Genomic DNA, 115,343 nt, shown 5'->3' on the forward strand with positions numbered 1-115,343 from the left:
TTCACTGAAAAAGCATCTGCTAATAGTCATTTTAACTGCAATTTAACGGGGTGAAGGATTTTCGTATGTGTGCGTTTTTGACACTGCGCCGCCATCCTGGGAATGACATCACCACATCGAACGATTTTTTGAATCAGGGAGACACTGGCTATGCAAAATGCATCGCTCGCCCGCCGCGCTGGGCTGGCTCTGCTCGCGATTGTTGCGGTTATTGCCCTGCTGGTATGGGGGCTGGGGCTGAATACGCTGCGCGACCGCCGGGAAGATTTGATTTATCTCGGGCAGCAGCATCTGTTTTTGGTGTTTTGGTCAATGTTCTTTGCGCTGCTGGTGGGGATTCCCAGCGGGATCCTGCTCAGTCGTCCATTCGCCCGCCGCTGGGCAGAGTACGTGATGCAAATTTTCAACGTGGGTAACACGCTGCCACCGCTGGCGGTATTGGCGCTGGCGATGGTGATTGTCGGTATCGGCGATCGTCCCGCGCTGATTGCTCTGTTCCTCGCCTCGCTGCTGCCGATTGTGCGTAATACTTTTGCCGGTTTAAGCGCGGTACCGCCGTCGCTAATCGAAGCCGCCAACGGTATAGGTATGACGAAGTTTCAGCGTTTGCGTCAGGTGGAAATTCCCAATGCGCTGCCGGTGATTCTGGCAGGCGTGCGCATCGCCACGGCGATTAACGTCGGCACAGCGCCATTGGCGTTCCTGATCGGCGCCAGCAGCTTTGGTGAACTGATCTTCCCCGGCATCTACCTCAACGACTTCCCTACGCTGATCCTCGGCGCCGTGGCAACCGCGCTGGTTGCGCTGGTGCTCGACATGCTGCTTGCAGCATTGGGACGTTATCTCAGCCCGCACTCTGCGGCTTAACACAAGGAGTTTTGTGATGGCCACTGCCAATAAGCTGGCGCGCTGGGTAAAACGTACTGCGCTGGCACTCACCGCGACGCTGGCAATCAGCCAAAGCGCCGCTGCCGCAACACCAATCACCATGGCAACTAAGAGCTTTACCGAGCAGCACATCCTCTCCGCGATGACGGTGATCTGGTTGCAGAAGAAAGGTTTTCAGGTGATCCCCAAAACCAATATCGCCACCACCATCGGTCGTAACGCGATGATCAATAAACAGATTGATATGACGTGGGAATACACCGGCACCTCGCTGATCATCTTTAATCACATCAATAAACCGATGTCGACGGAAGACGCCTATAAAACGGTAAAACAATTGGATGCGAAGTTGGGACTGGTTTGGCTTAATCCGGCACCGATGAACAATACCTACGCGTTTGCTATGCAACGCGATCGTGCGGAGAAAGAAGGCATCAACACCATGTCGCAACTGGTGGCGAAGCTGGAAGAGGTTCGCAAGAACGATCCGGATCATAACTGGAAACTCGGTTTGGACCTGGAGTTCTCAGGCCGCTCCGATGGCCTGAAGCCGTTGCAGAAAGCCTACAACATGCCGCTCGATCGTCCGCAGATTCGCCAGATGGATCCCGGCTTAGTCTACAACGCGATTCGCGATGGCTTTGTTGACGCGGGTTTGATCTACACCACCGATGGCCGGGTGAAAGGTTTTGAACTCAAAGTGTTAGAAGATGATAAGCACTTCTTCCCGAGTTACAACGTCACGCCGGTGGTGCGTCAGGATGTGCTGGAGAGCCATCCAGGCTTGGATACGGCGCTTAATCAACTTTCCGCGTTGATTAATGACGAAGCGATCACCGAGATGAACAAACGTGTCGATATTGATCATCAGTCGCCGCAACAGGTGGCGCGTGATTTCCTTCAATCTAAAAACATGCTGTAAGGAGGCGCTGTGGATACCTTGCATTACATCATGAACAACTGGCACACCTTGATGTCGCTCACCTGGCAACATACCTGGCTGGTGCTGGTCGCGGTGGGTTTCGCCATTATCGTTGGCGTGCCACTGGGCATTTTGATTGTGCGCTTTAAGTGGCTGGCCACGCCGGTGCTCGGCATCGCCACCATTGTGTTAACCATTCCGACCATTGCGTTGTTTGGTTTAATGATTCCGCTGTTTTCAATGATCGGTCAGGGCATTGGCGCCCTTCCCGCGATTACTGCGGTGTTTCTCTACTCGCTGCTGCCGATTGTGCGAAACACCCACACCGCGCTGGAAAATCTGTCTCCCGGACTGCGCGAAGCCGGTCGCGGGATTGGCATGACTTTCTGGCAGCGTCTGCGCTGGGTGGAAATTCCGATGGCGCTGCCGGTGATTTTTGGCGGTATTCGTACGGCGGTGGTGATGAACGTCGGCGTGATGGCGATTGCCGCCGTGATTGGTGCGGGCGGTTTGGGCCTGCAACTGCTCGACGGTATCAGCGGCAGCGATGTGCGCATGCTGATTGCCGGTGCCTTGATGATTTGTTTGCTCGCGATTGTGCTTGATTGGCTGCTGCACCGTTTGCAGTCGGCGCTGACTCCTAAGGGGATTCGATAATGATAAAACTGGAAAACCTGACGAAAACCTTTACGCAAAAGAATGGCACGTCACTCAATGCCGTGGATAACGTCAGCCTGGAAGTGCCTGCCGGGGAAATGTGCGTGCTGCTCGGCCCATCGGGTTGTGGCAAAACCACCACGCTGAAGATGATTAACCGCCTGATTCCCTCTTCAAGCGGCAGGATTTTGATCAATGGTGAAGACACCAGCGGGCAAGATACCGTTACCCTGCGCCGCAATATTGGTTACGTGATCCAGCAGATTGGTCTGTTCCCGAACATGACCATCGAGGAGAACATTACTGTGGTGCCGCGCATGCTGGGCTGGGATAGGAAGCGTTGCCGCGAACGCGCTACGGAATTGATGAGCATGGTGGCGCTCGATCCGACCAGGTTCCTGCATCGCTATCCGCGTGAAATGTCCGGCGGTCAGCAGCAGCGTATTGGCGTGATTCGCGCATTGGCCGCTGATCCACCGGTATTGCTGATGGATGAACCTTTCGGCGCGGTCGACCCGATCAACCGTGAAGTGATTCAGAACGAGTTCCTGGAGATGCAGCGTCAGTTGAAGAAGACCGTGATGCTGGTTAGCCATGATATTGATGAAGCGCTGAAGCTCGGCGACCGCATTGCCGTGTTTGGCCAGGGCAAAATTGTGCAGTGCGCAAGCCCGGATGAGCTGTTAGCCAAACCGGCGAACGACTTTGTGGGTTCTTTTGTCGGGCAGGACCGTACGCTGAAACGTTTGTTGCTGGTGCAGGCTGGCGATGTCACCGATCAGCAGCCGACCATCACCGTGCAGCGTAATACGCCGTTGCAGGACGCTTTCGCTACCATGGACGATAACGATATGCGCTCGGTGACGGTGGTTGATGAAGATGGCAAGCCACTGGGATTTGTGAAGCGTCGTGAAGCGCGCGGATCCACAGGCCGCTGCGAAGAGATGCTGCATACCTTTAAAGTGACCGGCAAAGCGGAAGAGAATCTGCGCGTGGTGCTGTCGAAGTTGTATGAGCACAACACGGTGTGGATGCCGATTGTCGATGAAGAAGGTCGTTATAGCGGTGAGATATCGCAGGATTACATTGCCGATTATCTCAGTTCTGGACGTACGCGCCGTCGTTTGAATCCATAAAACCGCACGATACTTGAAACGCAGGAAGAGGCGGCAGAGGAGTAAAGTGTCCCGCGCCATGGATGGCGCGGGCCAAGCCCCAGGGATGGTTTATGGCGTCTTTACGATCTGCCGCCTCTTCTTGCGTATGCACCCTGCACGTTAATGCGACTCCTCAGCCGTTTTTACTGCTACCGCTTCGTTACGCTCTGAAGGCAGCACGACATTCAAAATAATCGCCAGCATCCCGCCGGTGGTGACTGCGTGACCAAACAGGTTGCTAATCAGCGTGGGGAACTGTTTCAGCACATCAGGTACTGCTTCAACACCTAAGCCGATACCAAACGACACGGCAACAATCAGCATCTCGCGACGGCCAAGTGGCGTTTGCGTCATCACGCGGATACCGGCCGCCACCACGCTACCAAAAATCACGATGGTCGCGCCGCCCAGCACCGGCGGTGGAATCTGCTGCAGCATGGAGCCAATCGCCGGGAACATACCGAGCAGCGCCAACATCACGCCGATCACCATGCCAACGTAACGGCTGGCGACGCCAGTCATCTGGATAACGCCGTTATTTTGCGCAAAGGTGGTGTTGGGAAAGGCTGAGAATACGGCGGCGAGCAAACAGCTGATGCCATCGGCAAAAATACCGCCCTGCATGCGGCGCTCAAACGCTTCGCCTTCAATCGGCTGCTGCGACAACATGCAGTTCGCCGTAAGATCGCCCACCGCTTCAATCACGGCAATCACCGATACCAGGGCGATGGGAATGAAGATGGTCCAGTCAAAGGCAAAACCAAAGCGGAACAGTTCTGGCAGAACCAGCCACGGCGTATCGCCCATTGGCTTGAGGGTGAGATGACCGGTTAACGCTGCGGCGATACAGCCCGCAGCAATGCCGGCAACCACGGCCACCAGCCGCGTCCAGCGATTTTGCGAACGGTTAAGTACGATAATCACCAGCAGCGTCAAGGCGCCGAGCGCCAGATTACCGGGTGCGCCGAAATCGCTGGCGTTATGGCCGCCAGCCCAATCGGTGATGCTGACTTTAATCAGGCTGATGCCGATCAAGGTAATAACGGTGCCGGTAACCACCGGCGTCAACACTTTGCGCAATGGCGCGATGCAGCGGCTGATTAACATCGGAATCATCGCCGCCACCAGGTTGCAGCCAAAGATCATCGCCATGATCTCTTCTGGCGATCCGCCGCGCGCTTTGACCATCAATCCGCCCGACAGAATCACACCAAGAAAGGCAAAACTGGTGCCCTGCAGGCAGATCATGCCGGCACCAATGCCCATAAAGCGACGCGCCTGCAGGAACGTACCCAAGCCGGAAACTAACAGCGACATGCTGATCAGATAAGGGATCCATGCCTGCAATCCCAAAACGGAACCAATAATCAGCGGCGGCGTAATAATGCCGACGACGCTGGCCAGCACATGTTGCAGTGCGGCACAAAATGCAGGCAATGGACCGATGCGGTCATTCAGCCCATACAACAAACCTTTCTCATCTGATTGCGACATACAGGTGCTCCGGCAAGATATTCATCAGAGCAGCTGATGCATGAATCACGCCAGAGAAGAGTGTTCAATAAAATACAGGGAGTAAAAGATTGAATAATAGAGGAATTAATTCGTTAAAAAGGATGGCTGAATCTGAATCATTAGATTCAGCCATTGATCATTTGCGGCACTTTGTTTCATCAGGCCGCAGGCTTTGCACTGTTGTCGTGCGTTAAGTTCTCATCGAGCAACGAAATATCCAGATAACCGCTCAGTTCCCGCTGCTCTGCACGCGGCAGGTAAGGCAACTCGCCTAATAAAGGTGCACCTAGCTTCTCGCTCAAAACATCAATAATTTCAGCGTAATGCGCCAGGCCGGGATTAATACGATTTGCCACCCAACCCGCCAGTTGCAATCCATCCTGCGCAATAGCTTCGGCGGTCAGTAAAGCGTGGCTGATGCAACCTTCCTTAATGCCCACAACCAGCACAACCGGCAAATGCTCCTGACGCACCCAATCGGATAAAGGCTGCAAGTCGTTCATTAAACTACGCCAGCCGCCGGTGCCTTCCACCACCACGCGTGCCGCGCGCGCCTGCAAATCTTTCAGACTGCGAGTGAGTAACGGATAATCAATGCGCTGCGTCGGGCTGGTGCTGATTTCATCCTCTTCCATCGCGATAGGATTAACGGCGGAATAAGTGAGAGTGAGGCCCGAAGCCTGCTGCAACAGCAGTGCATCTTTATTACGTAAGCCTTCGGGTGTGCGCTGCGCGCTTTTGGCAACAGGTTTAAAACCTGCGGCGCAGAGATTAGCCTTGGCAAAGCACTGTAATAACGCGCGAGATACCACGGTTTTACCCACCGCGGTGTCGGTACCGGTGACAAAAAGCGTTTTCACCATTCTCCTCCTTCATTGAAGCGATGTGTAACGTGCGAAGGAGGCAGTTTAAGGAAATGTTTTCTCGGGCAGATTGCGTTAGGACAAACTTAAGGCGAGCTGTAATTATCCCTGCAACAGTTTTACCAATAAGTGGCCGCTATAGAGCGCGTCTTTTATCAGGGCTGCACCGCCAAAAGTACCGGGATCGCTGAAAGCCGTTGGTGTGAGCTGGATTTCACTGCTGTAAGCGGGCAACGCCTGCTGACGAATGGTACTGCTCACCGCAGGGAACAGCACATCGGCGGCTTGATTAAGCGGAGAACCGATAAGAATTTGTTGAGGATTAAAGATGTTTACCATCATCGCCAGCATCCGGCCAATATGATGTCCGACGCCTGCAATCACATCACGCGCCAGACGATCGCCCTGCTGCGCGGCGGCGCATAAGCTCTCAATCGTCAGCGGTGCCTGATGCAATAAACTGTCCGGCTGCGACGGCAAACGCTGGGCGGTGAGAGTAAGCAAGCTTTCGATGCTGGCGACGGTTTCGAGACAACCATTATTGCCGCAATAACACTGCTGGCCGTAAGGATCGATTTGCGTATGCCCAATCTCCACCAGCGTGCGACCATTTTTATGCAGCAGTTGTCCGCCGCTGATCACGCCCGCGCCGACGGTTTCGTCGATCACAATCTGAATCACATGTTGTGCGCCGCTGGAAGCACCAAACAGTGCTTCGGCTAACGTCCAGGCAGAAATATCATGCTGCACGAACACCGGCAAACCGGTGCGTTGCGCCAGCGTTTCTCCCAGCGGCATATCCTGCACGTCGTAACCCGGCATACGATGTACCACGCCAGAAGCCGCGTTGATCAATCCCGGCAAAGTAATGGCGATGGCGGTCAAACGCTCCAGCTTGCTTTGATGACGAATAAAGAAGTCATTCACCAGATCCAGCAAGGTTTGCAGTAGCGGTTTTTCTGCGCTGGCGTGCAGCGGCAAGCGATCTTCCTGCAGCGCGCGACTGCTGAGATCGCGCAGCGTCAGCGTAATGTATCCGGGCTGAATGCGTACGGCGAGATAGTGCCAGGCAAGCGTATCAAGGATCAAACCAATCGCGGGACGACCGCGACTGCCCGGTTCCTGAAATTCGGTTTCCTGTACCAGATGGGCATCGAGCATTTCACGCACGATTTTGGTAATGCTGGCGGGTGCTAACTGGGCACGTTTAGAAAGCTCAATACGCGAAATCGGGCCGTAAAGGTCAATCAGTCGGTAAACCACACCTGCGTTGGTCTGTTTTATCTGATCAATATGACCAGGTTGACTGTACAGATTCACGCCCTGCTCCCATTATTTTCGCGCTTCTAAATAAACAGCAGCTATGGTGATGCAGATTGACCAGCAGCGTCAAATATTTGATTAGAAATGTGATTTATCGCACATAAAGTTTATGCCCTGCTTCACCCGCTGGTTCAATTCTCCGCGTTTTGGAGCATCAGCGACATCATATTGGTCATTTGTGCCGTCGGTTCTCGCGTCGCCGACCAGACCAGCCAAACTTCAGAAATCGCGTCGCTTTCCTGCAAAGGGATCCACACCACATCGGCCAAACGCGCACGGCGGAACGATGCCGGCAGAATCGACACGCCGAGTCCGGTCGCCACCAAACCCAGTATGGTCATCGCCTCGCCCACTTCCTGAGTAATAAAAGGTTTGATTTGATAACGATGCAGCAGTGCCAGGATCTCACCGTACAACGCGGTGCCGCCTTGCGGATCGAAAAATACAAATGGCTCGTTGGCTAACGCCTGAATGGAAATCGACTCCGCATCGGCCAGCGGATGCGCCCAATGCACTACCGCGCACAGCGGCTCACGCAGTAACACGCGATGCTGCAGATCGCTGGGCAGAGGCGTATTGCGCATCACACCGAGGTCCAGCCGGTCGTCATGAAGTGGCGCAAGCTGCTGGCGCGTGTTGTTCTCCTGCATCTGTATATGCACTTGCGGCCAACGCTGACGGAACTGATACAACGCATCTGAAACCAGACCAGTAAACGGCGCTGACGAGGTAAAGCCAATGCGCAACTCGCCTTCCTGACCGGTATGCACGCGTGCGGCGCGGCGCGATGCCTGTTCAACCTGCAACAAAATGCCACGCGCATCCTGCAAAAACAGCGCGCCAGCGGGCGTGATCTGCACGCTGCGGTTGGTGCGGGTAAACAGCTGCGCGCCAATTTCCTGTTCCAGCTGCTGGATCTGCTGACTCAACGGCGGTTGCGAAATATTCAGGCGCTGCGCGGCACGACCAAAATGCAGCTCTTCGGCGACGGCAATGAAATAGCGTAAATGGCGCAACTCGACATTCATATTTTAAACGTCTCATTTGAGATTATTAATATATTGTACAACCTATTAACGCTTTTCTACAGTAACGCCATAATGGTTCAAACGAGGATGTTCCGTGAGTCGCTCTTCCCAGGCGGTGATACTCGATGAAGACGAGTTGTCCGTAAAGCCTGCTCCAGCTGCAACCCCTTCAGAGTGGATTGAACGCGGATCGCCGCAGTTTATGCGCGTGACGCTAGCGCTGTTCTCCGCCGGTCTTGCCACTTTCGCCTTGCTCTATTGCGTACAGCCCATTCTGCCGGTGCTATCGCAGCAGTTTGGCATTTCTCCGGCGCAAAGCAGTATTTCTCTCTCGCTCTCCACCGGCTTAATGGCGTTGGGATTGCTGTTTACCGGGCCGCTGTCGGATGCAATTGGCCGTAAATCGGTGATGGTTACCGCGCTGTTGCTCGCCGCCATCTGCACCTTGATTTCCGCTACCATGAGCAGCTGGCAAGGCATTTTGCTGATGCGCGCGCTGATTGGCTTATCGCTGAGCGGCGTTGCGGCCGTTGGCATGACCTATCTGAGTGAAGAGATTCATCCACGCGTTATCGCCTTTTCCATGGGGCTGTATATCAGCGGTAACTCGATTGGCGGCATGAGCGGACGTCTGCTTACGGGCGTACTGACCGATTTCTTCTCGTGGCGCGTTGCGGTGGGTGTTATTGGTTGCTTCGCGTTGGCGGGCGCGCTGATGTTCTGGAAAATTCTCCCTGCATCTCGTCATTTCCGCCCGGCGTCGCTGCGCCCGCGCAGTTTATTAATCAACTTCCGTCTGCACTGGCGCGATAAAGGTCTGCCGCTGCTGTTCGCAGAAGGCTTCCTGCTGATGGGCGCGTTCGTCACGCTGTTCAACTACATCGGGTATCGCCTGTTAAGTTCGCCTTGGTCACTGAGCCAGGCGGTGGTCGGATTGCTGTCGGTGGTGTATCTGACTGGTTCATGGAGTTCACCAAAAGCGGGCGCGATGACCAGCCGCTTTGGGCGCGGTCCGGTGATGATCGGTGCAACAGCAATTATGCTGGCGGGATTGCTGCTGACGGCGTTTAACTCGCTGTGGCTGATTTTGCCTGGCATGATGCTGTTCACCGCCGGATTCTTTGCGGCACACTCGGTTGCCAGCGGCTGGATTGGTCCACGTGCGCGCCGTGCTAAAGGCCAGGCATCGTCACTTTATCTCTTCAGTTATTACGTCGGTTCCAGCGTGGCCGGTACCTTGGGCGGCGTGTTCTGGCACAGCTACGGCTGGATGGGCGTAACGCTATTCATTAGCCTGCTATTATTAATGGCTTTGCTGGTCGGCTGGCGTTTGCAGTGCCGGAAACTGTAATACCTTTCATCTGTTAAACGGGGCTAATGCGCCCCGTTCTCATCTCAAGTGTATGCCATACGGCGATCTCACAGTCCCAGATAAAACAAAACGGCTATTCGTCGCTATAATTCATTCCATTCCAACAATAGTTAGACTTTTTTTATTTCACAGCAATGAGGTCGTTAGATGGGACTCTATTATTACGTCGATAAGCACGCCGGCTATAACGACAACCATGTAGTACATGCAACGGGATGCCCGTTTTTACCCACCGATGAGGCACGCCGTTTTCTTGGTACTTTCTACACGCCAAATGCCGCCATCCAGCAAGCACGTAAATTTTATGCCAGCGCGCTGGGCTGCGAGCACTGTTGTCCGGTTGGGGTAAAAAAAAACATGACGACTCAAAATAGTGTGGCACTAAAACACATGGTGAGACTCTGATAATCATGATTTGAGAGTGGTAAGGTGCCCCCGCTGTTTTGTTAAGCACCGCTGAGGCGTTTCATAATAACTATAAATTTAAGTGTAATAATAACTGGACCTTAAGACGTTCATTGCGGCGTCAGGTCCAGTCGCCTCTTCCCTGATTTCATCACTCCTGATTACTCTCGCCTTCATACCAGAAAGCGTAATAACCTCAGGCTATTAACAACGCCTTCCACGATAAAAAATAATCAGTAATAAAAGCCCGACAAACGGTTTCCCTTCGCTCATTAATGCTCCACAATAGCGGCAATTTGTGACTCCGGTCACTTTCTGGGGTGCCTTTTCGCCCTTTCACTCGCCGTCTGACAGATTTGAACTCCATGCAATCTACTACTGTTTCCCGTAAAACGGCCTGGCTACGCGTTGTTCTGCTGGCTGTTGCTGCTTTTGTCTTTAACACCACAGAATTCGTGCCTGTCGGTCTGCTGTCAGATATCGCCGCCAGCTATGACATGAAGACTGCCGATGTTGGCATCATGTTGACCATCTATGCGTGGGTCGTCGCACTATTGTCGCTGCCGTTGATGCTACTGACGCGCAATATTGAGCGTCGCCTGCTGTTGGCCGTGTTGTTCATCGTGTTTGTCGCCAGCCATGTACTCTCGTCTGTGGCATGGGATTTCACCTCGCTGGTGATCTCGCGCATTGGTATTGCCTTAGCGCACGCGGTGTTCTGGTCAATTACTGCTTCGCTGGCCATTCGCGTGGCGCCTGCGGGTAAGAAAACTCAGGCGTTGAGTATGCTGGCAACCGGTACCGCGCTGGCAATGGTGCTGGGCGTGCCGATTGGGCGCATCGTCGGTCAATATCTTGGCTGGCGCACCACCTTCGGCATGATCGGTTTGTCTGCATTAGTGTTGCTGATTTTGCTGATGCGCATCCTGCCGCGTCTGCCGAGTGAACATACCGGTTCACTGAGCAGCGTGCCGATGCTATTCCGTCGTCCGGCGCTGGTAGCAATGTACGTTCTGGTTACCGTGGTGGTGACGGCGCATTACACCGCTTATAGCTACATCGAACCGTTTATGCAGGTGGTCGCTAATGCGGATGACAATTTCACCACCCTGCTTTTACTGCTGTTTGGATCGGCGGGCATTATCGGCAGCGTGCTGTTCAGTACGCTGGGCAATAAATTCCCGTCGGCGATGCTGATCGCCGCGATTGCGATGATCACGCTAAGCATGGGCTTGCTGGTGTTTGCCGCCGTACGTCCCGCTGCAATCACCGTACTGTGCATCGTTTGGGGCATGGCAATGATGATGATTGGTCTGGCGATGCAGGTGCGCGTGCTGGCGCTGGCGCCGGATGCTACCGACGTCGCAATGTCGCTGTTCTCTGGTATCTACAACATCGGTATCGGCGCAGGTGCGCTGCTGGGTAACCAGGTCAGTTTGCATATGCAAATGTCGGACGTCGGTAACGTCGGCGGCATTATTGGCCTTGTTGCACTGTTCTGGTGTATCGCTATCTTCCGCCGCTATCCTCAACTGCGTTCTAACGGATAAGAAAAAAGGCTTCAGAAGGATTATCTTCTGAAGCCTTTTATTCACTTCTTACGGAATGCTTAATCGCACTCCGCTCAATTCTCTTAGTTATAAATTACTGCTGTGCCATTTAGCTTGTTGTTGCCAGAGGTCGAAGTGATGCGGAATGACTTTGCTCCGGCAGCATTGGCCTTTTCCGCTAGCTGATTCTCCAGCGACGTCAGGTTGGTGCTGCCTGAAGCGCTAACCACACCAATTTGTTGTTGATTCATTGGCGCTTTGTTTACCAGGTCTGCAGCCATGCTACCGAACGCGATTGAGGATAATGCTACAGCGGCCAGGGTCAGTTTGATGCTTTTCATAATTTTGCTCTCTTAAACAGATGAATTGGGGTCGGTCGCGATTAAGTTAACAACCGTTAATTAAATGCTACTGCCGAAAGGGTGCGCGCGTCAATCATTTTATTAACGGTCATTATTTTAATCGGAAGTGGCGTGATTATGGGCTTCCCAGCCCTATTCGACTTATCCATTTGGGTGCTTTCGACAGCTAAAAGCACAAACGGACAATGACGAACAGGCTCATTCCGGGCTGCGCTTGCATATTTATTTAATGATCGGTAATTTAATTGGGTGTTTCTAAGCTTTGAGGTGCCCAATGACAGAATTGATCGATGTAGTGAACAGGAAAACGCGCGGTCGCCCGAAAGTGTTTGATCGGAATGATGCCCTGGACAAGGCATTGATGTTGTTCTGGGCGCATGGTTATGAAGGCACGTCCTTGTCCGATTTGGTTAATGCAACCGGCGCGAAAGCCCCAACCCTTTATGCTGAATTTGAGAATAAAGAGGGTTTATTCCGTGCGGCGATGCAGCGATACATTGAAACCTTCAGCGCACAACGCAACGCAGTGCTTAACGATGATGCATCAGACGTGAAAACGGCAATTGAAGCCTATTTTCGGGCAACCGCCGCGTGCTTCACAGAATGTGATAAGCCAGCAGGCTGTTTCTTCATTTGTACTTCGAGCGCGCTCTCTTCCGGCTCGGAAGAAGTGGCGCAGATGCTAGCTCAGCAGCATCATGCACAGGAATCAGCATTAAAAGCATTCCTTGATACCCGGCAGCAGCGCGGCGAATTACCGCAATGTGCCAATAGTGCAACCTTAGCTAGCTATCTGGCGTGCTTACTTCAGGGAATGTCGGTACGTGCTCGAGAAGGAGCTAATCGTGAGGATCTTGACCAGATTGTGGATACGCAGATGGCAATCTGGCCCGCTCTGGCGGGATATTGTGAGTTGAGCACCAAATAAAATTCAGGCCGACTTCCCTGTCGGCCTGAAATTATTGCCTCTATTCGAATACAGAGACGAGCGAGCGTTAAGGCAGGAAAAACATCGGTTTTAATGCCGCACTCACCGGGCTGTTATCCGGATTTGATGGCATTAAATCCTTCATAGATGCCCACCAACGCTGACACACTTCCGTTTTTGCCACTGCTTCCCAGCGCGCTTCAGACTCAATTTCCACGCTGGCAAACAGCAGATTGCGTTCAGCATCCAGCCAGATAGCATAATTGTGCGCGCCATGCGCTTTTAACGTCTCGGCCAGCTCCGGCCAAATTGGCGTATGGCGACGCAGATACTCATCGTGGCAGTGTGCATGCACCTGCATCACAAAGGCTTTACGCAACATCGCTGCGCTCCGCCTGCAGCGCGGCTTGCCACGGCTTAACGTTGAAGCGTTCACCCAGCGCGATCAGTTGCTCAGTGGTGATGCTTTGACGAATGCCACCCATCGACAGCGCTTTCACCACCACTTCGGAAGATTTCTCCGCAGTGTCGATCAGGCCAAAGGTCTCATCGAGGTTTGGACCGGCGCCAAAGATGCCATGGAACGGCCACATCACAATGCTGTGGTTTGCCATCGCGTCTGCTGTTGCTTGGCCGATTCCGTCAGTGCCTGGCACCATCCACGGCAGAATACCGACGCCATCCGGGAACACCACCAGACATTCGGTACTGCCTTCCCACAGCAGGCGTGTAAAGCGTGCGGAATCCAGATCGACCACATAGCTCAGCGCCATAAAGTTGGTGGCGTGACAGTGCATGATCACGCGATCAACGCCGTTTGAGACCTGCTTGCGCACGCTGTGGGACTGGAAGTGAGCTGCCAGTTCAGAGGTTGGCAGGCCACCATTACTTAAACCCCAGTGGATTTTGTATGACAAGCCTTTGTCATCGACCTGCAACAGCGCCAGACAATCGGTCGGGTCGATCTGTACGTTACGGAAAAACTTACCTGATCCGGTGACCAGGAACCAATCATTGGCCAGCGCTGGAGCAGGTTTGGTCAGCTCAATACAGCGCGGCTCAGTATAGAAATCACCGGCGAAATCTTTAACTTCTTCCGGCAGTAAACGTAAGCTGACGTTGCCGCCGTTACGCTCATCCCAACCCTTCAACCACATGTCGCTGGTCGCTTTAACCATTCCCTGAACAAAAGCGGAAGAGAGAATATTTTGCATGGTGTGTCCCTTAACGTTGACGCAGTGTTTGTTGTTCATAATGACGGACTTCGCTCAGCCAGCTGGCATCAGCAGGGACATCGTGGCGCAGACACCAGGCTTCCCACACCGCTTGCCACGGCAACGATTTTTGTTCTTCCAGCATCGCCAGGCGACCGGTGTAATCCCCTTCGTTCTCTAGCTTGCGTAACTGATCGGTAGGTTCCAGCAGTGCGCGTAGCAGTGCTTTTTTGGCATTGCGTGTACCAATTACCCACGCCGCGATGCGGTTGATAGACGCATCAAAGAAGTCGAGACCTATATGCACCTTGTCGAATAGCTTGTGGCGCGCGATCTCGGTGGCGATAGCCTGGGTTTCATCGTCGAGAATCACCACGTGATCACTGTCCCAGCGCACCGGTCGGCTTACGTGCAGCAGCAGACGCGGCACATAAAGCATCGCCGTGGAGATCTTGTCGGAAATTACTTCGGTTGGATGGAAGTGGCCGGCATCGAGAGTTAGTGCGGTCTGGCGGCTGCTGGCATAACCCAGGCAGAATTCATTGGAGCCCACGGTGTAGCTTTCTGCACCGATACCAAACAGTTTGCTCTCTACCGCATCGATGTGATGCGCAGGGTTGAGCTTTTCACTGATTACTTCATCAAGCGCACTTGCCAGGCGTTGACGTGGTGCGAGGCGATCGACGGTGAGATCTTTCATGCCGTCCGGCACCCAGATATTCATGACGGATGCGGTACCCAGTTGCTCACCAAAGTGTGCCGAGATGCGACGGCTAGCCTTGCAGTGGTCGATCCAGAACTGACGAATTCCTTTGTCGGCATGTGACAAGGTAAAGCCATCGGCGCTCAGTGGATGGGAGAAGCAGCTTGGATTAAAGTCGAGACCCAACTTGTGCGTCTTAGCCCATTCCACCCAGTTGCTGAAATGTTTAGGTTCAATCGCATCACGATCAACCGGCTTATCGCTCTCCAGATAGATCGCATGCAGGTTAAGACGCTTGGCACCTGGAATGAGTGACATCGCTTTTTCAACATCAGAACGCAGCTCATCAGCATTACGGGCGCGGCCCGGATAGTTACCGGTAGCCTGAATACCGCCGGTCAGTTCACCGTTCGGATTTTCGAAGCCGCGCACGTCATCGCCTTGCCAGCAGTGCATCGAGACCGGAATGCCATCCAGCTGTGCCATTACCTGTTCCACATCCACACCGATGGCGGCGTAGCGTTGTTTGGCCAGTTCGAAGGCCTGTTCAATCAGCTTAGTCATATGCAAGTTCCTTAGCAGGTTGGCTGAGCGCGGCAAAGCGTGCCTGATGGGCAGCGAAGGCGCTGTTGTTCAACGGTTCAAATTTTTCTAACGGGAAGTTTTGGCTAATGCAGCGGCGTAAATCGCTGACGTCACGCAGTTCGCCTAAGGCAATGAGCTGGCAGCCGACGTTACCGAGCGTTGAGGCTTCAATTGGCCCGGCTAATACCGGCAGTTGGCAGGCATCGGCACACAATTGGTTTAACAGTGGGTTCTGACTGCCACCGCCCACCACATGCAGCTGACGCAGCGGTGCAGCGCGCAATGTGCCGAGTTCGCCAATCACCTGGCGATAGAGCAAGGCCAGACTGTCAAAGATGGTGCGGGCCAGCGCGGCAGGCGTCTGAGGAACGGGCATGTTCTGTTCGGCGCAGGCGTTCTGAATCTCCTGAACCATGCTGTCTGGATTGATAAAACGGCTGTGATTGGGGTTAACCAGCGCACGACAAGCAGGTTCTTTTTCAGCGTCTTTGATCAGCGAGCAGAGATCGGTAATGTGCAACTCGGTGCAGACACGTTGCAGCAGCCACAAACCCATAATGTTTTTCAGAACACGGTAGCCTTCAGCACCACCTTCATTGGTTATGTTGGCATTGAGCGCCGCCGTGCTGACACAAGGCTGCAAGCTCTCAATCCCCATCAGCGACCAGGTTCCCGAGCTGAGATAAGCGGCATCATCCTGCATTAACGGCGTGGCCAAAACCGCACTCGCTGTATCGTGTGTCGCCACCGCGATCACCGGAATGTTGTTGCCGCTGGCGCTGGTCCAATAACCAACGGTATTGCCTGGCGAGGTTGGTTTACCGAACCATTTAGCCGGTACGCCAGCCCAGCCGAGTAAATCGCTGTCCCATTCACCGCTGTGAATATTGAGCAGTTGTGTGGTGGTGGCGTTGGTGTATTCCCAGTTCATCTGGCCCGTAAGGCGATAGTGCAGATAGTCTGGAATCATCAGCGCATGCTGCACTGTTTCCTGCCAATCTGGCTGCTGTTGATGCAGCGCGTGCAGTTGATAGAGCGTGTTGAAAGGCAAGAACTGAATACCGGTGCGCTGATAGATCGCACCTTTGCCGAGATCATTAATGGCCTGAGCCATATGCCCTTCCGTGCGCTTGTCGCGATAGCTTACCGCCTCGCCGACGCGCTCACCGTTGGCATCGAGTAACACCAAATCAACGCCCCAGGTATCGATGCCGATGCTGTCCGGCACAATACCTTCATCATCTAGCTGGGTCAGCCCTAAACGAATCTCCTGCTCCAGTCGATCCAAATCCCAACAATCATAATCTGCACGGCGCACACGCTGATTGGTGAAGCGACGGACTTCGCGCAGGCTGATCTGCTGATTCGCTGAACTCCATTGTGCGAGCATCACGCGCCCGCTCGATGCGCCTAAATCAATGGCAACAATGTTACGCATACTCATGGCGTGTTCTTCCTGTGATGAGATGACTACAGATTAGAAATCTCTGCTTTTTGCCACCTTCCCCTTACTGCCAGTGCGTAATAGTCGCTGGCACGCTAACAAAGAAGTTCGTGAGAAAGCTCACAGAACCACACAAGAAGAGAGATGTGAGCCTTGCCGCATTTCCGTCAATCACTGGTGAGATCTTGAAAAATTAGCCATTTTCCTGCGCTACTAAGTTGAAAATTCAAGGTAAGGTGCGGGGCGCCTGAGTAGACTCGGCAACAGTTGAGCAAATAAAGAGGCGAATCATGACCGTTCTACATAGCGCAGATTTCTTCCCTGAGGGGAATTACGCCATCGCCATTGAGCCGCGCGTTCCGCAGCAGGCATTTCCGGAGCATCATCATGATTTCCATGAGATTGTGTTGGTGGAGCAAGGTTCTGGCATTCATGTGTTTAACGGTCAGCCACAGGCTTTATCCGCAGGATGCGTGTGCTTCGTGCGCGATCACGATCGCCATCTTTATGAGCAAACGGAGAATTTATGTCTGACCAACGTGCTGTATCGCAGTCCGGCGGCATTCCGTTTTCTCTCGGGTTTGCAGGAACTCCTGCCGCGCGAAGAAGAGGACCACTACGCGTCGCACTGGCGCATTAATCACAAGGTAATGGCGCAGGCGCTGCAAATCGTTACGCAGATGAAGCAGCAAGATGCATGGTCGCTGGAGCGTCACGCACGTCAGGAACAACTTTTTCTGCAACTGTTGGTGTTGTTGCGCGAAGCGGCTCACAACGATCAATCACAGGATCAGGAAGCCCGCTTGCATCGGTTGCTCGACTGGCTCAATGAGCACTACAGTGAAGAGATTGTGTGGGATGCCTTAGCCGATCGTTTTTCATTGTCGCTGCGTACCCTGCACCGCCAGATGAAGCAGCAAACCGGCAATACACCGCAGCGTTACCTGAATCGGCTTCGCCTGTTACAGGCGCGGCATTTACTGCGTCATAGCGATATGCGCATAACAGACATTGCCTACCAGTGCGGATTTGGTGACAGCAACCACTTTTCCACGCTGTTCCGGCGAGAATTTGGCTGCGCGCCCAGAGCGGAGCGCCAGCAGATGCTATAACGGGAGCGTTTCCTCATGTCGCTGATTTTAACGCGCGAAGACTATTTTCCGGCCACCAATCTGCCGATTGCTGTGGCCGAGCGCATGCCGCAGCCCTCCTTCCCTCCGCACCGTCATGAATTCAGTGAAATCGTTATCGTCTGGCGCGGCAACGGCCTGCATGTGTTGAACGATCGTCCATGGTTGATAACCTGCGGCGACGTTTTTTACATTCACGATAACGACTGCCACAGCTACGACAGCGTCAACGACCTGGCGCTGGATAACATTCTTTACTGCCGCGATCGATTTCGTCTTGGCCTTGACTGGAGCCAGTTGCTGCCGCCGCAAGAAGAAGATTCGCCGGGCTGCTGGCGTTTGACCACGCGCGGGATGGCGTTAGCACGTGGCGTGATTAGCCAACTTGAGCGCGAGAGCCGCAAAAGTGATTCGCTATCGATTCAACTCTCCGAAGCGCTGTTTTTGCAACTCGCGCTGATTTTGCGTCGTCACGGTTATGCTGCCGATCGGCCCTGGGCATTGCCTGAAGGTGAGCAACTGGATCTGCTGATGTCGGCGCTGCAAGGTGCCATCAGCCGTCCATTCGATTTGGCAGTGTTTTGCCAGCAGAATCAATTAAGCGAGCGTGCGTTAAAGCAGCTGTTTCGCCAGCAAACCGGTATGACCGTGGGACACTATTTGCGGCAGCTCCAGCTGTGCCAGGCTAAGTATCTGCTGCGTACACAGGATTGCTTAATCAGTGAAGTGGCCGCGCGTTGCGGTTTCGATGACAGTAACTACTTTTCCGTGGTGTTTACGCGGGAAACCGGTTTAACGCCGAGTGCGTGGCGGCAGCGCTTCCTGCCGCATCGCGAACTCTCATCTGAGAAAGTTAAAGCCTGACGCGAGGTGTGCGTCAGGCCTTTTATTAGTTTGCTAATCCTAATCCGACAATGTTGGCGGCAATGATAATCACCACACAACCCAGTGACAGTACGCGCACCGGACGTTGCCCCGCTGACTTCCACTCTTTCAGCACCAGGCCAACCAAACCACCGCACAGAACGTAGAGACTCATATGCAGCATCCAGCTGACAAAGTCGTACTGTGCTGGGATTTTGGCGTGGCCCCAGGCGTAGAAGAAGAACTGCAGATACCACATGGTGCCGCCTAGCACGGCAAACGCGATATTGGCCAGCAGCATCGGTTTGGCGACGGAGAAATCACGGCGAACAGAGAGATCGGTTTTTACTGCCAGACGGATAAAGCAATAAGCCAAATTGACTAATGCGCCGCCGCCCATGATCACCACATAGCTTGGCAACGCCACATACAACGGATTGATACCCAGATTGGCTGCGGCTTCATGCATCGGCTTGGCGGCATCCATCGCAAATGACATGCCCGCGGAGAAGATGCCGCACATCACCGCCAGAATCAGCCCTTTCTTCAGATTGAACTCTTCGGCGTTGATGCCCAGCGCCCGCTCTTTTAACAGACCGGCACGTGAAACAATCGCCACACCAATCAACGCAACAAACACGCCGAGCAGCGTCATACGTCCACCGGTTGAGTTAAATAGCTCAACAAAGCGTCCCTGCAGCAGCGGCGTCATCAGGGTTCCCACCACTAAGGTGATACCAATGGCAATCCCGATGCCCATCGACATACCGAGGTAGCGCATGGTCAACCCGTAGTTGATGTTTCCGATGCCCCACATGGCACCAAACAGAAACACCGGCATCAGTTGAGAGAAACTAAAGCTGCCGTAATATGCCCAGAAGTTCGGCAGTAATACCGCACTCACTGCCCAGGGAAGAATCAGCCACGACATTATGCCGCCTACCGACCACATCGTTTCCCAGGACCACTTTTTCACCTGCTTAAATGGAGCATAAAAACAGGCGGCACTGGCGGCACCCACCAGATGCCAGAAAATACCTGCAATGATGGCACTGTTCATTGTTATTCCTTCGTAAGGTTGAGGCCAACAGGAAACCGGCGGTCTCCCGATTACCGGCAGTCTACGGTGGGCAGCTTTTCGTCAGCCTTTGGATGGCTGCCGGAAAGCGGAGGTTGCTGGCAAAATTCGGTGGGTCGTCAACATAAGGATCACAAAATCGCATTTGCAGGTAGATCACGAGGTGTTTTTTATAAGTCGCTTATTATTCAGCATATTTTTCTATTGTGCTGTGTCGATCAGCACAGTTTTTGATTCACTGCCACTGCAACAGTTAACATGGCAGTCACACAAAGCCGCGCACCAGACTTTCCCCGCAGGCGTTTAATCCGTATAACGTTGGGAAAATCATCAGGACGAAGGATTGAGATGAATACCAAGAGATTGCGGCTACTGCTGTCACAATCAGTGAGCCGCGTGATGCTGGATGACATCCGCGCCATCGTGCCAGCGCAGGCGCTTAACGTCTTTATTAACGGATTAGATGAGACGCACTACGCCACGCTGGATTGCGTACAGAGCGAAGAGAATTGCGCCCTGCTGGCGTCGGTGATTGTGGTGTGGCGCCAGTTGGGTCACATTCATGCGATTCATTATCAAAAAGGTGAGCATCTTCGTCAGGTCGATGACGCCACGCAATTCCAGCTGTTCAGTATGATGAAAACCCATCGCGCGATCGTGCAGATCGCTTAACTCTCGGGATGACTATGAAAATCGGACTGCTTTTCCCTATTGCCATCATCATTGCTGGCGTCAGTTTTTTGGCGTGGTTTATTGCCAGCGGCGCGGCGATGCCGGGTTCCTGACATTTATTTAACATACGTTGAATCGCCTCTAACCCGCTGAAAGCGCGGCATTTCGCCAGGAATGCTGCGTCTGTCGTGCTGTTCTTCCCTTCTTTGCCATCCCTCAAGTCGCATTGGCAATAACAAAAAGGTGCCACACCGCGATCTGTTTCACTCTGCACTTCACAAATCTTTAACGAAACCGATCGCGGAGAACCTGCACATGACAACACACCATCAACATTACATTAATGGCGCGTTTGTTGCCGATCAGAACGACAAGTGGATAGAAGTGATTAACCCGGCAACCGAGGCGTTACTGTCGCGCGTGCCAGAAGGCAGCAAACACGATGCCGCGCAGGCCATCGACGCTGCTGAAGTGGCGCAGCCGGGTTGGGAAGCACTTCCTGCCGTGGAACGCGGCAACTGGCTGCGTAAAATTGCCGTTGCTATTCGTCAGCGTGAGCCGGAACTGACCGCCACTATCGTCGCCGAAGGCGGAAAAACCCAGGGGCTGGCGCAAACTGAAGTGCTGTTTACCGCCGATTATCTTGAGTACATGGCCGAGTGGGCACGCCGTTATGATGGCGAGATTGTTAACAGCGATCGTCCTAACGAAAACATCTTCGTGTTCAAGAAAGCCATTGGCGTCACCACCGGCATTCTGCCGTGGAACTTCCCCTTCTTCCTGATTGCGCGTAAAGCCGCGCCCGCGCTAGTAACCGGCAATACCATTGTTATCAAGCCCAGTGAGCTGACACCTAACAATGCGGCGATTTTCGCGCAAATCATCCATGAAATTGGTCTGCCAAAAGGCGTGATCAACTTTGTTTACGGCTATGGCCCGGAGATTGGTCAGGAGCTGGCAGGCAACCCGAAAGTCGGTCTGGTCAGTTTGACCGGAAGCGTCAACGCCGGTATCGCCACTATGGAAGCTGCGGCGAAAAACGTCACCAAAGTATCACTTGAGTTGGGCGGCAAAGCGCCGGCTATCGTGATGGATGATGCTGACCTCGATCTGGCGGTCAAAGCAATCGTCAGCTCCCGTGTGATCAATACCGGACAGGTTTGTAACTGTGCTGAGCGCGTGTACGTGCAGGAAGGCATTTACGACCGCTTTATCAGCGCCCTGACCACCGCCATGCAGCAGGTGAAGTTCGGTAATCCGGCTGAGCAGAATGATATTGATATGGGTCCGCTGATCACGGCGGCCGCGTTGGAGCGCGTTGAGCAGAAAGTGGCGAACGCGGTCGCGGATGGCGGCAAAGTAGTGCTGGGCGGCAAGCGTGCAGGCAGCAAAGGCTTCTATTTTGAGCCAACTATCATCACGGGCGTGCGCCAGGATATGGAGATCATGCAGCAAGAGATTTTTGGTCCGGTGCTGCCAGTGATGACCTTTAAAACTCTTGATGAAGCCGTAGCGCTGGCGAATGACTGTGAATACGGTCTGACTTCATCGATTTTCACCCAGAACCTCAACACTGCAATGGTTGCCCTGCGTAAGTTGAAGTTTGGCGAAACCTACATCAACCGCGAGAATTTCGAGGCGATGCAAGGTTTCCATGCGGGCTGGCGTAAATCGGGCATTGGCGGTGCCGATGGCCGTCACGGTTTGGAAGAGTTTTTGCAGACACACGTGGCGTATTTGCAGTTCTCGTAATGATCCATGTTCAGGTGCGCATCCCTGCGCACCTGAAATCGTTAAGAAACCCGCTTCTGGCTGCGCAGCAGCGCCAGGCCGCTTAACACCGACATCGCCATCAGATAATAGCCGGGCGCCAGGCTGGTACCCGTCGCGCTAATCAGCAGTGTACAAATCAGCGGTGCAAAGCCACCAAACACCGTCACCGCCACGTTATAGCTGATCGCCATGCCACTGGCGCGCGTACCAATCGGGAACAGATCCGCCATCACTGATGGCACCGTTGAGAAATAGATCGACTTCAGCAGCGCCATCCAGCACACCAGCAAAATCAAGGTAGTTGGCGTGGTGTGATCAACCACCAGCTTAAATGCCGGATAGATGGTAACGATCAGCAGAATCAACGATCCCCACATCAGCGGCACGCGCCCTACGCGCTCTGCCCATAACCCCATGATTGGCGTGACCACCGTCAGAATCACGCCCGCCAACAAGGTGGCGGTAAACGCTACGCTGCCTGACAAGTGCAGGTTTTTAGTGGCGTAAGTCGGCACATAGTTGAGCATGTAGTTCACCGCAGTCGAGATCACCATCAGGCCGATTGCTAACAGCATCAACTCCTTCTGGCGGCCAAACAGACCTTTTAGCGGCGCGGCTTCCGGTTTATGCTCAGCAAAGCTCGCTGGTTCATGCACGTGACGTCGGATATAGATCCCCAGCGGACCAATCAGCAGGCCGAAGGCGAACGGAATGCGCCATCCCCAATCCTGAATCTGGCTTTCGCTGAGAATCTGCGTCAATCCAAGGCCAAATGCCGACGCCATCAACGTACTTGCGCCCTGCGTGGCGAACTGCCAGCTGGCGATAAAGGCTTTACGCTCCGGGAAATGCTCAACCAGGAACGCCGTCGAGCTGCCAAATTCACCGCCGGCAGAGAAACCCTGCACCAGACGCGCCAGCAAAATCAACAGCGGCGCCATCAGGCCAATGCTGCTGTAGCTCGGCATAAAGGTAATGACCGCACCGCCGAGCATCATCAGGTTAATCGATAACAGCAGCGCTTTTTTACGTCCGTGACGATCGGCATAGTTGCCCAGCACAATCGCGCCGAGCGGACGAATCAGGAATGACACGCCAAAACTACCAAAGGTCAGCAACATCGAGACCGACGGATCGCTGGTAGGAAAGAAGGCATGCGCAATGTAGCTGGCAAAAAAGCCGTACACAGCGATATCAAACCACTCCAGCGCATTGCCGATACAGGTGGCGAACAGCGTTTTGTGCAGATTGGGTTTAGCCGCGCTCAACGGCATCGCCGTATTCAATGTACTCATTGGCCACCTCCAACGTGCGCACGATGCCGCGCCACCAGTTCTGTTCCCTGCTCACCGAGGTCCCACAGCAGACGCGTCATAATCTGCAAACCTTCGCGGGCAATCGATTTCAACATATGCTCGTTAACGCCATGCTGGCCGCAGGCGGGATACGAATGCGGCACCCACAAGGTGGGCAAACCGAGAATGTCTGAGAACACTTCATTGGGCAGCGAACCGCCGAGGTTAGGCAGCAGCGCTGGTTTTTTACCGCTGGTTTCCGCCATGCTGGTCAGCACCCAATTGACCAGCGGATCGGTGGGATCAAGGCGTGTCGCGGGCGATCCGCGCATAAACTCCACGTCCACATAGTCAAAACCGTGCTGCTGCAGATGGGCGCGCACATGCTGGGCGAGGTTTTCCCAATCGGTACCCACCACAAAACGCAGCTGACAAACCGCCGTAGCACTGCCCGGAATGGCATTCATTGGACGTGCCGGATTGCCGGTGAGGAATGACAACACTTCCAGCGTGTTCCAGCCATACAGGCGTTCGGTCGGCGTCAGTCCAGGCTCGCCCCAGTTCACGTCAATGTCGGGATCGCCCGGCATGCCGCCGACTTCGATATCGCCGAGAATATCGCGCACCTGTGGCGTCAGAGAGTTGGGTTTCAGCGCCTCAACCTGCAACACGCCCTGCGCGTTGACTAGCGAGGCGATGGCGTTGGCCAACTGCGTACCCGGATTGCTCAACAATCCGCCCCAGTTGCCGGAGTGATAGGCGTTGTCTCGCGCGTTAACGCTCAAACGGAAGTTAACCGCGCCGCGCGAGCCCAGGAACAGCGTGGGACGAATCGCGTTGAGGCGCGGACCGTCTGAGGCAATAAACAGATCGGCTTGCAGCAGCTCGCCATGCTTCTTGCACAACTGCGCCAGTCCCGGCGAGCTGATCTCTTCGCCCATCTCAAACAGCATTTTGCAGTTAAAGCCCAGGCTTCCGCCGCGCAACTGATACACCTGCTCCAGCGCCGCCAGATTGACAGAGTGCTGGCCTTTGTTATCGGCGCTGCCGCGCGCATACCAGCGATCGCCCTCTTCAACCATCTGCCACGGCGATAAGCCGTCGCGCCAGTTTTCATCGTCGCCAAACACCACATCGCCGTGACCATAGCTGAGCAAGGTTGGCAGCTGCGGATTTTCAATGCGTACCGCCACGAGGAACGGTCGATTAGCGGCTTCCGGGTTGTCGATGAAGTGCAAAGTAAAGCCCAGTGCAATCAGCTGCGGGCCGATCTCATCCTGCAAATAACGCTGTAGCTCGCTGTCACGATCCTCGCGCTGGCTTTCGGTGCGTTGCGCCACACGACGCGCCAAAATACGTTGAAATTCCCCGCTGTCAAAATAAGCGGTGGCCTGTTGAACCGCCTGTTGTGCTGTCATGTTTGCCCTGTCTTTTATTGATTTGTCGTTAATTCATATTTGCGGAAACGCTGCTTTGCCACAATTATCAATTTATCGAGTAAGATTTGCTTTTATGGCAAAGCTAGCCTGCCCGATTTCGAGGCATGCACCACCATGAGGCACCCGCATGTTAAGCAGTGAAATCCGCTATTTTCTCGCCGTCGCCAATACCGGCTCGCTCAGCGCCGCCAGCGAACAGCTGTTTGTGGCGGTGTCGGCGATCAGCAGGCAAATTCAGCGACTGGAGAATCAGGTTGGCGTGCCGCTGTTTGCACGTCATGCGCGCGGCATGGTGTTGAATGAAGCGGGCGAGATTTTCGCGCATCACGTACGTAAGAACCTGCTGGATATGGAGTACGCGCTGGCGGAGATTAAGGGGCTAAAAGCGGTGCGCCGCACGCTGATCCGCGTGGCCTGCACCGATGGGCTGGCGTTTACGCTGCTACCCCGTTTGATCGCGGATTTCCGCAATGACAATCCGGGCGTGCTGTTTGATGTGAAAGTCGCCAGCACCCAAGGCGTGGCGGAAGCGCTGCGCAACGGCGAGTGTGACGTAGCGCTGCAGTTTAGTCTGCACGCTGAACGCGGCGTCGAAGTGATGGGTTCGTGGCCGGCACCGGTGTTAATCGTTATGCATCAAACGCATCCGCTGGCGACTGCGCCGCAGGTCACGCTCGCAGATCTTAGCCACTATCCGCTGGCCTTGCCGCAGCAAAACACCACCGTACGACAACTGTTTGAGCTTGCCAGCCATATGAACGGCAGCCTGGTTGAGCCAGTGATGACCTGCGATACCTTTTCGATGCTTTTTCAATTTTTGCTGCGTACGCCGCAGGCGGTGACGATTTGCAGCGCCTTCACCGTGCTGCAGGAGGCTGAAACGCACGGTTTGATTTTGCGCTCGGTAGGCATCGATCAGCTGAGCCAGCGCACTTTGCAGCTGCAGACGCAATCAGGGCGACCTCGCAGTGCCGCCCTGAATGTGTTTCTCTCTTTTTTACTGCAACAGCTGGACGCGTTAGAGGAACCGCTGCGCCAGCGCTGGAAGCCGTAACTCAGTTCTTGATATCCACCGGATAGAAGATGTGTTTACCGAACGGATCAACCTGATAACCGCTCACCGACTTGCGTACCGGCTCAAAGATGGTTGAGTGAGCAATCATCACCGCGGGCATTTGGTCATGCATGATCTGCTGCGCTTGCTGATACAGCGCCACGCGTTTGTCGTGATTCTGCTCGGCACGCGCTTCGGTGATGATCTTCTCGAACGGCTGATAACACCATTTCGATGAGTTGGAGCCGCCATTCGCTGAGGTGCAGCTGTAGAGCGGACCGAAGAAGTTATCCGGATCGCCGGTCGCGGTGGTCCAGCCCATCAGCGCCGCCTGATGTTCGCCGCCTTTCACGCGCTTGAGATATTCGCCCCACTCATAGCTGACGATATTGGCTTTGATACCCACTTTGGCCCAGTCCGCCTGAATCATCTCCGCCATTCGTCGCGCATTCGGGTTATACGGTCGCTGAACTGGCATCGCCCACAAGGCGATTTCGGTGCCTGGCTTAATTCCCGCTTCCTGCAGCAGCGCTTTGGCTTTCTGCGGATCGTAGTCGTAATCCTTCAGATCTTTATCCGCACTCCACACGTCCGGTGGCAGGATATTTTTCGCCACCGTGCCGGTGCCCTTAAAAATGGCATCGATGATTGCCTGCTTGTTGATCGCCATCGCCAGCGCCTGACGCACCTTCACGTTATCCAGCGGCGCTTTGGTGGTGTTGAACGACAGGAAACCGGTATTCAGGCCCGATTTCTGTTGCAGCGTTAAATCGGGATTGGTGCGCATCTTCTCCAGATCGGCCGGATTGGGGAACGGCATAATCTGGCATTCGTTTTTCTCCAGCTTGGCGTAACGCACCGAGGCGTCCGGCGTGATGGAGAAGACAATGCGATCGAGTTTCGCCTTGCCCTGCCAATATTCCGGGAAGGCTTTATAGAGAATGCGCGAATCTTTTTGATACTGCACCAGCTCAAACGGTCCGGTGCCAATCGGCTCCATATCGACCTTCTCCGGCGTGCCGGCTTTAAGCATCTGATCGGCGTATTCAGCCGAATGGATCGAGGCAAAATACCACGCCAAATCGGCGAGGAATGGCGCTTCAGCGTGAGCTAAGGTGATGCGCACGGTATTGTCATCGACCTTCTCAATGCTGGTGATCAGCTTGGCCAGCTCAAGGCTTTCGAAGTTGGCGTAGTTACCGCCGGAGACATTGTGGTACGGGTTTTTGGGGTCCATCTGGCGCATAAACGAGAAGATCACGTCGTCGGCGTTGAAATCGCGCGATGGCTTAAACAGTTTGTTGCTCTGGAATTTCACCCCTTTGCGCAGATGGAAGGTGTAGACCTTGCCATCCGGGCTAATATCCCAGCTCTCCGCGAGGCTGGGCACCAGTTCGGTGGTGCCTGGCGTAAAGTCTACCAGGCGGTTGAAAATCGGTACTGCGCTGGCATCGACGCTGGTTCCCGAGGTGTACAACTGCGGGTTGAAGTTCTCTGGTGATCCTTCAGAACAGTAAACCAGCGTTTTTGCCGAAACCCCGCCCGCGACCGCCAAGCCGATTGCCGTGAGAGTGAGATTTGCCATCATTTTTTTCATCATGATCCTCGCTTTTTATTGACTTCCATGAGTCTGCTTCGTTATTTAATGTTCATCTGATTAATAAATAACATGATTTAACCAGCACGCGTACTACAGACGCCGCAATGCTAATAAGGAATTGTGATGACAGACCAACTTGCCAGCCAATTGACCCAGCGTTTCTACCGTTATCTGTCGGTTTCCAGCCAGAGCGATGCCAAATCAACCACGCTGCCGAGTACGCCGTCCCAACATGCGATGGCGGAGTTACTGGCAAAAGAGCTGGGCGAACTGGGATTGCAGGATATCGTGATTGACCAGCACGCCACGGTCACGGCGGTGAAACCCGGCAATCGTCCTGATGCGCCGCGCATCGGTTTTATCACTCATATCGATACCGTGGATGTTGGCCTGTCACCGGACATCCATCCGCAAACGCTCACGTTCACCGGCGAAGATTTGTGCCTTAACAGCACGCAGGACATCTGGCTGCGCGTGGCAGAACATCCGGAAATCAAACCTTATCTTGGTCAGAATATTATCTTCAGCGACGGTACCAGCGTGTTGGGCGCTGATAACAAAGCCGCAGTCACGGTGGTGATGACGCTGCTGGAGAACCTGCGCGGCGATCACGGTGATATCGTGGTGGCGTTTGTGCCCGATGAAGAGATTGGCCTGCGCGGCGCCAAAGCGCTCGATCTGGAGCAGCGCTTCAACGTCGATTTCGCCTGGACTATCGACTGCTGCGAATTGGGTGAAGTGGTGTATGAAAACTTCAATGCCGCCGCCGCTGAGCTGGTGTTCACCGGCGTGCCAGCGCATCCGATGTCGGGCAAAGGCGTATTGGTCAATCCGTTGCTGATGGCGCATGACTTCATCTCCCGCTTTGATCGTTTAAAAACCCCTGAACATACTGAAGGCCGCGAAGGCTATATCTGGTTTAACGATATGAATGCCAACGCCAGCCGCGCGGTGTTAAAAGCCTCGATTCGTGATTTTGATTTGCAGGGCTTTGATGCGAAGAAACAGCAACTGGTGGAAGTGGCCGACGAAATTGCCGCGCGTTATCCCACCGGCCATGTGGCGCTGACGATTAACGACACTTACAGCAATATCAGTAATGCGATTGGTGAGGATCGTCGCGCGATTGATTTGATTTTTGCCGCGCTGCAGCAGGTGGGCGTGGAGCCGAAAGTGATCCCGATGCGCGGCGGCACCGACGGCGCAGCGCTGTCGGCGAAAGGATTACTGACGCCGAACTTCTTCACCGGCGCGCACAATTTCCATTCGCGCTTTGAGTTTTTGCCGGTTCCCTCGTTTGTGAAGTCGTATCAAGTTGCTGAAGCGCTGTGTTATTTAGCCGCGAAATAATGCAGAAAGCTCGCGACGACCTCAATCCACCCGTAGGGTCGCCATTCATGGCGACCTGATTGCATTTTTCTTCAGGATTGCCATTCGTGCGGGCGCTGACACATCTGCTGCGTCACGGGCCGTCCTCGCGCCGCTAGCGCGGTGCCTTCGGCTTCCACGTCGTGCCAACGGACCGTTCGCGGATCGGCCGTCCTGGCCGGCCCCGAACTGCCTCACGCATCCATGCGTGAGGCTCCTGGCCCAACGTAAAAGCCTCAGCGCTGCGGATAGCCCTTTTGCCGCAGCAGACGTGCCAGCGCCTTTGGAAAATGTGCCCCTTTCAACAAAACGCACTGAAGCTTCATCCCCGGCCTGCGCAAACACCGTTGGTTAAACCGGCAAGCATTACGCGACCTGTTTTACGTTATTTGCTAGCTGAAACATCAATCCCAGGGAAGAACTTCGCTGCCAGCTTGGTAACGGTGCCATCGGTTTGCACTTTGGTGATTGCCGCATCCAGCTCTTGTTTCAGTTTGGCATCGCCTTTACGCAGGCCAAAACCAATACCGGTACCGAGAATGGTGTCATCTTCCACCGGCTTGCCGACAAAGGCGAAACCTTTACCCTGCGGCTTTTCGAGGAAGCCTGATTGACCCGCAGCAGACATCACCAGCGTACCGTCAAGACGACCCGCAACCATGTCGTTGTAAACCTGGTTCTGATCCTGATAAGAAGTCACCGTAACGCCCTGCGCTTCCCAGTGTTTCTTGGCATAGGTTTCCTGAATCGAACCCTGCAGCACACCGATGTTTTTGCCTTTCAGTGATTCGGCGGTTGGCAGCAGCTTCTCGCCCTCTTTCACGATCAGCATGGTTGGAATGCGGTAGATCGGCTTAGTGAAGTCGATGCTTTTCGCACGCGCTTCGGTGATGTTCATCGCGGAGTTGATGGCATCAAATTTTTTCGCCTGCAGAGCTGGAATCAGCGCATCGAAGCTGCTTTCCACCCACTTACAGTCGAAGTGACCTACCTGACAAATCGCTTTACCCAGTTCGATATCGAAACCTTCCAGTTCGCCCTGCGCGTTGCGGCTCTCAAATGGCGGATACTGCGATTCCAAACCATAGCGTAAGGTTTCCTGCGCCAGCGCGTGCGCCGAGGTCAGCATGCCCAGAGCGACAAACAGTGCGTTCAATTTTTTCATTATATTTACCCCTAAGTTACCCTTTGACCTGGCAGAGCGCTTCTGCACCGGCCTGAAGTGTTGCGTCGTCTTTTGCGAATGACAGGCGAATTAATTTATTGTCAGTGCCGTCCATATAAAACGCCGACAACGGAATGGTGGCCACACCGTGATCGACGATGAGACGTTTTACCATTTCGCTATCACTTTCGTCACTGAAATGTCCGTAGCTGGCCAACATAAAGAACGAACCCGCGCTCGGTAGCAGCTTAAATGGCGAATCCTGCATCAAGGTCAGCAGGCGATCGCGTTTCTCCTGATAGAACGGCGACAGCTGCAGATAGTTCTGCGGATTTTGCAGATAGTGAGCAAATCCGACCTGCATCGGCGTATCGGCGGCGTACATCATGAACTGATGGACTTTAACGATCTCTTCCATCAGCGCTGCCGGTGCCAGCGCATAACCCACACGCCAGCCGGTCACGTGGAAGGTTTTACCAAAGGATGAAACCACCACGCTGCGCTGCGCCAGTTCCGGATGCGTTGCCATGCCGCAGTGCTTACGGCCATCAAACAGAATATGTTCGTAGACTTCGTCAGACAGCACCACGATATCGGTGTTGCGCGTCAACGCGGCTAACTGATCCAGATCCGCAGCTGACAGCACCTGCGCGCTGGGATTGTGCGGCGTATTGATGATGATCATGCGGGTGCGCGGCGTAATAGTGGCGCGCAGTTCGTCCCAGTTGATAGCAAAATCAGGCACCTGCAACTTCAGGCCAATTGGCGTAGCGCCTTGCAGACGCACCACCGGCGCGTAGCTGTCAAAAGCCGGTTCGAAGAAGATCACTTCATCGCCCGCATGCACCAGCGCGGAAATCGCCATGTAAATACCCTGGCTGGCGCTGCCGGTGATCAGCACTTCGCTGCCGGCATCATATTGCTGGCCATACAGCGTGTGCACTTTCTCCGCCAGCGCTTCACGCAGTGACGGCAGTCCGGTCATCGAGGCGTATTGGTTATGACCGTCGTGCATCGCCTTACTCACCAGCTCAACCAGGTGCGGATCGCACGGGAAGTTGGGTGCGCCCTGCGACAGGTTGATGGCTTTATGTTGCGCCGACAGCTGGCCGATGACGCTAAAAATCGTCGTGCCGACATCGGGCTGTTTGGAAGAGATGTTAACACTGCTATTCAGAGTCATCGGTGCCTCGTGAGGTTGCATAACCACGTATCGAAAGTAGATTTCTATTCAACGGCGTGCGGCTTGAGTCGACAAGCGAATTGTTGTCATAATAGCCATGATTAAAAATCATAGCTTGAGGTTGTTATGTCCCGCTCTGCTCTGCCGCTCAATGCCATTTACGCGTTTCTGGTGACCGCACGCCATCTCAACCTGACGCGAGCCGCCAGCGAACTGTGCATCACCCAAGGCGCAGTGAGCCGTAAAATCGCCACGTTAGAAAGCTGGCTGGGATTCGCGCTGTTTACCCGTCACGCTCGCGGCCTGCATCTCACCGAACAGGGCGCAGCGCTGCTGCCGGAACTGCAGCAAGGTTTTGCCATGCTGGTGAATGCCACAGAAAAAGCTAGCCGCAGCAACGCCGCCATTCGCCTGAAAGCACCCACCTGCGCCATGCGCTGGCTGGTGCCGCGTCTGGTGGCGCTGGAACAACAGCGTCCGGATATTCACGTGGCGTTAACCACCACGCTCGATCATGGATCGCAACTGGATAATTTTGACGCGGCGATTGTGTTTGGCCCAACACCCGCCGGATCGATTTGCCTGTTTGAGGAGCGTTTAACGCCGGTGATGGCCAGCAGCGTCACGCCGCCCAGCCAGATTGATGAACTGGCGAAGTTTACTTTTCTTCATCCAACGCAGGATTCACGCGACTGGCAGCTTTGGCTGGCCGGGCTGGATGCCGCGTTGCCAATGGCGCGCAATCAGCATTTCGCCACCATGGATCTGGCGATCAGCGCCGCGATTCAGGGATTTGGCGTCACGGTGGCGGATGTCACCTTAGTGCAGAACGATGTGTTGAATGGCCGATTGATTGCGCCCTTTGCCGCCAGTGTGGCGACTGGCGCAAGCTACAGCCTGTTACAGCGGGCGGAAAAAGATGCGCCACCGTTCCTGCCGGAACTGGTGGCGTGGTTATCTGAGGTTTAGAAAGAGACCCATTCGTCAGAGGCTGGTTTCGGCTGCGCGAGACCGGCGCCTGACAACACCGGACGACGTAGCGCGGTTGGCGAAACCACGGCCTTGTTCACCGGCGCGCTGTCCGACAGACGGAATTTCGCCACCGAAGCTTGCAGCTCCTGCGTTTGACGCTCCAGCGCGCTAGCGGCGGCAGAAACCTCCTCAACCAGCGAGGCGTTCTGCTGGGTAACGCTGTCCATTTCGGTGACGGCGGTGCCGACCTGCGAAATGCCTTTGCTCTGCTCTTCCGACGCAGCGGCGATGTGCTTCATAATCTCATTCACATCCTGCACCGACTTAAGAATGTCGTGCATGGTGCTGCCCGCGCTGCTCACCAGCTCCGAACCTTTTTCCACGCGCTGCACGGAATCTTCAATCAGTGTGGCGATCTCTTTCGCCGCACCGGCGCTGCGCTGTGCCAGATTGCGCACTTCGCTGGCCACCACGGCAAAACCTCGGCCCTGTTCACCGGCGCGTGCGGCTTCCACCGCAGCGTTCAGCGCCAGAATGTTGGTCTGGAAGGCGATGCTGTTAATCACGCTGGTGATTTCCGCGATCTTCTTCGAGCTGCCGGAGATGCCTTGCATGGTGGTAACCACTTCGCCCACCAACTTGCCGCCCTGTTGCGCGGTGCCGGTGGCGGTTTCTGCCAGCGAACTGGCTTGACGCGCGTTGTCGGCGTTGAACTTCACGGTGGCGGTTAACTGCTCCATGCTGGCCGCCGTTTGCTCCAGCGCCGCCGCCTGCTCTTCGGTGCGCGAAGAGAGATCGTTGTTGCCGGAGGAGATCTCCGCCGCGCCGCGATAAATGTTTTCGGTTCCACTGCGAATCGCGCTTACCGCTTCGCGCAGGCTGTCCTGCATGGCACGCAGCAGCGGCACCAGTTTACCGACGCAGTTACGGCCAAAATCTTCTACCGGCTGGCTCAGATCGCCCTGCGCAATAATGGAGAAATGGTTGCGGATGCGTTCCAGCGGTTTCACCAGCATCGCCACCAAATAGCGATCGGTAAACAGCAGAATGAACAAGCCAATCACTACCGCCACCATAATGATCACTTTGGTGATGCTGGTGAGCTTATCGACGGTGACGCGCGTCTCATCCAGCTTGCTGCCTGCGGCTTTATTGAAGGCTTCAGCGCTGGCACCAAATGCACGACTGAGCGGCGGCGTGACATTATTGGCTTGCGCGCGATAGGCTTCAATCGTGCCTTGCTGCGCCAGCGAAACCTGTGGGGCGATACCTTCATCCAGCAGTTTTTGCCAGTTGGCGATGACGCTATTGGCGGTCTCCGCGTCCATTGGACCCGGCGCCATGGTTTTAAACTGCGCCAGCAGATCTTTCATATTGTCGAGCGCTTGCTGTACCGGCGCGAACGCATCAGCACTGACTGCACTGCCTGAAGCACGGCCCTCCATCACACGCGACAAACGCGTAACCACACGAAAATATTGATCGTTTCCTTTGCTCAAAACCGTCATTTGATTGACCAGTTGGCGGTCAATCTCGTTGCCCTCGCCGAGGGCGTTCAGTGAGTGGACGCTAAACAGCCCAACGGCACACCACAGCAGGCAAAACAGCCCAAGAATGGTGAGCAATACGGCGCGGATGGTGAAATTTTTTAAGATACCCATACATAATCCCGTGGTGTGAAACGCGAAGGAGGCCCGATAAAATCGGGCATATTGCGTTTATCGGCATCGGATGGGGAAAATGTAACGGTTTTGAAAGCTAATTAATTGCTTACTGACGCAGGTGAGGAAAAGGCGCTTTGATGATTAATCAGTAAGATAGGCGTGAATTTGTCTTAAGAATTCATTTACCTGCTTAAACCATTAGCAGGCTCATTAAAGCTTAACGTGGCTGCGCATCATCAAACGGAACAAACGCAGCCGTCCACGCATAAAGCGCGCCTTCACCACCGCCTGGGCTTTGCCCTGATCGCCCAATGCCAGCGTCAGATCTTCGCCCGGTCGCCAGGCGGGCCAATCAACCTCGCCCGGTAAGTGCGCGCTGAACTCGCTGGCTTCCCGCGCGAAGCTGACCCAATAGGCGCTGACTGCGCTGGCGAACGCTTTATCCTGCTCGCTGTAGCTGCGTTCCGCCGGCGGCGTTAGCGTATCCAGCGTGTTAAAGACATAAGGAATTTCATTGCCGTGCCAGGTGCCGTGCGGGTAGAGATCGCGCGAGTTTTCGGAGACGTAATCGAACCAGTAACGCCATGCGGGCATGCCGATATTGTGCTGCGCCTGAGCGACCATCAACGGTAACACCGTGAACGCCATATCGCGCGCCACCGCACGTCCCAGCAGCGCATCATCATGAATATCGTACAACCACTTCATCAGGCGATAGCTGACGCGGTTCTTGCTACGCATCTGGCGCAACACCGCCGTGGCATCCACGCCAAAATAGTCCAGCACGCTGGCTTCATCGCTGTTGCTGCCAATCATTAACGGGATGCGATGCTGCTTACCGCTCATAAAGGTGGTTAACATCGGCTTCGGCAGCACCGCATCGCCGCTAATTGGTACCGGGCCGAGCGCCAGCGGGCGTTCTAACGGCCAGAATTGTTCAGCCGGCAGCTCGCGCAGTTGCTCGGCGCTGGCATCTTCGGGTAACGAAAAATGCGCCGCGACCTGCAAACCAATCTGTTGTGCCTGCTTTTGCGGGATGTCGGGCAAGCTGTAGGCGCTTTGTACGATGCCTTTGTGAAACAGGGCTTCAGAGAGCGGCGAGCAGCACAGCGATAACACGCTGCGCGCGCCGGAGGATTCACCAAACAGCGTCACGTTATGACGATCGCCGCCAAAGGCAGGAATGTTGCGCTGAATCCACTGCAAGGCGGCAATTTGATCGAGTAAGGCAAAGTTGTTGATCACGCGCCCGGCGGGATATTGCGCATCCAGCGCGGGATGAGAGAAGAAGCCGAAGTGGCCAAGGCGATAGTTGAGCGTTACGACGACGACGCCTTGCGCCGCCAGCGCTTTGCCGCGATAGGGATCGAGATTGCCCGCGCCGATGGCAAAACCGCCGCCGTGCAACCACACCATCACCGGCAACGGCCGCGATGGCTCAACATCCGGTGTCCAGATATTGAGGTAGAGACAATCTTCACTGAAGTGACCAGGATCGCCACCGCCAGCGGCCACGCAATAGTCACGGTTTTGCCAGCTTGCCGCGCCCCATTCGGTCGCTTCACGCACATCTTGCCACGGCTGAACCGGCTGCGGCGGTCGCCAGCGTAAAGCGCCAGTGGGTGCGGCTGCGTACGGTATTCCTTTGAAGACAAAAAGATCTTCGTCCATCAGGCCTCTGAGTTCACCTTCTGCGGTCATGATCCTCAGACGTCGTTCATTTTTCATCTCGGGTTCCCTGATAATGCATCGTTCCATTATTTGCAGGCCTTGGACGAATGTCCATGTTCTGAAAGCATTTGCAGATTATGCCGAACCGTGGCGCGATTCTTTGAACAACTCCATCAAATATTTTGGCTAACCCCATTGAGACCATTTGTTTTAAGGTTGCAAGTTAACCTGGCGCGACGGAGAAACACCATGTTTGGTGGCATTAACCAGATGTTTAACCGGATGTGCGATCACCCGGACTTCGGCAAACTGCTGTTACGCCTGACTTTTGGCGGATTGCTGCTGTTTCATGGGGCGTTCAAGGTAGTGCATGGCGTGGGCTGGATTGCGCATATGCTCGCCGTCAAAGGGATGCCAGGTTTCATCGCTTACGGTGCTTACATCGGGGAAATTGCGGCACCGGTAATGGTGATCATCGGATTACTGACGCGCCCTGCGGCGTTCATTATTGCGGTGAACATGATTGTTGCGACACTGCTGGTAAAAATGGGCGCTGTCTGGCATCGCACAGATGTCGGTGCCTGGGCGCTGGAGACAGAAGCTCTCTACCTGCTGGGTGCGCTCGCCATTATGTTTTTGGGTGCCGGGAAGTTCACGCTGGTGCGTGACTCGCGCTTGCAATAACGAGAAGAAAAGCAGCCGGTCTGCTGAATTTCAGACCGGCTGTAAATTTTCTCCTTACGCTACGCCACAGCGTTCAAGACTGCGCTGCTGCATCTGTTGATATAACGCCATCTCATCCTGAACCGCTGTCCCTAACGCAGTTTCAAAATCCGCCCGGCTGGCGTTACCTGCGCTGCGCGTTTGCGCCACATCGCCCAGATTCGACTGAAAAATCCCCGCTGCGCTCACCGGCAGGAAATCCTCGTAAACGATAGGTTCGGCGCTCAATCGCCCTTCTGCCAGCAACTGCGTCACGCTTTCGCCCGCGCGTGGCGGCAGATGCTCGCCTTTGTCAGTCAGGCGATAGCGGAACCACGCCAATTGCTGTTCGCGCAAGGTCTCTTCGTCATCGGGGAAGTCACCAAACACTGCGCTGAGATGTTGCTGGTGATGTTGGTTATCGCTGCCGGTACCGGCTTCGGCTAGCAGACGATCGTAAAGTTCTCGCCCTTTCGGCGTGAGCGCTGCGCCGCGCTGTTCAATCTCACCAAAGCGCGCGGTATGCGTGCCCGGCGTGCCATCGTTAAAGTGCACCGCTTCTTCCAGGGCTTTGAAGCTGGTCTGGCGCAGCAGAATCGGCACCTTGCGCTGCGGCGGGCCCTCAATCAAGGTTTTGGGATCGATACCGCGCGAAGGCATCAGCGATTGCACGCGGTCAATGTCCAGCGTGCGCGGTGTCAAATGGTTGATGTGGCAACCGCGGAAACACACCACATCGGCAATCAGACGATGCTGCTGGCTCAACGCGCGATAAGTGGCGCTGTCTACAGTGGTATGCGCATGCCAGCGGAAAGTTTCCAGCGCTTCCTGCACGAAAATCGCCGCATCCGCTGCGTTTAAGCCGCCCTGCTGCTGATGTTTGGTAATCAAAGCACGGCAACCCGGCGTAAAGATATCCCGCGCGGCGAGAATCGCAGCGGCCTTCTCGCGCAGCGCCGCATCATCAATCAGTTCGAGACGCAGCAGCGAGGTGAACACGCGGAACGGATTATGACGCAACGCGCGGTCGCTGACCGGACGAAACGCCGTGGAGTGCACAGGCACACCGGCTTGCGACAGGTCGTAATATCCCACCGCTTCCATGCCCATCACGGCAAACATCTGGCGCAACGTGCTGAGTTCTTCAGCTTTGCCGACGCGAATCGCACCGTGACGCTCGACGCTGAGTCGGCTCAGTTCATCGGCGGCTGACAGACGGTTTTTTAACTCAGGATTGGCTTCCAGCGTACGTTCATTAACGGCGGTGACCAACTGCGTCAGCGTGCCGTATTGCGGCACTTCCTGCTGATACATGGCCGACATTGCCTGAGAGAACAGCGTGCGGATGGCATCGCTGCTGAGAAAGTTTGGCATCATCATCACCTTGGGCTTACGGGTTGTTGCTACTGTAGATCAACCTTTTAGCGGCGGGTAACAATTTCGTGGAACTGTGATCGCCTTGTCACTCAGTGAGGTTTGACTGGTCACCAAAGCGACATTTCAGCACCAGCATGATGGTGGTTAATACCGCAGGAATCGCCAGCAGCAGGAAGATCTGACTGAACGTCCAGCCGAGCGTTAACAACTCGGCACCCACAAACGCGCTGATGATGGCGCCGATGCGGCCAACGCCATGCATCCAGCTGGAGCCGGTGGCTCGAGCGTGTGTTGGATAATAACTGGCGGAGAGCGCATTCATGCCGGTGTTGGCACCGTTAAAACAGAAGCCGCTGCAGAAAGCGATGGCGCTCATTAAGCCAACCTGCGCAGGAGAAAAACCCAGCGCCACAATGGCAATGCCGCCGCAGAAATAGATCACCGCCAGCGCCAGATTGGCGTTGATGCGATCCATCAACCAACCAGCAAACAACGAACCAATGGTTCCACCAGCCTGATACATCGCCGTGACAATCGCCGCTTCCGTCACCGACATGCCAAGCGTGCTGATCAGCGAAGGCATCCAGCTGCCTATCAGATAAACGAGGAACAGGCCCATAAAGTAGCCGCCCCACAACATCAAACTGCCAAACAGATAGCGGCGCGACACCACTGTCGCTACGGAACCTTTACGCGCGGTCGGCAGCTCAGTGCTTTGGTAATGGCTTCCCGGCTGTACGGTGCCGGGCAGCATACGTTCGAGGATGGCGTGAATATGTGCGGCAGGCGCACGACGGCTAATCAGAAATCGTACCGATTCCGGTAAGCCGCGCACTAAAAAGGGCAGCACCAGCAGCGGCAGCACGCCACCCATCAGCATAACGGAGTGCCAGTCATAACGTGGCAACAGCCACGAAGCGGCAAAACCACCGGTTGCGGCACCAAAGGTAAAGCCGCAGAACACCACGGTAATAATGAAGGAGCGACGACGTTCGGGCGCGTATTCCGCCACCAAAGTGCCAACGTTAGGCATGGCGGCGCCAAGCCCTAAACCGGTGAGAAAGCGGAACAGCATCATCTGTTCGATGTTCTGCGCCATCGCCGTGGCCAGCGTCCACAGGCCGAAAAACAGTACGCTGATCAAGATCATCACGCGGCGACCATAGCGATCGGCCAGCGGTCCAGCGACCATCGCACCTAATGCCAGACCAATCAACGCCGCGCTGATCACCAGGCCGAGTTGATGATTAGTTACGCCCCAACTGGCTTTCAGCGTGGGCGCAATAAATCCCATTAGCGCAATGTCCATGCCGTCCAGCGCCACTACCACGAAGCACAGCGCGATTAAGCGCTTCTGCCAGCTGCTAAGCGCACTCTTATTGATAAGCTGGCGAACGTCTACTGCTTCAACGCTGGTCACGTTACGACTCCTGCACTTTTACCGTTTAGGGCATCAGTTTTAGTAAAAAAAACGGCGCTTATCATAGCTCATCGTTAACAATATCGGGCACTGTTTTTGGATGTAATTGAGAATTATTCAACTTTTACCGAATTATGTTGTTGATTTTACGTGACCTGAATATTCGGCAAAAAGTGTCATTTGCAGCATTACGCTTAAATTCAGCAGGTTAGGCATAAAGGTTGTGTCGCGGCATTTTTGTTAATATAAATTTGCAGGCAAGTTAACATAATTAACGTTTCCTCATTGCTGCTTCTCGTCATAACTCATTATGTTGGGCGTATGGACAAAAATATCCTTTTCAATCAGCGCATTCGCTTGCGTCATTTACATACCTTTGTGGCGGTAGCGCAGCAAGGCACGCTCGGTCGTGCCGCTGAAACGCTCAATCTGAGCCAGCCTGCTTTGTCGAAAACACTGAATGAGCTGGAAGAGCTGGCCGGCGCGCGGCTGTTTGAACGCGGACGGCTCGGCGCGCAGCTCACCACGCTGGGCGAACAGTTTTTGATTCATGCAGTGAAAGTGCTGGATGCGCTCAATCATGCGGGTCAAAGCTTCAACGCACAGCAGCCTGGCCGGCCGGTGGTGATTCGACTCGGTGCGCTGACTACCGCGGCGATGGGCATGCTGCCGCAAATTCTCGATCGCTTCCATGAACAGCAACCCAATACTACGGTGCAGGTCGCAACGTTGCACAATAACGTGCTGTTGGCCGGTTTACGTGCTGGTGAGTTTGATGTTGGCATTGGTCGGATGGCGGATAGCGACATGATGGCCGGGCTGACCTATGAATTGCTGTTTCTGGAATCACTCAAACTGGTGGTGCGCCCGGATCATCCACTGTTAAGCGAGAACGTTATGCTGTCGCGCGCGATGCAATGGCCAGTGGTGATTTCGCCGGAAGGCACCGCACCGCGTCGTATTGCGCAGCATATGCTGAATGAGCAAGGTTGTACCTTGCCAGCAAACTGCGTCGAAACCTCATCGACATCCCTGGCGCGCCAGCTGGCGCTGCGTTACGACTATGTGTGGTTTGTGCCTTCCGGCGCCATTAAAGAAGATTTAAATCACGATGCGTTGTGCGCGCTACCGATTGCCTCGCCGGGGCCAGGCGAACCGGTTGGCATTATTACGCGCAGCGGCAGCCCGCTAAGCCTGAGCGCCGAAGTGTTGATGGCGACCATCCGCAAATTCCACAGCTAACGACTGTGTTTGGCATGACGTTCACGGTTCTCGAGGCGCGCCTGTTCGGTTTTACGTAAACCGACATAGAGCGCGCCCGCCCCACCATCTTTCGGCTGCGCCGTGCAAAAGGTCTGCACTTCTGCAAACTCCTTCAACCATCGCGCCACATAGCTGCGCACAATATTGGCGTGCGACTCATCGTCACGCCCTTTGCCATGAATGATCAGCAGATTGCGCAATCCATGTTTGTTGGCTTGTTGCATAAAGCTGAATAGCGCCTGACGACAGGTTTCAACCGGTTGACGCAGCAGATTAAGGCTGGCTTCGGGCGGATATTTGCCCAGCCGCAGCTTATCCAGCACGCCTTGCTGTACGCCCTCAACCTTAAACTCCAGTGGTGTTGTCAGCGGAACGATGTCGAGAAAGCCACGGGTGAGGAAATTTTCCTGCTCGTCACTTTCCTGCGGCGCGCGCGGCGCTTTAGGCGAAGGGGCGCGTAGCCATTGGGTGTTAGCGCAGTTTTTTAATGGTGTCACATCACCCATGGCATCGCGGAAAAGGTCTTCATCATCAAGGTTCATGGTGTTTCCTCTCGCCTGGTATTTACCTGAGCGTCCAATTCGACGCCAAAGCAAAAGAGTAGCAAAGGATTATTGGCAAAACATCTGTCACTTTTTGCGCTGTATTAAGCTGTGTCTAACTGTAAACCTGGCAACAAAACGTTCCAGATCAATAAATGCCCTTTAGCCAGACCAGCGCAAACCCTGTAATACCTGACATTTGTGGGGTTTTAAGGGCATTTACTGCTCGGATGAGTTCCCTTCGCTTAGAAAAATGTTAAAATTGACCGCAGTCAATAATCATCGAGCGTAACTATATGATCCAGGAAAAACGCAGCATTCGACGTATTCAGTCTGGCGGTTGTGCCATCCATTGTCAGGATTGCAGTATCAGCCAATTGTGTATTCCCTTCACGCTGAACGAGCACGAACTGGATCAGCTGGATAACATCATTGAGCGCAAAAAGCCGATTCAGAAAGGCCAGACGCTGTTCAAAGCCGGTGATGAACTGAAATCGCTTTACGCAATCCGCTCCGGCACCATCAAAAGCTACACCATCACTGAACAAGGCGACGAGCAAATTACTGGCTTTCATCTGGCAGGCGATTTGGTCGGTTTTGACGCCATTGTCGGTGCAAAACATCCAAGCTTTGCGCAAGCGCTGGAAACCGCGATGGTGTGCGAAATCCCGTTTGAAACCCTCGACGATCTCTCCGGTAAAATGCCGGCGCTGCGTCAGCAAATGATGCGTTTGATGAGCGGTGAAATCAAAGGCGATCAGGATATGATTCTGCTGCTGTCGAAGAAAAATGCCGAAGAGCGTCTGGCGGCGTTTGTCTGGAATCTGTCGCGCCGTTTCGGACAGCGCGGTTTCTCACAGCGTGAATTCCGTCTGACCATGACGCGCGGCGACATTGGTAACTATTTGGGACTAACCGTAGAAACCATCAGCCGTCTGCTGGGTCGCTTCCAGAAAAGTGGCATGCTGGCCGTTAAAGGCAAATATATCACCATCGAGAACCACGCTTTGCTGGCAGAATTAGCTGGCCAGACCGAACAAGCCGCGTGATTCTGTGCCGGGTTAATAAAAGTTATTTTATTGATCCGGCAACAACTTTTCCGCTTCTGCCCTGTCCAAACTTAGGCTATCTTTAATCCAACTTGCTTTGGTTTTAGGAGATCGGCCTATGTCCCGGTACCAAAATATTCTGGTGGCTATTGATGCCCAGCAGGACGATCAGCCCGCGCTGCGTCGTGCGGTTTATCTCAATCAACGTATCGGCGGAAAAATCAAAGCTTTCCTGCCTATTTACGACTTCTCATATGAAATGACCACGCTGCTGTCGCCCGACGAGCGCTCAAATATGCGCAAAGGGGTGATTAGCCAACGTACCGAATGGATCCGCCAACAGGCCCAGGCATATATTGAGGCTGGCGTTGAAATTGAAATCAAAGTGGTTTGGCATAACCGTCCGTATGAAGCCATCATTCAGGAAATTATGGCGCATCAGCATGATTTAGTGCTGAAAATGGCGCACCAGCACGATCGCCTGGAAGCGGTGATATTTACTCCGACGGATTGGCATCTGCTGCGTAAATGCCCTTGCCCGGTGTGGATGGTGAAAGATCAGGCATGGCCTGAAGGCGGCAAAGCGGTGGTGGCGGTGAATCTGGCCAGCGAAGAGCCGCATCACGATGAGCTTAATCAGAAGTTGATTCGTGAAACCACACTGCTTGCCGAGATGGTGAATCACACCGAAGTGCATTTGGTCGGTGCTTATCCCATCACGCCAATCAACATTGCTATCGAACTGCCGGACTTTGATCCGAGCGTTTATAACGACGCAATTCGCGGCCAGCATTTAGTGGCAATGAAAGCGCTGCGACAAAAATTCTCGATCGGTGAAGAGTTCACTCATGTGGCGAAAGGTTTGCCCGAGGAAGTGATTCCGGATATCGCTTCGCATCTGGATGCTGGCATTGTGGTGCTCGGCACCATCGGCCGTACCGGTTTGTCAGCTGCGTTCCTGGGTAACACCGCGGAACAAGTGATCGATCATCTGCGCTGTGATTTGCTGGCAATCAAGCCAGACGATTTCAAATCGCCGATTGATTACGATGACGAAGAAGATGAAGACGATTGATTAAAAAAAGGGCGGCTCGCAATGGCCGCCCTTTCTATATTTACTCAGGGCGGTGAGTCACATCACCGCCCTTCTTTTTTACAGCGCGCGCAGAATACCTTCCACGCTCGCTTTCGCATCACCAAACAGCATCTGCGTATTGTCTTTAAAGAACAGCGGATTCTGTACGCCCGCGTATCCAGTGCTCATCGAGCGTTTAAACACAATCACGTTCTGCGCTTTCCACACTTCCAGCACTGGCATGCCAGCGATTGGACTGCGCGGATCTTCTAGTGCGGCTGGGTTAACGGTGTCATTCGCGCCGATTACCAACACGGTATCGGTATCGCTGAAGTCATCGTTAATCTCGTCCATTTCCAGCACCACATCGTAAGGTACTTTCGCTTCCGCCAGCAGTACGTTCATGTGGCCCGGCAGACGACCAGCAACCGGGTGAATACCAAAGCGAACCTTGATACCGCGTGCGCGCAGCTTTTCGGTAATCTCAGCCACCGGATACTGCGCCTGCGCCACCGCCATGCCATAACCCGGCGTGATCACTACAGAAGAAGAGGCTTTCAGCATCTCTGCTGTCTCTTCTGCGGTAATTTCACGGTGCTCGCCAACTTCATCACTTTCGCCGCCCACACTTACGTCGGTACCAAAACCACCGGCGATTACGCTGATAAAGGAGCGGTTCATCGCTTTACACATGATGTAAGAGAGGATGGCACCAGAAGAACCGACTAGCGCACCGGTAACGATCAGCAAGTCATTGCTCAGCATGAAGCCCGCCGCCGCCGCTGCCCAACCGGAGTAAGAGTTCAGCATCGAAACCACAACCGGCATATCCGCACCGCCGATCGACGCCACCAGATGCCAGCCAAACACCAGCGCAATGATGGTCATCAGCAGCAGCGCAAACACCTGCGCGCCAGTGCTATCGGTTTGCACGAACCACAGCATCAGCAGGAAGGAAACCACCAGCGCCGCAAGGTTCATCTTATGACGATGCGGCAGCATCAGCGCTGAAGAGGAGATCTTGCCGCGCAGTTTGCCAAACGCCACCAGTGAACCGGTGAAGGTCACCGCACCGATGAAGATGCCGAGGAACACTTCGGTCAGATGGATATTTTCCATCACCGGCGCGAGGCCCGGCGCGTGATCGATGTAGCTGTTGAAGCCCACTAACACCGCCGCCAAACCTACAAAGCTGTGCAGAATGGCAACCAGCTCCGGCATTTCGGTCATTTCGACTTTCTTCGCCAGACGCAAGCCAATCGCACCACCAATCACCATCGCCACCAGAATCCAGGCAACGTTACCGGTGTTCGGGCCAAAAATGGTGGCCAGCAGCGCAATGGCCATGCCGCTCATGCCAAAAATATTACCCTGCTTCGAGGTCTCGTGTTTCGAGAGACCGGCAAGGCTGCAAATAAACAGAATCGCGGCAACAATATATGCTGCAGTAACTAATCCGCCAGACATGTTGCTACCCCTTAATTCTTACGAAACATTTTCAGCATGCGCTGGGTGACGGTGAAACCACCGAAGATATTGATGCTGGCGATCAGCACGGCGATAAACGACAGAATCGTTACCCAACCGCCGTGGCCCATCTGCAGCACCGCACCCACCACAATAATGCCGGAAATGGCGTTGGTGACGGCCATCAACGGCGTGTGCAATGCGTGACTCACGTTCCACACCACGTAATAGCCGACCACGCAAGAGAGCGCGAAGACGGTAAAGTGCGACAGGAAGTCCGCTGGCGCCACGTTGGCCAGGCAGGCAAACAGCACCACCGCCAACGCCAGCAGCAGATACTTGCGCCACGGTGAAACCGGCTTGGCTTCAGCCTTCGGCAGCGGCTGGGCGGCTGGTTGCGCTTTCGGCGCGGCGGAAACCTGAATCGGCGGCGCAGGCCATGTCACTTCGCCATCACGAATCACCGTCACGCCACGCACTACGACGTCTTCGAAATCAACGGTGATTTCGCCGTTTTTCTCTTTGCACAGCAGTTTCAGCAGGTTGACAAGGTTGGTACCGTAAAGCTGTGAGGATTGCGTAGGCAGGCGGCTTGGCAGATCGGTGTAACCGATAATCTTCACGCCGTTGGGGGTTAAGGTCACCTGATCGGCAACCGTCAATTCGCAGTTACCGCCGGTTTGCGCGGCCAGATCGACGATCACGCTGCCTGGCTTCATGCTGGCAACCATCTCAGCAGTAATCAGCTTCGGTGCCGGACGGCCTGGAATCAGCGCGGTGGTGACAATAATGTCGACTTCTTTCGCCTGCGCGGCAAACAGCTCCATCTCCGCCTTAATAAAGGCTTCAGACATCACTTTGGCATAACCATCGCCACTGCCCGCTTCTTCTTCAAAGTCCAGCTCAAGGAACTCGGCGCCCATACTCTGCACCTGCTCTTTCACTTCCGGACGCGTATCGAACGCACGCACGATGGCACCCAAACTGCCTGCCGCACCAATAGCTGCTAATCCCGCCACGCCCGCACCAATCACCATCACTTTGGCTGGCGGTACTTTACCGGCAGCGGTGATTTGACCGGTGAAGAAGCGGCCGAATTCATGCGCGGCTTCAACGATGGCACGATAGCCCGCGATGTTCGCCATTGAGCTCAACGCATCCAGCGCCTGGGCACGTGAAATACGCGGCACCGAATCCATCGCCATCACGGTGACGTTGCGTGCTGCCAGTTTCTCAAGCAGCGCTGGATTCTGTGCAGGCCAGATAAAGCTCACCAGCGTGCTACCGGCGCGCGTCAGTTCGATCTCCTGATCGTCAGGCGCATTCACTTTTAACACGATGTCTGACTGCCAGACGTCGTGAGTGTTGGTGATTGTGGCGCCGACGGCGATAAAGCTTTCATCATCAAAGCTGGCGCGAAGTCCTGCGCTCTGTTCAACGGTGACGCTAAATCCCAGTTTGATCAGCTGCTCAACGGTCTTTGGCGTGGCGGCCACGCGCGACTCATTGGCTAACCGTTCTTTGGGTATCCCAATTAACATACTGTTTCCTTTCAACAATTAAAGGATGAGGTTCTGTAAGTGGCAAAAAGCTCAAAAGCCGAAACAGTGTTTCAGCTTTTTATGAGCAAAATGCACAATGTAACAAAGTCTTTATAACCTACTGAAAATATGAAGAGTGATCCACAGCGATAACGCCTACTTATGACATTCACACAAATATTCAGACGCAAAGATTGAATGCCACGTTTTGCCACTGCATTTGGTGTTTATTAAAAAATATTCTGCTGCGCAAAATCGTGTCATGTCGAATTAAGTATTATTAAAAACCTTTATTTAACAATGCGATAACTATTATGGCACTAAGTGTTACCAGAATAAGTGGTTATCTGTGCAAAAAAGAGCCGTAACAGAAGTCAATGACAGGTCGATGAATAAATGGCAGAGATTGTCAATGTTATGCGCTTAAATTGGCTGAGACAGGCCGATTATTACATGCAATAATCAGCGGCTAATCTGTTATACATCAAGAGTCCAGCACGTTTTCGTACTCATTTTGCGTAAGGCGAAGGATCATTTTTATGAAGCTGAAGAACACCATTCTGGCGTCAACCTTGTTATCACTGCTGGCGGCAAATGCGTTTGCTGCTAAAGAGTTAACGCCAGAGCAAGCGGCCGCGTTGAAACCATTCGAACGTATTAATATCAGCGGCCGTTTCAATGCCATTGGCGATGCAACTGATGCCATCTCCAAACAAGCCGATGCCAAAGGCGCTGACTCTTTCTATGTTCAGGGTATTAATGATAGCAACGGCAACGGCGGTAACTGGCGCGTAACGGCTGATTTGTATAAAGCCAACGCACCAAAAGCGGACGACTCCACTAAATACCGCACCTTCTCCGGCGTGAAAGAGCTGCCGAAAGCAGAAGCGTATCGCCTTGAGCCTTACGATACCGTATCGGTTAATGGTTTCTTCTCAAGCCAGCCAGATGTTAATGAAGCGATTGCCAAGGCAGCCAAAAATAAAGGTGCGGCATCCTTCTTTATCGTGCGTCAGGTTGATGCTAACAACGGCGGCAACCAATACGTGACCGCTTATGTTTACAAGGCAGATGCGCCAGAACGTAAAGTTCAGAACACCTCTGATTCAATCCCAGCGGATTCTGAAGCCGGTAAAGCAGCTCTGGCTGCTGGCGGTGCGGCGGCAGCGAAAGTGGCTATTCCAGGCGTGGCCTCTTCTGAGACGCCAAGCCGTAACGTAGGTCGTTTCTTCGAAACGCAAAGCTCAACCGGTCAACGTTACACGGTAAAAACCGCCGATGGCCGCAGCGTGCAGGAAGTGAATGCGATTACTGCTGCGCAGATGCAGCCGTTTGATACCATCACCTTCTCAGATCACTTCGGTACCCCAACCGAAATCTCTGAAGCGGTTGGTAAACGTGCCGTAGAAAAAGGCGCTAAGTACTATCACATCACGCGTCAATGGCAGAACCAGAGCGGCGGTAACCTGACCGTCACTGCAGATCTGTTCAAGTAATTCCGATTAAGGGCGGCGTCCGTCGCCCTTTTCAAAATCTCCTTCATACTAACTGCATAATCTGTGCGCAGATTTGCATAGTCTTGCATTGCCTTCCCCCTTTGTACTCCGTAAAATCTGCCGCCTGTTTTTAGGGGATTCCGTTTCAAAGTTGGCTAACTGCCACGCGACACTCCAGCGGAATCGCCACCACCCAGCATACTCTGCTGCTTAGGATGGGCGTTTTGGATAAAAAATTAGGTCTTAGTGCGCTCACCGCGTTGGTACTCAGCTCAATGCTGGGCGCTGGCGTGTTCAGCCTGCCGCAAAATATGGCGGCAGTTGCCGGCCCGGCGGCGCTGCTGATCGGCTGGCTGATCACCGGCGTTGGCATCATCTTCCTGTCGCTTGCCATGCTGTTACTGACGCGACTAAAGCCGGAGTTGGATGGCGGCATCTTTACCTATGCGCGCGCCGGCTTTGGTGAGCTGATGGGCTTCTGCTCGGCGTGGGGATATTGGCTTTGTGCGGTAATCGCCAACGTCTCTTATCTGGTGATTGTCTTCTCGGCGCTGAGCTTCTTTACCGACACACCGGATCGCGTGGTGTTTGGCGATGGCAATACGTGGCAGGCAATGCTTGGCGCGTCGGTGCTGCTGTGGCTGGTGCATTGCCTGGTACTGCGCGGCGTGCAAACCGCGGCCAGCATTAATTTGCTGGCAACGCTGGGCAAGCTGGTGCCGCTGCTGCTGTTTGTCGTCCTGGCGTTGCTGGCGTTCAACTACGATCGCTTCCGCTTTGATTTCAGCGGTGTCGAACTCGGTCAGCCGCTGTGGCAGCAAGTGAAGCAAACCATGCTGATCACCTTATGGGTGTTTATTGGTGTAGAAGGCGCGGTGGTGGTTTCCGCGCGTGCGCGTAATAAGCAGGATGTCGGACGCGCTACGCTGATGGCGGTGCTGGCCGCGCTGCTGGTCTATTTGCTGGTTACGCTGCTGTCGTTAGGCGTGATTCCGCGAGCCGAACTGGCACAGATGCGCAATCCTTCCATGGCCGGTTTGATGAAGCATCTGCTGGGTCATTGGGGCGATGCGGTGATTGCGGTCGGATTGATTATTTCGGTGTGCGGCGCCTATCTGAGCTGGACGATTATGGCCGCTGAAGTGCCGTTCCTTGCCGCGCAGCAAGGTGCCTTCCCGCGCAGCATCGCGCGCCAGAATCGCCACAACTCTCCTTCTGCCTCGTTATGGCTGACCAACGGCAGCGTACAGGTTTGCCTGATCTTGATCGCCTTAACCGGCGCGGATTACAACACGCTGCTGACCATCGCCTCAGAAATGATTTTGGTGCCCTATCTGCTGGTCGGACTGTATCTGATTAAGGTGGTGCGCGGGCAGAACAAACCCTGGGCGATGTTTACCGGCATCGGCGCCAGCGCGTACGGCATTTGGTTGCTGTATGCGTCAGGTCCCTTGCATCTGCTGCTTTCAGTGGTGCTTTATGCGCCCGGATTGCTGCTGTTCCTGTACGCACGACGCGGCGGCCGTGGCGACAAGATGTTGTCACAGCTGGAGCGCATTGCGATTGTGTTGTTGATGGCGGCGTCACTGCCCGCGTTGTGGCAGCTAACGAATTAGTGCGGCTGAACGGGAATGGAAACACACAGCAGGTCATCCTGCTGTGTCAGATTGAGCGGTTTACGGTATTCCTGATGAATAGCGTCAAGCTGCTCGGCTGACAGCGGATATGGCAGCTGAATATCAAAGCGGCTGATGTGCTGTTGCTCGGCCAACGTGATAAGGCGCGCGATATTAATCTCGTCGCTCACCTGCGTTGAAATGATTTGTAATGCTAATTCTTTCAGATGATCGTCGCTGGCCTGAAGGTTGTGCGCCGATTTACGCGTCACCATGCCAAAAATAGGCATCACGCCATAAATGGCATCGACAAAACTCCAGCGTTTTTTGCAGGAAGCGGAGAGAAAATCACTGTAATTGAAGCAGATGCGATCACTGTATCCGGCTGAAGCCAGCTCTTTATCAGACACTCTCGCACTCCTCCTGTTTTTCGTTACGGTTCCGAACCTTGCGCTACAACGCGCCGCTAATGATGGCACATTTCACGGTATACATACCAGTAACGCAGGGATATTTCGTGCGGTAACGTAGAGCTCAGGACCAGGAAAAGCTATGCTGCTGGCATTCTCATCCGTCACAGTGAATTATGAACAAAATCGTCTATGTGGAAGATGAGCCAGAAGTAGGCGAATTGATCGCCGCTTACCTTGGCCGCCACGATATTGAAGTTATTGTTGAAACGCGCGGTGACCGCGCTGAAGCCACAATCGCCCTACACGATCCCGATTTAGTGATGCTGGATATCATGTTACCCGGCAAGGATGGCATGACATTGTGCCGCGATCTGCGTGCCAGCTGGCAAGGTCCGATTGTCTTGCTCACCTCACTCGACAGCGACATGAACCATATTCTGTCACTGGAAATGGGCGCTAACGATTACATCCTCAAAACCACGCCGCCGGCGGTGTTGCTGGCGCGCCTGCGTTTGCATCTGCGTCAGGCGCACGTCGGTCAGCCGGAAGTGACGCCCGCCATTCAAAGTTCGCAGCGCGTGCTGCGATTCGGTTCACTGACCATCGATTCGCTCAATCGTCAGGTGACGCTGTTCGAGGAAAATATTGTACTGTCCACCGCCGATTTCGATCTGCTGTGGGAACTGGCGAATCACGCCGGGCAAATCCTCAATCGCGATGCGCTGCTGAAAACCCTGCGCGGCGTAACCTACGATGGCATGGATCGCAGCATCGACGTGGCGATTTCTCGCCTGCGCAAAAAACTGTACGACAGCGCCACCGAGCCGTTCCGCATTAAAACCATCCGTAACAAAGGCTATCTGTTCGCGCCGCAGGCCTGGGATACCCGTTCCGCATGAGAAAGCTCTTTATTCAGTTCTATTTGCTGCTGTTCGTCTGTTTTCTGGTGATGACGTTGCTGGTTGGGCTGGTGTACAAGTTCACCGCCGAACGCGCCGGACGCCAGTCAATGAACGATTTGATGGCCAGTTCGCTGTTTTTGATGCGCAGCGAACTGCGCGAGATCCCGCCGCGCGACTGGAGCAAAACCATTCGCAGCCTCGATCTCGATCTGTCGTTTGATCTGAATATTGAGCCAATGAGCAAATATCAGCTGGGTGACGCGGACATGAAGCGCCTGCGCGCTGGCGAAATCGTGGCGATTGACGATCAGTACACCTTCTTACAGCATATTCCGCGCAGCCATTATGTGCTTTCCGTTGGCCCGATCCCTTACCTTTTCTACCTGCACCAGATGCGCATTCTGGATATCGCGCTGCTGGCGTTTATCGGTATGTCGCTGGCGCTGCCGGTGTTTATCTGGCTACGTCCACACTGGCAAGAGATGCAGCGGCTGGAGAAAGCCGCCGAACGTTTTGGTCGCGGCGAACTCGACGTGCGCACCCATTTTGAAAGCACCTCCAGCCTGCACAGTCTTGGCGTGGCGTTTAATCAGATGGCGGAGAACATCAACACGCTGGTTGCCAGTAAGAAACAGCTGATTGACGGCATCGCGCACGAGTTGCGTACGCCGCTGGTGCGGCTGCGTTACCGGCTGGAGATGAGCGATAACCTCACCGATGCGGAATCCGCCGCGCTGAACCGCGATGTGGGTCAGCTGGAGAGTTTGATTGAGGAGTTGCTGACGTATGCACGCCTCGATCGTCCGCGCGTTGATCTCCATCTGCAATCTTTCGATCTGGCGCAATGGCTGCGTGTGCATATCGAAGATGTGCAAACCATGAATCCGCAGACGCAGATTGCGCTGGATATCCCGCAGCTGGAGAACGTCGGCAGCGCCGATACGCGCCTGATGGAGCGCGTGCTGGATAATCTGGTGAACAATGCCCTGCGCTATGCGCAACAGCGTTTACGCGTCAGCTTATGGTTTGATGGCGCGCTGGGCTGTTTGCAGGTGGAAGACGACGGTCCGGGCATTCCGCAGGAAGAGCGCGCCCGCGTGTTTGAACCTTTTGTCCGCCTCGATCCGAGCCGCGATCGCGCCACCGGCGGCTGTGGTTTGGGTCTGGCGATCGTCCACTCTATTGCGCTGGCGATGCAGGGAAATGTCTCGATTGAGAGCAGTCCGCTCGGCGGCGCCAGCGTTCGCTTTTGCTGGCCGGTTGATCTACCCTTGCGGGACATTGCGCCACGCTTACCGTCATAAGGAGCTTTTTACGTGACTTCAGCTTATCAAGAACTTAGCCGCACTTTTCAGCGTCTCTCCCGCTTTGGCCATTTAGGTGCCATTGCCGGTGTCGATATGCAAACCACCATGCCGCCGGGCGGCAGCCAGGCACGCGGTGAAGCGATGGCCGAACTGAGCGTGTTCATGCACGAAGTGCTGACCGATAAACGCCTCGGCGGACTGTTTGATGCCGCGCAGCAGGAATCTCTGAATGATGTCGAGCAGGTTAACCTGAGCGAGATGCAGCGTGCCTGGCAGCAAGCCACGCTGCTGCCTGCGTCACTGGTGGAAGCCAAGTCGCTGGCCGGTTCGCGCTGTGAGCACGCCTGGCGTCAGCAGCGTCCAGCGAACGACTGGCAAGGTTTCTCCGCCAATCTGAAAGAAGTGGTGAAGCTGAGCCGTGAAGAGGCGCAGTTGCGTGCCGATGCGCTCGGCGTATCGCGCTACGATGCGCTGCTGGATGTGTTTGAGCCGGGCATGACCAGCGCGCAGCTGGATCAAACCTTTGGCGATTTGAAAAGCTGGCTGCCCGATCTGTTGCAAAAAGCAGTGGCGAAGCAGCAGCAAACGCCGATCGCGCAACCGGTGGGTCCGTTTGCCATCGAATCGCAGAAACAGCTCGGCCTGAGCGTAATGAAAACGCTGGGCTTTGATTTCAATCACGGCCGGTTAGATGTGAGTGCGCATCCATTCTGCGGCGGCGTACCGGAAGATGTGCGCATTACCACGCGTTACAACGAGAACGACTTCCTCAGCGCCATGATGGGCGTGATCCATGAAACCGGCCATGCGCGTTACGAGCAGAATTTGCCAAAACAGTGGCGCGGTCAGCCGGTGGCGCAGGCGCGTTCTACCGCGATTCATGAATCTCAAAGCCTGTTTATGGAGATGCAGCTGGGGCGCAGTAAAGCCTTCCTGCAGCATATACATCCGCAGGTGGTGGCGCTGATGGGCGATCAGCCTGCGCTGGAGTTAAACAACTTCATTCGTCAGACGCAGCGCGTGAAGCCGGGCTTTATTCGCGTCGACGCCGACGAGTTGAGCTATCCGGCGCACGTGATTTTACGTTACGAGATCGAGCGCGCGCTGATTGAGGGCGAGATTGAAGTTGAAGATATCCCGGCGCTGTGGGACGAGAAGATGCAGCAATCATTAGGCATTGATACGCGCGGTAATTATCGCGATGGCTGCATGCAGGATATTCACTGGACCGACGGCGCGTTTGGCTATTTCCCAACCTACACATTGGGCGCGATGTACGCGGCCCAGCTGTTCCAGGCGGTGAAGCATGCGATTCCGCAGGTCGAGACGCTTATCCAGCAAGGTGACTTGCAGCCGGTGTTTGACTGGCTCCAGCAGAACATCTGGCAGCACGGTAGCCGTTTCCCGACGCAGCAGCTGCTGATCAATGCCACCGGCGAAGCGCTGAATCCGCACTATTTCCGCCAGCACCTTGAACAACGTTATCTGTCTGAGTAAACTGCGCGGCGGCCCATGCGGCCGCCCTTTTCACTTCCTTTACGCCGCTTTGTACAATCCGTTACACGCCGATACCAATGCCTCACGGAAAGCCTGAATTGTTTTTCATATAGTGTTTTCACCGGCCCCGCAGTGGGCTACACATGAAAAAATAGTTCGAGGATTTTGCAATGAAAAAATTATTTGCACTGGTGATCGCCGCTGCTATGGGTATGTCTTCTGTTGCTTTCGCTGCTGAAACAACTGCTGCTCCAGCCGCTGCTGCAACCACAACTGCTGCGCCAGTTAAACACAAAATGGCTCACCACAAAAAACCAGCTGCTCAGAAAGCGCAGGCTGCTAAGAAACACAAGAAAGTAGAGAAGAAAGCGCCAGCTGCACAGAAAGCTCAGGCCGCTAAAAAGCATCACAAAAAAGCAACCAAGCCAGCTGCACAGAAAGCCCAGGCTGCTAAAAAGCACCACAAAAAAGCAACTAAGCCAGCTGCACAGAAAGCCCAGGCTGCTAAAAAGCACCACAAAGCAACCAAGCCAGCTGCACAGAAAGCTCAGGCTGCTAAAAAGCACCACAAAAAAGTAACCAAACCCGCTGCGCAGAAAGCTCAGGCAGCTAAAAAACATCACAAAGTGAAAAAAGCAGCTAAATAAGATTCGCTTAGCGCCAACACCGTATTGATGATTGAAAACACCCGGTTATGCCGGGTGTTTATTTACTGGAGTAGCGAAAAATGGTGCGTCGCTATCGCTTCGAAATTATTCTGATTGTGATGATCCTCTGTGGCATAGTTGCAGCCAGCTTTTTTATCTAGTCGTTGTAGCGTGCTGATTACTCCAATATTTCTCCCTTTTTCACCGCTCACCGACTATAGTTATCGCTCAAGCGTGATGACAACAACTTCTACTTATTCTCGCCATTGAGAGAACTATGCGCCTGGCTATCCTGTTACTTGTTGGTCTTTTCAGTTTTAACCACACAGCACATGCCGATGATGAAGATGGGCCAAGCCCGGAAGACATCAAAACATTGTTCTTTGGCAAAGATCACCGCCAGGCGATTAGCGACGTGAGCGCCGCGCCCTGGGATGCCATCGGTCAGTTAGAGACCGAAAGCGGTAACCTCTGCACTGCTACCTTGATTTCTGCCCATCTGGCGTTGACCGCCGGACACTGTTTATTGGCTCCGCCCGGCAAATTTGATAAGCCAGTGGCGCTGCGTTTTATGGCCAGCAGCAAAGGCTGGCGTTACGAGATTCATGATATTGATGCGCGCGTTGAACCCTCTTTAGCGCGCCGGTTGCAGGCGGACGGCGAAGGCTGGATCGTGCCGCCGGGCGCCGCGCCCTACGATTATGGGCTGGTTATCTTGCATAACCCGCCATCCGGCATTGTGCCGATTCCGTTGTTTGAGGGTTCGCGTGGCGATTTAACTGCCGCCTTGAAAACTACCCAACGCAAAGTAACGCAAGCCGGTTATCCGGCCGATCATCTTGATACGCTCTATTCGCACAGCGATTGTCTGGTGACCGGTTGGGCACAACGCGCGGTGCTGTCGCACCAGTGCGATACCTTGCCGGGCGACAGCGGTTCGCCGCTGCTGTTGAAGAACGGTGATGAGTGGCAGTTGATTGCGGTGCAGAGTTCAGCGCCCGCGCCGGCCGATCGTTATCGTGCCGATAACCGCGCGATTGCGGTGCCGTCCTTTAAAGATAAGCTGGAAGAGTTAGCTCAGTAATTCGGCGCTCTCAGGCAAAAAGGCGGGGCCGCTACGTAAAGTCGTCGTGGACCCATCCTGGGGCCTCTGCCGCCGCATCCATGCGGCGGAAGCTTTACTCCGCGGCCCCGCCTTTCCGCCTTCTTCGATAGTTGTGCGATGTTAAAACCGCACTGTTTCGTAGCGGCGCGATTTATCGCGCAATCCCACAATTAACTCAACTGCTCCATCGCCTGCAGAATACGCTTATCCGAAATCGGATAAGGCGTGCCCAGTTGCTGCGCGAAATAACTAATTCGCAGCTCTTCCAGCATCCAGCGAATCGCCTGTACTTCGGCATCATCCTGACGTTGCGGCGGCAATTTATTCCGCCACGTCTGCCAGGCCTGCTCCACCGCTTGCACTTTCAGCATGCGCGCACGATCGCTGTGTGGATCCACCGGCAGCTTCTCGAGGCGGCGTTCAATACCTTGCAGATAGCGCAGCGTATCACCAAGTCGCGACCAGCCATTGCCGGTGACGAAGCCGCGATACACCAGGCCATTAAGCTGCGCTTTGATATCGCCTAACGCCAGCGCCAGCGACATATCCACGCGACCCTTAAGGAACTTGTTGATATTGAACACGCAGGTCAGAATCTGTTCGACCTGCTTGGCGATGGTGACCACGGTTTCATTCAAATCAGCACGCACTTTGTCGCGCAGCTGTTCGAAGTTCTCCTGTTGCCATGCCGGACCGCCGGCATCCGCCATCAGCTTATCCACGCCGCAGGCGATGCAGTCATCGATCAGTTCCAGCACTTTGCCGTACGGATTGAAGTACAAACCAAGTTTGGCTTTATTCGGCAGCTTCTCGTGCAGATACTTGGTCGGCGACGGAATGTTGAGCAGCAGCAGGCGACGCTGGCCGCGCCACATCATTTTCTGCTGTTCCACTTCGTTATCGAACAGGCGAATCGCTACGCTGTCCTTTTCATCCACCAGCGCCGGCCAGGCTTTGACCTGATAGCTGCCGCGCTTCTGCTCGTAGCTTTGCGGCAAATCGCCAAAGCTCCAGATGTGCAAACCGCTCTGTTCGAGGCCATCGTCTGCCACTTTCGACAGCGTTTCCTGCACTTTGCCTTTCAGCAGCAGCCGCAGCTGATGCAGATTTTTGCCTTCCTGCAGCTTACGGTTGTGCTCGTCTACCACGCGGAAAGTCATTTTCAGGTGATCGGGCACCTGATCCCACTGCCAGGCTTCACGGTCAATGGTGACGCCGGTCATGCGGCGAAATTCGCGTTCCAGCGCATCCAGCAACGGCAGTTCCATTGCGGTGACGCGACCAAGAAACGCTTCGGCGTAATTGGGCGCCGGCACCAGATTGCGGCGCACCGGCTTGGGCAGCGATTTGATCAGCGCGATGACCAGTTCGCGACGCACGCCAGGAATCTGCCACTCGAAACCGGTCTCTTCGATTTGATTCAGCAGCGGCAGCGGAATATGCACTGTCACGCCATCGGCATCCGCGCCCGGTTCAAACTGATAGCTCAACTTGAGTTTCAGGTTGCCCTGATGCCAGAAGTTGGGGTAATCGAGCTTGCTGACTTTGTCCGCGCCATCTTTGATCAGCATCTGCTTATCAAAACTCAGCAGGTCCGGATTCTCTTTACTGGCTTGCTTCCACCATGCATCGAAATGGCGCGCTGAGACCACGTCGCTGCCGATGCGGCGATCGTAGAAAGCGAACAGCGTTTCGTCATCGACCAGAATGTCGCGACGACGCGATTTGTGTTCCAGATCTTCAATTTCGTTACGCAGTTTCAGGTTATTGCGAAAGAACGCGTGACGCGTCTGCCAATCGCCCTCCACCAGCGCGTGACGGATAAACAGCTCGCGGCTCAGTTGAGGATCGATGCGGCTGTAATTGACCTTACGCGCCTGCACAATCGCCAGGCCGTAAAGCGTCACTTTTTCTGTCGCCATCACCGCGCCCTGCGCTTTTTCCCAGTGTGGTTCGCTATAGCTGCGTTTAATCAGATGCTGCGCCAGCGGTTCGATCCATTCCGGATCGATACGTGCGGCAACGCGCCCCCACAAACGGCTGGTTTCCACTAGCTCCGCCACCATGGTCCACTTCGGCGGCTTCTTAAACAGGCCGGAACCTGGGAAGATGGAGAAGCGCGCGTTGCGAGCGCCGGTAAACTCCTGTTTCTCGTTATCTTTCTGCCCAATGTGCGACAGCAAGCCGGTAAGCAAAGCGCAGTGCACCTCACGATAAGGCGCAGGTTCGCTGTTGACCGGCATACCTTGTTCCCGCACCACCTGACGCAGTTGGGTGTAGATATCCTGCCATTCACGTACGCGCAGATAGTTAAGGAATTCAGTTTTACACAGGCGGCGGAAGTGATTGCTGGAGAGCGCTTTTTGCTGCTCCTGCAGGTAATTCCACAGATTCACGAAGGCGAGGAAATCGGACTCTTTATCCTCAAAACGACGATGTTTTTCGTCAGATGCCTGCTTTTTATCAGCGGGACGCTCGCGCGGATCCTGAATCGATAGCGCAGCGGTGATGATCATCGCTTCGCGCACGCAGCCAAACTTTTGCGCTTCCAGCACCATACGCGCCATACGCGGATCGACCGGCAATTGGGCGAGCTGGCGACCCGAAGGTGTCAGCTTGTAGGTTTCGTCTTCACTCAGCGTGATAGCACCGAGCTCTTCCAGCAGGCGCACGCCATCCTGAATATTGCGCTTGTCCGGCGCTTCGACAAACGGGAAGGCAGCAATATCGCCCAGCCCCAGCGCCGTCATCTGTAAAATGACCGAGGCGAGATTGGTGCGCAGAATTTCGGGATCGGTAAATTCCGGGCGGCTGAGGAAATCGTCCTCGGAATAAAGGCGAATACAGATACCTTCCGAAACGCGTCCGCAGCGCCCTTTACGTTGATTGGCGGACGCCTGCGAAATCGGCTCAATCGGCAGGCGCTGCACTTTGGTACGGAAGCTGTAGCGGCTGATACGTGCGGTGCCGGGATCGATAACGTATTTGATGCCGGGCACGGTCAGCGAGGTTTCTGCCACGTTGGTCGCCAGCACGATGCGGCGTCCACTGTGCGACTGGAACACGCGGTTTTGCTCGGCGTTCGACAGGCGTGCATACAGCGGCAGAATCTCGGTGTGTGCAATATCGCGCTTCATCAACGCATCGGCGGTATCGCGGATTTCGCGCTCGCCGCTCATAAAGATCAGGATATCGCCACGACTCTCTTGTCCCAGCTCATCGACCGCATCAAAAATCGCCTGCAGCTGATCGCGATCGGTGTCGTCAGCGTCCTCGACCATCGGACGATAACGCACTTCCACCGGATAAGTACGCCCGGAAACTTCAATCACCGGCGCATTGTGGAAATGGCGTGAGAAGCGTTGCGGATCGATAGTGGCTGACGTGATGATGACTTTTAAGTCGGGACGACGCGGCAACAATTCGCGCAGATAACCAAGCAGGAAATCGATGTTCAAACTGCGTTCGTGCGCTTCATCGATAATGATGGTGTCGTACTGCAGCAACAGGCGATCCTGCTGGATTTCCGCCAGCAGGATACCGTCGGTCATCAGCTTAACCTGGGTGGTTTCGCTCACCTGATCGTTGAAGCGCACCTTGTAACCGATGGTGCCGCCGAGCGAGGTTTCCAGCTCATCGGCAATGCGGTTCGCCACGGTTCGCGCCGCCAGACGACGCGGCTGCGTGTGACCAATCAGCCCTTTTACTCCGCGTCCCAGCGCCAGGCAGATTTTCGGCAGCTGCGTGGTTTTACCCGATCCGGTTTCACCCGCAACGATCACCACCTGATGCTGACTGATCGCATCGGCAATGTCCTGCTGCTTCTGACTGACCGGCAGGTTGTCCGGGAAAGTGATGCGTGGTGTCGCCGCCGTGCGCTGCGCAAGGCGCTGCTCCGCCGCGACAAATTCCGGCTCCAGTTCAGCCACAATGCCCTGCTGCGCCGCAGGATTTTTCACCTTCGCAGCGCCCAGCAATCGACGTCGCAGACGTTGACTGTCGCGCAGCGTCAGATTATCGAGCCGCGGCCAAAGGGAGGCTAAAGGTGAAGAGTCGGATGATGACATAGCGATGCGTACCTGTTGTTGCAGCGGGCAGATGATTTCCCGGCGGATTCAAGCAATTAATGGTCGGCATCATAGCACAATTTGGAACACCTGCCTGAACGGGACGTGCGAGGTTATTCAATTATTTCGAACATAGATCTCGAAATATTGCGCTTTTACCTCGCGGGCTAACTCCGTACAGTGTAAAGCATTGAGCGGTAAGCCAACCGCGTAACGCACAGGAAAATACCATGAGCAAAGTTTTAGTTCTGAAATCAAGCATCCTCGCTGGTTACTCTCAGTCAAATCAACTGGCTGACTTCTATGCTGACGAAGCACGCGCTAAAGGTGATTCGGTTACCGTGCGTGATTTAGCCGCGCAGCCGATTCCGGTGCTGGATGGTGAGCTGGTTGGCGCACTGCGTCCATCCGACGCGCCGTTGTCTCCACGTCAGCAGGAAGCGCTGTCTCTCTCCGATGAGCTGATTGCTGAACTGCAAGCCCATGACACCGTGGTTATCGCCGCGCCAATGTACAACTTCAACATTCCAACTCAGTTGAAAAACTACTTCGACCTGATTGCCCGCGCTGGCGTGACTTTCCGTTACACCGAAGCAGGCCCGGAAGGTCTGGTAACCGGTAAACGTGCGGTGATCCTCTCCAGCCGTGGCGGCATCCATAAAGATACGGCCAGCGACCTGCTGACTCCATACGTGAAACTGTTCCTCGGCTTCATCGGTATCACTGATGTGAACTTCGTGTTCGCAGAAGGCATCGCTTATGGTCCAGAAGTGGCGACCAAAGCGGCTAACGATGCAAAAGACGCCATCAAGCAAATTGTTGCTGCGTAATCATTTTTCACTATGATGCATGCCCGTCAGGCTTATCTGACGGGCATTTTTTTGCTGTTGTTTTCTAAGCGCTTAAAGCTCCATACTGCACTTCTTTGCCAGCCCCTGAATGGTCGATTTCAGCACAGCGAAAGGAGATGAAGTGATACACCACAATCAATATGGTCAGCCCATCGGTTTTGCATTACCCGACTGGCAGCCCGCCACCTTCCCGCCCGCCGTTATTCTCACTGGCCGTTTTTGCCATCTCGCACCGCTTCAACTCAGTCACGCACCCGCTCTGTTTGCCGCCTTTTCACTGGCAGCCGACGATCGCGACTGGACATGGCTCGGCGCATCGCAGCCGCAATCGTTAGCTGAGATGACCGACTGGATCGCTAACAAAATCGGCGACAGTGGATTGGTCAGTTATGCGGTGATCGATCAGGTTAAGCAGCAAGCGGTTGGCGCGGTCTGTTTCGCCAATATCGAGATGCAGAATGGCGCGATTGAGATTGGTCATGTCACCTGGTCGCCGCTGATGCAGCGCAACGTGTTGGGCAGTGAAGCAATATATCTGCTGTTGCAGCAGGCTTTCGCACTCGGTTATCGCCGCGTGGCGTGGCGTTGTGATTCTCTGAATCTGGCTTCACGACGCGCAGCAGAGCGCATCGGCTTTACCTTTGAAGGCTGTTTTCGTCAGGCGATGACGCGCAAACAGCGCAATCGCGATACCGATTGGTTATCGATCATTGATAGCGAATGGCCAGCGATTCAGCAGGCCTTACGCGAATGGCTGGCGGCGGAGAATATGGATCAGCACGGCCGCGAAACGCAAAAACTGCGCAGCTTTTTCCCGGCGGATTGACGTTGTCTATACTGACTAGCTTTTATCTACGCAATTGCAGAGGTACTCATGTCCAACGTATTTATTATTGGCGGCGCAGGCAAGATTGGCCGTCGTCTGGCATCACTGCTGGCCGCAAACGGGCACGTTGCGCGCCCGCTGTTTCGCAAAGCGGAACAGGAGCAGCCTTTGCGTAAACTGGGTGCTGAGCCGGTTAACGGCGATTTAACCGCGCTGGACGCAAAATCCCTGGCCGCGCTAATGGCGGGCAGCGATGCGGTGGTGTTTACCGCTGGTGCCGGCGGCAAAGGCGGTGAAGAGATGACGAACGCCATTGATGGTGAAGGATTAACCACCGCCGTTGCTGCCGCTCAGCAGGCTGGCATCTCGCGCTTTTTGCTGGTCTCGGCGTTTCCCGAAGCTGGCAGAAACAAAAACCTCTCCGCCACCTTCGAGAACTACATGCGCGTGAAGAAAGCAGCCGATGTCGAGCTGGCGCAAAGCGATCTGGATTGGGTAATTTTACGCCCCGGCACGCTGACGGATGAGAAAGGTCAAGGCATGGTGCGTGCCGGTTTGGCCATCCCGTATGGCGACATTCCTCGCGATGACGTAGCGGCGACGCTGGCTGAACTCATCGCACAACCGGCTATCAGCCGCGTGATCGTTGAGTTGACTGGCGGAGAAATGCCGGTGCGCGAAGCCGTCAAGCAACTGGCCTCGCGCTAGCGCTTTCAACTCTCGGTTTCATCCAATGAGCGCAAATGATCCTTTTTATTCAGCGTCATCAGCGCCGGAATACTGATCGCAGCCGTCACCATGATGTACCAGGCGGGGATATCCAGATTCCCCGTTTGCTTAATCAGGGAGGTAATGATCAGTCCGGCGCAACCCGAGAAAACCGCGTTAGAGAGTGAATAAGCCAGGCCCAGCCCGGTATAGCGAACGCGCGTGGGGAACATTTCAGCTAACATTGCCGGGCCTGGTCCTGCCAGCAACCCGACAATGCCACCCGCAACAAACACCACCAGCGCCTTGACCAGCAGCGTTGAAGAGTCGGCCTGCAATACTTTCAGTAACGGCAATGCCAGCACCAGCAACAAGCATGCCGCGAGAACCATCACGCTGCGGCGTCCAATTTTATCGCTAAGAATGCCTGCTGGGATAATGGTCGCAGCAAACCCTAGGTTAGAAATCACCGCAATCAACAGCGCCTGGTTGAAGCCGGTATGCAGCGAAGATTGCAGATAGGTTGGCATGATCACCAGATAAGTATAACCCGCCGCTGACCACACCATCACGCGGCTGATCGCCAGCAAGATAATCCTGAGCGTTGCGGCAAAACTGGCGCTCACCGCCGCTGGCTGCTGCGCATTTTTCGTTTGTTGCTGACGCACGAAATTGGGCGTTTCTTCCATGCTGTAGCGCAGCCACAGCGCCACAATCCCCATCGGCAAGGCGAGGAAGAAAGGAATGCGCCAGCCCCAACTGTGCATCTCATCTGCACTCAGCACCGCCGACAGCAATGCGACAATGCCAGCGCCCGCCAGCAGGCCCAACGCCACGGTGAATGACTGCCATGCACCGTAACGTCCACGCTGCCCTTTGGGGGCAAATTCCGTCATCAGTGACACTGCACCGCCGTATTCACCTCCGGCAAACAAGCCCTGCAGAATACGCAGCCCGGTAATGATCAGCGGTGCCGCCACGCCAATGCTGGCATAGGTGGGAATAACGCCGATCGCAGTCGTCACCAGCGTCATCATGATCAAGACAAAAATCAGCGTAGGCTTGCGCCCAATACGATCGCCCATGCGGCCAAAAAATATCGCGCCCAAAGGACGGAAGAAAAAGGCGATGGCGAAGGAGGCGTAGGTCAGAATAATGCCGGTCAGCTCGGCTTCACCCTGCAGGCGAAAGAAGTTCTGCGCGATCACCGTCGCGAGGAAGCCATACACCGCAAACTCGTACCATTCAATGAAATTGCCCACTGAACCGGCGATTAAGGCGCGTTTCTGTGCATCCGTTGTAGTTTGAGGCTTCTGCATTCGGCTATCTCTTTTCCATTCGTGAATGAACAGAATGCGTCATGTTGCTGTGTGGTCAAGGACATCATGTTATTTATCCTGATCAACCGGCGTCAGCCACTGCTACGCTGTTGCTGCTTCCAGCTTTTAACGCCACCCACATCCCCAGCAGCCCCGCGCCCGCTAATCCCCACATCACCCATTGAAAACCTGCCGTTTCGCCGCCGGTTTGATAAATCTGCGTGGCAATCGCCAGGCCCAGCGCACCGCCGAGATTATGCAGCGTCCATGAAATGCCAATGCCCTGCGCGTGCCGGGACGCAGGTAACGCGCCGAGCGCAGCCGCAACGGAAGGCCCGAGGATAGCGCCCCAGCCTGCGCCCATCAGCACAAACGCGGTGATGATCGGTACTAACGATGCGCTGTTGATGCTCAGCAGCAGTGCGGAAGCCGTGAGCAAGGCAAATCCCGCCGCCATCACCGGCCAACTGCTGTAACGGTCGGCAAGACGGCCTGCAAAGGGAGATATCAGCGCCATCACCAGCGTCACCGGCAGCAGCATCAGACCGAGCTGGGCGGCGTTGAAATGAAAGAGCGTCAGTAGCCTAAACGGCAGCAACATAAAGGCGGAGCAATAGAAAATCGCCAGCAGCACCGACAGTAAACAGGCGGCTGCAAAGCCGCTGTTTCGCAGCATGCGGAAGTCGATCACCGGGTGTGGCGTACGCCTTTCAATCATGACAAATGCCAGCAAAAACAGCAGCGATAACCCCAGCGCCAAAACGGCATGCCAGCTCAGCAGGCCCCAATGTGTGACGTGACTTGTCCAGATCAGCAGTGGGATCAGTGCGGCGGTCATCAGCAGCCAACCAGGCAAATCCAGCCGCGTTTCGCGATGTCTGATGGATGCCGCGATGCTGCCGCGGCAAAAAACAAAGCTCAGCAGGATGAGCGGCACATTAAGCAGAAAAACCGCGCGCCAGCCGAGCCAACTTACCAGCACGCCGCCAGCAACCGGCCCCAACGCCAGCCCCAATCCGTTAGCGGCAAACAGCAACCCTAGCGCGCCACCGCGTTTTGCTTCTGGCATCGCCTCAACCAGAATGCTGGCGCTGACGGTATACAACACTGCGCATCCCACGCCCTGTAGCAAGCGGCAGAGATTGAGCACCATCAAATCCGATGCCAATCCCGCCCCTAACGACGTTGCGCCGAAGAGCAGCATTCCGGCATATAAAATTCGCCGTGCGCCGAAGCGTTCCGCCAACCTGGCCGACATCACCATGCAGCAGCACAGCGCCATAACGAAGAGCGTCATCGCCCACTGCACCCTGGCGAGATCGCTGTGAAAGTGGTGCTGAATCGCCGGCAATGCGGTATTGACGATAGTGAAATCAATACAGCCGAGAAAGCTGGCCAGACAGATACCGATTTGTAGGCGGATTAAGGTTGCCAGAGAAGTTGTCATGCGAGGATCCTGATGCGTAAATCGCTAGCCTGACACGAATTAAATTCTCCAGTTACGCTAATTTTTCGCCATACTGACGAATTAAAATCGCCAGAGAAGATCGTATCATGATTAACACCGACAGGCTGAACAGCATCCGGGCCTTTGTGCAGGCCGCGCAGGCGGGAGGATTTAGTCTGGCTGCTGAGCAACTGGGCTTGTCGCGCTCCACGGTAGGGAAAGCCGTTGCCCGACTCGAATCGCGCCTGCAGGTGAAATTGTTCCAGCGGACCACTCGTTCACTGTCGCTCACCAGCGAAGGCGAACGCTTTTATCACGACTGTCTGCAGATCCTTGCCAGCCTCGACGCGGCGGAAAATCGCCTGATGGCACACGCCAGTGAAGCCACAGGCCAGCTGCGCGTTGCGGCTCCGCCTTTGCTGGGCGAAAAATGGGTGATGCCGGTGTTGCTTCCTCTGACTCAGAGATGGCAAGGACTGGCGCTAGATGTGCGGCTTTCAACCCAGCGCGTTGACCTTGCTGCAGAAGGCGTCGATCTCGCCATCCGCATCGGCGCGCCCGGAAACCACGCCGATCTCACCGCGCGACTGATCGGCCAGCAGCCGCTGCTGTTGTGCGCTGCGCCTGCACTATTAAAAACCGCTACACCGCCGATTCGGCTGGAAGAGTTAGCCCATTTTCCGCATCTGACATTACTGGAACAGGGACGTTCTCAACCGTGGCTGCTTAAAAACTCCCAGGAGGAGAACGTTTACTGGCAGCCAGACGAGCGGTTGCGCTTCAGCAGTATGAGTGCGGTTTACGCCGCAACGCTGGAGGGTTATGGCATCGCGCAACTGCCACGCTGGCTGGTCAGTCGGGATATTGAGGACAAAAAACTGATTGAGGTATTGCCGGAGACGCGCAGCAACAGCCTGCCGATTTATGCTGTGTGGTTGAAAACCGCCGCGATGCCGCAGCGGTTAAGATGTGCGATTGATGCGCTAAAAGAAGCCTTTGCCCGGCAGCCACTGTAAAAATCAAGTCGATTTATTTACGCAGCCACTGCCCATTGATGCCGCGCACATACTCGCCGCTACCCGCGCGATTCACCAGCTTCTCGCCGGCAATGCGCGCCACTTCGCTGGCGCTCAGGTTATTTTGCTGTGCCACACGCTGATACTGCTGCAGGCGGCCATCGTTGATGCGCTTGACCAGCGCCAGCGTTTCTTCGTCCTGCTGACGCGCCGCCACATAGCCGCTGAGCGTTTCGCCCACGCGCCCTTGTTGACGCGCCTCATCCAGCGTGAGCGCCCAGGCAGAAGGCATCAGCAGCAGCGCCGCAAGCAGCGCGATCCCCTTGCGTTTCATCATGCTTCTCCTCAAAAGAGTCCGCTCTGATTCTTCAGCAGCGCTTCCACATCTTTATCCACCTTGATGTGAATCTCATGCTCAATTTTGACGTTCATATTGATGGTAATCGGCTCTTTTGGCGCCGCAACTTCAATGCGCGGCACGCAGCCGATCAGTGGCAGCCAGGCTGCCAGCACCAGTAATGCCCTGAGGCTCATGGTTGGGGATCCTTCTTCGAGGGTAAGGTGGCATTTTGCTCCACCCAGGATTGCAAATTATCGCCAAAGCGCAGGCTGCGCCACAGCTGGAACAGATTTTCCTGATGCCGGTAGTTCAGATTAACGGTCTGACGGCGGTTGCTGAACTGACTAACGCCTTTCACTTCCGATTGCATGATCAGATTGCCGAAGTTATCCAGATCGATAGTTGCCCATGAACGCGAGATCTCCATATAGCGCAGCCAATCCAGCGCCGCGCCAGCCGCAAAGTTATTGCTGACAATGGCATCCGCCATATCTTTATCCAGCCGGAAGGTCAGCGGACCGCTGTTGGCGATCCAGCCCTTTTCAATCAGCCATTGCGGATTGTTTATCCACAGCGGCAACTCGCCATTGACCTTGCCGGACATGGCAAATTGCTTGGGTTTAATCGCGCTGACCAGCTTGCTGAGATTGATCTCTTTCAGCGAGACGCGCGCCGCTTCATGCTGCGGCATACGCAGCTCGGGCATGCTGACGTGTCCGCCTAACAGATCAAGATTGACGTTGCTAAGCGTTAACGGCTGGCGCTCCTGCCACGGATAGTGACCTTGCAAATCAGCGGTGATGTTTTGCAGCGAGAACTGATTTTTCACTTCGGCGATACGCAGTGAAACCGGTCCGCGCCGTCCAAGCTGCCATTGATGATCCTTCAGGCGGAACGGCAGCGAGAAATCGATGCCGTTGATTTCACTGTCCGGCATCCACAGGCTGCCGTTTTTCACCGTCCAGTGACCGCCCGCTTCAAAGCCCTGCTCGCTGGCCGCCGAAAATGCTACCTGCGCGCGCAGTTCGCCCGACTGAATACGCATCTTCAAATCACTGCTGAGCAGCGGCTGGAACACCGTCAATGATTGCGCTGGCCACCAGGCTTCGCCACGCAGACGTTCGCCGTCCCAGCGGCCATGTACGCGCACCGGGCCAATATCCTCAGCCGTCAGCTGACCGCGCCAGATAAACTGGCTGGGATCGCTGCCTTTGGCTTCAAAATTGAGTTCTGATGGCGGCAGCCAGCCGCCGTAGCTGAACTGGGTTTGACCCGACTTTAGCGTGAAGCCGCCGTTAAACGCCGGATGATCCGGATCACGCTGCCAGCGCACCGGCGCGTTGAGCGTCAGGCGCGGTTTAGCCACTTGCACCATGCCGTACGCCAGCTGATCGAAACCGGTATTCAGCGTGTCGAGGCTGATCAAGGTGTCCTGCCAGCTGCCGGTGCCCTTCACGTCCCATTTGGCGGTGAGCGGCTCGATCTGACCGTCACCCCAATAACGCCAGTTCCACACGCCGCTGTCCGGCCAGAAATCGCTGGCGCGCCCATCGAGATGCAACCTGAAGCGACCAAAGCTGGGATCGTGTGCCTTAAGGATCGCCTGCAGGCGACCATTAATGCCGCGCGACGCCACCGTTACGCCCGCCAACGGCCAGCGCGCTTCATCCACTTCCAGCGTTGAGAGCAAGCGCCCGCGCAAACGCAGCAGCGCGCCCTGCTTCAGGCTCAACTGCGGATCGGTGAGCACGCCGTGCAGCAAGCCGGGCATGCTGCCAAACAGCTGCAGATCGGCGAATTTGCTCTCACCGGTCAACTGGAACGGCAAAGCGCTGTCGACCATGCTCAGTTTGCCGGGGCCGACGCTCAATACCAGATTGCCTTTGCCGCCGCGCCCTTGCGTCAGCAGATTGAATCGCCCGCTGACCAGCGTGTTTTCCAGCCCTTGCTGCCAGTTTTCCAGCGTCACTGCCATGCCGCCCGATAGCGGCTGATCGGCCTGTGGCCAGCGCCATTGGCCTTGCGTAATACGAATCTGCCGCTCGTCAACCTGCCACGGCAGCTGCAGCAGCGGCTGATCGTCATCCTGCTGTTTCACCGTCAATGTGCCTTGCTGTTGCTGCCAGTTAAGCGCCAGCGCCAGCGGCTGCGGCCACTGCACAACATTGAGGTCGGCACTGAGTTCGCCCGCCACCGGCAAGCCATCGGCAAAGGTTGGCAAGGTGACATCGCCATGCAGATTGAGCGGTTTGGGCAGTAGAGGATGACTGAACTGCAGCTGGGCAATCTGCAGCAACTGGCCTTGCAAACGCGCATCCACATTGAGGTTGTCGCCCTGATAATGCAGCTGCTGCACATCTTTATCTAAGGTGAGATCAAAACGACCGGCATATTGCTGCCACGGCAGAATGGTGATTTTTTGCAGATGCACATCGGCGCCAGGCAACATCTTCTGCCAGTCGGCCAGGCTGCGCGGCGCACCGCTGGCTTCGCTGTGCGGCAGCGATTGCAGGCAGTCGCTGTTAAGTTGCACTTCACCGGCGCTGAGCTGCCAGCGCTTTTGCTGCCAGCCGAGCGCCGCATCGCTGACGTTTGCCAGTTCACAATCGCCCGCCAGATAACGCACCGCCGGGAAATGCAGCGCACCTTGCTGCCAGCGCGGCGTGCCGTTGAGTTCTACGCGGGTATTTTCGGGCAGCCAGATACCGGCCAGACGCGGCAACCATTGCGTGAGCGTCAGCAGCAATCCCAATAGCAGCAGTATCAGCGCCAGCAGCGCAGCAAGTGTTCGGCGAAGGCCACGCGTCATGGCAGTTAACGTTCCTGTTCTTTACACAATCCTGACGAGGAGCCAAATGATGGCATGTTACGTCCGGCAAATGAAGGTGTTAGCGACATAGTCTGGCTGAAGAACAGCAAAATGACGCGGAAAACGTTATCCTGTTGTGATACCGACGTTGCATTTTTCAGGAGCGAAACAATGAAAGTTGCGGTTTACAGCACCAAGCATTACGACCAGAAATACCTTGAACACGTCAACGGCAGCTACGGATTTGAGCTGCAGTTTTTTGACTTCCTGCTGACACCGGCGACAGCAAAAAACGCTGCGGGCTGTGATGCGGTGTGTATTTTCGTCAACGATGATGCCAGCAAAGAGGTGCTGGAAGAGTTGGCGGCGCTGGGCGTGAAGCACATTGCGCTGCGCTGTGCCGGTTTCAATAACGTCGATCTCGCGGCGGCGAAAGCGCTGGGCTTAAACGTAGTGCGCGTTCCGGCGTATTCACCGGAAGCGGTGGCCGAACATGCGGTTGGCCTGATGATGACGCTGAATCGTCGCATTCATCGCGCCTATCAACGCACGCGCGATGCCAACTTCTCGCTGGATGGTTTAACCGGCTTCAACATGCACAACAAAACTGCGGGCGTGGTCGGGACCGGCAAGATTGGTATCGCAGCGATGAGAATCCTCAAAGGATTTGGCATGCGCCTGCTGGCGTTCGATCCCTATCCAAGCCAGGCGGCGCTGGAGCTGGGTGCGGAGTATGTTGATCTCAAAACGCTGTTCGCTGAAGCCGATGTGATTACATTGCACTGCCCGCTTACGCCGGAAAATCACCATCTGCTTAACGCGCAGGCGTTCAGCCAAATGAAAGATGGCGTGATGATCATCAACACCAGCCGTGGCGGTTTGATTGATTCACAGGCAGCCATTGACGCTCTTAAACAGCAGAAGATTGGTTCGTTGGGGATGGATGTATACGAAAACGAGCGCGATCTGTTCTTTGAAGATAAATCGAATGACGTGATTCAGGATGATGTGTTCCGTCGTCTGTCGGCCTGTCACAACGTGCTGTTCACCGGCCATCAGGCTTTCCTGACTGCCGAAGCATTGACAGCGATTTCAGAAACCACGCTCAGCAACTTGCAGCAGTTGGAACGCGGCGAAACCAGCCCGAATCAGGTCACTGCTTAATCCTTCTGCGCCTGCCTTAGCGGGCGCAGCTTCCACCCATCAGCGCCTGCTCGTCACAGCGACGACCATTAGCCAACTGGCACATACCGATGCGTGAGCCGTCTAACTGACGCGAAAACGCCAGCGATCCCCCGGCATTACTACAATTCACTTCAGCCATTGATGACATCACAACGCGCGGTTGTACGTGGGCGGCAGTAGCTTGTTGTGGCGGTTCGTTGTCACTGTTGCTGCTGCAGGCAGAAAGGAACAAGGTAGCGCCAGCCAGCAGGAAGAGAGCGGCTTTCATCGATGGGGCTCCGGGGATTGAGCGAAAAAGTCGCACCAGAATATGTCAGGTGCGGTGAGGGATCGATAGGCGACACAGCTTTTTACAAAATTTAATTTCATTGTTTACAAGCAGAATTATCCTGTTTGAGATATTTCCGCCCTTTTCACCCGGCGGATTGTTTGTTTATCAACCACTAAGGAGAGAACGATGTTGACGGATATGCTGATCCGCATCGCGCTGGCCGGGATTCTCGGCGGACTGATTGGCCTGGAACGGCAGCTGCGCGCCAAAGAGGCCGGTTTGCGCACCCATATTCTGGTCGGTATCGGCAGCGCGATGTTTATGCTGGTATCGAAATATGGCTTTGCCGATATGCTAGTCAGCGATCATGTGGCGCTCGATCCCAGCCGTATTGCGGCGCAGGTGGTGAGCGGCATGGGCTTTCTCGGCGCTGGCACCATCATTATTCAGAAGCAAGTGGTGAAAGGTCTCACCACCGCCGCCGGTTTATGGGTTACTGCGGCGATTGGTCTGGTGATAGGTAGCGGTATGTATGAAATCGGTATTTACGGCACCGTGCTGGCGCTGGTGGTGCTGGAGACGTTCCGTCGCATCAGTCACTGGCTGATTGGCCGTCATCATACGCTGTTGGTGCATCTCAAACCGAAAAGCGTGCCGCTGGTGTTGCTGGTGCTACAACGCGAAAATGTGCGCTACGGCCATATCGCCGTGGTGAACCGTGATGAAGAGATTGGCCTGTGCGAATTAAGCGTAGAGGTGACATTGTCACGACGCACGCCGATGCACAACATCTACGATAAGGTGATGGAAATCAAAGGCGTTCAGTCGCTGGAGATGATGTAAAAATCATCAATGTTAGATTTCGGTGCGCTACCATCTCGCAAGCACACAGATGCAAAAGTCGCGTCTGAGCCCTTTGCTAAACTGAACTGATAACCCCCGTAAATTTTGCGGGTTTCTCAGCGTAGCAAAGGACGATTTATGATTACCGTCGACGGTAACGGTGCAGTGGCTTCGGTCGCCTTCCGCACCAGCGAAGTGATTGCCATTTATCCCATCACGCCCAGCTCGACCATGGCCGAGCTGGCGGATAGTTGGTCAGGCGAAGGCCGCCGTAATATCTGGGGCGATGTGCCGCGCGTGGTTGAGATGCAATCGGAAGGCGGCGCGATCGCCACCGTGCACGGCGCGCTGCAAACCGGCGCACTCTCAACTACATTCACCTCGTCGCAGGGATTGCTGTTGATGATCCCGACGCTCTACAAACTGGCGGGCCAGCTGACGCCGTTTGTTTTGCACGTCGCGGCGCGTACCGTGGCGACGCACGCGCTGTCGATTTTTGGCGATCACTCCGATGTTATGGCGGTGCGACAAACCGGCTACGCGCAGCTCTGCGCCTCGAGCGTGCAGGAAGCGCAGGATTTTGCTCTCATTGCACAAATCGCCTCACTGAATAGCCGCATCCCTTTTATCCACTTCTTCGACGGCTTCCGCACCTCACACGAGATCAACAAGATCGTGCCGATCAGCGATGAAACTTTGCAGGCGCTGATGCCAGCCAAGGCGATTAACGCCCATCGTGCCCGCGCGTTAACGCCGGATCGCCCGACGATTCGCGGCACATCCGCCAATCCCGATACCTATTTCCAGTCACGCGAAGCTACCAACCGCTGGTACGACGCTTGTACCCAGCACGTTGAGGCTGCAATGAGCGCGTTTAGCGAAAATACCGGCCGCCACTATCAGCCGTTTGAGTTTTACGGCCATCCGCAGGCCGAGCGCGTAATTGTGATGATGGGCTCCGGCTGCGGCACCGCCGAAGAAGCGATTGATGAGATGCTGCAGCGCGGCGAGAAAGTTGGGCTGGTGAAAGTACGCCTCTATCGCCCATTTTCGGCAGCGCATTTGCTGCAAAAGATCCCCGCTTCCGCCCAACGTATTGCGGTGCTTGATCGCACTAAGGAGCCCGGCGCGCTCGGCGAACCGCTGTTCCTGGATGTGATGACCTCGCTAGCTGAAGCTTACAGCCGTGGCGAGCGCGCTTCGCTGCCGAAGGTGATCGGCGGTCGCTATGGTTTGTCGTCGAAAGAGTTCGCACCCGATGCGGTGCTGGCTGTGTTTCGTGCCTTGTTACGCGATCAACCGCCGGCGCGTTTTACCGTCGGCATTTACGACGACGTCACCCATCTTTCGCTGCCGCTGGAAGCCAATATCGTGCCAAATCGCGCACGGCTCGAAGCGCTGTTTTATGGTTTGGGCAGCGACGGCAGCGTCAGCGCCAGCAAAAATAACCTGAAGATAATCGGCAACGCCACGCCGTGGCACGTGCAGGGTTATTTCGTCTACGACTCGAAGAAAGCTGGTGGCCTGACGGTTTCCCATCTGCGCGTCAGTGAATATCCGATTCAATCCGCCTATCTGATTCAGCAAGCGGACTTCATTGGCTGCCATCAGCTGCAGTTTATCGATAAGTATTCCATGCTCGATCAGCTTAAGCCGGGCGGGATTTTTCTGCTCAATACGCCTTACAGCGCTGAGGACGTGTGGTCGCGCCTGCCGCAGGAAGTGCAGAGCCAGCTCAACGATAAACAGGCGCGATTCTATGTGATCAACGCGGCGCGTATCGCCCGCGAATGCCAACTGGGCGCGCGCATCAACACCGTGATGCAGATGGCCTTTTTCCAGCTGACCCAGATTTTGCCGGGCGATAGCGCGTTAACTGAACTGCAAAACGCCATTGCGCGCAGCTACAGCAGCAAAGGTGAAGAGCTGGTGCAGCGCAATTGGCAAGCACTGGCATTGTCACAACAAGCGCTGCAGCCAGTGCCGCTGCAGCCGGTTGACGATCGCAGTCCGCATCGCCCGCCGGTGGTATCTGATAGCGCACCCGATTTTGTCAAAACCGTCACTGCGGCGATGCTGGCCGGCCTTGGCGATAAACTGCCGGTTTCGGCGCTACCGCCGGATGGCACCTGGCCGGTCGGCACCACACAGTGGGAAAAGCGTAATATCGCCGAAGCCGTGCCGATCTGGCAGCCCGATCTCTGTACCCAGTGCAATCATTGCGTTGCCGCCTGCCCACACTCGGCGATTCGCGCCAAAGTGGTTGATCCTGCAGCGCTAGCAGATGCGCCAGCTTCGCTCGCTTCACTGGATGTAAAATCGCGCGATATGCGCGGACAGAAATACGTGTTGCAAGTGGCACCGGAAGATTGCACCGGCTGTAACCTGTGCGTAGAAGTGTGCCCGGCCAGCGATCGCCAGCATCCGGAAATCAAAGCCATCAACATGAAATCACGCCTCGAACATGTTGAGACGGAAAAGGCCAATTATGATGCCTTCCTCGCGCTGCCTGAGATCACCGCCGAGCAGCTGGAACGTATTGATATCCGCACCTCGCAGCTGATTACGCCGCTGTTTGAATATTCCGGTGCTTGCTCGGGCTGCGGCGAAACGCCCTATATCAAACTGCTGACGCAGCTGTATGGCGATCGCCTGCTAATTGCCAATGCCACCGGCTGCTCCTCCATTTATGGCGGCAATCTGCCTTCTACGCCTTACACCACCAATGCCGAAGGTCGCGGCCCCGCGTGGGCGAATTCGCTGTTTGAAGATAATGCCGAATTTGGCCTGGGCTTTCGCTTGAGTGTTGATCAGCAGAAACAGCGCGCGCTCAGATTACTGGCTCAATGCGCGGCGCAGTTACCGGCGGAATTGGTTGACGCACTAAAAGGTGACAATGTCACGATATCGCAACGACGCGAGCAAATTGAACAGCTGCGCGCCCTGCTTGCTGCGTCATCGCAACCGGAAGCTAAAGCGTTAAACGAAGCAGCCGATGCGCTGGTAGAGAAATCGGTCTGGCTGATTGGTGGCGATGGCTGGGCGTACGACATTGGTTACGGCGGACTCGATCATGTAATGAGCCTGAGCGAGAACGTCAACGTGCTGGTGCTGGATACACAGTGCTACTCGAATACCGGCGGGCAGGCATCAAAGGCGACGCCGCTTGGCGCGGTGACCAAGTTCGGCGAACAAGGCAAGCGCAAGGCGCGGAAGGATCTCGGCATGTCGACGCTGCTGTACGGGCATGTGTATGTGGCGCAGATTTCACTGGGCGCACAGCTCAATCAAACGGTGAAAGCGATTCAGGAAGCGGAAGCCTGGCCGGGACCGTCGCTGATCATCGCTTACAGCCCGTGTGAAGAGCATGGCTACGATCTGGCTTATAGCCACGAGCAGATGCGCCTGCTGACCACCAGCGGATTCTGGCCGCTGTATCGCTTTGATCCACGACGCACCGAGCAAGGCAAAGCCGCGCTGGCGCTGGATTCGCGTCCGCCAACCTCCGAACTGGAACAGGCATTAATGAACGAGCAGCGTTTCCGCCAGTTGCAAACCCAGCGGCCTGAAGAAGCGTCGCAGTTGTGGGGCGATGCAACGGAAGCCGCCAGTCAGCGTTATCAGCGGCTGGCGGAGTTAGCAGGGAAAACGGATAAAAGCGAGTAGAGGAAAAAGCCCGACGCTTAAGCAGTAAATTGTATGTGTATGAAGGTGCGCATGAATGCGCACCCTACGAAAACCTCGCCAAACCACTGTAGGGTCGCCATTCATGGCGACCGATTAACGCATAACTGACGAGCACTACGGCGCGATGGCCGGGCGTTTCTTTGCAGGGTTAACGTTGATGGATTAACAAGGCTTGAGCTGAACGATTGCCATCTCCACCGCCCGATTCGGTGAACCGGTGAGTTCACGATAGCGCAGCTGCAGATTGCGCAACTCGCTGGCTAACACCTCTTTTTCGGTTGCTGCGCCACGCTGTGCCAGCTCCAGATAACATTGCCCCACCAGCCGACACGCCTCTTCAAAAACCATATCGTACGTTTGCATTTGCCACTCCTCACCTTAAGAAAGTAAAAAAAGCACTTCGGCCATCCTGTCAGGCCCAGATGAGGTAAATATTTGCCCAGATCAATAAATACCCAGATTGTTCTGGCAAAGTGTGCGCTTTTGTCTCAAGCGCATTGAGTTATCATCAGAAAAGAGATCACTTCAGGCTAGCATTCGCGCCCGCAATCCGTACCATACGCAGTCATGTTTATAGGGTTTATTGCCGCTGAAGATTGCTTCAGCCGCTAACGGCCCTCGCCTTCACTCTCAAGCGTGAAAATAATGTCAGAAAATCAAGAAGTAACAAAAAAAGAGCAATACAACCTCAACAAACTGCAGAAGCGTTTACGTCGCAACGTGGGCGAAGCCATTGCTGACTTCAACATGATTGAAGAAGGCGATCGCATCATGGTTTGTCTGTCTGGTGGTAAAGACAGCTACACCATGCTGGAAATCCTGCGTAATTTGCAGCAGAGCGCGCCGGTTAACTTCTCGCTGGTGGCGGTAAATCTCGACCAGAAACAGCCTGGTTTCCCAGAGCATATTTTGCCTGCATATCTGGAACAACAGGGCGTTGAATACCACATCGTTAACGAAGACACTTATTCCATCGTTAAAGATAAAATTCCTGAAGGTAAAACCACCTGCTCGCTCTGTTCGCGTCTGCGCCGCGGTATTCTGTATCGCACTGCCACCGAGTTGGGTTGTACCAAGATCGCCTTAGGCCACCACCGCGACGATATCCTGCAGACCATGTTCCTCAACATGTTCTACGGCGGCAAGATGAAAGGCATGCCACCAAAACTGATGAGCGATGACGGTAAACATATCGTGATTCGTCCGCTGGCTTATTGCCGCGAGAAAGACATCATTCGTTTTGCCGAAGCGCGCCAGTTCCCGATCATTCCTTGCAACCTGTGCGGTTCGCAGCCGAATCTGCAACGTCAGGTGGTTGCCGACATGCTACGCGACTGGGATAAACGTTATCCGGGCCGTATCGAAACCATGTTCACCGCGATGCAGAATGTGGTGCCATCACATATGGCCGACATTAATCTGTTCGATTTCAAAGGCATCAAACACGGTGATGCCGTGGTAGATGGCGGTGATTTGGCGTTTGATCGCGAAAGCTTGCCGGTGCAGCCTGCGGGCTGGCAGCCAGAAGAGGACGATGCGCCCAATCTCAGCGTGCGTCTTGATGTGCTGGAAATTAAATAATCGGTTTTGCTGTGAAAAAGGCGCGTCGCTTCGGCTACGCGCCTTTTTTATTAGCGGTGCGGTGGTGGATCCTGGATCGGTGGAAATTCGGGATCGTACGGAGGTTGTGCGGGTGGTATCGGCTGCGGTTGTGGAATCGGTTCGGGAATCGGTGGTGGATCGGTAGGAATTGGTTCGCTGGCAATAATCGCTTGCATGCCCTTCTCCTTGTCACTGAATGTCCTTTAAGCATAGGAAAGGATGAGTATTCAAGCCAAGCGGGCAAAAAAAAGCCGGCGGATAGGCCGGCGTCGTACGAATCAAATGTGCTATGCAGTAATTCAAAAAAGGAAGTAAGACAATATGGAGCGCAACGCCCATCGCTTGACGTTGCATTCACCTGCGGGAAAGAGTTTGCCCCGATTGCCCTGGCGGGATATTGATATCGATCAGGTTTATTCCGCTTTTCTGCCTTACAACCATTTCCGCCGTTTCAGCCATATCGCCACGCCGCCCACCATCGCCAGCAGCAGCACGCAGAACGCGGTGAAACCCAGCGCCCAATTGCCGCCGGGAATGCCGCCGAGGTTGACGCCGAATAAACCGGTAAGAAACGTGGCCGGCAGGAAGATCATCGCCATCAACGACATAGTATAAGTGCGGCGGTTCATCGATTCCGCAAGAATTGACGCCACTTCATCCGCCAGAATTGAGGTTCGCGCCACGCCCGCATTGAGATCGTCCAGTCCACGTCCGAGACGATCGGCTACCTCTTGCATGCGGCGGCGGTCGTCGTCATTCATCCACGCCATCTTTTCGATAGCCAGGCGCGCATAGACATCGCGCTGCGGTGCCATATAACGACGCATCACAATCAGCTGCTTACGCAGCAGCGCCAAATCGCCGCGCGCAGGCACTTCCTGATTCATCAACGCATCTTCCAGTTCGATAATTTTATCGTGCATCTCTTCGATAAATTCACTGGCGTGATCGGTTAACGCATCGCACACATCCACCAGCCAGCTGCCGCCATCAACCGGACCATTACCGTTTTGCAGATCGGTCAGCACGGCATCAATGGCGTACACCTTGCGACGGCGCGTCGAGACAATCAGCTTGTCGTTGATAAACACGCGCATTGCCACCAGCTGATCCGGACGCGAATCGGCATTATGGTTCACGCTACGCAGCACAATCATGAAGCCGTCGCCAAGGCGTGTCACGCGCGGACGCATGCTGTCGCCCGCCAGCGCGTCACGCACTGAATCGGGGATTAGCGGCGTGTTTTGCAGCCATTCCGCACTTTGCCGTTGGGTGTAATTGAGGTGCAGCCAGCAGGGACGTTCGCAGTTGATGACATCTTTATCTTCGATGGGGATCATGCCGCCTGCGCCATCCAGCTGACAGGACACAATGGCATCGGATACTTGTAACGCTTTTCCTTCAATGACGTTCACGAACTCGCCTCACTATCAAAATCAATACGATACAGTCTAGCGTGGCGCAGACCAGTTGCAATCATCAGGCTGTGAGCAAAGATGACAGGCGGTCACATTCATTTGTAGGGTCGCCATAAATGGCGATCGATTAGACTCAGTGCTTCTCAATCCACAGCTCGCGGCTGTAAGCCACGTCTTCAGGATTGGTGATCGGATATCCTTTCAACCACGGCTTGATCAAGCGGCCGTTAGTGTATTGATAGATCGGTGCGATCGGTGCCTGATCGGCAATGATCTGCTCGGCTTTGTTGTAATCGGTGTTACGCGCCGCCACGCTGGTTTCAGTGCTGGCTTTGGTAATCACCGCATCGTAATCGGCACTGCGGAAACGCGCGATATTGCCGCTGTGCGTCGAGGTCAGCAGGCTGAGGAAGGTTGAAGGCTCATTATAATCGCCGATCCATGAGGCGCGGATCACATCGAAATTGCCGCTGTTACGGCTGTCGATATAGGTTTTCCACTCCTGATTCTGCAACGTGACATCCACGCCGAGATTTTTCTTCCACATTGAAGCCACCGCGATAGCAATTTTTTGATGGCTTTCCGAGGTGTTGTAGAGCAGCGTCAAATGCAGCGGTTTGCCGGGTCCATAACCTGCCGCCGTCAGCAACGCTTTGGCCTGCGCGTTCAGCTCCTGTTGGCTATGTTGCTGCAGATAGCTTTTCATCGGGGTGAAACCGGCGGTAACGTCCGGTGTAAAGTGCCAGGCCGGTTTCTCGCCGGTGCCCAATACTTTCTCCGCGATAATGCGACGATCGATGCTCCATGACAGCGCCTTACGCACCCGTACATCGGCGGTTGGCCCTTTCTCGGTATTGAATGCGTAGTAATAGGTGCCAAGCTGATCCGGCGTATACACCTGGCCCGGCAACTCTTTCTTCAGCAGCGCGTACATGTTTTTCGGGAAGGATTCGGTGATATCAATATCATTGGCGCGATAACGCTTGGTGGCGCTGGACTCTTCATTAATCGGGATAAAGGTGACTTTGGTCAGCACCGATTTTTTGTCATCCCAATAGTTGGCGTTGCGCACCAGCACGATTTTTTCGTTTACTACGCGATCCTGCAGCTGATAAGCGCCATTGCCGACCAGCTTGCCCGGTGACGTCCAGCTATCACCCTCTTTTTCAATCACTTTCTGCGATACCGGATACATCGCGGCATTAGCAACCATACTCGGGAACCACGGCACAGGACGTGACAATGTCACCTTGAGGTGTGTTGCATCGGTCGCCGTCACGCCCAGTTTATCGGCGCTCATCTGTCCTTTAGTGATCGCTTCCGCGTTTTCAATGCCGCTCAGCGCAGCAAACCAGGCAAACGGCGAACTGTTCTTCGGTTCCACTAAACGTTGCCAGCTATAGACAAAATCCTGCGCGGTCACCGGCTCGCCATTCGACCAGCGCGCATCGTTGCGCAGGGTAAAGATCCAGGTTTTGTTATCGTTGCTGCTCCAGCTTTGCGCCACGCCGGGAACGATCTTTCCGTGGGCATCCTGATTGGTCAGCCCTTCAAACAGATCGCGCATCACCTGAATTTCCGGCAGGCCAACCGCCTTCATCGGATCGAGTGAAGCGGGCTCATCTTTGATATGGCGAACGATTTCCTGGGTGCTGGCCAGCTGTGCGCCCGACGGCACGTTGGCGGCGAATGCGGGTGAGATTGCACTGGCTACAATTAACGCAGTCAGCGTCTTGCGGAACGTTAGTTTCATCACCACTCCTTTACGCGAAAAAAATGGCGACCGCGAAGAGATTGTGTCGCCAGCAACGTTTGGCATTTTATCGCAAATTGCTGATTGATATATAGCTATTTCCCCGCAGGCTATTTACCGTTATGTTGAGGCTGGATTCCCGGTCACATTTTTTACCTTAAGCGCCAGAAGGTTTTTGGCGGTGTTGGAAGTATTTCAGAGAGGAACGTCATGTCGTCATACCATCCACGTCCGCTGCGCGGCAAGCTGGACGCTGTCTGGCAACAATACGGGCAATCGGTGCTGGGCGCGCCGCTGCTGTGGTTTCCGGCACCCGCCGCCGATGCCGAAAGTGGGCTGATTATTGCTGGCACGCACGGCGATGAGAATGCCGCGATTGCCACTTTATCCGGTGCGATGCGCACCTTGCCGGAGGCGCTGCGGCGTCATCACGTTGTTCTGGCCGTCAATCCCGACGGTTGTCAGTTGGGGCTGCGCGCCAACGCCAACGGCGTCGATCTCAACCGTAACTTCCCTGCCGCTAACTGGCAGAATGGCGACACGGTGTATCGCTGGAACAGCGAAGCGGACGAACGCGATGTGGTGCTTTCAACCGGATCAGGTCCCTCTTCCGAACCGGAAACCCGCGCGCTGTGCCAGCTGATTCATCAGATTAAACCGCGCTGGGTGGTTTCGTGGCATGAACCGCTGGCCTGCATTGACGATCCGCACCACAGCGATTTAGCAAAGTGGCTGGCGCAGCAGACCGCGCTGCCGGTGGTGAGTAGCGTGGGTTATGCCACGCCGGGTTCGTTTGGCAGCTGGTGCGACGATCTCGGCCTGTTATGCATTACCGCCGAGATGCCGCCGATTTCAGTCGACGAAGCCACCGAAGTCTATCTGGAAGCGATGATCAATCTGCTGCGCTGGCAGCCAGCGGCTTGAGTACGCCGTGAGAGAAGTGTAGCGACGGTTCAACATCGGCCGCAAGCCAGGTTGGACCGTCGAGATCCGCGAAGGTCGCCTGCGCCGTCAGCGGTAATGCCGCACGAATCGCCCGCGAGGTGCAGAGCATGCAGCCAAGCATAATGGTGAATCCCTGTTGCTGCGCCGCCTCTGCCAGCGCCAGTGCTTCGGTTAATCCCCCGGTTTTATCCAGCTTGATATTCACCATCTCATAACGCCCTTTCAGCTGCGCCAGGCTTTCACGCGTGTGACAGCTTTCATCCGCGCAGATCGGCAGCGGATGGATAAAGTTGCCCAGCGCGCTGTCTTCTGCTGCGGGCAGCGGCTGTTCCAGCATAGCGACGTTGAGATCGGCCAGTAGCTGACAGCGCGCCGCCAGGCCTTCGGCATGCCAGGATTCATTGGCATCAACAATCAAGGTGGCATCCGGTACCGCGCTGCGTATTGCCACCAAACGTTCGCTAATCAGATGATCGTCCATTTTGATTTTCAATAAACGCGCGCCATGCTGCCACAATGCCTGCGCGCTACTGGCCATCGCATCTGGCGTATCGATGCTGATGCTGTGCGCGGTGACAATCTCATCGGCCAGTTGCACAGCACACAATTGCACCAGACTTTTGCCCTGCTGCTGTCGCGCCAGATCCCACAGTGCGCAGTCGATGGCGTTACGTGCCGCGCCCGCCGGTAACGCCTGTTGCAGCGCTTCTCGCGTCATGCCGCTTTGCAACGCGCTCAGCTGCGAGGCGATCTGCTTGAGTACCGATTCCTCGCTTTCACCGTAGCGCGCGTACGGCGTGGCTTCCCCGACGCCTTTAACGCCATCCTGCTCGATCTCTACCACCACAACATGCGCCTCAGTGCGGCTGCCGCGTGAAATAACAAACGGCGAATGTAACGGCCAGGCTTCCGGATAACTCTTCACTGTTCTCATTATTTCTCCTTAAATCCGTCGCTTAAATGCGAGCCGGCTCGATTATCGGCAGGAAATGCGCTCGTAAACCCTTAAAAATTATGTCATAAACACACGCTATATCTTAAAAGTCAGATATTTCATCGTTAAAAAAAGGAAATCACATGTCTCAGACTGTTCACTTTCAGGGCAATCCGGTGCCGGTTGCAGGCCAGTTCCCACAAGTTGGCGAGCAAGCTAAACCTTTCAGCCTGGTCGCCAAAGATCTTGCTGACGTATCCCTGGCTAATTATGCAGGCAAACGCAAAGTTCTGAACATTTTCCCAAGTATTGATACTGGCGTGTGTGCGGCATCGGTGCGTAAGTTTAACGAGCGTTCAGGTGAAGCGGACAACACGGTCGTGCTGTGCATCTCTTCCGACCTGCCTTTCGCTCAGTCACGCTTCTGCGGCGCAGAGAACGTCAGCAACGTAATCACGCTATCTTCCCTGCGTGGCGCTGAGTTCAAAGAAAACTATGGCGTGGCGATTGCGGATGGCCCGCTGAAAGGCCTGACCGCGCGTGCCGTGGTGGTGCTGGATGAAAACGATAAAGTGATTTACAGCGAGCTGGTGAATGAAATCACCGAAGAGCCAAACTACGATGCGGCACTGGCTGCGCTGAAGTAACGTTAGTTCGCTGTTAATGTGAAACAGAAAGCACCGAATGATTAATTCTTCGGTGCTTTTTTTATGCCCGCCTTCAACTCAGTTCCCTTTTTAACCCGTTGATTTATCGTGATACGTAGCACTTCTTCCTGCCTTGTTGCATTTTTGCTGTGATTCTTGTTACCCGTATCACATTAATCAAAAAACATAAAACCCGTAACAGATCCCGCAATTGTTCCCATCCGCTTCGCTACCTATAACTAACCGTCAATTGCCCTTAAGCGATTCAAAGACAGGCGGGAATCTTTATGCAAGCAAGCTTATCCATTAAAGAAAAAATCAGTTACGGCCTCGGTGATATGGCCAGCCATATCGCCATCGATAACGTCATTATTTTTCTCACCTTTTATTACACCGATGTGGTGGGCCTGCCCGCGATCTTTGTCGGCACGCTGTTTTTACTGGCGCGCGTTGCCGATGCGGTGATCGATCCCGCAATGGGGATGGTGGCTGACCGCACCCGTTCACGTTGGGGCAAATTTCGTCCCTGGTTATTGATGCTGGCAGTACCGTTCGGCGTCAGTTGTATGCTGATTTATGCGGTGCCGGAAAGCCTGTCGCTCACCGGAAAGATGATCTACGCCGCCGTGACCTACAGCTTGATGATGCTGATGTACACCGCCATCAATATTCCTTACTGCTCGATGGGGGCGATTATCACCGCCGATGATAATCAGCGCATCTCCCTGCAATCATGGCGTTTCTTCCTGGCTACGCTAGGTGGCGCGATGTCCACTTTCCTGATGATCCCGCTCGCCACCTGGCTGGGCGGCGGTAACAAACTGGACGGTTACTTCGCGGCGATGTCGATTATGGCGACGCTGGCAACCTTGCTGTTCTTTATCTGCTTCCTCAACACCCGCGAACGTATCAATGCGCCCGCCAACCACGGCAATTTTCTCGCCGATCTGCGCGATTTGCTGCGGAACGATCAGTGGCGTGTGGTCGCATTGCTGGTGTTCTGCAATATCTCGTTCGGCGTCGTGCGGCTTGGCGCGATGATGTACTACGTCACCTATTTTCTGGGTAACGCCAGTCTCTTCATGTGGCTGCTGGCCGCGCATATCGTCGGCAAAAGCGTCGGTAGCGTGCTGGCAAAACTGCTGACGCGCCGCCTAAACAAAATCACCGCTTTTACCCTCAGCGCCATCACTGCCGGTGTGTTGAGTATCAGCATCGTGTTCCTGCCGGGATCGCTGGCGCTGTTAGTCGGCATGACGTTCATCGTTTCCAGCTTCTATCAGGTCACCACCACGCTGATGTGGGTGATGATGGCCGATGTGGTGGATTACGGTGAATATCGTCAGGGCAAGCGCCTCGATGGCACCGTCTTCTCCACGCTGCTCGCCGTATTGAAAATGGGCATGGCGATCAGCGGCGCGATTGTTGGCTGGACGCTGGGTCTGAGCGGTTACGTTGCTCAGGCACCGCATCAGCAGCCTGCCGCGATGATGGCCATCGTCGCACTGTTTTCAGTGGTTCCCGGCCTGCTGTCGCTGTTGAGCGCGCTGGCGATGCGCGGCTACAAACTTAACGATGCCACCATGCGCACCATCAATCAGAACAAAGTGTCAGCCCAACCGGCTGCAACGGCTTCCACCCTTTTACAACCACAGGAGTTGTCATGAGTGAATTACGCGCCGAATCCCAGCGTATTATCTGGACATTTGACCGTCAGACGCTGGTTATCGAACCCTGGGGCGCGCATAGCCTGCGAGTACGAGCCACCTGTCAGCCTGAACTGATCGACCATGACTGGGCGTTGTTAGCGCCTACGGCTTGCGAGGTGGAGATCCACCAGGAGCATGAATCCCTGAGCCTGCGTAACGGCAATATCACCGCTACATTGAACATCCGCGGCCAGCTGGCTTTTTACAATCAACATGGAGAACTGCTGCTGGAGGAGTTCTGGCGTCAGCGCAGCACTGTGGGCATCGGCGCCAGCGAAAAGAGTCAGGACAAATACATCAGCGCCCTTAAGCTGGATGCGCGCGCCTTTCGACCGATTCCGGGAGGGAAATATCAGCTCAGCGTGCGCTTTGAAGCGCGTGCGGAGGAGAAAATTTATGGCATGGGCCAGTATCAACAGGATTGCCTCGATCTAAAAGGCTGCACGCTGGAATTGGCACAGCGCAACTCGCAGGCCAGCGTGCCGTTTATGGTATCCAACCTCGGCTACGGCTTGCTGTGGCATAACCCGGCCATCGGCGAAGTGACTTTTGGTAAAAACGGCACGCGCTGGCAGGCCGAAGTAACCGATCAGATGGATTACTGGATCACCGCAGGCGATACACCAGCTGAGATCGTGCGTCAGTATGGCCGCGCCACCGGCACAGCACCGATGATGCCCAGCTTTGCAACCGGCTTCTGGCAATGCAAACTGCGCTATCGCACTCAGCAGGAAGTGCTGGAGGTGGCGCGCGAATATCGCCGCCTGCAGTTGCCGCTCTCGGTAATTGTCATCGACTTTTTCCACTGGCCAAATCAGGGAACCTGGTGTTTCGATGCGCGCGATTGGCCGGATCCGCGAGCCATGGTGCAGGAGCTCAAAGAGATGGGCATCGAAACTATGGTTTCGGTGTGGCCCACGGTGGATAGCCGCAGTGATAACTATCGTCTGATGAAATCCAAAGGCTTGCTGGTCAACAGCGAACGCGGCGTATCCGTGAACCTCGATTTCATGGGCAACACCACCTTTTTTGACGCCACGCATCCCGCCGCACGTGAGTTCGTCTGGCAGGAAGTTAAGCGCAACTATTATGACCACGGCATCCGCACCTTCTGGCTCGATGAAGCGGAACCGGAATATCGCGCGTACGATTTTGATAACTACCGCTATCATCTCGGTCCGGTTCAGGAAGTGGGCAATATCTATCCGCAGCTGTTTGCCCGCGGATTTTATGAAGGTCTGCAACAACAAGGTGAGAGCGAGATCGTCAACCTGGTGCGCTGTGCCTGGGCGGGCAGCCAGCGTTATGGCGTGCTTGCCTGGTCGGGCGACGTTCACTCCTCGTTCCATGCCTTGCGCAACCAGTTCACTGCCGGGCTGAACATGGCAATGGCGGGAATTCCGTGGTGGACCACCGACATCGGCGGTTTTCAGGGCGGAAATATTCATGACCCGGCGTTTCATGAACTGCTAATCCGTTGGTTCCAGTGGGCGGTGTTCTGTCCGGTGATGCGTCTGCATGGTTACCGCGAGCCACAGATTGCACCTGAGGAAGCCTGGCGTGATGGTATTGCGCAGTGTAACAGCGGCTCACCAAACGAGGTTTGGAGCTACGGTGAGGAGAATTACGCGCTGATGAAAAGTTGCCTGCTGCAACGTGAGCAGATTCGTCCCTATATTGATGGCCTGATGCGCGAAGCGCATGAGCTCGGCGATCCAGTTATGCGCCCGCTGTTCTATCACTACCCGCAGCAGCCCGAGAGCTGGCAAGTGGAAGATCAGTATCTGCTGGGCCGTGACCTGCTGATAGCGCCGGTGCTGCACGCCGGGCAGCGTGAACGTGAAGTGTGGTTACCTGCTGGTGAGCAATGGATTGCGCGTAACGGCGAGTGCTATCAAGGCGGACAACGCATTAGCGTCGCCGCGCCATTGAGTGAGATTCCGGTGTTTATGAGGGAAGGAAGTCAGGTAGATATTCGCGCACCCGACTAAAACCCAGCTAAATAAACGTAGGGTCGCCATTCATGGCGGCCAATGGCAAAGACATCCGCCTGCCAAGGTTGATGCACGTTTGCGGACCAGGTCGCCATGAATGGCGACCCTACGGGCGGAACGACGTTACGGGATGTACGTGCTTTATTACTCGCTCTCGTTTCGCTTCTGCCCTAACCCATATTCACGCAGCTTATTGGCAATGGCGGTATGCGAGACGCCGAGGCGTTTCGCCAGTTTGCGCGTGCTGGGATAAGAGAGATAAAGACGCGTCAGCACCGAACGTTCGAAGCGGCTGGTGATGTCGTCCAGCGAACCTTCCATCGCCTCTTCACCCAATGACACATCCAGCGCCTGCTCTGGCAACACAATATCTTGTGGTCCCAGCTCATAACCTTCCAGCTGCGTCAGCGCACGGTACAGCGCATTCTTCAGCTGGCGCACGTTACCCGGCCAGTTGTAGCGCGTCAGGAACGGCGTCAGCTGCGATGAAAGACGCGGACGCGGCAAGCCTTGTTCGTCGGCGAAACGGGCGACAAACATTTCGGTCAGCGGCAGAATATCCAGCGGACGTTCACGCAGCGGCGGCAGATTGAGCGTTAGCACATTCAGGCGATAAAACAGGTCCTCACGGAACTCACCGCGCTGCACCAGCTCAATTAAATTCTTCTGCGTGGCGCAAATCACGCGTACATCAACGTGCACTTCATGCTCTTCGCCCACGCGGCGGAACGTGCCGTCGTTGAGAAAACGCAGCAGTTTGGTCTGCATGCGTGGCGACATTTCGCCAATCTCATCCAGCAATACCGAGCCGCCGTTAGCCTGCTCGAAGAAGCCTTTTTTGCCTTCCAGGGCATTGGGATAAGCACCGGCGGCGTGACCAAACAGCTCGCTCTCGGCCACATCATCCGGCAGTGAGGCGCAGTTCAGCGCCAGGAACGGTTTTTTGCCGCGTGCGCTGCGTAAATGACAGGCGCGCGCCAGCATATCTTTGCCGGTACCGGTATCGCCCACGATCAACAGCGGCGCATCGTGCATCGCCAGCTTGCGCGCCTGATCGATCACCTGACGCATTTTTGGCGTAACCGCCACGATGTGATCGAACTCCGACTCATCGGTGACGGTGAGATTCTGCAGCTGTCGGCCCATACGCGCCGTTGATTTCAGAGTGATCATCGCGCCAACCGGCAGATCGCTCTGGCCCTCTTCTTCAGCCAGATAAATCGGCCGCGCTTCCATCAGGAAATCGCGTCCCTGAATCACCACATGCTGCGCCTGCGCGTCAACACGTTCATTCTCCAGCCAGCGCTGGAAATTAAAGCCGGTGATTAAGGTGCCAACGTTTTGGTTGCGCAGCTTCTGTTCATCAAGGGTGAACAGATTTTGTGCCGCCGGATTGGCCAGCTCGACTTTGCATTTCAGATCGATGGATAACACCGGTTCCGGCATCGCCACCAGCAGCGCGCTCAATGCGCGATGCTCACGCTCGGAGGGCATAAACGAAACGGTACGCACATCTGTCACGCCAGGTGTACGGCGTATTTCCGCCATCAGATTGCTGAAGGGTTCAAACTCCAGCGCGGTGAAATTGAGGTAAATGCGACCGAGTGGCGCAATTTCGATGCCGCGCAGGTCGATATTGCGGGCAACCAGCAGGTCGAGCAACTCGCGCGCCAGACCGATTCGGTCCTGGCAGAAAACTTCCAAACGCATTGCGATGAGCCTTAGTCAGGTTTTGATTTTAGTGATAATACGCTAACTTGCAGCGCCTCAGAAGAGGCCTGTCAGGAAAAGTTGACAGCCAGAGGCAGGTGATAGAGGGAAGTGTAGCGGAGCGACCAACAAAAATCCCGCCGAATATGCGTGGTAACACAGATAATTTCACCTTTCACGCTAGGTGCAGCGTGAAAGGTAAGCAAGTGCTGATTATTTAGCAGCCTGCCCTGCTTTATCCCCACTTTTTACCAGGGATTCTTTCAGTTGGCCAATTAACTCGCGACGGAAATCACCGAGACGTGGTTTGTCATCTTCCAGCCATGGCAATGGACGACACAATTCCATCGCTTTAATGCCGAGGCGCGCGGTGAGCAAACCGGCACCGATCCCTTGCGCAGCGCGGGTTGACAGGCGCGCAGCAAGATCCTGCGACATCCAATCCATCCCGACTTCACGCACCAGTTCGGAAGCGCCGGCAAACGCCATGTTGAGCAGTACTAAGCGGAACAAGCGGATGCGGCTAAAGTAACCCAGCTCAATGCCATAAATCGCTGCGATGCGATTCACCAGCCGCAGATTGCGCCAGGCGATAAACGCCATATCCACCAAAGCCAGCGGGCTGACGGCAATCATCAGCGTCGATTCGGCGGCGTGACGGCTGATTTCCCGGCGAGCCTGACGATCCAGCACCGGCTGCACCAGTTGGGCATACAAGGTGACGATTTCACGATCGTTGTGAGTTTCATGCAGCGCCGCATGCCAGCGCTGCAGTGCAGGATGCGCCTGATCGAGCTGAGCTTGCTGCGCCAGCTTTTCACAGAACGCGCGACCTTTCCCCACGCCGTGACTGTGCAGCAACTCGCGGCCAATATCGCGCTCTTCAGCCCGCTGACGCAGACGATATAAACGCCGCCATTCGCCAATCAGTGCGCCCGCACCTGCGGCGACAATCAATGTGCCGGCCACGCCGGTGCCGAGGGTAAACCAGTCGCGCACCATCCACGCATCGTGCAGCGTTTGCGCGCCCTGCGCCACCACGCTGACGCCGAAAATGGCCAGGCCAGCGCCCACCATTTTGCGCCACAGGCTGCGTTTTGGCCGCAGCGCGGCTTCCACCACTTTTTCGCCTTCGCCCTCTTCCAGTGGCTCGGCTTCTGCCGTGGCGAGAAAGGCCTTCTCGCTATCCGCGCTAAAGGTTTGGGCGGCGCGCAGTGGTTTTTCCGCTTCAACTGTCAGCGGACGGGCAAAATCAATGCGTCCTTTTAAAGGTGTTTCGTCGCTCATCGCAATTTATCTCCCAGTAAAAATTCCAGTGCGGCATCCATGCGAATGTGCGGCAGCGGACGATCGACATCCAGCTGCTGCGGTCGGAACTGTTCAAACTGAAATCCCTGCTGTTGCCAGAAATTGTGGCCCGGCAAACGCGGCGGCACTTCGCCGGGATAGAACGTCAGGGCTTCATTATCGGCAAGACGATGACCGCGCAATGCCGGTAACTTCTCGCCGCGATGATCAACCAGCCCACTTTCCGTCGCCTGCACCGAGGCCAAACCGAGGCAATCCATGTTGATGCCTTCGAACGCCGCGTTCTGCCACGCGTCCTGCACCAACTGCTGCAACAGCGACACCATATTGGCATGCTGATCGGAAGTCACATGATCGGCCTTAGTGGCAGCAAACAACAGCTTATCGATGACCGGAGAAAACAGGCGGCGAAACAGCGTGCGCTGACCGTAATGGAAACTCTGCATCAGTTGCGTCAACGCGAGGCGCATATCGTTGAACGCTTGCGGACCGCTGTTCAGTGGTTGCAAACAATCGACCAGCACGATTTGGCGATCGAAGCGCAAGAAATGATTTTTATAGAATCCTTTCACCACGTGCTGGCAGTAATAGTTAAAACGCTGCTGCAGCATAGCGAAGTTACTGCCCGCTGGCGCCTGCGCCAGCTTGCTAAGCTGCATCTCATCGACCTGCGGCCACGGGAAGAACTGCAGCGCCGGCGCGCCAGCCATATCCCCCGGCAACACAAAGCGGCCCGGCTGGATAAAGTGCAAGCCTTCGCTTTTGCATTGGTGCAGGTAATCGGTCCAGGCTGCGGCAATCGCTGCCAGACGATTTTCATCGGCGGGTGCAAAAGGATCGAGATCGGCGCACAGGCTGCGCCATTGCGCTGACCATTCGGCGCGATCGCCCTGCAACAAGCCCACCATCTGACGTGACCAGCTAAGATAATCCTGCGCCAACATCGGCAGATCCAACAGCCATTCGCCGGGATAATCGACGATTTCGAGGTAGAGCGTGGCGGTATCTTTGAAATGGCGCAGCAACGATTCATCCGGACGATAGCGCAGCGCCAGGCGCATTTCGCTTACGCCACGCGTGGGCGTCGGCCACATCGGCGGCGTGCCGTACAGCTGCGCCAGACCTTCATCGTAGGTGAAACGCGGCGTGCCGAGTTCGCGCTGCGGTACGCGCTTGACGCCCAGCAGGCGATCTTCGCGCACCACGGAAAACAGCGGCAAACGTGCGCCGCTGTGGACATTTAGAAGCTGGTTAACCAGCGAAGTGATAAACGCGGTTTTGCCGCTGCGGCTCAAACCGGTTACAGCCAGGCGAAGATGGCGGTCAACACCGCGGTTCATCAACGCCACGAATTCATTTTGCAGTCTTTTCATCGTTCTCCCTGATGAATCGTGCCGATAAGCGTTTAAACGCTTTGCTCAGCAACGGTTCCAGGGCGGCCGCCAGCAACAGGCGCAGCGGACGGCGCGCCACCGATTTCACTGCCCAGCCAGCGATCCCGCCGGGCCCGTAAGTTACTGCGCTAATAATGATAAATTTCCCCGCCGACATCAACGCAGGTGTCGCGCGACGGCGCAGAGCAGTAAAACGTTGAGTTTGCATAGAGCCTCTTATCACAAAAGAAGAAGTGGGCCCGAAAGCCCGGGAATTTAAATCTGGCGGAAGCGGCTGCGTACGCTGAACGTTTCAGAGGTCACGTAGCGTTCCACCTCGCGCACCTTGCGTTCATCGCTTTGCAGCGTTGTTTCCAGCTCGTCGAGCAGTTCACGTGCGCTGGGTGCCCGTTCAGATGAGGCATCAACGGGTTTCTCGTCCAGCACAAAGCCCAGAATAAAATAGGCGACGATGGTGAACATAAACAGCCCAAGGAACAGCGACAGAACCACAATCACACGCAGCAAGCGCACCGGGATATCGAGGTACTCAGCAATACCCGCACACACGCCGCGCACTTTGCCTTGCTGCGGAATGCGCCACAGTTTACGGCCATTCATCATGGTTGCCTCCAGTTTGGATGTTCGGCATCCAAAATGGCTTCCAGCGCTTCCACACGCTCACGCATGCGGCGCGCATCCTGAGTAATTTGTTGCAAACGCTGCAGGTCACTCGACGATAAATCGGCGCCGCCGTTGCGTTTGTTGCTGTAATGCAGCCATAACCAGATTGGTGCGACAAACAGCACGAAAATCGTTAAGGGTATGGCTAAAAAAAGTGCGCTCATTGACTCTCCTTAATCACTAACACCATTTTTAACTCGGGCCCGCAATCAGGCCCGTGGCGATCACTCAGGGCGATTCATTTTGGCTTTCAGCGCGGCCAGCTGCTGGCTGATTTCATCATCGGCTTTCAGCTCGGCAAACTCCTGATCCAGACCTTTTGGCTTACCAAAACGCTGGCTTTCAGCTTCTGCTTCCATGTGATCGATGCGACGTTCAAAGGATTCGAAACGCGCCATTGCATCATCAATCTTGCCGCTGTCGAGCTGACGACGCACATCACGTGATGACGATGCCGCCTGATGACGCAGCGTTAATGCCTGCTGACGTGCACGGGTTTCAGTGAGTTTTTTCTCCAGCTCACCAATCTCACCTTTCATGCGGTCCAGCGTCTCTTCAACCTGGGTAGATTCCTGCTGCAGCGCAGCAATCAAATCGGTCAGCTTCTGCTTCTCAATTAAAGCAGCACGCGCCAGATCTTCTTTACCTTTGTTGATCGCCAGCTCCGCTTTTTCCTGCCATTCGGCCTGCTGAATTTCAGCTTGCTCACTGCGACGCAGCAGCTGTTTCTTTTCTGCCAGCGCGCGGGCTGAGGTTGAACGGACTTCTACCAGCGTGTCTTCCATTTCCTGAATCATCAGGCGTACCAGTTTCTGCGGATCTTCGGCGCGCTCCAGCAGAGAGTTGATGTTAGCGTTCACGATGTCGGCGAAACGAGAAAAAATACCCATAATGATGTTCCTCAAATTTTGTATGTAGGTGCGCGAGGCGCTCATCACTAATACAATTCGCGTGCCAACTTTTAATTTATTGATTTTACGACATTTGTTTATTTTACATCCGCCAGAACATCCCTTAAGGTAGTGAAATTGATTAATCAGTGGCGAATTTCATCATGTCGAATAGTTCTGACAACCTTTTGGGTGAATCGAATAACTTTCTTGAAGTACTGGAACAGGTTTCGCGCCTGGCACCGCTGGAAAAACCGGTGCTGGTGATTGGCGAACGCGGGACAGGGAAAGAGCTGATCGCCAGCCGCCTGCATTATCTGTCGAACCGTTGGGAAGGCCCGTTTGTTTCGCTGAACTGCGCCGCGCTAAATGAAAACCTGCTCGATTCCGAACTGTTCGGCCATGAAGCCGGCGCATTTACCGGGGCGCAAAAACGCCATCTGGGACGCTTCGAACGCGCCGATGGCGGCACGCTGTTTCTCGATGAACTCGCCACCGCACCGATGCTGGTGCAGGAGAAATTGCTGCGCGTGATTGAATATGGCCAGCTAGAGCGCGTGGGCGGTAATCAATCTTTGCAGGTCAATGTGCGGCTGGTGTGCGCCACCAACGAAGATCTGCCCGCGCTTGCCGCCGCCGGAAAATTCCGCGCCGACCTGCTCGATCGCCTCGCATTTGATGTGGTGCAGCTGCCGCCGCTGCGTGAACGCCGCAGTGACATTCTGGTGATGGCTAACCATTTCGCTATTCAAATGTGCCGCGAGCTAGGCTTGCCACTATTTCCCGGCTTCAGCGATCGTGCCCAACTGACGCTACTGAATCACAGCTGGCCCGGCAACGTACGTGAACTGAAAAACGTGGTCGAGCGTTCGGTCTATCGCCATCACAGCGCCGACGAGGAGCTGGATAACATCATCATCAACCCGTTTGCACCACGCACTCCGCCCGCCGACGTCACAGCCGAACCGGCCTCATCTGCTTTGCCTTCCCTGCCGCTGGATTTACGTCAGTGGCAAAATCAGCAGGAACGCGAGATGGTTGAAGCGAGTTTGCAGCAGGCCAAATACAACCAGCGCCGCGCCGCCGAGTTGTTGCGTGTGACGTATCATCAGTTGCGGGCCATGATGAAGAAGCACGGGATTCAGGCCCGCGGCGAGGATTAGCCAGGTCGCCATTAATGGCGACCCTACGTTTTATCGCACAGGTGTGTGGCGCTTTTCCCAAAAGCTTTTGCGCTGATGCAAGGCGGCAAGTGCGATAATCCCCGGGAGCATACACCAGTATGTGACCGGGGTTAGCGTGCGCAGCCAACGCAGCAGCGGCGTAAAAGATGACGGGAAAAACGTCACACAAAAAAAGCCCGCGAGACGCGGGCAACTAATACTGGAAGCAATGTGAGCAATGTCGTGCTCTTCTTCGGTAGAGCCACCGTCGAAGCGCAGAAGAATAATAATCATTCTTATTATCATCTGTAAACCCCTAATTGAGAATATTTCTCATTTCCACACAGAGATTGTGATTACCTCATCGCCACTTTGGCGAAAAACACAGCAGAAGCGTCGCGAATTTGGGGAGTACGTGACGTTTAAGATACACTCACGCTATTGCCTCAGAATCGTTGAGTTCTATGCCAAAATTATTCCCCTCTCTGCTGCTTGGTCTCAGCATGATGAGCGCGTCAGCGTGGGCCGCGCCAACGGACAACATCCGCAATAGCGGCTTTGTCTATTGCGTTAACGGCACGGTTAATACCTTCAACCCACAAATGGTCAGCAGCGGCTTAGTCGTTGATACGCTGGCGGCGCAGCTGTATGACCGGCTGCTGGACGTGGATCCTTATACTTATCGGTTAATCCCCGACCTCGCCCAGAGCTGGGAAGTGCGGGATAACGGCGCAACCTACCGTTTCCACCTGCGCAAAGATGTCGCCTTCCAGCACACCAACTGGTTTAAACCGACGCGTAAAATGAACGCCGACGATGTGGTGTTCAGCTTTGCGCGCATGTTTGATCGCAAACATCCGTGGCATAACGTCAACGGCGGCAGCTATCCCTACTTTGACAGCCTGCAGTTTGCCGATTCAGTGCAGAGCGTGAAAAAGCTCGATAGCGATACGGTTGAAATCCGCCTCAACAGCCCGGACGCCTCATTCCTGTGGCACATCGCGACGCATTACGCGCCGATTTTGTCGCAGGAGTACGCCAATAATCTCAGCGCCAAAGGCCAGCAGGAACAGTTGGATCGCGAACCGGTCGGCACCGGCCCGTTCCAACTGAGCGAATACCGCACTGGACAATATCTGCGCCTGGCGCGCAATCCGCAGTACTGGAAAGGCGTGCCGCGTCTGCAACAGGTGGTGATTGATTTGGGCGTTGGCGGCACCGGACGTTTGTCCAAACTGCTGACCGGCGAATGCGATGTACTGGCCTATCCCGCCGCCAGCCAGCTGAGCATTTTGCGCGACGATCCGCGTCTGCGCATGACGCTGCGTCCTGGTATGAACATCGCGTATCTGGCATTCAACACCCGCAAGCCGCCGCTCGATCGCCCGGAAGTTCGCCATGCCTTGGCGCTGGCGATCAACAACGAACGCCTGATGGAGTCGATCTATTACGGCACCGCCGAAACTGCGGCTTCCATTTTGCCACGTGCCTCCTGGGCTTATGACAACGATGCGCGCGTCACCGAATACAACCCGGCCAAAGCGCGTGAAGAGTTGAAAGCGCTGGGGCTGGAAGATCTGCATTTACGTCTGGTTGTGCCCTCTTCCTCGCAGTCGTGGAATCCCAGCCCGCTGAAAACCGCCGAGCTGTTGCAGGCGGATTTGGCGCAGATTGGCGTGCGCGTCACCATCGCGCCGGTGGAAGGTCGTTTCCAGGAAGCGCAGTTGATGGAGATGAATCACGATCTCACGCTTACCGGCTGGGCAACCGACAGTAACGATCCCGACAGTTTCTTCCGTCCGCTATTAAGCTGCGCGGCGATCCGTTCGCAGACCAACTACGCACACTGGTGCTCGCCCGCCTTTGATGAGGCGTTGCAGCACGCGCTATTGTCCCAGCAGCTGTCGGCGCGCATTGATAGCTACGACAAGGCGCAGCAGATTTTGGCGCAAGAGCTGCCGGTGCTGCCGCTGGCCTCGTCGCTGCGTTTGCAAGCCTATCGGCATGACATCAAAGGTTTGGTGTTAAGCCCGTTTGGTAACGCCTCTTTCGCCGGCGTTTACCGCGATGAGAGCAGCGAGGAGTAAGCATGATTATCTATATTCTGCGTCGCGTGGTGCTGCTGCTGATCACCCTGTTTTTGCTGTCGCTGGTGAGCTTTAGCCTGAGCTACTTCACGCCAAACGCCCCGCTTGAAGGTGCTTCGCTGTTTGATGCGTGGTGGTTCTGGTTTAAGGGCTTACTGCAGTTTGATTTCGGCGTCTCCAGCACCAACGGCCAACCGATTGATCTTCAGCTGCGCGAAGTGTTCCCCGCCACGCTGGAGCTGTGCGTGATGGCGTTTATTCTGGCGCTGCTGGTGGGCATTCCGCTGGGAATTTGCGCCGGCGTGATGCGCAAAAAATGGCAGGATAAAGCCATCAGCGCGCTGGCGTTGCTCGGCTTCTCGATGCCGGTGTTTTGGCTGGCGCTGCTGTTTACGCTGTTCTTCTCATTAACGCTCGGCTGGTTGCCGGTTTCCGGGCGTTTCGACCTGCTCTATCCGGTGCAAAACGTTACCGGCTTTGCGCTGATTGATGCCTGGCTGAGCCCATCGCCATGGCGGCATGAAATGCTGATCAGCGCATTGACGCACATGATTCTGCCGGTCGTAGTGTTGGCGGTTGCACCAGCCACTGAGATGATTCGCTTGCTGCGCAGCAGCACCAGCGATGTCATGGACAAGAACTACGTTAAAGCCGCCGCCACGCGCGGCCTGTCACGCTTCACAGTGATCCGCCGCCACGTGCTGCACAATGCGCTGCCGCCGGTGATTCCGCGCCTTGGCCTGCAATTTTCCACCATGTTGACGTTGGCGATGATCACCGAAGTGGTGTTCAACTGGCCGGGAATTGGCCGCTGGTTAATTAACGCCATTCGCCAGCAGGATTACGCGGCAATTTCCGCTGGCGTGATGGTGGTGGGCGGTCTGGTGATTCTGGTCAGCGTGTTGTCCGATATTCTGGGTGCAGCACTTAACCCGCTGAAACATAAGGAATGGTATGCCCTTAGATAATGTCTACGACGAGAAGCGGCTGCCCAGCACGCTGCGTCGCAGCTGGCAGCGTTTATATCGCGATACCAGCGGCATGGTCGGCTTGTACGGCTTTGGCCTGCTGCTGTTCCTATGCCTGTTTGGCGGCCTGCTGGCGCCGTATGGCATCGATCAGCAATTCCTCGGTTATCAGCTGCTGCCGCCGTCGTGGTCACGCTATGGCGATGTCTCCTTCTTCCTCGGCACCGACGATTTAGGTCGCGATGTGCTGAGCCGCCTGCTGAGCGGCGTAGCGCCTACCGTGGGTTCAGCGATTTTGGTAACGGTGCTGGCGGCGATTTGTGCGCTGGTGCTTGGCGTGTTTGCCGGTATTACGCATGGCGTGCGCTCGGCGGTGATGAATCATGTGTTGGATACCTTGCTGTCGATTCCCTCGCTGCTGCTGGCAATTATCGTGGTGGCGTTTCTCGGCCCGCGCCTGGAACACGCGATGCTGGCGGTGTTTCTCGCGCTGATCCCACGTCTGGTGCGCGAGATCTATACTGCTGTGCATGATGAAATGGAAAAAGAGTATGTGGTGGCGCTGCGTCTCGATGGCGCGCGCAACCTGAATATCTTGTGGAATGCGGTGCTGCCTAACGTGCTACCGCTGCTGGTGAGCGAATTTACCCGCTCGCTGTCGATGGCGATTCTCGACATCGCCGCACTCGGTTTCCTCGATCTTGGCGCGCAGCTGCCGTCACCCGAATGGGGTGCGATGCTCGGTGACGCGCTGGAGCTGATCTACGTTGCACCCTGGACGGTGATGCTGCCGGGCGTGGCGCTGATGGTCAGCGTATTGATCGTTAACCTGCTGGGCGACGGCATTCGTCGCGCAGTAGAAGCGGGAGTAGAATAATGCCGCTACTGGATATCCGTAACCTGACCATTGAATTTATGACCGCTGACGGTCCGGTCAAAGCGGTCGATCGCATCAACCTGACGCTCACCGAAGGCGAAATCCGTGGGCTGGTCGGCGAGTCAGGTTCAGGTAAAAGCCTGATCGCTAAAGCGATTTGTGGCGTCACCAAAGACAACTGGCGCGTCACCGCCGATCGTATGGTGTTTGATGATATTGATCTGCTGCGCCTGTCACCGCGCGAACGCCGCCGGATTGTTGGCCATAACGTGTCGATGATTTTCCAGGAGCCGCAATCCTGTCTTGATCCGTCGGAAAGTATTGGTCGCCAGTTGATGCAGGCGATTCCTCGCTGGACGCATAAAGGTCGCTGGTTTAAACGGCTGTGGTTCTGGCGAAAAGTGCGCGCCATTGAGCTGCTGCACCGCGTCGGTATCAAAGATCATAAAGACATCATGCGCAGTTTCCCGTACGAACTCACCGATGGCGAATGCCAGAAAGTGATGATCGCCATCGCGCTGGCCAATCAGCCGCGTTTGCTGATTGCCGATGAACCGACCAATGCGATGGAGCCGACCACGCAGGCGCAGATTTTCCGCCTGTTGAGTCGCCTCAACCAGAATAACAACACCACCATTTTGCTGATCAGCCACGATCTGCGCACCATGAGCCACTGGGCCGACCGCATCAATGTGATGTATTGCGGGCAAACAGTGGAAAGTGCGCAAAGCGAAGATTTGATGGAGTCGCCGCATCATCCTTACACTCAGGCGCTGATCCGTGCGATGCCCGATTTCGGTAGCGCGCTGCCGCACAAAAGCCGCCTGAACACACTGTCTGGCGCGATTCCTTCGCTGGAACATTTGCCGATTGGCTGTCGTTTGGGGCCGCGTTGCCCGTATGCGCAGCGTAAGTGCATCGAAACGCCGCGTCTGACCGGCAATAAAGCGCATCTGTTTGCCTGCCACTTCCCACTGAATATGGAGAGCCAGTAAACATGGAAACGCTGCTGGAAGTGCGCAACCTGAGTAAAACCTACCGCTATCGCACCGGCCTGTTTCGTCGTCAGCACGTTGAGGCGGTGAAAGGCGTCAGTTTTACCCTGCGTGAGAAACAGACGCTGGCGGTGATTGGTGAAAACGGTTCGGGGAAATCGACGCTGGCGAAGATGCTCAGCGGCATGGTCGAGCCGAGCGAAGGCGAAATGCTGATTGACGATCACCCGCTGGAGTACGGCGATTACGGCTATCGCAGCCAGCGCATTCGCATGATTTTTCAGGATCCTTCAACCTCGCTCAATCCGCGTCAGCGCATCAGCCAGATTCTCGATTTCCCGCTGCGCCTGAATACCGAACTGGATGATGAGGCGCGTGAAAAACGCATTATTGCCACGCTGCGTCAGGTCGGTTTGCTGCGCGACCACGCTGGTTACTATCCGCACATGCTGGCGCCCGGCCAGAAGCAGCGTCTGGCGCTGGCGCGTGCGCTGATTCTGCAGCCGAAAGTCATCGTCGCCGATGAAGCCCTCGCCTCGCTGGATATGACCATGCGTTCGCAGTTGGTGAACCTGATGCTGGAACTGCAGGAGAAGCACGGCATCGCCTATATTTACGTTACCCAGCATCTCGGCATGATGAAGCACATCAGCGATCAGGTGCTGGTGATGCATCAGGGCGAAGTGGTTGAGCGCGGCGGCACCGCCGATGTCCTGGCCTCGCCGCTGCACGATCTCACCAAACGCCTGATCACCAGCCACTTTGGTGAAGCCTTAACCGCCGAAGCCTGGCGCCGCGAGCGTTAAGGCGCGGAAAACGCGGTGCGATTTACCGCATTTATACAGACGTGCTAGACTTCGCACGAGATTAACGTCGGTCGCCTAATTTTCAACCATCGCGACCGCCAACAACAATGACCAAAAGGATTACAGCTATGGGTTTTCTTTCCGGTAAGCGCATTCTGATTACTGGCGTTGCCAGTAAACTCTCAATCGCCTACGGTATTGCGCAGGCGATGCACAAACAGGGCGCAGAACTGGCTTTCACCTACCAGAACGACAAACTGAAAAGTCGTGTGGAAGAGTTTGCTAAAGATCTGGGTTCAGACATTGTTCTGCCATGCGATGTGGCTGAAGACGAGAGCATCACTGCGCTGTTCACCGAACTGGCAAAAACCTGGCCGAAATTTGACGGTTTCGTTCACTCCATCGGTTTCGCACCTGGCGATCAGCTGGATGGCGACTACGTGAATGCCGTTACCCGTGAAGGCTTCAAAATCGCTCACGACATCAGCGCGTACAGCTTTGTGGCGATGGCGAAAGAGTGCCGTGCGATGCTGAACCCGAATTCTGCCCTGCTGACCTTGTCTTACCTGGGTGCAGAGCGCGCCATCCCGAACTACAACGTGATGGGTCTGGCGAAAGCGTCTCTGGAAGCCAACGTGCGCTATATGGCGAACGCGATGGGTCCAGAAGGCACGCGTGTTAACGCCGTTTCTGCCGGTCCAATCCGTACGCTGGCTGCATCAGGCATCAAAGATTTCCGTAAGATGCTGGCGCACTGCGAAGCGGTTACCCCGATTCGTCGTACCGTTACCATCGAAGACGTGGGTAACTCAGCGGCATTCCTGTGCTCTGATCTGGCGGGTGGTATCACCGGTGAAGTGGTACACGTTGATGGCGGCTTCAGCATTGCCGCAATGAACGAGCTGGAACTGAAATAAGATTTACGTAGGGTCGCCATTCATGGCGACCTCTTCTCCAAAAAATCCCCTCTTATACTCGTAAGCTATTAATTATTCCCCATCATTCTTTTGCCGTGGACAGCCCTTCAGCGACGATAAGCTAGCCCTTTGTTGCATGCCTGCTTTTCAGATTCGCACGCTATGCAGCAAGTCCGTTTTTAGCGCAAGGAATGACCATGGAACAACGCCGTTCTCCCGGCCATGACCACTGGTTTTATGAAAGCCAGACTCGCCCGAATAGCACCGCCACTGCGCCGCTGGTGCCCGAAGCCGCCTATATCGACGATCGTTTCTTACTCGGTTTGCAACAGGAAGCGACCGCGTTACAGCCGCTGCTGTCGCATTTTCAGCCTGCTTTATTGGCCGCGCGCGATCTCAGCCAGATTCTGTTTCCCGATACGCTTGCTATCAGTTTGACCCACACCTTAACGCTGTACGATCGCCTCAGCACCGCGCTGACGGTAGCGCAGGTCGCCGGCGTGCAGCGCCTGTGCAATCACTACTCCGCTCGGCTAAATCCGTTGCCCGGCCCGGACTCGTCACGCGAAAGTAATAATCGCCTGACGCAAATCACACAGTATGCGCGGCAGCTGGCTATGCAGCCGGAACTTATCACCGCCAACAGCATCAGCGCGCTGGACGCGGTGGGTTTAACCGAACCGGATATTGTCACGCTCAATCAACTGGTGGGATATGTCAGCTATCAGTCGCGCGTGGTGGCCGCGCTGCAGGCGATGATGGGCTTGCCGGTGCGCTGGATTCCGGGCGTTTCACCGCCGCCAGATGCCAGCGCAGCGCTGTTTGCCCGCAACGACAGCTGGCAGCACGCGCTGAAACCGGTTGAACTGCGCTACGCCAGCGCCGATCAGCTGGCGGCGGTGACTTTCTGTCAAGGCATTGACGGATTGGATGATGCCATTTGGTTGCTGGTGCATGATGCGCAAGCGCTGTATGGCTTCGCCACCCTAAAACAACGGCTGAGTGAACATTTTGCCGAGGATGAAGCGCTGGCGCTGGCGGTCAGCGCGCGGGTGCTGGGTTGTCGACGTCAGTTTGATCGTGTTTCTGAGGAATGGCGAGCCGCGCTGGTGCAGGATGTCGAAAGCGCTGGCAAAGCTTCGCCGGTGATTTTACTCAGCGCCCAGCTCACTCGCCTGCCCGACCGCTTCAGCGCTGCGCATCTGCAACCGCTGCTGAACGCGGGCTGGGGCAGCGAACGCATCTTCACCTTGTTACAAGCGGTAGCCTTTGCCAGCTGGCAGGATCGCGTGCTGATGGCGCTCGGCGAAACCCGTTAATCGGGCAGATGCCGCCGCGCTTCATCAAAGAAATGCTGAGCCAGCGGCGATGCTCTGCCCGGCTCGGCAATCACTAACGCCGCCTGCCTGCCCATCGGCGCCATCTCAATCGGCCGCCGCGCCAGATTCTGCATCAGCTCCGGCAACAGATGCCCGCATGGCGACACCATCACGCCGAGGCCAACCTGCGCACTTTGCAGCAGCTGCATGATCGACGCGCTCTCAACAATCACGCGCGGTATCAAGCCGGTTTCGCGCAGTTGCCCATCGAGATAACGACGAAAATAGCGCGTCGGCTCCGCCAGACACAGCGGCTGGCTGGCAAGCGTGGTGAGCGAGATGCTCTCTTGCTCCAGCAGCACCGGGAAATGCGCCGGATTAAACAGCGCTTCGACGCCCGGATCTTTTAACAGCGCGGTTTGGAAATGCAGCTCGCGCAGCGACGTCAGTTCAAAAAAGCCGATACCGCCATCCACAGTGTGGCTGTTGAGCGCTTCCAGTAGCTGATCGGCGCTCATCGCAGCAACGCGATAGTCGAGCTGCGGATAACGCGCTTCCACCGCTTTCAACAATGCAGGTAGCGCCACGCTGCATTGCGGCATGACGCCAAGCCGCAACGTACCGTTGACACCATGCTTGAGCGACTCCACTTCCAGCTTTAATCCCTGATACACCGAGACAATTTCCCGCGCCCAGGTCAGCACGCGCTCGCCTTCCGGCGTGAAGCCATCGAAATTGTTACTGCGGTTGATCAGCGACAGCCCTAATTCGCGCTCAAGGTTTTTCAGACGCATCGACAGCGTCGGCTGGCTGACAAAGCTGGCTTCTGCCGCACGGCCAAAGTGGCGCTCGCGTTCCAGATTACAAAGATAGATGAGTTGTTTGATGTCCATGGAAAGCAGAATTGGCTGGAAAACGGCAGTGTATCATGGCGGTTGCCGCTGCGCTGAGCCCACGCGCAGCGACCATTGCGTTACGCCACGCCCAAGGCACTTTTTACGTCGTTGGCGATCTTTTCGACCTGCGGGCCGTAAATTACCTGCACGTCGTGTTCGCTGACGCGATTGATGCCGTTCGCGCCGGTGGTCAGTAAGGTTTGATCAACCACTTCATTCATCTGTTTAACCCGCACGCGCAGCCGGGTGAAACAGCAATCGACGTCCTCTATATTGGCTTCACCGCCCAGCCCGCTAATGATCACTTTGGTGCGCTCATCCGCCGCAACTTGTTCGGGCTTGTGCTCCTCATCGGATTCGCGCCCCGGCGTTTCTATTCGCATCCGCGTAATCACAAAGCGGAAGCCGTAGTAGTAAATCGGCACATAAATCACGCCGAGGACAATCGTCCACCACCAATGCGTTTTACTGCCGCCGAGAATGCCAAACACCACCAGATCGATCGCGCCGCCCTGCACGTTACCAATCATCAAATGCAGCATCGACATCAACATAAATGACAGGCCGGTTAACAGCGCATGCAGGATATACAGCACCGGCGAAACAAAAATGAAACAGAACTCCAGCGGTTCGGTGATGCCGGTGGTAAAGGAGGTCAGCGCACCGGCCAGCACCAGCGCTTTGACGCGCTGCTTATGTTCGGGGCGCGCGGTGTGGTAAATCGCCAGCGCGGCGGCCGGTAAGCCAAACATCATTACCGGTATTTTGCCCTGCGCGAGGAACTGCGTGGCGCCGCGCACTGTATCGTCCGGGATAGCGCCGGGATGCGTCAGAGATGTGTTAAAGATATTGAGCGCGCCAACGATGCTTTGCCCATCCACCGTTGCCATGCCGCCAATCGGCGTGAAGCGCACAGTTTCGTTGAGGATATGGTGCAAGCCGGTGGGAATCAGCAGACGTTCGCTGGTGCCGAGCAGAAAGGCGCCGTATTGCCCGCTCTTACCAATCATCAGGCCAACCCACGCGATGCCTGCGCCGATGGTCGGCCAAATCAACGCCAGCAGCACGCCCACCAGCGGCAGCACCACCACGGTAACGATTGGCACAAAGCGGCGTCCGCCAAAGAAGCTGATCGCCGTCGGCAGTTGCTGGGTGTAGAAGCGGTTGTGCAGCACCACGGTAATCAATCCGGCAATCACGCCGCCCAGCACGCTCATGTTGTAAGTAAAGATGCCGAGCATGTCGATGTATTCGGCGGACGTCATCATCGCAGCGGTTTGGTCCATGCCCGCTTTCTGTAGCGCTTCTGGCGTGGTGGTGGCGGCCGTCAATCCTTTCGACGCCAGCGTGGAGTTGATACCGACGTTCATGGCGATATAACCAATCACAGCGGCAAAGGCGGCGGTGGGTTTCTCCGCTTTCGCCAGCCCGATGGCGCTGGCCACCGCAAAGAACAGCGGCAGATTGGCGAACAGCGCGCCCGCCACTTTACGAATAAATCCGATGATCAGTTGCGGCACCTGTAGATTGGCGAAGGCATCGCCGGTAATCGCCGGGTTTTGCATTGCGGCGGCCAGGCCAAGAAAGATCCCTGCGGCAGCGATCACCGAGATGGGCATCATTAAGGCTTTACCGAAGGCGTGAATTTGGCTTGCCAGATTCTTCATGCGCGTGCCCTTTTCAGAATGGAAAGAGCAATTATTAGCCAGTTATCTCAGCAGCACGTAACCGCCGCCCCTGAACAGCCGGGAAAGTTTGACTTAGGTCACGCTTTACGCCCGATTCGCGATAAACGCCGCCTATCGCACCATTAAACCAATCAATTAGACAACTTTTAAGGAGAGTCGCACACTTCCCGCTAACAGAAGACATATTCTGATAACAACTCATAAACAAATAAGCCTGCAACTATGAAATTTAAACGTAAGATTCAACCCTATCGCGCTGCTGCGGGCGGCTGGGGTTCATTGGAAGCCACCACCCGTTTCGTCCTTGATAGTAAAGCTGCCCTAAAAAACCTGCGTAACCTGATGCGCATGAACAAAGCACGCGGTTTCGACTGCCCAGGTTGCGCCTGGGGCGATGACAACAAAAGCACCTTTAGCTTTTGTGAAAACGGGGCAAAAGCGGTGACGTGGGAAGCCACGCGTCGTGTGGTAGAGCCGGAATTTTTTGCTCAGCACAGCGTCAGCACTCTTTATCAGCAAAGCGATTACTTCCTTGAGTATCAGGGACGCTTAACCCATCCAATGCGCTACAACAGCGCCACCGACCATTACGAACCGATCAGCTGGGACGATGCGTTAGCCTTGATTGCTCGTCACCTGCAGGCGATGGATCATCCGAATCAGATGGAGCTTTACACCTCCGGCCGCGCCAGCAACGAAGCCTCGTGGCTTTATCAACTGTTTGGCCGCGTAATGGGCACCAATAACTTCCCCGATTGCTCCAACATGTGCCATGAAGCCAGCGGCACCGGCCTGAAGCGCAGCATCGGCGTCGGTAAAGGCACCATTCGTCTGGACGATTTTGATCACGCCGACGCGATTTTCGTGCTGGGTCAGAATCCGGGCACCAATCATCCGCGCATGCTGCACAGCCTGCGTCACGCCGCCGATCACGGTGCGAAGATCGTCACCTTTAACACGCTGCGCGAACGCGGCCTTGAGCGTTTTGCCGATCCGCAAAAGCCGCTGGAAATTGTCACGTCGATGGCGGGTACCATTAGTTCTGCCTATTACCAGCCTAATCTAGGCGGCGATATGGCGGCGGTGCGCGGCATGGTAAAAGCCCTGCTCGAGCTACAGCGTGCACGCTTGGCAGCCGGTGAAAAAGGCATTTTCGAACAGGCGTTTATTGATGCTAATACGCATGGTTTAGATGACTATCTCGCTGCAGTGGATAACACGCGCTGGGACGATATTGTGCGCCAATCCGGTCTGAGCGAAGTGCAGATCCGTGAAGCAGCGGCGATTTATCAAAGTGCTGAACGCGTGATTGTTACCTGGGCGATGGGCATTACGCAGCATAAACACTCGGTGGATACCGTCCGCGAGATCACCAACCTGCAGCTGCTGTTTGGTCAGTTGGGCAAGAAAGGTGCAGGCCTGTGTCCGGTGCGCGGCCACAGCAATGTGCAAGGCAATCGCACCATGGGCATTGATGAGAAACCGGGCAAGCCGTTCCTTGATGCACTCGGCGCGCACTTTGATTTCGAGCCACCGCGCGAGCACGGCCACAACACCGTTGAAGCGCTGAACGCGATGCTGCGTGACGAAGTGAAAGTGCTGATTGCGCTGGGCGGCAACCTCGCGGCGGCCGCACCGGATTCACCGGTCACTGAAGAAGCGTTACAGCATTGCGGTTTAACCGTGCACATCAGCACCAAACTCAATCGCAGCCATTTGGTGCCGGGCCATGAAGGGCTGATTCTGCCAACGTTGGGCCGTACCGAACGCGATCGCCAGGCCAGCGGTAATCAGTACATCACCGTTGAAGACTCGTTCAGCATGGTGCACGCCTCAGAAGGCGTCGGCATTCCATTGGCGGAAACGCAGCGTTCTGAAACCGCGATAGTGGCCGGCATTGCTCATGCGACGCTAGGCAGCGATAAAATCGACTGGCTGGCGATGGCAGGCAATTACGAACTGATTCGCGATCACATCGCCGCCACCATTCCCGGCTTTGCTGATTTCAATAATAAGTGCGACATTCCCGGTGGCTTTTACCTCGGTAGCGCAGCAGCCGAGCTGCGCTTCAATACGCCAAGTAAACGTGCAGAGTTCAGCGCTGCCGCCCTACCGACTTCGCTGTTCCCGCAGTTAGGTGATGTCGCGGTGCCGTTCACGCTGCAAACTCTGCGTTCACACGATCAGTACAACACCACGATTTACGGCCTCGATGACCGTTATCGCGGCGTGTACGGTCAGCGCGAAGTGGTGTTTATCCATCCGGACGATATGGCGTCGCTGGGCTTTGCTGAAGGCCAACTAGTGGATATCGAGACGCTGTGGAATGACGGTTTAACCCGTCGCGTCAGCGGTTTCAAACTGGTGCCGTATAACATTCCGCGCGGCAACCTTGCGGCTTATTATCCGGAAACTAACCCGCTGGTGCCGCTCTCAAGCTTTGGCGACGGCAGCGGCACGCCGACCTCAAAATCGGTGCCGGTGAAGCTGGCATTAACCGCCGCCGTAGCGTCACAACGCATCGCCTGACCAAAGCGTTATCAGAAGGTAAAAAGCCGCGTAAAGCGGCTTTTTAGCCTGTTTTGGCCTTGCCGCGCGGACCCGATTCGCGTAAAACTGTCAGCCGCTCTTAGGCCACGAAACTATATAAATTATGTTCCAGGATAATCCGCTGCTCGCGCAGCTTAAAGAGAAGCTTCACGCGCAGACTCCGCGCGTCGAAGGTGTTGTTAAAGGTACGGAAAAAGGCTTTGGCTTCCTCGAAGTTGATGCCCAGAAAAGCTACTTCATTCCGCCACCGCAGATGAAGAAAGTGATGCACGGCGACCGTATTTCTGCCGTGATCCACACCGATAAAGACCGCGAGAGTGCCGAGCCGGAAACCCTGGTTGAGCCGTTCCTGACCCGCTTTGTCGGCCGCGTGCAGAAGAAAGACGATCGCCTGTCAATTGTGCCGGATCATCCGCTGCTGAAAGATGCGATTCAGTGCCGCGCCGAACGTGGCGTGACCCACGATTTCCAGACCGGCGATTGGGCGGTGGCAGAGATGCGTCGTCACCCGCTGAAAGGCGATCGCGGTTTTTATGCCGAACTGACCGAATTCATTGTCACTGCGGACGATCACCTCGCGCCGTGGTGGGTAACCTTGTCGCGCCACAACCTTGAACGTCAGGCTCCAGACGTCGGTTTTGGTGAGATGCTCGACGAAAATCTGCAGCGTGAAGATCTGACCGCGCTGAACTTCGTTACCATCGACAGCGCCAGCACCCAGGATATGGATGATGCGCTGTACGTGGAAGAAGCCGCCGACGGCAATCTGATCCTGACCATCGCCATCGCCGATCCGACCGCTTACGTGGCGGAAGGCAGCGAGCTGGATAAGCTGGCGTCGAAACGCGCGTTCACCAACTATCTGCCGGGCTTTAACATCCCGATGCTGCCGCGCGAACTCTCTGACGACGTCTGTTCTCTGCGTCCGAATGAGCGTCGTCCGGCGCTGGCGTGCCGCGTCACCGTATTGAAAGATGGCAGCCTGGCCGATGACGTGCATTTCTTTGCCGCGTGGATCGAGTCCAAAGCCAAACTGGTTTATGACCAGGTTTCTGATTGGCTGGAAAACAGCGGCAGCTGGCAGCCAGAGAACGACGCCATCGCCCAGCAGATTCGCCTGCTGCACCAGGTTTGCCTGGCGCGCAGCGAGTGGCGTCAAACCCACGCGCTGGTGTTTAAAGATCGCCCGGACTATCGCTTTGTGTTGGGCGAGAAAGGCGAAGTGCTGGATATCATCTCCGAGCCACGCCGCATTGCTAACCGCATCGTTGAAGAGTCGATGATTCTGGCAAACGTCTGTGCCGCGAAAGTGCTGCAGGAGAAGCTGGGCTTCGGTATCTACAACCTGCACACCGGTTTCGATCTGGCCAACGCTGAGCAGGCCGCTGGCGTGCTGGCGGGTCATGGCATCACCGTGGATCCGCAGGCGATTACCACGCTGGAAGGCTTCCGCCAGCTGCGTCGTGAACTCGATGCGCAGCCAACCCAATATCTCGACAGCCGCATTCGTCGCTTCCAGTCGTTTGCCGAAGTTGGCACCGAACCGGGCCCGCACTTTGGTCTTGGCCTCGACGCATACGCGACCTGGACTTCGCCAATTCGTAAGTTCGGCGACATGATCAACCATCGCTTGCTGAAAGCGATTGTGCGCGGCGAAAGCACCTCTCGTCCGCAGGATGAGCTGACGACCATCATGAGCGAACGTCGTCGCCTGAACCGCATGGCCGAGCGCGATGTTGGTGACTGGTTGTACGCACGCTTCCTCGCGCCGTTTGCCGGCACCGATCGCAAGTTCAGCGCCGAGATCATCGATGTATCTCGCGGCGGCATGCGTGTTCGTCTGCAGGAGAATGGCGCGGTGGCCTTCATTCCTGCGCCGTTCATCCACGCGGTGCGTGATGAGCTGGTGTGCTCACAAGAAAGCGGCACCGTGCAGGTGAAAGGTGAAGTCGCTTACCGTGTAACGGACATCATTGACGTGACCATCGCCGAAGTGCGTATGGAAACCCGCAGCGTGGTCGCACGTCCGGCCGCCTGAGCATGAAAACTGGCGGGATAACAGCCGTTATCCCGCATTTCTCTCCGCCCGCTTTAGCAAATGTTAAATTTGCATTCCGCTTCACATTTCTAACGCCTGTGCCTGTCGTTAACAATTCATTACATTACTTTTAACTTGTTGTATTCGATCGCTTCTTTTCCCGGTCCCTACAAGGAGTTAACTCATGAACAACGTCAAAACCAGTCTCATCTGGTTAGCGGTGGCGTTAATTGGCGCAGGCGCATTTGCTATGCTGGCCCTCAGCCGTGGCGAACACGTCAACGCGGTCTGGCTGGTGATTGCCTCCGTCGCCTGCTACAGCATTGCCTATCGCTTTTACAGCCTGTTTATCGCTAAGCGCATCTTCGAACTGGACGATCGTCGTCGCACGCCGGCGGAGCGCTTAAGTGATGGCCTTGATTATGTGCCCACCAATAAATGGGTGCTGTTCGGCCACCATTTTGCGGCGATTGCCGGTGCCGGCCCGCTGGTCGGTCCGATCCTCGCGGCGCAAATGGGCTTCCTGCCTGGCACCATCTGGATTCTGGTTGGCGTGATGTTTGCCGGTGCGGTGCAGGATTTCCTGATTCTGTTTATCTCTACGCGCCGTGATGGCCGCTCACTCGGTGAGATGGCGCGCCAGGAACTCGGTTCATTCGCTGGCGTTGTCACCATGCTCGGCGCGCTGGGCGTGATGATCATCATCCTCTCCGCGCTGGCCTTGGTGGTAGTGAAGGCGCTGGCCAACAGTCCGTGGGGCTTGTTCACCATTGCCGCGACCATTCCGATTGCGCTGTTTATGGGCGTGTATATGCGTTTCCTGCGTCCGGGCAAAATCGCGGAAGTGTCGATCATTGGTTTCGTGCTGATGATGGCGGCGATTATCTACGGCGGTAACGTGGCAGCCGATCCCTATTGGGGCCCGCTGTTCACGCTGAAAGGCACGGAGCTGACGTGGGTGCTGGTGATCTACGGCTTTGTCGCCTCTTCGCTGCCGGTGTGGCTACTGCTGGCGCCGCGCGATTATCTCTCTACCTTCCTGAAAATCGGCGTAATCATTGGTTTGGCCATTGGCATCGTGTTTGCTATGCCCGAGATGAAAATGCCTGCGGTGACCAAATTTATTGATGGCACCGGGCCGGTATTCTCCGGCGCGCTGTTCCCGTTCCTGTTTATCACTATCGCATGTGGTGCCATTTCCGGTTTCCATGCGTTGGTTTCAAGCGGTACCACACCAAAACTGGTGGAGCGCGAAAGCCATATCCGCTTTATCGGCTACGGCGCGATGCTGATGGAATCCTTCGTGGCGATCATGGCGCTGATTTGCGCCTCGGTGCTTGATCCGGGCGTTTACTTTGCTATGAACTCGCCTGCCGCGCTGATTGGCACCACGGTGGAAAATGCGTCGCAGGTGATTAACGGCTGGGGCTTCGTGGTAACGCCAGAAATGCTGAGCGGCATTGCGCGTGACGTCGGCGAAAGCACCATTCTTTCCCGTGCCGGTGGCGCACCCACCTTTGCGGTCGGCATGGCGCACATCATCACCGAAGTGTTTAACAGCCGCGCCATGATGGCGTTTTGGTATCACTTTGCCATCTTGTTTGAAGCGCTGTTTATCCTCACCGCGGTGGATGCAGGTACCCGCGCCTGCCGCTTTATGGTGCAGGATTTGGTGGGCACCGTGGTGCCATCGATGGCGAATAACCGTTCATGGTTGGGCAACATGGCGGGAACCACCGTTGCGGTAGCGGGCTGGGGCTTCTTCGTGTATCAGGGCGTGGTCGATCCGCTCGGCGGCATTAACACGTTGTGGCCGCTGTTTGGTATCGGCAACCAGATGCTGGCGTCGATGGCGCTAATTCTCGGCACCGTGGTGCTGTTCAAAATGAAGAAGCAGCGTTATGCGTGGGTGACGATTTTGCCGACCGCCTGGCTGTTTATTACCTCGATGACTGCTGGCTGGCAGAAGATTTTCCACGAGAAGCCATCGATTGGTTTCCTCGCGCAGGCCAACAAGTTCCGCAAAGGCATTGATGACGGCATTGTCATCGCCCCGGCGAAAACCGTCGCTGACATGCAAACCATCGTCTTCAGCAATCAAATTAACGCGGCCCTGTGCGCCTTCTTCATGCTGGTGGCGGTGACCATGCTGGTTTCAGCCTTCTTTGTGATTCGTCGGGCGCTCAACAGCAGCGTGCCGACTACCCATGAATCCGAGATCTCACTGCGTAAAGAGGTGCGAAATGTCTGAGTCCATTTATCACTGGAGAAAACCCACCGGTGCGTGGCAGATTCAGCAGTGCTTACCAATCGCACCCGCTGCGGCTAGGCAAAATCTGACGCGCTGGCAACGCATCTGGCAGGGATTACAGCAAAGTTTTCGTTTAATGGTCGGCGTTCATGACTATCAAACTTATCTGAAGCATATGCGCGAACATCATCCAACTATCGCCCCCATGGATGAACGCGCTTTTCACCGTCACTGCCTCGATGCCCGCTTTCCCAGCCAGGCCGGAAAACTGGGTAAGTGCCCTTGCTAACCAGGATCAGCCCCGCTTGTCGGGGCTTTTTCGTGCCATTCTTTAATAAAAACAAAAATATATTTGGATTGCATCTTGTGCTGGCGCAGGAGGTTGAATACTGTTGCTAAAATAATGAGATACCGCCCGCTGAGCATTCCCCCGGAGGAAGTTTCCATGACCGATGAACAAGGGCAAACATTGCTATACACCTTGTTTGGCACCACCAGCCCTCATTGGCGTTTAACTTCAGATAGTGATGCTCTGCATTTTGCCGAAGATGAGAACGCGAACACCAATATGGCGGTTCCGCTGACTCCCGCACAAGCCAGTTTATTACGTGCGATGACGGTCATTACCTCAAGTATTAACCTCACGCTGTCGCTGCACGGCGAACCCGTTCCGATGCATTTTGTCGGTCGTAAAGTCAATCAATCGACCTGGGCAGGCACCTCTTCAGCCTGGGGCGACACCTCGGCTGTCGCGCGTGATTTGACACTGGGATTATCGTTCGCCGAGCAAGTGGTTTCTGAGGCGAATTCAGTGATCGTGATTCTCGATCAGCGCGGCAATATTCAGCGTTTCAATCGTTTGAGTGAAGAGTACACCGGGCTGAAAGAGCAGGAAGTGATTGGCCGCAACGTTTTCCAGCTGTTTATGACCAAGCAGGAAGCGCAGGCATCACGCCGCAATATCGCCGGATTCTTCCGTGAAGGCAGTTCTTACGAAGTTGAACGCTGGATTAAAACCCGTAAAGGTCAGCGACTGTTTCTGTTTCGTAATAAGTTCGTTCACAGCGGTAGCGGAAAAAATGAAATTTTCCTCATCTGTTCCGGAACCGACATAACTGAAGAGCGCCGCGCTCAGGAACGCCTGCGCGTGCTGGCCAATACCGATACCGTGACCGGCTTGCCCAATCGCAACGCGATTCATCAGCAGATTAGTCTGGCACTGGAGCTGGCGAATGGCAGTCAAACCGGTGTGGTTTACCTCGATTTAGACAATTTTAAGAAGGTGAACGACGCTTACGGCCATATGTTTGGCGATCAGTTGCTGCAAGCGGTGTCGCTGGCCATCCTCAGCTGCCTTGGCAAAGATCAGACGCTGGCGCGCCTCGGCGGCGATGAGTTTGTGGTGCTGGCGGAACACACTAGCCAGGCGGCGCTGGAAGCGATGGCATCGCGCATCCTTGAGCGGCTGCGTCAGCCGTTCCGCATTGGCTTGATTGAAGTCTACAGCGGCTGCTCAATTGGTATCGCCCTCGCCCCGCTGCATGGTGAAGATCGTGAAAGCCTGATTCGTAACGCCGATACCGCGATGTATCACGCCAAAGAGAACGGTCGCGGCAAGTTTTGCGTGTTCGCTAACGAGATGAATCAGCGCGTGTTTGAGTATTTGTGGCTCGATACCAACCTGCGCAAAGCGCTCGAACTGGATCATTTAGTGGTGCATTACCAGCCGAAACTCAATGCCGAAGGTGATGTGCTGAGCGCCGAAGCGCTGGTGCGCTGGAATTCTCCGGAGCGCGGTTTAGTGCCGCCGGGCGATTTCATCTCCTACGCCGAAGAGTCCGGTTTGATTGTGCCTTTGGGCCGCTGGGTGATGCTGAATGTGTTACAGCAGATCATCAAGTGGCGTAGCGAAGGCATCTATCTGCGTGTCGCGGTGAACGTTTCGGCTAAACAGCTGATTGACCAAAGTATTTATACCGACCTGAAACATGCTTTGAATGAGGCCGGTTTGACCGACTGTCCGATTGATATCGAACTGACGGAAAGCTGTTTGATTGAGAATGAAGCGGGCGCACTGATGCTGATGAAGCAGTTTCAGGAACTGGGGGCGCAAGTTCATCTTGATGATTTTGGTACCGGTTACTCCTCACTTTCCCAGTTGGCGCGCGTCCCTATTGACGCCATTAAACTGGATCAGAGTTTTGTGCGTAATATCAATAAGCAACCTGTTGCGCAGTCGCTGGTCCGTGCGATTGTCGCCGTTGCCAAAGCCTTGAAGCTGCAGGTGATTGCCGAAGGCATTGAAACTAAAGCCGAAGAAAAGTTTGTTATGGCCAATGGTGTCGATGGGCGTCAGGGTTATTATTATGCAAAACCAATGCCCGCAGAAGAGCTCGGGCATTGGCTGGCTAAGCATCCTGCCCGCGTCTAAAGCTGGTTTGCGAGATTAGCCGGCTTTGCGCAAGGATGCGCTATGACGGTTCTGCAGTTGTACCAGTCGTTCCATGTAAGCAATGTCTTTCGGTTCCAGTGTGAAGGCATAATCAACCCAGTCCTCGGTGATATCCATCAGCTCGGCGCGTGATAATTGCAATACGCGCTGACGCGCTTTCAGCATCGCACGCACGCCGTTAAGCTTTGGACGCAACGTATCGATAAAGGTCCGTGTGGTGCGATAACCATCGCCCGGCTGGAACACTTTGTCGACCAGACCACGTGTTTCATACCATTCCGCGCTGTGTGACTCTCCTTCCATAATCAGCTCTTCAGCCAGCTTCATGCCAGAGCGACGCGCCACTAACGAGTAGCCGCCCATGCCAGGGAACAAGTTGAACGCGATCTCCGGGAAGCCCATGCGCGCGCTGTTCTGCGCCAGAATGAAGTGATGCGCCAGCGCCGCCTCAAAGCCGCCACCGAGCGCACTGCCCTCAATCATCGCCAGCGTGACCGCACCGGTATCGAAACCCCGCGCTGCGGAGTGGATGCAGTCAACACAGGCACGTGCATAAGCGCGCAGTGCTTCACGACGATTATTGCGAATGCACTCGACGAAGAAACGCAAATCGCCCCCGGCGTTGAACATCTGTGGCACTAACGATCCCGTCACCCAGAAATCAATCGGCAGACCGGAACGCTGAGCGGAATAGCTCAGGTTCATGATCTCCTCAATTAATTCGTGGTTGAAACTCGGACGGGGTTGCGCACGCAGCATCATCCACATGGTACGTCGGCCCTCTTCATAGTAGGCGGCGAGCTGTGTGGTTTGTCCAACTTCGGTGAACAGTCTGCATGTCGGTTGGTTAATTACTGTCATTGTCTCATCCTCTGTTTATGTTTATGTAGTGCGTTAAACGCCACATCAGCGTAATCCAGAGTGAGGCCAGACCAAATGAGAGATTGATTTATAAAGCAAAATCCAGAGATATCCCCGACCAGCGGCCGGGGAAGCATTAGCGGGCTTACTTGATGGCTGCGCGTTGCCCCACGGCAACATGAGAACGCTTAACACGTCGTGAATAAACAGCCGTAATGATTGGCACAATGACAGAAGTAACGATGACTGATGTGGCAACTAACGCCGTGGCAGCCGGTGCGACCGGTTTAAACTGTGGCAGCATCTCGGCAATCAACACCGGCGTAGCCACCGCTGCACCGGCGGTGCTGGATGCCGCAATCCCCGCTGTACCATCTCCACCGCCAATCAGGCGATCGGCAATGATCAGCGGAATGCCGGTCACAATGATCACTGCGACGCCGAGCATGATTCCCAGCAGGCCGGTTTGCGCGATTACGGTCAAATCAATGGTGTTGCCCAATGCGAAGGCAAAGAACGGAATCAGCGTGTGTACCGCTTTGCCAAAGAACTCGCGCAGTTCGGGATCGAGATTACCGAGCGCGAATCCAACGATAAACGGCAGCACAGCGCCAACGAAGACATGTGGCTCGAATGAGGCGATGCCAGCGGTGCCGAGGATCACCATCGTCATCAGCGGCCCCGACTCCAGCGACATCAAGACAAACGCACCGGCTTCTTCTTTCGAACCGTATTGCTGCATGATGGATGCGTATAAGCCGCCGTTGGTCATATCCATCGCCGCCACTAACGCCAGCGTGGAGAGTCCGGCAAACATGCCCACTTCCACGCCGTTTTCTGGCATCACACGTGAAGCAATCGCCGCGACTACCCACGCCACCGCAATCTTGGTGAGCACCAGCGTGCCTGATTTACGCAGCACCGTGCCGGTGGCGCTGAGTTTGATGGATGCGCCCATGCAGAAGAACCATACTGCAAGGATCGGTACGGTGCCGGTCATCAACCCATTGGTGAACGAACCAAAGTATTTACCTGCGCCCGGAGAGAACGTATGGCATAACGCGCCCAAAAACAGCGGTATCAGCATCATGCCGCCAGGAATCTTATCGATTGCACGTTTGATATGCATAAGGGTGTCACCTTAACTGAGCCAGAGGGAGGTGTTTTTATGAATTGCCAGATGGCATGGCGAGCAAGATAACGATTGGCTGAAAGGAAAAGAGTGATCGCAAATGCATTTATGAAACGCTGTTTTATTTTTATTGGTTGATCATTTTGTATTTATGATGCGCATCGCCATACCAGATGATTTGAAGCTAAATGAGAGGTGCTGGCAGGATTAATGCTGAGGGGGTTTGCTCTAGTTATGGTGCGGGCGCTGACACATCTGCTGCGTCACGGGCCGTCCTCGCGCCGCTAGCGCGGTGCCTTCGGCTTCCACGTCGTGCCAACGGACCGTTCGCGGATCGGCCGTCCTGGCCGGCCCCGAACTGCCTCGCGCATCCATGCGCGAGGCTCCTGGCCCAACGTAAAAGCCTCAGCGCTGCGAATGGCCCTTTTGCCGCAGCAGACGTGCCAGCGCCTTTCGCATATGTGTCGTTTTCAGCAACATGTACTGAAGGTACGGAGAAGGCATCGATGTTTCTGAATCAACTTCAATTCTGCCCATACCACGCATTTTTACCGTGCTTACGCAGATAGTGCAGATCAAGCAGCGTTTGCGATATCGGCGGTAACTCAGTGCGCAGCTGCTCGGTATGCAGCGCCATGTAGGCGACTTCTTCTAATACCACCGCACTGTGTACCGCAGCATGCGCATCTTTGCCCCAGGCAAAGGGACCGTGGGAATTGACCAGCACGGCGGGAATCGCTGTTG

General features: G+C 55.2%; 99 protein-coding genes (1 of these 99 only partly in view). 52 read left to right on the top strand and 47 right to left on the bottom strand.

Annotated elements, in window-relative coordinates; genetic code table 11:
• Positions 1 to 150: 150 nt before the first annotated feature.
• Genes BM323_RS03780 through osmV form a run of 4 tightly spaced genes read left to right on the top strand, consistent with a single transcriptional unit; the run spans position 151 to position 3,603 of the window.
• On the top strand, positions 151 to 867 hold the full coding sequence (locus BM323_RS03780; RefSeq protein ID WP_008108907.1) for an ABC transporter permease: 717 nt from the start codon (positions 151 to 153) through the stop codon (positions 865 to 867).
• Between the two features lie 16 nt (positions 868 to 883).
• Positions 884 to 1,810 carry a glycine betaine ABC transporter substrate-binding protein gene (locus BM323_RS03785; RefSeq protein WP_008108905.1) on the top strand — a complete coding sequence of 309 codons (927 nt, stop codon included), beginning with the start codon at positions 884 to 886 and terminating at the stop codon, positions 1,808 to 1,810.
• Between the two features lie 9 nt (positions 1,811 to 1,819).
• The gene (osmW, locus tag BM323_RS03790) at positions 1,820 to 2,467 is read left to right on the top strand and encodes an osmoprotectant ABC transporter permease OsmW (RefSeq protein ID WP_008108902.1); all 648 of its coding nucleotides are present in this window, start codon (positions 1,820 to 1,822) and stop codon (positions 2,465 to 2,467) included.
• Positions 2,467 to 3,603: an osmoprotectant ABC transporter ATP-binding protein OsmV gene (gene osmV / locus BM323_RS03795; protein ID WP_008108900.1), complete on the top strand. Its 1,137-nt coding sequence runs from the start codon at positions 2,467 to 2,469 to the stop codon at positions 3,601 to 3,603. Before osmW ends, osmV begins: the two co-directional genes overlap by 1 nt.
• A 141-nt stretch (positions 3,604 to 3,744) precedes the next feature.
• Here the strand turns inward: osmV and BM323_RS03800 are convergent, their stop codons facing one another.
• The 4 genes from BM323_RS03800 to BM323_RS03815 all read right to left on the bottom strand — a co-directional run bounded on the left by BM323_RS03800 (position 3,745) and on the right by BM323_RS03815 (position 8,353).
• The gene (locus BM323_RS03800; RefSeq protein WP_008108897.1) at positions 3,745 to 5,118 is read right to left on the bottom strand and encodes a nucleobase:cation symporter-2 family protein; all 1,374 of its coding nucleotides are present in this window, start codon (positions 5,116 to 5,118) and stop codon (positions 3,745 to 3,747) included.
• A 179-nt stretch (positions 5,119 to 5,297) separates the two neighbouring features.
• A complete protein-coding gene (gene bioD, locus BM323_RS03805) occupies positions 5,298 to 5,999 on the bottom strand; it encodes a dethiobiotin synthase (RefSeq protein WP_175501687.1) in 702 nt (233 codons plus the stop codon).
• Positions 6,000 to 6,104: 105 nt separating this feature from the next.
• Positions 6,105 to 7,322 (bottom strand): sugar metabolism global transcriptional regulator Mlc, encoded by a 1,218-nt coding sequence (locus BM323_RS03810; RefSeq protein WP_008108894.1) that lies wholly within the window; start codon positions 7,320 to 7,322, stop codon positions 6,105 to 6,107.
• A 134-nt stretch (positions 7,323 to 7,456) separates the two neighbouring features.
• Complete coding sequence (locus tag BM323_RS03815) at positions 7,457 to 8,353, bottom strand: LysR family transcriptional regulator (RefSeq protein ID WP_008108892.1); 897 nt, start codon at positions 8,351 to 8,353, stop codon at positions 7,457 to 7,459.
• A gap of 94 nt (positions 8,354 to 8,447) precedes the next feature.
• On the opposite strand from BM323_RS03815, the gene BM323_RS03820 reads away from it, so the two are divergent.
• The 3 genes from BM323_RS03820 (at position 8,448) to BM323_RS03830 (ending at position 11,680) form a co-directional block, all read left to right on the top strand.
• Positions 8,448 to 9,704, top strand: coding sequence for an MFS transporter (locus BM323_RS03820; protein ID WP_008108890.1), 1,257 nt, complete (start codon positions 8,448 to 8,450; stop codon positions 9,702 to 9,704).
• Between the two features lie 168 nt (positions 9,705 to 9,872).
• Entirely contained in the window at positions 9,873 to 10,130 is a 258-nt protein-coding gene (locus tag BM323_RS03825) for a hypothetical protein (protein WP_008108886.1), read from the top strand.
• Between the two features lie 365 nt (positions 10,131 to 10,495).
• On the top strand, positions 10,496 to 11,680 hold the full coding sequence (locus tag BM323_RS03830) for a sugar transporter (RefSeq protein ID WP_008108884.1): 1,185 nt from the start codon (positions 10,496 to 10,498) through the stop codon (positions 11,678 to 11,680).
• A gap of 83 nt (positions 11,681 to 11,763) precedes the next feature.
• Here the strand turns inward: BM323_RS03830 and BM323_RS03835 are convergent, their stop codons facing one another.
• Positions 11,764 to 12,021: a multiple stress resistance protein BhsA gene (locus BM323_RS03835; RefSeq protein WP_091003317.1), complete on the bottom strand. Its 258-nt coding sequence runs from the start codon at positions 12,019 to 12,021 to the stop codon at positions 11,764 to 11,766.
• A gap of 295 nt (positions 12,022 to 12,316) precedes the next feature.
• Here BM323_RS03835 and BM323_RS03840 point away from each other — a divergent pair, with 295 nt between their 5' ends.
• Positions 12,317 to 12,970 (top strand): TetR/AcrR family transcriptional regulator, encoded by a 654-nt coding sequence (locus tag BM323_RS03840; RefSeq protein WP_008108880.1) that lies wholly within the window; start codon positions 12,317 to 12,319, stop codon positions 12,968 to 12,970.
• Positions 12,971 to 13,037: 67 nt separating this feature from the next.
• Here BM323_RS03840 and rhaM read toward each other — a convergent pair whose 3' ends face one another.
• From rhaM to rhaB, 4 genes are read right to left on the bottom strand one after another with little or no spacing between them, the layout of a single operon-like run.
• A complete protein-coding gene (rhaM, locus tag BM323_RS03845; RefSeq protein WP_008108878.1) occupies positions 13,038 to 13,352 on the bottom strand; it encodes an L-rhamnose mutarotase in 315 nt (104 codons plus the stop codon).
• Positions 13,342 to 14,184 (bottom strand): rhamnulose-1-phosphate aldolase, encoded by an 843-nt coding sequence (rhaD, locus tag BM323_RS03850; protein ID WP_008108876.1) that lies wholly within the window; start codon positions 14,182 to 14,184, stop codon positions 13,342 to 13,344. The genes rhaM and rhaD overlap by 11 nt, the downstream gene beginning before the upstream one ends.
• A gap of 10 nt (positions 14,185 to 14,194) precedes the next feature.
• A complete protein-coding gene (locus tag BM323_RS03855) occupies positions 14,195 to 15,451 on the bottom strand; it encodes an L-rhamnose isomerase (protein ID WP_008108874.1) in 1,257 nt (418 codons plus the stop codon).
• Positions 15,444 to 16,916: a rhamnulokinase gene (gene rhaB / locus BM323_RS03860; RefSeq protein ID WP_008108873.1), complete on the bottom strand. Its 1,473-nt coding sequence runs from the start codon at positions 16,914 to 16,916 to the stop codon at positions 15,444 to 15,446. The genes BM323_RS03855 and rhaB overlap by 8 nt, the downstream gene beginning before the upstream one ends.
• A gap of 290 nt (positions 16,917 to 17,206) precedes the next feature.
• Between rhaB and rhaS the strand changes: the two genes are divergently transcribed.
• Positions 17,207 to 18,028 carry an HTH-type transcriptional activator RhaS gene (gene rhaS, locus BM323_RS03865; protein ID WP_008108870.1) on the top strand — a complete coding sequence of 274 codons (822 nt, stop codon included), beginning with the start codon at positions 17,207 to 17,209 and terminating at the stop codon, positions 18,026 to 18,028.
• A gap of 15 nt (positions 18,029 to 18,043) precedes the next feature.
• The gene (rhaR, locus tag BM323_RS03870) at positions 18,044 to 18,910 is read left to right on the top strand and encodes an HTH-type transcriptional activator RhaR (RefSeq protein WP_008108868.1); all 867 of its coding nucleotides are present in this window, start codon (positions 18,044 to 18,046) and stop codon (positions 18,908 to 18,910) included.
• A gap of 25 nt (positions 18,911 to 18,935) precedes the next feature.
• Here rhaR and rhaT read toward each other — a convergent pair whose 3' ends face one another.
• Positions 18,936 to 19,970 (bottom strand): L-rhamnose/proton symporter RhaT, encoded by a 1,035-nt coding sequence (gene rhaT, locus BM323_RS03875; RefSeq protein ID WP_008108866.1) that lies wholly within the window; start codon positions 19,968 to 19,970, stop codon positions 18,936 to 18,938.
• A 366-nt stretch (positions 19,971 to 20,336) separates the two neighbouring features.
• Between rhaT and BM323_RS03880 the strand changes: the two genes are divergently transcribed.
• The 3 genes from BM323_RS03880 (at position 20,337) to aldA (ending at position 22,412) form a co-directional block, all read left to right on the top strand.
• Entirely contained in the window at positions 20,337 to 20,660 is a 324-nt protein-coding gene (locus BM323_RS03880) for a hypothetical protein (protein ID WP_008108864.1), read from the top strand.
• A gap of 14 nt (positions 20,661 to 20,674) precedes the next feature.
• Positions 20,675 to 20,773 carry a YoaK family small membrane protein gene (locus BM323_RS24230; protein ID WP_008108862.1) on the top strand — a complete coding sequence of 33 codons (99 nt, stop codon included), beginning with the start codon at positions 20,675 to 20,677 and terminating at the stop codon, positions 20,771 to 20,773.
• Between the two features lie 202 nt (positions 20,774 to 20,975).
• The gene (gene aldA, locus BM323_RS03885) at positions 20,976 to 22,412 is read left to right on the top strand and encodes an aldehyde dehydrogenase (RefSeq protein ID WP_008108859.1); all 1,437 of its coding nucleotides are present in this window, start codon (positions 20,976 to 20,978) and stop codon (positions 22,410 to 22,412) included.
• Between the two features lie 41 nt (positions 22,413 to 22,453).
• Here the strand turns inward: aldA and BM323_RS03890 are convergent, their stop codons facing one another.
• Positions 22,454 to 23,728, bottom strand: coding sequence for an MFS transporter (locus BM323_RS03890; RefSeq protein WP_008108858.1), 1,275 nt, complete (start codon positions 23,726 to 23,728; stop codon positions 22,454 to 22,456).
• Positions 23,725 to 25,146, bottom strand: coding sequence for a M20 family metallopeptidase (locus BM323_RS03895; protein WP_008108856.1), 1,422 nt, complete (start codon positions 25,144 to 25,146; stop codon positions 23,725 to 23,727). The genes BM323_RS03890 and BM323_RS03895 overlap by 4 nt, the downstream gene beginning before the upstream one ends.
• A gap of 148 nt (positions 25,147 to 25,294) precedes the next feature.
• Here BM323_RS03895 and BM323_RS03900 point away from each other — a divergent pair, with 148 nt between their 5' ends.
• Positions 25,295 to 26,221 carry a LysR family transcriptional regulator gene (locus BM323_RS03900; RefSeq protein WP_008108854.1) on the top strand — a complete coding sequence of 309 codons (927 nt, stop codon included), beginning with the start codon at positions 25,295 to 25,297 and terminating at the stop codon, positions 26,219 to 26,221.
• Position 26,222: 1 nt separating this feature from the next.
• Here BM323_RS03900 and BM323_RS03905 read toward each other — a convergent pair whose 3' ends face one another.
• Positions 26,223 to 27,818: an ABC transporter substrate-binding protein gene (locus tag BM323_RS03905; protein WP_008108853.1), complete on the bottom strand. Its 1,596-nt coding sequence runs from the start codon at positions 27,816 to 27,818 to the stop codon at positions 26,223 to 26,225.
• 126 nt (positions 27,819 to 27,944) lie between these two features.
• Here BM323_RS03905 and pepT point away from each other — a divergent pair, with 126 nt between their 5' ends.
• Positions 27,945 to 29,171 carry a peptidase T gene (pepT, locus tag BM323_RS03910; protein ID WP_008108851.1) on the top strand — a complete coding sequence of 409 codons (1,227 nt, stop codon included), beginning with the start codon at positions 27,945 to 27,947 and terminating at the stop codon, positions 29,169 to 29,171.
• Between the two features lie 403 nt (positions 29,172 to 29,574).
• Here the strand turns inward: pepT and BM323_RS03915 are convergent, their stop codons facing one another.
• Together BM323_RS03915 and BM323_RS03920 are read right to left on the bottom strand one after the other, a co-directional pair.
• A complete protein-coding gene (locus BM323_RS03915) occupies positions 29,575 to 30,354 on the bottom strand; it encodes a transporter substrate-binding domain-containing protein (protein ID WP_008106371.1) in 780 nt (259 codons plus the stop codon).
• Between the two features lie 16 nt (positions 30,355 to 30,370).
• Positions 30,371 to 31,537, bottom strand: a complete 1,167-nt coding sequence (locus BM323_RS03920; RefSeq protein ID WP_008106373.1) for a methionine aminotransferase — start codon at positions 31,535 to 31,537, stop codon at positions 30,371 to 30,373.
• 126 nt (positions 31,538 to 31,663) lie between these two features.
• On the opposite strand from BM323_RS03920, the gene BM323_RS03925 reads away from it, so the two are divergent.
• A complete protein-coding gene (locus BM323_RS03925; RefSeq protein WP_008106375.1) occupies positions 31,664 to 32,506 on the top strand; it encodes a LysR substrate-binding domain-containing protein in 843 nt (280 codons plus the stop codon).
• Here the strand turns inward: BM323_RS03925 and BM323_RS03930 are convergent.
• A complete protein-coding gene (locus BM323_RS03930) occupies positions 32,503 to 34,170 on the bottom strand; it encodes a methyl-accepting chemotaxis protein (RefSeq protein ID WP_008106377.1) in 1,668 nt (555 codons plus the stop codon). The genes BM323_RS03925 and BM323_RS03930 overlap by 4 nt on opposite strands.
• 213 nt (positions 34,171 to 34,383) lie before the next feature.
• Complete coding sequence (locus tag BM323_RS03935; protein WP_036648912.1) at positions 34,384 to 35,901, bottom strand: carboxylesterase/lipase family protein; 1,518 nt, start codon at positions 35,899 to 35,901, stop codon at positions 34,384 to 34,386.
• A 192-nt stretch (positions 35,902 to 36,093) separates the two neighbouring features.
• On the opposite strand from BM323_RS03935, the gene BM323_RS03940 reads away from it, so the two are divergent.
• A complete protein-coding gene (locus BM323_RS03940) occupies positions 36,094 to 36,528 on the top strand; it encodes a DoxX family protein (protein ID WP_008106381.1) in 435 nt (144 codons plus the stop codon).
• Positions 36,529 to 36,582: 54 nt separating this feature from the next.
• Here the strand turns inward: BM323_RS03940 and BM323_RS03945 are convergent, their stop codons facing one another.
• Together BM323_RS03945 and BM323_RS03950 are read right to left on the bottom strand one after the other, a co-directional pair.
• Complete coding sequence (locus BM323_RS03945) at positions 36,583 to 37,920, bottom strand: 2-oxoadipate dioxygenase/decarboxylase HglS (RefSeq protein WP_175501685.1); 1,338 nt, start codon at positions 37,918 to 37,920, stop codon at positions 36,583 to 36,585.
• Between the two features lie 88 nt (positions 37,921 to 38,008).
• Positions 38,009 to 39,343 (bottom strand): MFS transporter, encoded by a 1,335-nt coding sequence (locus BM323_RS03950; RefSeq protein WP_008106385.1) that lies wholly within the window; start codon positions 39,341 to 39,343, stop codon positions 38,009 to 38,011.
• A gap of 321 nt (positions 39,344 to 39,664) precedes the next feature.
• Between BM323_RS03950 and BM323_RS03955 the strand changes: the two genes are divergently transcribed.
• The gene (locus BM323_RS03955) at positions 39,665 to 40,585 is read left to right on the top strand and encodes a LysR substrate-binding domain-containing protein (protein WP_008106387.1); all 921 of its coding nucleotides are present in this window, start codon (positions 39,665 to 39,667) and stop codon (positions 40,583 to 40,585) included.
• Here the strand turns inward: BM323_RS03955 and smrA are convergent.
• The gene (smrA, locus tag BM323_RS03960) at positions 40,582 to 41,148 is read right to left on the bottom strand and encodes a DNA endonuclease SmrA (protein WP_008106390.1); all 567 of its coding nucleotides are present in this window, start codon (positions 41,146 to 41,148) and stop codon (positions 40,582 to 40,584) included. The two genes, BM323_RS03955 and smrA, sit on opposite strands and share 4 nt — an antisense overlap.
• A gap of 296 nt (positions 41,149 to 41,444) precedes the next feature.
• Here smrA and BM323_RS03965 point away from each other — a divergent pair, with 296 nt between their 5' ends.
• A complete protein-coding gene (locus BM323_RS03965) occupies positions 41,445 to 42,197 on the top strand; it encodes an FNR family transcription factor (protein ID WP_008106391.1) in 753 nt (250 codons plus the stop codon).
• 118 nt (positions 42,198 to 42,315) lie between these two features.
• Entirely contained in the window at positions 42,316 to 43,272 is a 957-nt protein-coding gene (gene uspE, locus BM323_RS03970; RefSeq protein WP_008106394.1) for a universal stress protein UspE, read from the top strand.
• 78 nt (positions 43,273 to 43,350) lie between these two features.
• Here the strand turns inward: uspE and pntB are convergent, their stop codons facing one another.
• Together pntB and pntA are read right to left on the bottom strand one after the other, a co-directional pair.
• Entirely contained in the window at positions 43,351 to 44,739 is a 1,389-nt protein-coding gene (pntB, locus tag BM323_RS03975; RefSeq protein WP_008106395.1) for a Re/Si-specific NAD(P)(+) transhydrogenase subunit beta, read from the bottom strand.
• Between the two features lie 11 nt (positions 44,740 to 44,750).
• Positions 44,751 to 46,280, bottom strand: coding sequence for a Re/Si-specific NAD(P)(+) transhydrogenase subunit alpha (gene pntA / locus BM323_RS03980; RefSeq protein ID WP_008106397.1), 1,530 nt, complete (start codon positions 46,278 to 46,280; stop codon positions 44,751 to 44,753).
• 539 nt (positions 46,281 to 46,819) lie between these two features.
• On the opposite strand from pntA, the gene ydgH reads away from it, so the two are divergent.
• Positions 46,820 to 47,776, top strand: coding sequence for a DUF1471 family protein YdgH (ydgH, locus tag BM323_RS03985; protein WP_008106399.1), 957 nt, complete (start codon positions 46,820 to 46,822; stop codon positions 47,774 to 47,776).
• 224 nt (positions 47,777 to 48,000) lie between these two features.
• Entirely contained in the window at positions 48,001 to 49,392 is a 1,392-nt protein-coding gene (locus tag BM323_RS03990) for an amino acid permease (RefSeq protein WP_008106401.1), read from the top strand.
• Here the strand turns inward: BM323_RS03990 and BM323_RS03995 are convergent.
• Positions 49,389 to 49,802, bottom strand: a complete 414-nt coding sequence (locus BM323_RS03995) for a hypothetical protein (protein ID WP_008106403.1) — start codon at positions 49,800 to 49,802, stop codon at positions 49,389 to 49,391. The two genes, BM323_RS03990 and BM323_RS03995, sit on opposite strands and share 4 nt — an antisense overlap.
• Positions 49,803 to 49,978: 176 nt before the next feature.
• On the opposite strand from BM323_RS03995, the gene rstA reads away from it, so the two are divergent.
• The 5 genes from rstA (at position 49,979) to BM323_RS04020 (ending at position 55,242) form a co-directional block, all read left to right on the top strand.
• Positions 49,979 to 50,704 (top strand): two-component system response regulator RstA, encoded by a 726-nt coding sequence (rstA, locus tag BM323_RS04000; RefSeq protein WP_008106404.1) that lies wholly within the window; start codon positions 49,979 to 49,981, stop codon positions 50,702 to 50,704.
• Positions 50,701 to 52,011, top strand: coding sequence for a two-component system sensor histidine kinase RstB (rstB, locus tag BM323_RS04005; protein ID WP_008106406.1), 1,311 nt, complete (start codon positions 50,701 to 50,703; stop codon positions 52,009 to 52,011). Before rstA ends, rstB begins: the two co-directional genes overlap by 4 nt.
• 12 nt (positions 52,012 to 52,023) lie before the next feature.
• Complete coding sequence (locus BM323_RS04010; RefSeq protein ID WP_008106408.1) at positions 52,024 to 53,511, top strand: carboxypeptidase M32; 1,488 nt, start codon at positions 52,024 to 52,026, stop codon at positions 53,509 to 53,511.
• Between the two features lie 170 nt (positions 53,512 to 53,681).
• Entirely contained in the window at positions 53,682 to 54,158 is a 477-nt protein-coding gene (asr, locus tag BM323_RS04015; protein ID WP_008106410.1) for an acid resistance repetitive basic protein Asr, read from the top strand.
• A gap of 277 nt (positions 54,159 to 54,435) precedes the next feature.
• Complete coding sequence (locus tag BM323_RS04020) at positions 54,436 to 55,242, top strand: trypsin-like serine peptidase (RefSeq protein WP_008106412.1); 807 nt, start codon at positions 54,436 to 54,438, stop codon at positions 55,240 to 55,242.
• Positions 55,243 to 55,433: 191 nt separating this feature from the next.
• Here the strand turns inward: BM323_RS04020 and hrpA are convergent, their stop codons facing one another.
• Positions 55,434 to 59,330, bottom strand: a complete 3,897-nt coding sequence (hrpA, locus tag BM323_RS04025; protein ID WP_008106414.1) for an ATP-dependent RNA helicase HrpA — start codon at positions 59,328 to 59,330, stop codon at positions 55,434 to 55,436.
• Between the two features lie 230 nt (positions 59,331 to 59,560).
• Between hrpA and azoR the strand changes: the two genes are divergently transcribed.
• From azoR to BM323_RS04040, 3 genes are all read left to right on the top strand, one after another.
• Positions 59,561 to 60,160: an FMN-dependent NADH-azoreductase gene (gene azoR, locus BM323_RS04030; protein WP_008106416.1), complete on the top strand. Its 600-nt coding sequence runs from the start codon at positions 59,561 to 59,563 to the stop codon at positions 60,158 to 60,160.
• A 145-nt stretch (positions 60,161 to 60,305) separates the two neighbouring features.
• Complete coding sequence (locus BM323_RS04035; RefSeq protein ID WP_036648932.1) at positions 60,306 to 61,007, top strand: GNAT family N-acetyltransferase; 702 nt, start codon at positions 60,306 to 60,308, stop codon at positions 61,005 to 61,007.
• A 48-nt stretch (positions 61,008 to 61,055) separates the two neighbouring features.
• Positions 61,056 to 61,715 carry an NAD(P)H-binding protein gene (locus tag BM323_RS04040; RefSeq protein ID WP_008106420.1) on the top strand — a complete coding sequence of 220 codons (660 nt, stop codon included), beginning with the start codon at positions 61,056 to 61,058 and terminating at the stop codon, positions 61,713 to 61,715.
• Positions 61,716 to 61,720: 5 nt separating this feature from the next.
• Here the strand turns inward: BM323_RS04040 and BM323_RS04045 are convergent, their stop codons facing one another.
• Positions 61,721 to 63,034 (bottom strand): MFS transporter, encoded by a 1,314-nt coding sequence (locus BM323_RS04045; RefSeq protein WP_091003313.1) that lies wholly within the window; start codon positions 63,032 to 63,034, stop codon positions 61,721 to 61,723.
• Between the two features lie 82 nt (positions 63,035 to 63,116).
• The gene (locus BM323_RS04050; protein ID WP_008106424.1) at positions 63,117 to 64,481 is read right to left on the bottom strand and encodes an MFS transporter; all 1,365 of its coding nucleotides are present in this window, start codon (positions 64,479 to 64,481) and stop codon (positions 63,117 to 63,119) included.
• A 107-nt stretch (positions 64,482 to 64,588) separates the two neighbouring features.
• Between BM323_RS04050 and BM323_RS04055 the strand changes: the two genes are divergently transcribed.
• The gene (locus tag BM323_RS04055) at positions 64,589 to 65,497 is read left to right on the top strand and encodes a LysR substrate-binding domain-containing protein (protein ID WP_008106426.1); all 909 of its coding nucleotides are present in this window, start codon (positions 64,589 to 64,591) and stop codon (positions 65,495 to 65,497) included.
• Positions 65,498 to 65,510: 13 nt separating this feature from the next.
• Here the strand turns inward: BM323_RS04055 and BM323_RS04060 are convergent, their stop codons facing one another.
• The 3 genes from BM323_RS04060 to BM323_RS04070 are packed head-to-tail and all read right to left on the bottom strand — an operon-like array spanning position 65,511 to position 68,646.
• Positions 65,511 to 65,831 (bottom strand): YdbL family probable chaperone protein, encoded by a 321-nt coding sequence (locus BM323_RS04060; RefSeq protein ID WP_008106428.1) that lies wholly within the window; start codon positions 65,829 to 65,831, stop codon positions 65,511 to 65,513.
• A gap of 11 nt (positions 65,832 to 65,842) precedes the next feature.
• Positions 65,843 to 66,031: a YnbE family lipoprotein gene (locus BM323_RS04065; protein WP_008106429.1), complete on the bottom strand. Its 189-nt coding sequence runs from the start codon at positions 66,029 to 66,031 to the stop codon at positions 65,843 to 65,845.
• The gene (locus BM323_RS04070) at positions 66,028 to 68,646 is read right to left on the bottom strand and encodes a YdbH family protein (RefSeq protein WP_008106431.1); all 2,619 of its coding nucleotides are present in this window, start codon (positions 68,644 to 68,646) and stop codon (positions 66,028 to 66,030) included. The genes BM323_RS04065 and BM323_RS04070 overlap by 4 nt, the downstream gene beginning before the upstream one ends.
• Before the next feature lie 171 nt (positions 68,647 to 68,817).
• Here BM323_RS04070 and BM323_RS04075 point away from each other — a divergent pair, with 171 nt between their 5' ends.
• The gene (locus BM323_RS04075; protein WP_008106432.1) at positions 68,818 to 69,810 is read left to right on the top strand and encodes a 2-hydroxyacid dehydrogenase; all 993 of its coding nucleotides are present in this window, start codon (positions 68,818 to 68,820) and stop codon (positions 69,808 to 69,810) included.
• Between the two features lie 16 nt (positions 69,811 to 69,826).
• On the opposite strand, the gene BM323_RS04080 is transcribed toward BM323_RS04075, so the two are convergent.
• Entirely contained in the window at positions 69,827 to 70,099 is a 273-nt protein-coding gene (locus tag BM323_RS04080) for a putative hemolysin (RefSeq protein ID WP_008106435.1), read from the bottom strand.
• 189 nt (positions 70,100 to 70,288) lie between these two features.
• Here BM323_RS04080 and BM323_RS04085 point away from each other — a divergent pair, with 189 nt between their 5' ends.
• Together BM323_RS04085 and nifJ are read left to right on the top strand one after the other, a co-directional pair.
• A complete protein-coding gene (locus BM323_RS04085) occupies positions 70,289 to 70,945 on the top strand; it encodes an MgtC/SapB family protein (RefSeq protein WP_008106437.1) in 657 nt (218 codons plus the stop codon).
• A gap of 138 nt (positions 70,946 to 71,083) precedes the next feature.
• Positions 71,084 to 74,611 carry a pyruvate:ferredoxin (flavodoxin) oxidoreductase gene (nifJ, locus tag BM323_RS04090; protein WP_008106439.1) on the top strand — a complete coding sequence of 1,176 codons (3,528 nt, stop codon included), beginning with the start codon at positions 71,084 to 71,086 and terminating at the stop codon, positions 74,609 to 74,611.
• 183 nt (positions 74,612 to 74,794) lie between these two features.
• Here the strand turns inward: nifJ and BM323_RS04095 are convergent, their stop codons facing one another.
• Positions 74,795 to 74,995, bottom strand: a complete 201-nt coding sequence (locus BM323_RS04095; RefSeq protein ID WP_008106442.1) for a DUF2767 family protein — start codon at positions 74,993 to 74,995, stop codon at positions 74,795 to 74,797.
• A 282-nt stretch (positions 74,996 to 75,277) separates the two neighbouring features.
• On the opposite strand from BM323_RS04095, the gene ttcA reads away from it, so the two are divergent.
• Entirely contained in the window at positions 75,278 to 76,213 is a 936-nt protein-coding gene (gene ttcA / locus BM323_RS04100) for a tRNA 2-thiocytidine(32) synthetase TtcA (RefSeq protein WP_008106443.1), read from the top strand.
• A gap of 452 nt (positions 76,214 to 76,665) precedes the next feature.
• On the opposite strand, the gene zntB is transcribed toward ttcA, so the two are convergent.
• Together zntB and BM323_RS04110 are read right to left on the bottom strand one after the other, a co-directional pair.
• On the bottom strand, positions 76,666 to 77,649 hold the full coding sequence (gene zntB / locus BM323_RS04105; protein ID WP_008106446.1) for a zinc transporter ZntB: 984 nt from the start codon (positions 77,647 to 77,649) through the stop codon (positions 76,666 to 76,668).
• 136 nt (positions 77,650 to 77,785) lie between these two features.
• On the bottom strand, positions 77,786 to 79,405 hold the full coding sequence (locus BM323_RS04110) for a peptide ABC transporter substrate-binding protein (protein ID WP_008106449.1): 1,620 nt from the start codon (positions 79,403 to 79,405) through the stop codon (positions 77,786 to 77,788).
• 210 nt (positions 79,406 to 79,615) lie between these two features.
• On the opposite strand from BM323_RS04110, the gene mpaA reads away from it, so the two are divergent.
• Positions 79,616 to 80,329 (top strand): murein tripeptide amidase MpaA, encoded by a 714-nt coding sequence (gene mpaA, locus BM323_RS04115; RefSeq protein ID WP_008106450.1) that lies wholly within the window; start codon positions 79,616 to 79,618, stop codon positions 80,327 to 80,329.
• Here mpaA and ycjG read toward each other — a convergent pair.
• Positions 80,298 to 81,284 (bottom strand): L-Ala-D/L-Glu epimerase, encoded by a 987-nt coding sequence (ycjG, locus tag BM323_RS04120; RefSeq protein ID WP_091003310.1) that lies wholly within the window; start codon positions 81,282 to 81,284, stop codon positions 80,298 to 80,300. The two genes, mpaA and ycjG, sit on opposite strands and share 32 nt — an antisense overlap.
• 143 nt (positions 81,285 to 81,427) lie before the next feature.
• Between ycjG and tpx the strand changes: the two genes are divergently transcribed.
• From tpx to BM323_RS04135, 3 genes are all read left to right on the top strand, one after another.
• Entirely contained in the window at positions 81,428 to 81,931 is a 504-nt protein-coding gene (gene tpx, locus BM323_RS04125) for a thiol peroxidase (RefSeq protein WP_008106454.1), read from the top strand.
• Positions 81,932 to 82,218: 287 nt separating this feature from the next.
• Positions 82,219 to 83,598, top strand: coding sequence for a glycoside-pentoside-hexuronide (GPH):cation symporter (locus BM323_RS04130; protein WP_061718803.1), 1,380 nt, complete (start codon positions 82,219 to 82,221; stop codon positions 83,596 to 83,598).
• Positions 83,595 to 85,631 carry a glycoside hydrolase family 31 protein gene (locus BM323_RS04135; protein WP_008106460.1) on the top strand — a complete coding sequence of 679 codons (2,037 nt, stop codon included), beginning with the start codon at positions 83,595 to 83,597 and terminating at the stop codon, positions 85,629 to 85,631. The genes BM323_RS04130 and BM323_RS04135 overlap by 4 nt, the downstream gene beginning before the upstream one ends.
• Positions 85,632 to 85,778: 147 nt before the next feature.
• On the opposite strand, the gene tyrR is transcribed toward BM323_RS04135, so the two are convergent.
• The 7 genes from tyrR to pspA all read right to left on the bottom strand — a co-directional run bounded on the left by tyrR (position 85,779) and on the right by pspA (position 91,599).
• The gene (gene tyrR, locus BM323_RS04140) at positions 85,779 to 87,344 is read right to left on the bottom strand and encodes a transcriptional regulator TyrR (protein ID WP_008106462.1); all 1,566 of its coding nucleotides are present in this window, start codon (positions 87,342 to 87,344) and stop codon (positions 85,779 to 85,781) included.
• A gap of 213 nt (positions 87,345 to 87,557) precedes the next feature.
• Complete coding sequence (locus BM323_RS04145) at positions 87,558 to 88,631, bottom strand: YcjF family protein (protein WP_008106465.1); 1,074 nt, start codon at positions 88,629 to 88,631, stop codon at positions 87,558 to 87,560.
• The gene (locus BM323_RS04150) at positions 88,628 to 90,025 is read right to left on the bottom strand and encodes a YcjX family GTP-binding protein (protein WP_008106467.1); all 1,398 of its coding nucleotides are present in this window, start codon (positions 90,023 to 90,025) and stop codon (positions 88,628 to 88,630) included. Before BM323_RS04150 ends, BM323_RS04145 begins: the two co-directional genes overlap by 4 nt.
• A complete protein-coding gene (gene pspD / locus BM323_RS04155; RefSeq protein ID WP_007888070.1) occupies positions 90,006 to 90,254 on the bottom strand; it encodes a phage shock protein PspD in 249 nt (82 codons plus the stop codon). Before pspD ends, BM323_RS04150 begins: the two co-directional genes overlap by 20 nt.
• Positions 90,255 to 90,301: 47 nt before the next feature.
• Positions 90,302 to 90,649, bottom strand: coding sequence for an envelope stress response membrane protein PspC (gene pspC / locus BM323_RS04160; protein WP_008106469.1), 348 nt, complete (start codon positions 90,647 to 90,649; stop codon positions 90,302 to 90,304).
• Positions 90,646 to 90,873 (bottom strand): envelope stress response membrane protein PspB, encoded by a 228-nt coding sequence (pspB, locus tag BM323_RS04165; protein WP_007888081.1) that lies wholly within the window; start codon positions 90,871 to 90,873, stop codon positions 90,646 to 90,648. The genes pspC and pspB overlap by 4 nt, the downstream gene beginning before the upstream one ends.
• A 60-nt stretch (positions 90,874 to 90,933) precedes the next feature.
• The gene (gene pspA / locus BM323_RS04170) at positions 90,934 to 91,599 is read right to left on the bottom strand and encodes a phage shock protein PspA (RefSeq protein WP_008106471.1); all 666 of its coding nucleotides are present in this window, start codon (positions 91,597 to 91,599) and stop codon (positions 90,934 to 90,936) included.
• 164 nt (positions 91,600 to 91,763) lie between these two features.
• Between pspA and pspF the strand changes: the two genes are divergently transcribed.
• Positions 91,764 to 92,762 (top strand): phage shock protein operon transcriptional activator, encoded by a 999-nt coding sequence (gene pspF, locus BM323_RS04175; RefSeq protein ID WP_008106474.1) that lies wholly within the window; start codon positions 91,764 to 91,766, stop codon positions 92,760 to 92,762.
• Between the two features lie 30 nt (positions 92,763 to 92,792).
• Here the strand turns inward: pspF and BM323_RS04180 are convergent, their stop codons facing one another.
• Entirely contained in the window at positions 92,793 to 93,056 is a 264-nt protein-coding gene (locus BM323_RS04180) for a hypothetical protein (RefSeq protein ID WP_036648917.1), read from the bottom strand.
• A 170-nt stretch (positions 93,057 to 93,226) separates the two neighbouring features.
• On the opposite strand from BM323_RS04180, the gene sapA reads away from it, so the two are divergent.
• From sapA to BM323_RS04215, 7 genes are all read left to right on the top strand, one after another.
• Positions 93,227 to 94,849, top strand: a complete 1,623-nt coding sequence (gene sapA / locus BM323_RS04185) for an ABC transporter substrate-binding protein SapA (RefSeq protein ID WP_008106478.1) — start codon at positions 93,227 to 93,229, stop codon at positions 94,847 to 94,849.
• 2 nt (positions 94,850 to 94,851) lie between these two features.
• Entirely contained in the window at positions 94,852 to 95,817 is a 966-nt protein-coding gene (gene sapB, locus BM323_RS04190) for a putrescine export ABC transporter permease SapB (protein WP_008106480.1), read from the top strand.
• Positions 95,804 to 96,694 carry a putrescine export ABC transporter permease SapC gene (gene sapC, locus BM323_RS04195; protein ID WP_008106482.1) on the top strand — a complete coding sequence of 297 codons (891 nt, stop codon included), beginning with the start codon at positions 95,804 to 95,806 and terminating at the stop codon, positions 96,692 to 96,694. Before sapB ends, sapC begins: the two co-directional genes overlap by 14 nt.
• Positions 96,694 to 97,689 carry a putrescine export ABC transporter ATP-binding protein SapD gene (sapD, locus tag BM323_RS04200; RefSeq protein WP_008106483.1) on the top strand — a complete coding sequence of 332 codons (996 nt, stop codon included), beginning with the start codon at positions 96,694 to 96,696 and terminating at the stop codon, positions 97,687 to 97,689. The genes sapC and sapD overlap by 1 nt, the downstream gene beginning before the upstream one ends.
• Before the next feature lie 2 nt (positions 97,690 to 97,691).
• Positions 97,692 to 98,495 carry a putrescine export ABC transporter ATP-binding protein SapF gene (gene sapF / locus BM323_RS04205; protein ID WP_008106485.1) on the top strand — a complete coding sequence of 268 codons (804 nt, stop codon included), beginning with the start codon at positions 97,692 to 97,694 and terminating at the stop codon, positions 98,493 to 98,495.
• Positions 98,496 to 98,623: 128 nt separating this feature from the next.
• On the top strand, positions 98,624 to 99,412 hold the full coding sequence (gene fabI / locus BM323_RS04210; protein WP_007892455.1) for an enoyl-ACP reductase FabI: 789 nt from the start codon (positions 98,624 to 98,626) through the stop codon (positions 99,410 to 99,412).
• 197 nt (positions 99,413 to 99,609) lie between these two features.
• Positions 99,610 to 100,731 carry a CMD domain-containing protein gene (locus tag BM323_RS04215; RefSeq protein ID WP_008106487.1) on the top strand — a complete coding sequence of 374 codons (1,122 nt, stop codon included), beginning with the start codon at positions 99,610 to 99,612 and terminating at the stop codon, positions 100,729 to 100,731.
• On the opposite strand, the gene BM323_RS04220 is transcribed toward BM323_RS04215, so the two are convergent.
• Together BM323_RS04220 and BM323_RS04225 are read right to left on the bottom strand one after the other, a co-directional pair.
• Positions 100,728 to 101,624 (bottom strand): LysR family transcriptional regulator, encoded by an 897-nt coding sequence (locus tag BM323_RS04220; protein WP_008106489.1) that lies wholly within the window; start codon positions 101,622 to 101,624, stop codon positions 100,728 to 100,730. The genes BM323_RS04215 and BM323_RS04220 overlap by 4 nt on opposite strands.
• A gap of 80 nt (positions 101,625 to 101,704) precedes the next feature.
• Entirely contained in the window at positions 101,705 to 103,294 is a 1,590-nt protein-coding gene (locus BM323_RS04225; protein ID WP_008106491.1) for a PTS transporter subunit EIIC, read from the bottom strand.
• Positions 103,295 to 103,537: 243 nt separating this feature from the next.
• On the opposite strand from BM323_RS04225, the gene BM323_RS04230 reads away from it, so the two are divergent.
• The 5 genes from BM323_RS04230 to pdeR all read left to right on the top strand — a co-directional run bounded on the left by BM323_RS04230 (position 103,538) and on the right by pdeR (position 112,585).
• Positions 103,538 to 105,844 carry an FdhF/YdeP family oxidoreductase gene (locus BM323_RS04230; protein ID WP_008106493.1) on the top strand — a complete coding sequence of 769 codons (2,307 nt, stop codon included), beginning with the start codon at positions 103,538 to 103,540 and terminating at the stop codon, positions 105,842 to 105,844.
• Between the two features lie 124 nt (positions 105,845 to 105,968).
• Positions 105,969 to 107,903, top strand: coding sequence for an exoribonuclease II (locus BM323_RS04235; protein ID WP_008106495.1), 1,935 nt, complete (start codon positions 105,969 to 105,971; stop codon positions 107,901 to 107,903).
• A 184-nt stretch (positions 107,904 to 108,087) separates the two neighbouring features.
• Entirely contained in the window at positions 108,088 to 110,154 is a 2,067-nt protein-coding gene (locus tag BM323_RS04240) for a carbon starvation CstA family protein (RefSeq protein WP_008106497.1), read from the top strand.
• On the top strand, positions 110,147 to 110,443 hold the full coding sequence (locus tag BM323_RS04245; RefSeq protein WP_008106500.1) for a YbdD/YjiX family protein: 297 nt from the start codon (positions 110,147 to 110,149) through the stop codon (positions 110,441 to 110,443). The genes BM323_RS04240 and BM323_RS04245 overlap by 8 nt, the downstream gene beginning before the upstream one ends.
• Before the next feature lie 156 nt (positions 110,444 to 110,599).
• The gene (gene pdeR, locus BM323_RS04250; RefSeq protein ID WP_008106502.1) at positions 110,600 to 112,585 is read left to right on the top strand and encodes a cyclic di-GMP phosphodiesterase; all 1,986 of its coding nucleotides are present in this window, start codon (positions 110,600 to 110,602) and stop codon (positions 112,583 to 112,585) included.
• A gap of 15 nt (positions 112,586 to 112,600) precedes the next feature.
• Here the strand turns inward: pdeR and BM323_RS04255 are convergent, their stop codons facing one another.
• The 3 genes from BM323_RS04255 to araD form a co-directional block, all read right to left on the bottom strand.
• Positions 112,601 to 113,467, bottom strand: a complete 867-nt coding sequence (locus tag BM323_RS04255) for a crotonase/enoyl-CoA hydratase family protein (protein ID WP_007892438.1) — start codon at positions 113,465 to 113,467, stop codon at positions 112,601 to 112,603.
• Between the two features lie 145 nt (positions 113,468 to 113,612).
• Positions 113,613 to 114,596 (bottom strand): 2-keto-3-deoxygluconate transporter, encoded by a 984-nt coding sequence (kdgT, locus tag BM323_RS04260; protein ID WP_007892437.1) that lies wholly within the window; start codon positions 114,594 to 114,596, stop codon positions 113,613 to 113,615.
• 526 nt (positions 114,597 to 115,122) lie between these two features.
• A protein-coding gene (araD, locus tag BM323_RS04265; RefSeq protein WP_008106507.1) for an L-ribulose-5-phosphate 4-epimerase crosses the window boundary here: on the bottom strand, positions 115,123 to 115,343 show its 3' portion. The gene runs 478 nt beyond the window's last position; the window shows 221 of its 699 coding nt (coding positions 479–699); the start codon falls outside the window, past its right edge; the stop codon is at positions 115,123 to 115,125.

Origin of the sequence: Pantoea sp. YR525 (assembly GCF_900116775.1) — a bacterium.
In the GTDB taxonomy this organism is placed as follows: domain Bacteria; phylum Pseudomonadota; class Gammaproteobacteria; order Enterobacterales; family Enterobacteriaceae; genus Pantoea; species Pantoea symbiotica.

What these genes read in the sequence shown, in the direction of transcription:
- nifJ (WP_008106439.1), top strand. Translation starts at nt 71,084, where the DNA reads ATGATTACCGTCGACGGTAACGGTGCAGTGGCTTCGGTCGCCTTCCGC.
- BM323_RS03900 (WP_008108854.1), top strand. Translation starts at nt 25,295, where the DNA reads ATGTTAAGCAGTGAAATCCGCTATTTTCTCGCCGTCGCCAATACCGGC.
- rhaB (WP_008108873.1), bottom strand. Translation starts at nt 16,916, where the DNA reads ATGAGTATGCGTAACATTGTTGCCATTGATTTAGGCGCATCGAGCGGG.
- BM323_RS04130 (WP_061718803.1), top strand. Translation starts at nt 82,219, where the DNA reads ATGCAAGCAAGCTTATCCATTAAAGAAAAAATCAGTTACGGCCTCGGT.
- pspB (WP_007888081.1), bottom strand. Translation starts at nt 90,873, where the DNA reads ATGAGCGCACTTTTTTTAGCCATACCCTTAACGATTTTCGTGCTGTTT.
- BM323_RS03855 (WP_008108874.1), bottom strand. Translation starts at nt 15,451, where the DNA reads ATGACTAAGCTGATTGAACAGGCCTTCGAACTGGCCAAACAACGCTAC.
- BM323_RS03945 (WP_175501685.1), bottom strand. Translation starts at nt 37,920, where the DNA reads ATGCCAAACTTTCTCAGCAGCGATGCCATCCGCACGCTGTTCTCTCAG.
- BM323_RS03940 (WP_008106381.1), top strand. Translation starts at nt 36,094, where the DNA reads ATGTTTGGTGGCATTAACCAGATGTTTAACCGGATGTGCGATCACCCG.
- BM323_RS03930 (WP_008106377.1), bottom strand. Translation starts at nt 34,170, where the DNA reads ATGGGTATCTTAAAAAATTTCACCATCCGCGCCGTATTGCTCACCATT.
- pspF (WP_008106474.1), top strand. Translation starts at nt 91,764, where the DNA reads ATGTCGAATAGTTCTGACAACCTTTTGGGTGAATCGAATAACTTTCTT.
- kdgT (WP_007892437.1), bottom strand. Translation starts at nt 114,596, where the DNA reads ATGCATATCAAACGTGCAATCGATAAGATTCCTGGCGGCATGATGCTG.
- mpaA (WP_008106450.1), top strand. Translation starts at nt 79,616, where the DNA reads ATGTCGTCATACCATCCACGTCCGCTGCGCGGCAAGCTGGACGCTGTC.
- BM323_RS24230 (WP_008108862.1), top strand. Translation starts at nt 20,675, where the DNA reads ATGAAAATCGGACTGCTTTTCCCTATTGCCATCATCATTGCTGGCGTC.
- BM323_RS03835 (WP_091003317.1), bottom strand. Translation starts at nt 12,021, where the DNA reads ATGAAAAGCATCAAACTGACCCTGGCCGCTGTAGCATTATCCTCAATC.
- pntB (WP_008106395.1), bottom strand. Translation starts at nt 44,739, where the DNA reads ATGTCTGGCGGATTAGTTACTGCAGCATATATTGTTGCCGCGATTCTG.
- ttcA (WP_008106443.1), top strand. Translation starts at nt 75,278, where the DNA reads ATGTCAGAAAATCAAGAAGTAACAAAAAAAGAGCAATACAACCTCAAC.
- BM323_RS04225 (WP_008106491.1), bottom strand. Translation starts at nt 103,294, where the DNA reads ATGAAGAATCTGGCAAGCCAAATTCACGCCTTCGGTAAAGCCTTAATG.
- pspA (WP_008106471.1), bottom strand. Translation starts at nt 91,599, where the DNA reads ATGGGTATTTTTTCTCGTTTCGCCGACATCGTGAACGCTAACATCAAC.
- BM323_RS04065 (WP_008106429.1), bottom strand. Translation starts at nt 66,031, where the DNA reads ATGAGCCTCAGGGCATTACTGGTGCTGGCAGCCTGGCTGCCACTGATC.
- BM323_RS03785 (WP_008108905.1), top strand. Translation starts at nt 884, where the DNA reads ATGGCCACTGCCAATAAGCTGGCGCGCTGGGTAAAACGTACTGCGCTG.
- BM323_RS03895 (WP_008108856.1), bottom strand. Translation starts at nt 25,146, where the DNA reads ATGACAGCACAACAGGCGGTTCAACAGGCCACCGCTTATTTTGACAGC.
- BM323_RS03920 (WP_008106373.1), bottom strand. Translation starts at nt 31,537, where the DNA reads ATGACTCTGAATAGCAGTGTTAACATCTCTTCCAAACAGCCCGATGTC.
- BM323_RS04255 (WP_007892438.1), bottom strand. Translation starts at nt 113,467, where the DNA reads ATGACAGTAATTAACCAACCGACATGCAGACTGTTCACCGAAGTTGGA.
- BM323_RS04085 (WP_008106437.1), top strand. Translation starts at nt 70,289, where the DNA reads ATGTTGACGGATATGCTGATCCGCATCGCGCTGGCCGGGATTCTCGGC.
- pspC (WP_008106469.1), bottom strand. Translation starts at nt 90,649, where the DNA reads ATGATGAATGGCCGTAAACTGTGGCGCATTCCGCAGCAAGGCAAAGTG.
- BM323_RS03915 (WP_008106371.1), bottom strand. Translation starts at nt 30,354, where the DNA reads ATGAAAAAATTGAACGCACTGTTTGTCGCTCTGGGCATGCTGACCTCG.
- BM323_RS04060 (WP_008106428.1), bottom strand. Translation starts at nt 65,831, where the DNA reads ATGAAACGCAAGGGGATCGCGCTGCTTGCGGCGCTGCTGCTGATGCCT.
- smrA (WP_008106390.1), bottom strand. Translation starts at nt 41,148, where the DNA reads ATGAACCTTGATGATGAAGACCTTTTCCGCGATGCCATGGGTGATGTG.
- aldA (WP_008108859.1), top strand. Translation starts at nt 20,976, where the DNA reads ATGACAACACACCATCAACATTACATTAATGGCGCGTTTGTTGCCGAT.
- BM323_RS03840 (WP_008108880.1), top strand. Translation starts at nt 12,317, where the DNA reads ATGACAGAATTGATCGATGTAGTGAACAGGAAAACGCGCGGTCGCCCG.
- sapB (WP_008106480.1), top strand. Translation starts at nt 94,852, where the DNA reads ATGATTATCTATATTCTGCGTCGCGTGGTGCTGCTGCTGATCACCCTG.
- BM323_RS03880 (WP_008108864.1), top strand. Translation starts at nt 20,337, where the DNA reads ATGAATACCAAGAGATTGCGGCTACTGCTGTCACAATCAGTGAGCCGC.
- BM323_RS04055 (WP_008106426.1), top strand. Translation starts at nt 64,589, where the DNA reads ATGATTAACACCGACAGGCTGAACAGCATCCGGGCCTTTGTGCAGGCC.
- BM323_RS03935 (WP_036648912.1), bottom strand. Translation starts at nt 35,901, where the DNA reads ATGAAAAATGAACGACGTCTGAGGATCATGACCGCAGAAGGTGAACTC.
- BM323_RS04020 (WP_008106412.1), top strand. Translation starts at nt 54,436, where the DNA reads ATGCGCCTGGCTATCCTGTTACTTGTTGGTCTTTTCAGTTTTAACCAC.
- rhaT (WP_008108866.1), bottom strand. Translation starts at nt 19,970, where the DNA reads ATGAACAGTGCCATCATTGCAGGTATTTTCTGGCATCTGGTGGGTGCC.
- tyrR (WP_008106462.1), bottom strand. Translation starts at nt 87,344, where the DNA reads ATGCGTTTGGAAGTTTTCTGCCAGGACCGAATCGGTCTGGCGCGCGAG.
- sapA (WP_008106478.1), top strand. Translation starts at nt 93,227, where the DNA reads ATGCCAAAATTATTCCCCTCTCTGCTGCTTGGTCTCAGCATGATGAGC.
- BM323_RS03825 (WP_008108886.1), top strand. Translation starts at nt 9,873, where the DNA reads ATGGGACTCTATTATTACGTCGATAAGCACGCCGGCTATAACGACAAC.
- rstB (WP_008106406.1), top strand. Translation starts at nt 50,701, where the DNA reads ATGAGAAAGCTCTTTATTCAGTTCTATTTGCTGCTGTTCGTCTGTTTT.
- BM323_RS03800 (WP_008108897.1), bottom strand. Translation starts at nt 5,118, where the DNA reads ATGTCGCAATCAGATGAGAAAGGTTTGTTGTATGGGCTGAATGACCGC.
- BM323_RS04220 (WP_008106489.1), bottom strand. Translation starts at nt 101,624, where the DNA reads ATGGACATCAAACAACTCATCTATCTTTGTAATCTGGAACGCGAGCGC.
- BM323_RS04045 (WP_091003313.1), bottom strand. Translation starts at nt 63,034, where the DNA reads ATGCAGAAGCCTCAAACTACAACGGATGCACAGAAACGCGCCTTAATC.
- BM323_RS04230 (WP_008106493.1), top strand. Translation starts at nt 103,538, where the DNA reads ATGAAATTTAAACGTAAGATTCAACCCTATCGCGCTGCTGCGGGCGGC.
- sapF (WP_008106485.1), top strand. Translation starts at nt 97,692, where the DNA reads ATGGAAACGCTGCTGGAAGTGCGCAACCTGAGTAAAACCTACCGCTAT.
- BM323_RS04150 (WP_008106467.1), bottom strand. Translation starts at nt 90,025, where the DNA reads ATGAAAAGACTGCAAAATGAATTCGTGGCGTTGATGAACCGCGGTGTT.
- BM323_RS04180 (WP_036648917.1), bottom strand. Translation starts at nt 93,056, where the DNA reads ATGATTATTATTCTTCTGCGCTTCGACGGTGGCTCTACCGAAGAAGAG.
- pspD (WP_007888070.1), bottom strand. Translation starts at nt 90,254, where the DNA reads ATGCAAACTCAACGTTTTACTGCTCTGCGCCGTCGCGCGACACCTGCG.
- BM323_RS03965 (WP_008106391.1), top strand. Translation starts at nt 41,445, where the DNA reads ATGATCCAGGAAAAACGCAGCATTCGACGTATTCAGTCTGGCGGTTGT.
- pntA (WP_008106397.1), bottom strand. Translation starts at nt 46,280, where the DNA reads ATGTTAATTGGGATACCCAAAGAACGGTTAGCCAATGAGTCGCGCGTG.
- BM323_RS04245 (WP_008106500.1), top strand. Translation starts at nt 110,147, where the DNA reads ATGTCTGAGTCCATTTATCACTGGAGAAAACCCACCGGTGCGTGGCAG.
- BM323_RS04080 (WP_008106435.1), bottom strand. Translation starts at nt 70,099, where the DNA reads ATGAAAGCCGCTCTCTTCCTGCTGGCTGGCGCTACCTTGTTCCTTTCT.
- sapC (WP_008106482.1), top strand. Translation starts at nt 95,804, where the DNA reads ATGCCCTTAGATAATGTCTACGACGAGAAGCGGCTGCCCAGCACGCTG.
- uspE (WP_008106394.1), top strand. Translation starts at nt 42,316, where the DNA reads ATGTCCCGGTACCAAAATATTCTGGTGGCTATTGATGCCCAGCAGGAC.
- osmV (WP_008108900.1), top strand. Translation starts at nt 2,467, where the DNA reads ATGATAAAACTGGAAAACCTGACGAAAACCTTTACGCAAAAGAATGGC.
- BM323_RS04135 (WP_008106460.1), top strand. Translation starts at nt 83,595, where the DNA reads ATGAGTGAATTACGCGCCGAATCCCAGCGTATTATCTGGACATTTGAC.
- rhaS (WP_008108870.1), top strand. Translation starts at nt 17,207, where the DNA reads ATGACCGTTCTACATAGCGCAGATTTCTTCCCTGAGGGGAATTACGCC.
- BM323_RS03830 (WP_008108884.1), top strand. Translation starts at nt 10,496, where the DNA reads ATGCAATCTACTACTGTTTCCCGTAAAACGGCCTGGCTACGCGTTGTT.
- rstA (WP_008106404.1), top strand. Translation starts at nt 49,979, where the DNA reads ATGAACAAAATCGTCTATGTGGAAGATGAGCCAGAAGTAGGCGAATTG.
- BM323_RS03955 (WP_008106387.1), top strand. Translation starts at nt 39,665, where the DNA reads ATGGACAAAAATATCCTTTTCAATCAGCGCATTCGCTTGCGTCATTTA.
- BM323_RS03780 (WP_008108907.1), top strand. Translation starts at nt 151, where the DNA reads ATGCAAAATGCATCGCTCGCCCGCCGCGCTGGGCTGGCTCTGCTCGCG.
- ycjG (WP_091003310.1), bottom strand. Translation starts at nt 81,284, where the DNA reads ATGAGAACAGTGAAGAGTTATCCGGAAGCCTGGCCGTTACATTCGCCG.
- BM323_RS04040 (WP_008106420.1), top strand. Translation starts at nt 61,056, where the DNA reads ATGTCCAACGTATTTATTATTGGCGGCGCAGGCAAGATTGGCCGTCGT.
- BM323_RS04235 (WP_008106495.1), top strand. Translation starts at nt 105,969, where the DNA reads ATGTTCCAGGATAATCCGCTGCTCGCGCAGCTTAAAGAGAAGCTTCAC.
- BM323_RS03925 (WP_008106375.1), top strand. Translation starts at nt 31,664, where the DNA reads ATGTCCCGCTCTGCTCTGCCGCTCAATGCCATTTACGCGTTTCTGGTG.
- BM323_RS04070 (WP_008106431.1), bottom strand. Translation starts at nt 68,646, where the DNA reads ATGACGCGTGGCCTTCGCCGAACACTTGCTGCGCTGCTGGCGCTGATA.
- pepT (WP_008108851.1), top strand. Translation starts at nt 27,945, where the DNA reads ATGACAGACCAACTTGCCAGCCAATTGACCCAGCGTTTCTACCGTTAT.
- BM323_RS04110 (WP_008106449.1), bottom strand. Translation starts at nt 79,405, where the DNA reads ATGAAACTAACGTTCCGCAAGACGCTGACTGCGTTAATTGTAGCCAGT.
- BM323_RS04050 (WP_008106424.1), bottom strand. Translation starts at nt 64,481, where the DNA reads ATGACAACTTCTCTGGCAACCTTAATCCGCCTACAAATCGGTATCTGT.
- BM323_RS04095 (WP_008106442.1), bottom strand. Translation starts at nt 74,995, where the DNA reads ATGCAAACGTACGATATGGTTTTTGAAGAGGCGTGTCGGCTGGTGGGG.
- hrpA (WP_008106414.1), bottom strand. Translation starts at nt 59,330, where the DNA reads ATGTCATCATCCGACTCTTCACCTTTAGCCTCCCTTTGGCCGCGGCTC.
- pdeR (WP_008106502.1), top strand. Translation starts at nt 110,600, where the DNA reads ATGACCGATGAACAAGGGCAAACATTGCTATACACCTTGTTTGGCACC.
- rhaR (WP_008108868.1), top strand. Translation starts at nt 18,044, where the DNA reads ATGTCGCTGATTTTAACGCGCGAAGACTATTTTCCGGCCACCAATCTG.
- BM323_RS04240 (WP_008106497.1), top strand. Translation starts at nt 108,088, where the DNA reads ATGAACAACGTCAAAACCAGTCTCATCTGGTTAGCGGTGGCGTTAATT.
- asr (WP_008106410.1), top strand. Translation starts at nt 53,682, where the DNA reads ATGAAAAAATTATTTGCACTGGTGATCGCCGCTGCTATGGGTATGTCT.
- BM323_RS03815 (WP_008108892.1), bottom strand. Translation starts at nt 8,353, where the DNA reads ATGAATGTCGAGTTGCGCCATTTACGCTATTTCATTGCCGTCGCCGAA.
- sapD (WP_008106483.1), top strand. Translation starts at nt 96,694, where the DNA reads ATGCCGCTACTGGATATCCGTAACCTGACCATTGAATTTATGACCGCT.
- tpx (WP_008106454.1), top strand. Translation starts at nt 81,428, where the DNA reads ATGTCTCAGACTGTTCACTTTCAGGGCAATCCGGTGCCGGTTGCAGGC.
- BM323_RS04075 (WP_008106432.1), top strand. Translation starts at nt 68,818, where the DNA reads ATGAAAGTTGCGGTTTACAGCACCAAGCATTACGACCAGAAATACCTT.
- BM323_RS03905 (WP_008108853.1), bottom strand. Translation starts at nt 27,818, where the DNA reads ATGAAAAAAATGATGGCAAATCTCACTCTCACGGCAATCGGCTTGGCG.
- rhaM (WP_008108878.1), bottom strand. Translation starts at nt 13,352, where the DNA reads ATGTTGCGTAAAGCCTTTGTGATGCAGGTGCATGCACACTGCCACGAT.
- azoR (WP_008106416.1), top strand. Translation starts at nt 59,561, where the DNA reads ATGAGCAAAGTTTTAGTTCTGAAATCAAGCATCCTCGCTGGTTACTCT.
- BM323_RS04215 (WP_008106487.1), top strand. Translation starts at nt 99,610, where the DNA reads ATGGAACAACGCCGTTCTCCCGGCCATGACCACTGGTTTTATGAAAGC.
- BM323_RS03890 (WP_008108858.1), bottom strand. Translation starts at nt 23,728, where the DNA reads ATGAGTACATTGAATACGGCGATGCCGTTGAGCGCGGCTAAACCCAAT.
- BM323_RS04145 (WP_008106465.1), bottom strand. Translation starts at nt 88,631, where the DNA reads ATGAGCGACGAAACACCTTTAAAAGGACGCATTGATTTTGCCCGTCCG.
- rhaD (WP_008108876.1), bottom strand. Translation starts at nt 14,184, where the DNA reads ATGCAAAATATTCTCTCTTCCGCTTTTGTTCAGGGAATGGTTAAAGCG.
- ydgH (WP_008106399.1), top strand. Translation starts at nt 46,820, where the DNA reads ATGAAGCTGAAGAACACCATTCTGGCGTCAACCTTGTTATCACTGCTG.
- fabI (WP_007892455.1), top strand. Translation starts at nt 98,624, where the DNA reads ATGGGTTTTCTTTCCGGTAAGCGCATTCTGATTACTGGCGTTGCCAGT.